At 62.7% G+C, this 115,343-nt stretch carries 93 protein-coding genes, 7 pseudogenes and 1 riboswitch (1 of these 101 running past the window's edge); of the genes and pseudogenes, 54 read left to right on the top strand and 46 right to left on the bottom strand.

The features are described from left to right. Window positions 1-30: 30 nt before the first annotated feature. Together AB6804_RS22695 and AB6804_RS22700 are read right to left on the bottom strand one after the other, a co-directional pair. Window positions 31-765, bottom strand: coding sequence for a low temperature requirement protein A (locus AB6804_RS22695; RefSeq protein ID WP_370888380.1), 735 nt, complete (start codon window positions 763-765; stop codon window positions 31-33). 6 nt (window positions 766-771) lie between these two features. Continuing rightward, complete coding sequence (locus AB6804_RS22700; protein WP_370888381.1) at window positions 772-1,224, bottom strand: hypothetical protein; 453 nt, start codon at window positions 1,222-1,224, stop codon at window positions 772-774. Between the two features lie 428 nt (window positions 1,225-1,652). Here AB6804_RS22700 and AB6804_RS22705 point away from each other — a divergent pair, with 428 nt between their 5' ends. From AB6804_RS22705 to dhaK, 9 genes are all read left to right on the top strand, one after another. Next, window positions 1,653-2,672, top strand: coding sequence for a LacI family DNA-binding transcriptional regulator (locus AB6804_RS22705; RefSeq protein ID WP_370888382.1), 1,020 nt, complete (start codon window positions 1,653-1,655; stop codon window positions 2,670-2,672). 114 nt (window positions 2,673-2,786) lie between these two features. Further along, complete coding sequence (locus AB6804_RS22710) at window positions 2,787-4,118, top strand: ABC transporter substrate-binding protein (RefSeq protein ID WP_370888478.1); 1,332 nt, start codon at window positions 2,787-2,789, stop codon at window positions 4,116-4,118. A 66-nt stretch (window positions 4,119-4,184) separates the two neighbouring features. After that, window positions 4,185-5,141, top strand: a complete 957-nt coding sequence (locus AB6804_RS22715; RefSeq protein ID WP_370888383.1) for a carbohydrate ABC transporter permease — start codon at window positions 4,185-4,187, stop codon at window positions 5,139-5,141. Next, complete coding sequence (locus tag AB6804_RS22720) at window positions 5,138-6,091, top strand: carbohydrate ABC transporter permease (RefSeq protein WP_370888384.1); 954 nt, start codon at window positions 5,138-5,140, stop codon at window positions 6,089-6,091. Before AB6804_RS22715 ends, AB6804_RS22720 begins: the two co-directional genes overlap by 4 nt. Continuing rightward, window positions 6,088-6,282 (top strand): hypothetical protein, encoded by a 195-nt coding sequence (locus AB6804_RS22725; protein WP_370888385.1) that lies wholly within the window; start codon window positions 6,088-6,090, stop codon window positions 6,280-6,282. Before AB6804_RS22720 ends, AB6804_RS22725 begins: the two co-directional genes overlap by 4 nt. 4 nt (window positions 6,283-6,286) lie before the next feature. Continuing rightward, window positions 6,287-7,390 carry an ABC transporter ATP-binding protein gene (locus AB6804_RS22730; RefSeq protein WP_370888386.1) on the top strand — a complete coding sequence of 368 codons (1,104 nt, stop codon included), beginning with the start codon at window positions 6,287-6,289 and terminating at the stop codon, window positions 7,388-7,390. Beyond that, window positions 7,383-8,420, top strand: a complete 1,038-nt coding sequence (locus AB6804_RS22735) for an ABC transporter ATP-binding protein (RefSeq protein ID WP_370888387.1) — start codon at window positions 7,383-7,385, stop codon at window positions 8,418-8,420. Before AB6804_RS22730 ends, AB6804_RS22735 begins: the two co-directional genes overlap by 8 nt. After that, entirely contained in the window at window positions 8,417-9,049 is a 633-nt protein-coding gene (dhaL, locus tag AB6804_RS22740; RefSeq protein ID WP_370888388.1) for a dihydroxyacetone kinase subunit DhaL, read from the top strand. Before AB6804_RS22735 ends, dhaL begins: the two co-directional genes overlap by 4 nt. Window positions 9,050-9,063: 14 nt before the next feature. Next, on the top strand, window positions 9,064-10,053 hold the full coding sequence (dhaK, locus tag AB6804_RS22745; protein ID WP_370888479.1) for a dihydroxyacetone kinase subunit DhaK: 990 nt from the start codon (window positions 9,064-9,066) through the stop codon (window positions 10,051-10,053). A gap of 660 nt (window positions 10,054-10,713) precedes the next feature. Here dhaK and AB6804_RS22750 read toward each other — a convergent pair. After that, window positions 10,714-11,553 (bottom strand): bile acid:sodium symporter family protein, encoded by an 840-nt coding sequence (locus AB6804_RS22750; protein WP_370888389.1) that lies wholly within the window; start codon window positions 11,551-11,553, stop codon window positions 10,714-10,716. Between the two features lie 54 nt (window positions 11,554-11,607). Continuing rightward, on the bottom strand, window positions 11,608-12,009 hold the full coding sequence (locus AB6804_RS22755) for a YidH family protein (protein WP_370888390.1): 402 nt from the start codon (window positions 12,007-12,009) through the stop codon (window positions 11,608-11,610). 410 nt (window positions 12,010-12,419) lie between these two features. Between AB6804_RS22755 and AB6804_RS22760 the strand changes: the two genes are divergently transcribed. The 5 genes from AB6804_RS22760 to AB6804_RS22780 all read left to right on the top strand — a co-directional run bounded on the left by AB6804_RS22760 (window position 12,420) and on the right by AB6804_RS22780 (window position 21,517). Continuing rightward, a complete protein-coding gene (locus tag AB6804_RS22760) occupies window positions 12,420-13,856 on the top strand; it encodes an anaerobic sulfatase maturase (protein ID WP_370888391.1) in 1,437 nt (478 codons plus the stop codon). Between the two features lie 157 nt (window positions 13,857-14,013). Next, window positions 14,014-15,504: an arylsulfatase gene (locus tag AB6804_RS22765; protein ID WP_370888392.1), complete on the top strand. Its 1,491-nt coding sequence runs from the start codon at window positions 14,014-14,016 to the stop codon at window positions 15,502-15,504. A gap of 163 nt (window positions 15,505-15,667) precedes the next feature. Continuing rightward, the gene (locus AB6804_RS22770) at window positions 15,668-18,382 is read left to right on the top strand and encodes a glucosidase (protein ID WP_370888393.1); all 2,715 of its coding nucleotides are present in this window, start codon (window positions 15,668-15,670) and stop codon (window positions 18,380-18,382) included. Window positions 18,383-18,405: 23 nt separating this feature from the next. Beyond that, a complete protein-coding gene (locus AB6804_RS22775; protein ID WP_370888394.1) occupies window positions 18,406-19,194 on the top strand; it encodes a hypothetical protein in 789 nt (262 codons plus the stop codon). 79 nt (window positions 19,195-19,273) lie between these two features. Then, window positions 19,274-21,517, top strand: a complete 2,244-nt coding sequence (locus AB6804_RS22780) for a DUF2950 family protein (RefSeq protein WP_370888395.1) — start codon at window positions 19,274-19,276, stop codon at window positions 21,515-21,517. 170 nt (window positions 21,518-21,687) lie between these two features. On the opposite strand, the pseudogene AB6804_RS22785 reads toward AB6804_RS22780, so the two are convergent. Next, window positions 21,688-22,314 (bottom strand): annotated as a pseudogene (locus AB6804_RS22785) (IS30 family transposase); the annotation flags it as partial. A gap of 1,173 nt (window positions 22,315-23,487) precedes the next feature. On the opposite strand from AB6804_RS22785, the gene AB6804_RS22790 reads away from it, so the two are divergent. From AB6804_RS22790 to AB6804_RS22825, 8 genes and pseudogenes are all read left to right on the top strand, one after another. Beyond that, window positions 23,488-24,672 (top strand): zinc-dependent alcohol dehydrogenase, encoded by a 1,185-nt coding sequence (locus AB6804_RS22790; RefSeq protein WP_244797083.1) that lies wholly within the window; start codon window positions 23,488-23,490, stop codon window positions 24,670-24,672. Between the two features lie 10 nt (window positions 24,673-24,682). Then, window positions 24,683-25,273: a hypothetical protein gene (locus tag AB6804_RS22795; protein WP_370888396.1), complete on the top strand. Its 591-nt coding sequence runs from the start codon at window positions 24,683-24,685 to the stop codon at window positions 25,271-25,273. Between the two features lie 849 nt (window positions 25,274-26,122). Further along, on the top strand, window positions 26,123-26,485 hold the full coding sequence (locus AB6804_RS22800) for a hypothetical protein (RefSeq protein WP_370888397.1): 363 nt from the start codon (window positions 26,123-26,125) through the stop codon (window positions 26,483-26,485). 558 nt (window positions 26,486-27,043) lie between these two features. Beyond that, window positions 27,044-27,328 carry a CopG family ribbon-helix-helix protein gene (locus AB6804_RS22805; protein ID WP_370888398.1) on the top strand — a complete coding sequence of 95 codons (285 nt, stop codon included), beginning with the start codon at window positions 27,044-27,046 and terminating at the stop codon, window positions 27,326-27,328. Continuing rightward, window positions 27,316-27,624 (top strand): type II toxin-antitoxin system RelE/ParE family toxin, encoded by a 309-nt coding sequence (locus AB6804_RS22810; protein WP_370888399.1) that lies wholly within the window; start codon window positions 27,316-27,318, stop codon window positions 27,622-27,624. Before AB6804_RS22805 ends, AB6804_RS22810 begins: the two co-directional genes overlap by 13 nt. A gap of 109 nt (window positions 27,625-27,733) precedes the next feature. Next, window positions 27,734-27,921: pseudogene (locus AB6804_RS22815) on the top strand (nitroreductase family protein); the annotation flags it as partial. Beyond that, window positions 27,920-28,483 (top strand): annotated as a pseudogene (locus AB6804_RS22820) (aldehyde dehydrogenase family protein); the annotation flags it as partial. The pseudogenes AB6804_RS22815 and AB6804_RS22820, both read left to right, overlap by 2 nt. A 28-nt stretch (window positions 28,484-28,511) precedes the next feature. Further along, a pseudogene (locus AB6804_RS22825) lies at window positions 28,512-28,871 on the top strand (cytosine permease); the annotation flags it as partial. A gap of 74 nt (window positions 28,872-28,945) precedes the next feature. Here the strand turns inward: AB6804_RS22825 and hutG are convergent. The 11 genes from hutG to AB6804_RS22880 all read right to left on the bottom strand — a co-directional run bounded on the left by hutG (window position 28,946) and on the right by AB6804_RS22880 (window position 40,577). Then, a complete protein-coding gene (gene hutG / locus AB6804_RS22830; RefSeq protein ID WP_370888400.1) occupies window positions 28,946-29,743 on the bottom strand; it encodes an N-formylglutamate deformylase in 798 nt (265 codons plus the stop codon). 9 nt (window positions 29,744-29,752) lie between these two features. Continuing rightward, entirely contained in the window at window positions 29,753-31,141 is a 1,389-nt protein-coding gene (locus tag AB6804_RS22835; protein WP_370888401.1) for a formimidoylglutamate deiminase, read from the bottom strand. Next, complete coding sequence (hutI, locus tag AB6804_RS22840; RefSeq protein ID WP_370888402.1) at window positions 31,138-32,361, bottom strand: imidazolonepropionase; 1,224 nt, start codon at window positions 32,359-32,361, stop codon at window positions 31,138-31,140. Before hutI ends, AB6804_RS22835 begins: the two co-directional genes overlap by 4 nt. Beyond that, entirely contained in the window at window positions 32,358-32,942 is a 585-nt protein-coding gene (locus tag AB6804_RS22845; protein ID WP_370888403.1) for a HutD family protein, read from the bottom strand. The genes hutI and AB6804_RS22845 overlap by 4 nt, the downstream gene beginning before the upstream one ends. Beyond that, on the bottom strand, window positions 32,939-34,627 hold the full coding sequence (gene hutU / locus AB6804_RS22850) for a urocanate hydratase (protein WP_370888404.1): 1,689 nt from the start codon (window positions 34,625-34,627) through the stop codon (window positions 32,939-32,941). The genes AB6804_RS22845 and hutU overlap by 4 nt, the downstream gene beginning before the upstream one ends. A 243-nt stretch (window positions 34,628-34,870) precedes the next feature. Further along, complete coding sequence (gene hutC / locus AB6804_RS22855) at window positions 34,871-35,611, bottom strand: histidine utilization repressor (protein ID WP_370888405.1); 741 nt, start codon at window positions 35,609-35,611, stop codon at window positions 34,871-34,873. A 48-nt stretch (window positions 35,612-35,659) separates the two neighbouring features. Then, complete coding sequence (hutH, locus tag AB6804_RS22860) at window positions 35,660-37,288, bottom strand: histidine ammonia-lyase (RefSeq protein ID WP_370888406.1); 1,629 nt, start codon at window positions 37,286-37,288, stop codon at window positions 35,660-35,662. 31 nt (window positions 37,289-37,319) lie between these two features. Beyond that, window positions 37,320-38,111 carry an ABC transporter ATP-binding protein gene (locus tag AB6804_RS22865; protein WP_370888407.1) on the bottom strand — a complete coding sequence of 264 codons (792 nt, stop codon included), beginning with the start codon at window positions 38,109-38,111 and terminating at the stop codon, window positions 37,320-37,322. Between the two features lie 29 nt (window positions 38,112-38,140). After that, complete coding sequence (locus AB6804_RS22870) at window positions 38,141-38,884, bottom strand: ABC transporter permease (protein WP_370888408.1); 744 nt, start codon at window positions 38,882-38,884, stop codon at window positions 38,141-38,143. A gap of 45 nt (window positions 38,885-38,929) precedes the next feature. After that, window positions 38,930-39,652, bottom strand: a complete 723-nt coding sequence (locus AB6804_RS22875) for an ABC transporter permease (RefSeq protein ID WP_370888409.1) — start codon at window positions 39,650-39,652, stop codon at window positions 38,930-38,932. Window positions 39,653-39,728: 76 nt separating this feature from the next. Then, the gene (locus AB6804_RS22880; RefSeq protein WP_370888410.1) at window positions 39,729-40,577 is read right to left on the bottom strand and encodes a transporter substrate-binding domain-containing protein; all 849 of its coding nucleotides are present in this window, start codon (window positions 40,575-40,577) and stop codon (window positions 39,729-39,731) included. Window positions 40,578-41,080: 503 nt separating this feature from the next. Between AB6804_RS22880 and AB6804_RS22885 the strand changes: the two are divergent. Further along, window positions 41,081-41,802, top strand: a pseudogene (locus AB6804_RS22885) (acetyltransferase). A 59-nt stretch (window positions 41,803-41,861) separates the two neighbouring features. Continuing rightward, on the top strand, window positions 41,862-42,272 hold the full coding sequence (locus tag AB6804_RS22890) for a hypothetical protein (RefSeq protein WP_370888411.1): 411 nt from the start codon (window positions 41,862-41,864) through the stop codon (window positions 42,270-42,272). 469 nt (window positions 42,273-42,741) lie between these two features. Here AB6804_RS22890 and atzF read toward each other — a convergent pair whose 3' ends face one another. The 8 genes from atzF to AB6804_RS22930 all read right to left on the bottom strand — a co-directional run bounded on the left by atzF (window position 42,742) and on the right by AB6804_RS22930 (window position 54,298). Further along, window positions 42,742-44,538, bottom strand: coding sequence for an allophanate hydrolase (gene atzF, locus AB6804_RS22895; protein ID WP_370888412.1), 1,797 nt, complete (start codon window positions 44,536-44,538; stop codon window positions 42,742-42,744). 19 nt (window positions 44,539-44,557) lie between these two features. Continuing rightward, entirely contained in the window at window positions 44,558-48,157 is a 3,600-nt protein-coding gene (gene uca / locus AB6804_RS22900) for an urea carboxylase (protein WP_370888413.1), read from the bottom strand. A gap of 174 nt (window positions 48,158-48,331) precedes the next feature. Further along, window positions 48,332-48,973, bottom strand: coding sequence for an urea amidolyase associated protein UAAP2 (locus AB6804_RS22905; RefSeq protein ID WP_370888480.1), 642 nt, complete (start codon window positions 48,971-48,973; stop codon window positions 48,332-48,334). Window positions 48,974-48,995: 22 nt separating this feature from the next. Beyond that, window positions 48,996-49,700, bottom strand: coding sequence for an urea amidolyase associated protein UAAP1 (locus AB6804_RS22910; RefSeq protein ID WP_370888414.1), 705 nt, complete (start codon window positions 49,698-49,700; stop codon window positions 48,996-48,998). Window positions 49,701-49,715: 15 nt separating this feature from the next. After that, complete coding sequence (locus AB6804_RS22915) at window positions 49,716-50,507, bottom strand: ATP-binding cassette domain-containing protein (RefSeq protein ID WP_370888415.1); 792 nt, start codon at window positions 50,505-50,507, stop codon at window positions 49,716-49,718. Then, window positions 50,504-51,319 carry an ABC transporter permease gene (locus AB6804_RS22920; RefSeq protein WP_370888416.1) on the bottom strand — a complete coding sequence of 272 codons (816 nt, stop codon included), beginning with the start codon at window positions 51,317-51,319 and terminating at the stop codon, window positions 50,504-50,506. The genes AB6804_RS22915 and AB6804_RS22920 overlap by 4 nt, the downstream gene beginning before the upstream one ends. A 31-nt stretch (window positions 51,320-51,350) precedes the next feature. Beyond that, window positions 51,351-52,421 (bottom strand): putative urea ABC transporter substrate-binding protein, encoded by a 1,071-nt coding sequence (locus AB6804_RS22925; RefSeq protein ID WP_370888417.1) that lies wholly within the window; start codon window positions 52,419-52,421, stop codon window positions 51,351-51,353. Window positions 52,422-52,479: 58 nt separating this feature from the next. Beyond that, a riboswitch (guanidine-I (ykkC/yxkD leader) is annotated at window positions 52,480-52,579 on the bottom strand. 822 nt (window positions 52,580-53,401) lie between these two features. After that, window positions 53,402-54,298, bottom strand: coding sequence for a LysR family transcriptional regulator (locus tag AB6804_RS22930; RefSeq protein WP_370888418.1), 897 nt, complete (start codon window positions 54,296-54,298; stop codon window positions 53,402-53,404). Window positions 54,299-54,391: 93 nt separating this feature from the next. Between AB6804_RS22930 and AB6804_RS22935 the strand changes: the two genes are divergently transcribed. Beyond that, entirely contained in the window at window positions 54,392-55,390 is a 999-nt protein-coding gene (locus tag AB6804_RS22935; RefSeq protein WP_370888419.1) for an NAD-dependent epimerase/dehydratase family protein, read from the top strand. 748 nt (window positions 55,391-56,138) lie between these two features. Here AB6804_RS22935 and AB6804_RS22940 read toward each other — a convergent pair. Next, on the bottom strand, window positions 56,139-56,729 hold the full coding sequence (locus AB6804_RS22940) for a YSC84-related protein (RefSeq protein ID WP_370888420.1): 591 nt from the start codon (window positions 56,727-56,729) through the stop codon (window positions 56,139-56,141). A 506-nt stretch (window positions 56,730-57,235) separates the two neighbouring features. On the opposite strand from AB6804_RS22940, the gene AB6804_RS22945 reads away from it, so the two are divergent. Next, complete coding sequence (locus AB6804_RS22945) at window positions 57,236-58,414, top strand: porin (RefSeq protein ID WP_370888421.1); 1,179 nt, start codon at window positions 57,236-57,238, stop codon at window positions 58,412-58,414. Window positions 58,415-60,078: 1,664 nt separating this feature from the next. Here AB6804_RS22945 and AB6804_RS22950 read toward each other — a convergent pair. From AB6804_RS22950 to rbsK, 6 genes and pseudogenes are all read right to left on the bottom strand, one after another. After that, window positions 60,079-60,726, bottom strand: a complete 648-nt coding sequence (locus AB6804_RS22950; RefSeq protein ID WP_370888422.1) for a VIT1/CCC1 transporter family protein — start codon at window positions 60,724-60,726, stop codon at window positions 60,079-60,081. 29 nt (window positions 60,727-60,755) lie between these two features. Next, on the bottom strand, window positions 60,756-62,462 hold the full coding sequence (locus AB6804_RS22955) for a SulP family inorganic anion transporter (RefSeq protein WP_370888423.1): 1,707 nt from the start codon (window positions 62,460-62,462) through the stop codon (window positions 60,756-60,758). A gap of 304 nt (window positions 62,463-62,766) precedes the next feature. Next, entirely contained in the window at window positions 62,767-63,831 is a 1,065-nt protein-coding gene (locus tag AB6804_RS22960; RefSeq protein ID WP_370888481.1) for a LacI family DNA-binding transcriptional regulator, read from the bottom strand. 51 nt (window positions 63,832-63,882) lie between these two features. Then, window positions 63,883-64,842 carry a dihydrodipicolinate synthase family protein gene (locus tag AB6804_RS22965; RefSeq protein ID WP_370888424.1) on the bottom strand — a complete coding sequence of 320 codons (960 nt, stop codon included), beginning with the start codon at window positions 64,840-64,842 and terminating at the stop codon, window positions 63,883-63,885. Between the two features lie 33 nt (window positions 64,843-64,875). Continuing rightward, entirely contained in the window at window positions 64,876-66,195 is a 1,320-nt protein-coding gene (locus AB6804_RS22970) for an MFS transporter (protein ID WP_370888425.1), read from the bottom strand. A 32-nt stretch (window positions 66,196-66,227) separates the two neighbouring features. Beyond that, window positions 66,228-67,168, bottom strand: a pseudogene (rbsK, locus tag AB6804_RS22975) (ribokinase). 1,175 nt (window positions 67,169-68,343) lie between these two features. Here rbsK and AB6804_RS22980 point away from each other — a divergent pair. The 6 genes from AB6804_RS22980 to AB6804_RS23005 all read left to right on the top strand — a co-directional run bounded on the left by AB6804_RS22980 (window position 68,344) and on the right by AB6804_RS23005 (window position 72,718). Beyond that, a complete protein-coding gene (locus AB6804_RS22980) occupies window positions 68,344-69,816 on the top strand; it encodes a mechanosensitive ion channel domain-containing protein (RefSeq protein ID WP_370888426.1) in 1,473 nt (490 codons plus the stop codon). A gap of 870 nt (window positions 69,817-70,686) precedes the next feature. After that, entirely contained in the window at window positions 70,687-70,863 is a 177-nt protein-coding gene (locus AB6804_RS22985) for a hypothetical protein (protein WP_370888427.1), read from the top strand. Window positions 70,864-71,309: 446 nt separating this feature from the next. Continuing rightward, complete coding sequence (locus AB6804_RS22990; RefSeq protein ID WP_370888428.1) at window positions 71,310-71,507, top strand: type II toxin-antitoxin system VapB family antitoxin; 198 nt, start codon at window positions 71,310-71,312, stop codon at window positions 71,505-71,507. Beyond that, window positions 71,504-71,875, top strand: a complete 372-nt coding sequence (locus AB6804_RS22995; protein ID WP_370888429.1) for a type II toxin-antitoxin system VapC family toxin — start codon at window positions 71,504-71,506, stop codon at window positions 71,873-71,875. The genes AB6804_RS22990 and AB6804_RS22995 overlap by 4 nt, the downstream gene beginning before the upstream one ends. A gap of 227 nt (window positions 71,876-72,102) precedes the next feature. Further along, window positions 72,103-72,321: a hypothetical protein gene (locus AB6804_RS23000; protein WP_370888430.1), complete on the top strand. Its 219-nt coding sequence runs from the start codon at window positions 72,103-72,105 to the stop codon at window positions 72,319-72,321. A gap of 121 nt (window positions 72,322-72,442) precedes the next feature. After that, window positions 72,443-72,718 carry a hypothetical protein gene (locus tag AB6804_RS23005; RefSeq protein ID WP_370888431.1) on the top strand — a complete coding sequence of 92 codons (276 nt, stop codon included), beginning with the start codon at window positions 72,443-72,445 and terminating at the stop codon, window positions 72,716-72,718. A gap of 109 nt (window positions 72,719-72,827) precedes the next feature. Here AB6804_RS23005 and AB6804_RS23010 read toward each other — a convergent pair. Together AB6804_RS23010 and AB6804_RS23015 are read right to left on the bottom strand one after the other, a co-directional pair. Then, window positions 72,828-73,100: pseudogene (locus AB6804_RS23010) on the bottom strand (cytochrome ubiquinol oxidase subunit I); the annotation flags it as partial. 34 nt (window positions 73,101-73,134) lie between these two features. After that, complete coding sequence (locus AB6804_RS23015) at window positions 73,135-73,332, bottom strand: hypothetical protein (RefSeq protein ID WP_370888432.1); 198 nt, start codon at window positions 73,330-73,332, stop codon at window positions 73,135-73,137. 358 nt (window positions 73,333-73,690) lie between these two features. Between AB6804_RS23015 and AB6804_RS23020 the strand changes: the two genes are divergently transcribed. After that, window positions 73,691-74,458: an MBL fold metallo-hydrolase gene (locus AB6804_RS23020; protein WP_370888433.1), complete on the top strand. Its 768-nt coding sequence runs from the start codon at window positions 73,691-73,693 to the stop codon at window positions 74,456-74,458. A gap of 210 nt (window positions 74,459-74,668) precedes the next feature. On the opposite strand, the gene AB6804_RS23025 is transcribed toward AB6804_RS23020, so the two are convergent. The 3 genes from AB6804_RS23025 to AB6804_RS23035 form a co-directional block, all read right to left on the bottom strand. Beyond that, window positions 74,669-74,803: a hypothetical protein gene (locus AB6804_RS23025; protein ID WP_370888434.1), complete on the bottom strand. Its 135-nt coding sequence runs from the start codon at window positions 74,801-74,803 to the stop codon at window positions 74,669-74,671. Between the two features lie 62 nt (window positions 74,804-74,865). Next, the gene (locus tag AB6804_RS23030) at window positions 74,866-75,063 is read right to left on the bottom strand and encodes a hypothetical protein (protein ID WP_370888435.1); all 198 of its coding nucleotides are present in this window, start codon (window positions 75,061-75,063) and stop codon (window positions 74,866-74,868) included. After that, a complete protein-coding gene (locus AB6804_RS23035; protein WP_370888436.1) occupies window positions 75,060-76,610 on the bottom strand; it encodes an alpha/beta fold hydrolase in 1,551 nt (516 codons plus the stop codon). Before AB6804_RS23035 ends, AB6804_RS23030 begins: the two co-directional genes overlap by 4 nt. A gap of 115 nt (window positions 76,611-76,725) precedes the next feature. Here AB6804_RS23035 and AB6804_RS23040 point away from each other — a divergent pair, with 115 nt between their 5' ends. Beyond that, window positions 76,726-78,105 (top strand): NAD(P)/FAD-dependent oxidoreductase, encoded by a 1,380-nt coding sequence (locus AB6804_RS23040; RefSeq protein ID WP_370888437.1) that lies wholly within the window; start codon window positions 76,726-76,728, stop codon window positions 78,103-78,105. Between the two features lie 57 nt (window positions 78,106-78,162). Here AB6804_RS23040 and AB6804_RS23045 read toward each other — a convergent pair whose 3' ends face one another. The 3 genes from AB6804_RS23045 to AB6804_RS23055 all read right to left on the bottom strand — a co-directional run bounded on the left by AB6804_RS23045 (window position 78,163) and on the right by AB6804_RS23055 (window position 80,056). Beyond that, complete coding sequence (locus AB6804_RS23045) at window positions 78,163-78,549, bottom strand: ProQ/FinO family protein (RefSeq protein ID WP_370888438.1); 387 nt, start codon at window positions 78,547-78,549, stop codon at window positions 78,163-78,165. A 128-nt stretch (window positions 78,550-78,677) separates the two neighbouring features. After that, window positions 78,678-79,511, bottom strand: coding sequence for an anti-sigma factor (locus AB6804_RS23050; RefSeq protein ID WP_370888439.1), 834 nt, complete (start codon window positions 79,509-79,511; stop codon window positions 78,678-78,680). Then, entirely contained in the window at window positions 79,508-80,056 is a 549-nt protein-coding gene (locus tag AB6804_RS23055; RefSeq protein ID WP_370888440.1) for an RNA polymerase sigma factor, read from the bottom strand. The genes AB6804_RS23050 and AB6804_RS23055 overlap by 4 nt, the downstream gene beginning before the upstream one ends. Before the next feature lie 168 nt (window positions 80,057-80,224). On the opposite strand from AB6804_RS23055, the gene AB6804_RS23060 reads away from it, so the two are divergent. The 16 genes from AB6804_RS23060 to tagF all read left to right on the top strand — a co-directional run bounded on the left by AB6804_RS23060 (window position 80,225) and on the right by tagF (window position 101,992). Continuing rightward, window positions 80,225-80,461: a hypothetical protein gene (locus AB6804_RS23060; protein ID WP_370888441.1), complete on the top strand. Its 237-nt coding sequence runs from the start codon at window positions 80,225-80,227 to the stop codon at window positions 80,459-80,461. A 125-nt stretch (window positions 80,462-80,586) separates the two neighbouring features. Continuing rightward, the gene (locus tag AB6804_RS23065; RefSeq protein WP_370888442.1) at window positions 80,587-81,072 is read left to right on the top strand and encodes an Hcp family type VI secretion system effector; all 486 of its coding nucleotides are present in this window, start codon (window positions 80,587-80,589) and stop codon (window positions 81,070-81,072) included. Window positions 81,073-81,120: 48 nt separating this feature from the next. Further along, window positions 81,121-82,173, top strand: a complete 1,053-nt coding sequence (tssA, locus tag AB6804_RS23070) for a type VI secretion system protein TssA (protein WP_370888443.1) — start codon at window positions 81,121-81,123, stop codon at window positions 82,171-82,173. A 65-nt stretch (window positions 82,174-82,238) separates the two neighbouring features. After that, window positions 82,239-82,772: a type VI secretion system contractile sheath small subunit gene (gene tssB / locus AB6804_RS23075; protein WP_370888482.1), complete on the top strand. Its 534-nt coding sequence runs from the start codon at window positions 82,239-82,241 to the stop codon at window positions 82,770-82,772. A 4-nt stretch (window positions 82,773-82,776) separates the two neighbouring features. Continuing rightward, the gene (tssC, locus tag AB6804_RS23080; protein WP_370888444.1) at window positions 82,777-84,285 is read left to right on the top strand and encodes a type VI secretion system contractile sheath large subunit; all 1,509 of its coding nucleotides are present in this window, start codon (window positions 82,777-82,779) and stop codon (window positions 84,283-84,285) included. A gap of 29 nt (window positions 84,286-84,314) precedes the next feature. Beyond that, window positions 84,315-84,854, top strand: a complete 540-nt coding sequence (gene tssE, locus AB6804_RS23085; protein ID WP_370888445.1) for a type VI secretion system baseplate subunit TssE — start codon at window positions 84,315-84,317, stop codon at window positions 84,852-84,854. Then, the gene (tssF, locus tag AB6804_RS23090; RefSeq protein ID WP_370888446.1) at window positions 84,851-86,746 is read left to right on the top strand and encodes a type VI secretion system baseplate subunit TssF; all 1,896 of its coding nucleotides are present in this window, start codon (window positions 84,851-84,853) and stop codon (window positions 86,744-86,746) included. Before tssE ends, tssF begins: the two co-directional genes overlap by 4 nt. Next, a complete protein-coding gene (tssG, locus tag AB6804_RS23095; protein WP_370888447.1) occupies window positions 86,731-87,774 on the top strand; it encodes a type VI secretion system baseplate subunit TssG in 1,044 nt (347 codons plus the stop codon). The genes tssF and tssG overlap by 16 nt, the downstream gene beginning before the upstream one ends. Continuing rightward, the gene (gene tssH, locus AB6804_RS23100; protein ID WP_370888448.1) at window positions 87,767-90,418 is read left to right on the top strand and encodes a type VI secretion system ATPase TssH; all 2,652 of its coding nucleotides are present in this window, start codon (window positions 87,767-87,769) and stop codon (window positions 90,416-90,418) included. The genes tssG and tssH overlap by 8 nt, the downstream gene beginning before the upstream one ends. Window positions 90,419-90,441: 23 nt before the next feature. Beyond that, entirely contained in the window at window positions 90,442-90,831 is a 390-nt protein-coding gene (locus tag AB6804_RS23105; protein ID WP_370888449.1) for a DUF4280 domain-containing protein, read from the top strand. A 21-nt stretch (window positions 90,832-90,852) separates the two neighbouring features. After that, window positions 90,853-92,856 (top strand): type VI secretion system Vgr family protein, encoded by a 2,004-nt coding sequence (locus AB6804_RS23110; RefSeq protein ID WP_370888450.1) that lies wholly within the window; start codon window positions 90,853-90,855, stop codon window positions 92,854-92,856. 50 nt (window positions 92,857-92,906) lie between these two features. Beyond that, window positions 92,907-94,676, top strand: a complete 1,770-nt coding sequence (gene tagH / locus AB6804_RS23115) for a type VI secretion system-associated FHA domain protein TagH (protein ID WP_370888451.1) — start codon at window positions 92,907-92,909, stop codon at window positions 94,674-94,676. Window positions 94,677-94,687: 11 nt separating this feature from the next. Continuing rightward, on the top strand, window positions 94,688-96,049 hold the full coding sequence (gene tssK / locus AB6804_RS23120) for a type VI secretion system baseplate subunit TssK (RefSeq protein WP_370888452.1): 1,362 nt from the start codon (window positions 94,688-94,690) through the stop codon (window positions 96,047-96,049). Between the two features lie 41 nt (window positions 96,050-96,090). Beyond that, window positions 96,091-97,416, top strand: a complete 1,326-nt coding sequence (tssL, locus tag AB6804_RS23125) for a type VI secretion system protein TssL, long form (protein ID WP_370888453.1) — start codon at window positions 96,091-96,093, stop codon at window positions 97,414-97,416. Window positions 97,417-97,457: 41 nt separating this feature from the next. Further along, window positions 97,458-101,144, top strand: a complete 3,687-nt coding sequence (tssM, locus tag AB6804_RS23130) for a type VI secretion system membrane subunit TssM (RefSeq protein WP_370888454.1) — start codon at window positions 97,458-97,460, stop codon at window positions 101,142-101,144. Beyond that, on the top strand, window positions 101,144-101,992 hold the full coding sequence (gene tagF, locus AB6804_RS23135; RefSeq protein WP_370888455.1) for a type VI secretion system-associated protein TagF: 849 nt from the start codon (window positions 101,144-101,146) through the stop codon (window positions 101,990-101,992). Before tssM ends, tagF begins: the two co-directional genes overlap by 1 nt. Window positions 101,993-102,394: 402 nt before the next feature. Here the strand turns inward: tagF and AB6804_RS23140 are convergent, their stop codons facing one another. The 5 genes from AB6804_RS23140 to AB6804_RS23160 all read right to left on the bottom strand — a co-directional run bounded on the left by AB6804_RS23140 (window position 102,395) and on the right by AB6804_RS23160 (window position 106,992). Further along, entirely contained in the window at window positions 102,395-103,243 is an 849-nt protein-coding gene (locus tag AB6804_RS23140) for a PP2C family serine/threonine-protein phosphatase (RefSeq protein WP_370888456.1), read from the bottom strand. A 207-nt stretch (window positions 103,244-103,450) separates the two neighbouring features. Beyond that, a complete protein-coding gene (locus AB6804_RS23145; RefSeq protein WP_370888457.1) occupies window positions 103,451-104,803 on the bottom strand; it encodes a serine/threonine-protein kinase in 1,353 nt (450 codons plus the stop codon). Between the two features lie 5 nt (window positions 104,804-104,808). Then, window positions 104,809-105,687 carry a DUF3365 domain-containing protein gene (locus AB6804_RS23150; protein ID WP_370888458.1) on the bottom strand — a complete coding sequence of 293 codons (879 nt, stop codon included), beginning with the start codon at window positions 105,685-105,687 and terminating at the stop codon, window positions 104,809-104,811. Then, window positions 105,684-106,580 (bottom strand): hypothetical protein, encoded by an 897-nt coding sequence (locus tag AB6804_RS23155; RefSeq protein WP_370888459.1) that lies wholly within the window; start codon window positions 106,578-106,580, stop codon window positions 105,684-105,686. The genes AB6804_RS23150 and AB6804_RS23155 overlap by 4 nt, the downstream gene beginning before the upstream one ends. Window positions 106,581-106,635: 55 nt before the next feature. Further along, the gene (locus tag AB6804_RS23160) at window positions 106,636-106,992 is read right to left on the bottom strand and encodes a hypothetical protein (RefSeq protein WP_370888460.1); all 357 of its coding nucleotides are present in this window, start codon (window positions 106,990-106,992) and stop codon (window positions 106,636-106,638) included. A gap of 93 nt (window positions 106,993-107,085) precedes the next feature. Here AB6804_RS23160 and AB6804_RS23165 point away from each other — a divergent pair, with 93 nt between their 5' ends. After that, window positions 107,086-108,324, top strand: coding sequence for a hypothetical protein (locus tag AB6804_RS23165; protein ID WP_370888461.1), 1,239 nt, complete (start codon window positions 107,086-107,088; stop codon window positions 108,322-108,324). A 1,003-nt stretch (window positions 108,325-109,327) separates the two neighbouring features. Here AB6804_RS23165 and AB6804_RS23170 read toward each other — a convergent pair. Continuing rightward, window positions 109,328-110,011 carry a carbonic anhydrase gene (locus tag AB6804_RS23170; protein ID WP_370888462.1) on the bottom strand — a complete coding sequence of 228 codons (684 nt, stop codon included), beginning with the start codon at window positions 110,009-110,011 and terminating at the stop codon, window positions 109,328-109,330. A gap of 19 nt (window positions 110,012-110,030) precedes the next feature. Further along, window positions 110,031-111,344: a DUF2254 domain-containing protein gene (locus AB6804_RS23175; RefSeq protein ID WP_370888463.1), complete on the bottom strand. Its 1,314-nt coding sequence runs from the start codon at window positions 111,342-111,344 to the stop codon at window positions 110,031-110,033. A 1,142-nt stretch (window positions 111,345-112,486) separates the two neighbouring features. On the opposite strand from AB6804_RS23175, the gene AB6804_RS23180 reads away from it, so the two are divergent. The 3 genes from AB6804_RS23180 to AB6804_RS23190 form a co-directional block, all read left to right on the top strand. Next, window positions 112,487-113,659 (top strand): monovalent cation:proton antiporter-2 (CPA2) family protein, encoded by a 1,173-nt coding sequence (locus AB6804_RS23180; RefSeq protein WP_370888483.1) that lies wholly within the window; start codon window positions 112,487-112,489, stop codon window positions 113,657-113,659. A 73-nt stretch (window positions 113,660-113,732) separates the two neighbouring features. Then, complete coding sequence (locus tag AB6804_RS23185) at window positions 113,733-114,836, top strand: AI-2E family transporter (protein WP_370888464.1); 1,104 nt, start codon at window positions 113,733-113,735, stop codon at window positions 114,834-114,836. A 30-nt stretch (window positions 114,837-114,866) separates the two neighbouring features. Further along, window positions 114,867-115,343, top strand: partial view of an efflux transporter outer membrane subunit gene (locus AB6804_RS23190; protein WP_370888484.1) — the 5' end (the start) only. It continues 1,065 nt past the right edge of the window; 477 of the gene's 1,542 nt are visible here — the first part of the coding sequence; it begins with the start codon at window positions 114,867-114,869; its stop codon lies beyond the right edge, outside the window.

Consider the following 115,343-nt stretch of genomic DNA (forward strand, 5'->3'; position numbering starts at 1 on the left):
GGCTACCAAGCGCCGCTGCCCTTCGAAACATTAACCGTTGCTCAAGTCAGAGTGTCCACGGTTCGTGGGTAAGATCATCAGCAGCCTCTCCACAGTCCAGCTGATGTTGGCCAGTCCCGTGGACAGGCTGCTAACGGACTCTCCCAGCATGATGATCGTAAGCAGGCCCACACGCTCGATCAGGTGCTCGGTATGCACTGGGATGACCTGTAGACGACGCGGCAAAAAAAAGATGAACAGAGCCAGATCGAACAGTATTCCAAGGTAAAACACGACATATCGCTGTGGCTCCGGGAACAGGATCGAAGCGAGGCTGATGGTGGTGCCAGCGACGATTACCCAGCCAACTGTCGTTGTGAGTGCCTCGCTTTTTTTATGCCGGTTTTTCGACACGAAATACATTATGGCGATGATGTATTTCGAAGCGGCGTAGCAGACGATGATCGCTTCAAAGCTGGCCAGGAATCGTCGGTCGATCAGGCCTGAGATGATAATCAGCAGGAACATGATGAACAGGGTTGCCAGCCGATGCTTCCGGTCATCCGCATCGAACCGGTTGGCATACATCGTGTGACTGACCCAGATCCACCACAAAGGTATGAAAATCAGGACGAATTTCCAGAACTGGAGTGGGTCAAGATGACCCTCGTGCGTGTGGCTCAAGATATGCGTAACGTCAGCGATCGTCACCGCAAAAATCAGGTCGAAGAACGCCTCAAGCCAGGTCGTATGGCGATTGGCATCGAAATACTTTATGTTGTGCATACGACCTCATTGTCGTGTTTGCGCCTGGGGCACGTCCGCGTTTGCGTCGAGATACGAATGGCAGGACGAGGCGGATCGTGTCGTATATAGGATTGCGTATTTAATGATCGAGTAGAAGTGCTCGGCAACAGTTCCGTGTGCCTGCGTCAGCCTTTTACTTGCCACGCGCAGCATTTCGATGCCTGGCAGGCGGCGCGCACCACCCCGGACGCATGCCTGCCCAGCACCTGGTACCACTGGGGGCGGCAGCATGCCGCCACGGATCTTGGTACCTACCGTGTTCACCGAGACCGAATGTACTTCCACCAGCAGGTTGTACCCGGCTGGTTCAGCCCCGGGCAACGTGGCGTCGGTCACGGCATCCGGCGAACCGAGCGGGACCGGCTCGTTATAGACAATGAATTTCATACGTACGCCATGCAAATGACGTTTCAGTTGCAGCGGGCGATGCTTGTTCAACACACTAATATCGTCAGGGCGCATATAGCAATGATGTTCCTGTTCGCGGCGCCTCGCGTCATGAGTGAACTACGTGCTTTGCACTGACGCACAGTAGTACTGGGGCAGGCTGATCATCGTCTAGGAGATTGTCTTGAATGCGTAGTGGATCGGCTCAGGCGCTGCACAGGCCGGAATCGGTGCAAAAGGCACGCGCCTCCCGCGCAACGTTTCCCGTTATTCGATGCGAGGCAGTTGAGCGAAAATTTTCTTGTGCAACGCACTGTCCACTGATTTAAGCGATTCAATGCGTCCACTCATCTAAGCTAAAGTGCGAATTAAATGCCATCAAGAATGATGCGTTTAATGCCGCAAAAAAACTTGCATTTCCGCCGGAAAAAGCTACCTTGATTTAACAAAAATCTTTTGGCTCGGCACCGGAGAGCCACATGCCTGCTACTCGTATGATGATCGCGCGTCGTGCGGGCGTGAGCGTAGCCACGGTCGATCGTGTGTTGCGGGACGATCAGGCTGTGCGTCCGGAAACTGCAAATCGTGTCCATCTTGCGCTGGCAGCCCTGCGCGACGAACGGGCAAGTCGCGGTCGCCCAGCCAAGATAAACACGTATCGCGTGGCGTTTGTTTTGCCTCAGGTCAACTCGCGTTTCCTCGACCACGTGGAGCGCAATATCGCGCTGTCCGCGAGCTTCTTTCGCGAGCACCGCATCATTCCGTCGCTCTACCGCTGCGATTTCACGACTCATCGAGACACCATTGCTTTCGCTGAACAGGTGATCGACTACGATGCACTCGTGCTTGTGCCGCTCGACTACCCAGCGGTCGAACGCCTTGTTGAGGATATGAGCGATGCGGGCGTGCCTGTTGTCACCGTGTTCTCCGATCTGCCCGCCAGTCGCCGCGCAGCGTATGTCGGCGTCGATAACCGGATTGCCGGGCGCACCGCAGGACTTTTGATGGGTCGCTTTCTCGGCGCGCGAATCGGCACGGTGGCCATTTTGTCGGCCTCGTCGCGCCTGCACGATCAACTGGAACGACGCACCGGCTTATCGCAGGTGCTGGAAGAGGACTTTCGCAATCTGCGGTGGATTGCCGAACCAGACTTCGCCGAAGATGACGATGGCGCAGGTCTTGCCGTGCAGGGCCTCCTTGCACGTTATCAGGATCTAGTCGGCGTCTATGTGACAGGTGGCGGCATCTCAGGCATTGCAACGGCATTGCAGGAATCGGGCGACAAGGCACGCCTGGTACTGATCGGGCATGAATGCACCGCGGAGACTCGCGCGCAACTGTCCGAGCGCGCGATCGACGTAATCCTCGATCAGGATGTGCGCGGCATCGTTCATTGGGCAGGCCTCGCCGCCATCAATTTTCTTAACGACGTACGTGGCGCGCTTGCTATCCCAACGCCGGAAACCCGGATTTATCTTCGTGAGAATGCGCATGCCTGAAGCTCGCGACACGCGGATTCGCGTTTGAATCCGCCGGAGCCGATACACAGCACTCGGCGCATGGGCGCTGTTCCACATCAGGTTGGTGACCCGAAAAAGACAAGGAGAAGACAAATGTTACGTCTTAAGTCAGCAAGGGTAATCGCGGCGGCCACGGTATCGTTGGGACTCGGCATGGCAGAGGGCGCGCAAGCACAGGAAAAGCAGTTGACCTTATGTTGGGCGGCATGGGACCCGGCCAATGCACTCGTCGAGCTATCCAAGGATTTCACGACCAAAACCGGCATCAAGATGAAGTTCGAGTTCGTGCCGTGGACGAGTTACGCCGATCGCTTTATCAACGAACTTAATTCGCATGGCAAACTATGTGACCTGATAATTGGGGACAGCCAGTGGATAGGCGGCGCAGCGGTCAACGGGCACTACGTCAAGCTCAATGATTTCTTCGCGAAGACCAAGATATCGATGAACGACTTCGTACCGGCGACCGTCGTCGGTTATGCGGAGTGGCCAAAGAATACGCCGAACTACTGGGCGTTGCCGGCAATGGCCGACGCAGTCGGCTGGACCTATCGCAAGGATTGGTTCGCGCGCCCTGAGTTACGCGCCGAGTTCAAACAGAAATATAAACGTGAACTCGAACCGCCAACCACGCTGGACGAACTCAAGCAAACCGCGGAGTTCTTCCAGGGCCGCAAGATCGATGGCAAGACCGTATACGGTGTCTATATCTTTACCGAGCGCGGGTCTGAAGGCATCACAATGGGAGTGACCAATGCGCTTTACAACTTCGGCTTCGAATATCAAGACCCCAAGAAACCCTATCACCTGGATGGCTTCGTCAACTCGCCGGGCGCAGTCAAGGGGCTGGAGTATTACAAGGCGCTTTACAAGTGCTGCACGGCGCCCGGCATGACCAACGCGTACATGCAGGAAGGCCTGGATGCCTTCAAGTCGGGCCAGGTGGCGATGCAGATGAACTGGTTCGCATTCTTCCCAGGACTCTACAAAGACCCGAACGTCGGCGGCGACAAGATCGGCTTTTTCGTGAATCCGCGTGAGATCAAGCAATTCACGCAACTCGGCGGACAGGGCATCTCGGTCGTGTCGTACTCGGACCACAAGGAAGACGCACTTGAATACATCAAGTGGTTCGCGCAACCCGATGTGCAGAAGAAGTGGTGGCAGTTGGGCGGCTATTCGGCGGCGAAGTCGGTGGTGGATGCGCCCGACTTTCCCAAGAGTGCACCTTTTGCGCCGGCATTCCTGAAGTCGATGTCGATCGTGAAAGACTTCTGGGCTGAACCCGCTTATGCAGAACTGCTGCTCGACATGCAAAAGCGCGTGCATGACTATGTCGTGGCCGACAAGGGCACGGCCAAGGAGGCGCTCGATCTGCTGGTTAAAGACTGGAACAAGGTCTTCAAGAACGAAGGGAAGAACTAGCGTGTATCCAGGACTGGACCGGCGCCCCCTGCACGGATGCCGCCGGTCCGCATAAAGGAGCGAGGCATGTTGGCACACAAGCCTTTTTCATCGGCGGGGCTGGAGTCGCGGGCGTCGGCGCGTGCGCGCACACGTCTGGCCGGGTTATCGGACAGAACCATTGCGTGGCTGTTCATCCTTCCAACCATCCTGTTGCTGCTGGCGATCAACATCTTTCCGTTGATCTGGGCGTTACGTCTGTCGTTCACGAACTTCAAGTCGAATATGCCGAGTGTGCCGGCGCGCTTTGTCGGTATCGACAATTACGTCGACATTCTCACCGACGAAGACGTCTGGTACGCGATGCAGGTGACCGCGCGTTTCGTGTTCTGGTCGGTCGGGCTAGAGGTTCTACTGGGTTTCGGCCTCGCGTTGCTGATCAACCGGCAGTTTCGCGGTCATAGCTTCTGGACCACGCTGATCCTGCTGCCGATGATGCTGTCGCCGGCAGTCGTTGGCAACTTCTGGACCTTTCTGCTGCAACCGCAAACGGGGCTCTTCAACGATATCGTCGGCTTCTTCACCGGTATTGCGCCCGGCTCATTTCAGATGATCGGCGACGTGTCGCTCGCACCGTGGACCATCGTGATGGTCGATACGTGGATGTGGACCCCCTATGTGATGCTCATCTGCCTCGCGGGCCTGCGGTCGATTCCCGACTACATCTACGAAGCGGCCGAAGTTGATCGCGCCACACCGTGGCGGCAGTTCTGGTCGATCACATTGCCGATGACCTTGCCGTTCCTGATGCTCGCCGTGCTGTTTCGCGGCATCGAGAACTTCAAGATGTTCGACATGGTGAACCTGCTGACTTCGGGCGGCCCGGGCTCGGTCACCGAAACCGTGTCGATCACCTTGAAGCGTGCCGCGTTCGAGAAATGGCAGACGGGCTATTCATCGGCTTTGGCGATCATTCTGTTCGTGACGGTGTTCGGTGCGGCGAACATCTATGTCAAGGCGCTCAACCGGGTGAAACAGCGATGAGACCGACGGCTATTCAACACTCGGTGGTGGCGTCGTCGCCGCGCGGCAAGCGCTTCGCGGCGGCGGTTGTCATTACTTACGCGCTGGTTGCAACCTTGCCGATGGTGTGGATCTTCCTGACGAGTTTCAAGACGCAGGAAGACGCGATTGCCTATCCGCCCGTCGTGCTGTTTCAGCCGTCGATGGAAGGCTATGTGAACCTGTTCACGATTCGTTCGCGGCAGACGCCCGAGTTCATCGCCAGTCTGCCGCCCGCGCGGACCTGGTATGAGCGTGATGTGCGCAAGCGCAACATGGTGATCGCGGGACCCTCGAAGGTCCTGCCGCGCTTCGTGAATTCGCTCGTGATCGGTTTCGGTTCGACCTTTCTCGCGGTATTTCTCGGCACGCTGGCGGCTTATGCGTTCTCGCGTTTCAAGGTGCCGCTCTCCGACGACCTGCTGTTCTTCATCCTGTCGACGCGCATGATGCCGCCGATCGCGGTCGCCATCCCGATCTACCTGATGTATCGGGCACTGGGCCTGAGCGACAGCTATGTCGGCATGATCGTGCTGTATACGGCGGTAAATGTGTCGCTGGCGGTATGGCTGCTGAAGGGGTTCATGGACGAGATCCCGCGCGAATACGAGGAGGCGGCGCTCGTCGACGGGTACACGCGCCTGCAGGCCTTCGTCAAGGTGGTGCTGCCGCAGGCGATCACCGGCATCGCCGCGACCGCAATTTTCTGCTTGATCTTCGCGTGGAACGAGTACGCATTCGCGTCACTGCTTACAAGCGGCGATGCGCAGACCATGCCGCCGTTCATTCCGTTCATCATCGGCGAAGGCGGGCAGGATTGGCCGGCCGTCGCGGCGGCGACGACGCTTTTCGTGCTGCCTATCCTTATCTTCACTGTGGTGCTACGCAAACATTTGTTGCGCGGCATCACCTTCGGAGCGGTGCGCAAATGAAACGAGACCTCGTTTTGCCGCAAAAACATTATCTGCGCCGTGGCTACAGCGAAGCGGTGTCGACTGCACTGATTGGTCTCGGCGTGGCGATGCTGGTGCAGCCGTTTTCGCTGACGTTGTTCACGTGGTCGTTTCCGGTCGTTCTGGTAGGCGCGCTCGCGTTCGTCGTGACCAGCCATTTCCCGGACTGACACCATGTCCACGATCGTTCTTGCCAACCTTCACAAGCGCTTCGACGACTTCGTCGCGGTGCGCGACACCAGTCTGACGATCGGCGCCGGGCGCTTTGTCGTGTTGCTCGGCCCATCGGGTTGCGGCAAGACCACGACGCTGCGGATGATTGCCGGCCTTGAGTTGCCGACCTCCGGTCAGATTTTCATAGACGGTGAGGACGTGACGGCATTGCGCGCACGTCAGCGCGATATCGCGTTCGTCTTCCAGATGTTCGCGCTATATCCCCATATGACGGTGCGCAATAACATCGCTTTTCCGCTGAAGAACGAGCATATGTCGCGAGACGAGATCGCGGCACGAGTGGCGGCGGCCGCGCGCATGCTGCGTATCGAGAACATTCTCGATCGCAAGACCGGTGGGCTGTCTGGCGGCGACCGGCAGCGCGTAGCGCTGGGCCGCGCGATCGTGCGGCAGCCGAAGGCGTTTCTGATGGACGAACCACTCGGCACGCTCGATGCGGATTTCCGCGAGCTGATGTGTCTCGAGTTGCGCAAGCTGCATAACGCGCTTGCCGCCACGACCGTCTATGTTACCCACGATCAAAGCGAAGCGATGGCGATGGCCGACGACATCGTCGTGATGAACAAGGGTGAGTTGCTGCAGGCCGGTCCGCCGCAGGAAATCTATTACTTTCCGGCGACGGTGTTTGTCGGCAACTTCATCGGCAGTCCGCCGATGAATTTCCTGCCAGTCGATGGCGGCGTGGACGCGGGCCACGAAGATGTGCGCCTGCACGGCGCGCAGGTCCCGGTGCCGCGCTGCGAAGTCGCCGCAGAGCGCGTGCTGTTGGGCATTCGTCCCGAGCATGTGGCGATCGATCAGCACGGCCCGCTGCGCGGCAAGGTCATTGCCGATGAATACCTTGGTTCGCATCAGGTGCTGGTGGTCGAAACCGCGCTGGGCGTGGTGAGGGTGCGGGTGGGGAAGGACGATGGTCTGCCTGCCGGATCGCCGGTCGGTTTGTCGTTTCGCAAGGAACGCACGCTCTTGTACGACGCGCAGAGCGGCCGGCTGCTGCCGGGCGCCGCTCGCACCATTCCTGCACACGGAGAAGCGAATGGCTGAGATCCAGTTGCGCAATGTGTCGAAACGATTTGGCGATATCGTCGCAGTCGACGATCTTTCTATCGATGTGAGGGACGGCGAGTTCGTGGTGCTGCTCGGGCCGAGCGGCGCGGGCAAGACCACGACGCTGCGTCTGATCGCCGGGCTGGAGCGGCCGGATGCGGGCGACGTGCTGATCGACGGTGGCATTGCGACCGGCGTGCATCCGTCCGATCGCGACGTCGCGTTTATCTTCCAGCAGTATTCGCTGTATCCGCATCTGACCGTGTTCGGCAACCTGGCGTTTCCGTTGCGCTCGCCAAGAAGGCGCAGCAGCGAGGCGGACGTGCGTGCCCGCGTTCACGCGGTCGCGGAGATGCTGCACATGGAATCAAAGCTCGACAACATGGCGACGCATCTGTCCGGCGGCGAAATGCAGCGCGTGGCGATAGGGCGCGCGCTCGTGCGGCAACCTAAGGTGTTTCTGATGGACGAGCCACTGTCGTCCCTCGATGCGAAGCTGCGTGAAGAGTTGCGCATCGAACTCAAACACCTGCATCGTACGATCGGCGCGACGATCATCTACGTCACGCACGATCAGGTCGAAGCCACCACGCTCGCGGATCGCATCGGCATTCTTGACCAAGGGCGTCTCGTGCAACTCGGCACGCCGCGGGAGGTGTATGGAAATCCGGTGTCGCTGAGCGCTGCGCAGCGGCTCGGCTCTCCGCCAATCAACCTGCTGCCACCCACTCTGCTCGATTTGGCTCACGTGCCGGCGGGAACGACGACTGTCGGCATCCGTCCTGAGGATATCGTGCTGCATGACCCCGATCTGTGCGACGCGCGTGGCGTACAGGGCGCGCTTAGTCTGACTGTGCTCGAATATTCGCCGCTACGCCATCTGCTGATTCTCGATCGCGCGGGAACCGCCGTTGTCGTAACGACCGTTGCAGAGCGCAATTTCTCGCCGGGACAATCGGTCGGCGTGTCGCTGCCGGCGCGCAGCCTTTTATATTTTTGTGCCGACGGCAGGAGAATCCCGACATGAACGGCAAAACGGTCATGGCGTGCATCGACGCTGCCAATGCGGCGTTGAAGGAGCATACCGAGGAGATCGCGTCACTCGACCAGCAGATCGGCGATGGCGATCACATCTTCAATCTGCTGCGCGGCATGGAAGCCCTGCTTGCGGTGCGCGCGGAGATCGAGGCCGAAGCTTTCGGCCCCGCGCTCGACATTGCGGCTACCAAGGTGCTGTCGACGGTGGGCGGATCGTCGGGGCCTTTATTCTTCTCGTTGCTGAACGGTATGGCGAAAGCGTCCGTCACCAATGCAATGGATGTGGGCGGCTTCGCCCGGATCTTCGCGGCGGGCGTCGAGGCCGTCCGGCAACGCGGCAAGACCGGCGTCGGCAGCAAGACGATGATGGACGTGTTGATTCCGGTCGCGAAGCGCTTCGAGGAACTTGCCGCAGAAAGCCCCGCGGCGCGCGTGGTACTCGACACGCTGCCGCAAATCGCCGAGGAAAACATGCTTGCGACCCGCGACATGTTGGCGACCAAGGGAAGGGCGTCGTTTCTCGGCGAGCGTTCGCGCGGACATATCGATCCTGGCGCGCGCTCCAGCCAGATCATGATTGCTTCGGTATGCGCGCGGCTCGCGCAACGCAACGGATAAAGGAGCGGGAGACCGTGAAAAAATTTATCAACCATGTGGACGACTTTCTCGCCGAGAGTCTCGCGGGATTCGCCGCAGCCCATGCCGACCTGGTTGTACTCCATAGCGAACCGGTGTTCGTGCGGCGCAAGAATCTAAAGCCTGGCAAGGTCGCGCTGATATCGGGCGGCGGCTCGGGGCACGAACCGCTCCATTCAGGGTTTGTCGGCCACGGCATGCTCGACGCCGCCTGCCCGGGCCAGATCTTCACGTCACCGACGCCCGACCAGATGATGGCCGCCGCCAGGGCCGTCGATACCGGCGCGGGCGTGCTCTTCATCGTGAAGAACTACTCGGGCGATCTGATGAACTTCGAAATGGCGTCGGAGATGTCCGAGGTGCCGAATGCCATGGTCCTCATCAACGATGACGTCGCGGTGGAGAATTCCAGCTATACGACCGGACGGCGCGGGGTCGCGGGCGCGGTGATCGTCGAGAAGCTGGTGGGCGGCCTGGCTGAAAGCGGGGCGAACCTCGATGAGTGCAAGATGTTTGGCGACCGGATCAACAAGCGCACGGCTTCGATGGGTGTCGCATTCTCAAGTTGCACGGTGCCGGCAGCTGGTACGCTGACTTTCAAGATCGGCGACGATGTCATCGAAGTCGGCGTCGGCATTCATGGCGAGCCGGGCAGGCGGCGCGCGAAATTTGCATCGGCCGATACGATTGCGGGGGAGGTGTTAACGGCTATCGTCGACGATCTCAAGCCACATGCGGGGGCTAGCTTGCTGGTGCTTGTGAACGGCCTTGGCGGCACGCCGCTTGGCGAGCTTTATCTTCTGTTCAACTCAACGCGCGCCTGGCTCCAAAAGCGCAATCTGACAATTGCGCGTGTGCAGGTGGGCGCGCTGACCACTTCACTCGAGATGGCAGGCGCTTCGATCACACTTTGCGTCCTCGACGAAGAAATGACGAAGCATTGGGACAGCTCGGTCCACACGCCGGCGCTACGGTGGGGTGTATAGCACCAAGGCGACGATGCGCCGGTGCGAAGCAAGCGTTCGCCGGTCTACAGCGCATGGTCGGGAGAGGGTCTGATTAAAGCGGCGTCACTGTCTGCAAGGTCCGATTGTGCGAGAGCTTCATGAGGGCCGAAAGGCGGTGGCTCGAATCCTGGTAAGCAAACGTCACGCATCGATCGGAGAGCCGACACTCGCAGTGATGGTCCGTCAGGCCGCTCGGCGTCGTGAGTGCGAGTTCGCTGATGCAAGCTGGTGGGGTCCTGCTACGCGACGTCGCCACGGTCAGCAGTCGGCCCCGCTGCCGAGGTTTAAAAGAAACTGCCTCAATGTCGGCAAAGGCCGATTCACAGACCGTCCGATGGACGACAGTACGGCCGCGTGTTTCACGTGAGCGAGATTTGAGTCGCTGCTCGCGCCACAAAAGCTGTCCTTTCAGTACGCGCGTCGTCGGCCAAATGTGAACAACGGGGCGCTGTCGAACAAGACCGGCCCTCACAGAAGGCGTGAACGTTCGATCCGCGTAGCTGTTTCGCTTTGACGTGCGGTCAAGCATTGAAGCTTCTGTGCTTTCTTCTCGGCCGTCCGCAGCTTGCGCGTTGGAGTCATGCATCTCGATGACGCGTCGCATTCGAGCGTGCGGGCGCTGCGCTTGAGACTCGCGCGTCACTGAAGCGCGGCGACGCGTCGTCGTCGTAAAGCGAAGTAGACGCCAGCCACGGCGAACGACGTGATGAAGTACGCGACGACGAGCACCAGGGTTCTCGGGCCGACGAACTCCGCCGCAACCACCAGTGCAATCCCGATGTGTCGCGCCGAACAGGCGATAGCCAGTGCAGCGCGGTCGTTCGGGTCGGGGCCGCCGAGGACCTGGCCGATGACCAGCCCGGCGATCATCAGCGCCACGAGCGCGCCTATGCCCTGCCAGGCGAGTCCCGCGAGATGGTCCCGATGAAGGATGAGCAGAAGAATGCCGGAGACCGCGAGCACGATCCATGCGACCGACATCACCCGGTTCGACCATCGTTCGGATGTCGCCGGGAAAGCGAAGCGCAGGCCCATGCCCAGCAGAATGGGCAGCAAAATGGTTTTGCCGATGTTCGCTGTCACGGAACGTAGCGACAGTTCCACCGCGACGTCGAAATAGGCGCTCAATGCGGCGGCCCACAGCGGCACAGCGACGATGGCGACGAGCGATGACGTCATCAGTAGGCTAAAGATGTACGAATGGCTGTCGAGCTTGTCGAGGCGCCGCGGAAGTAAAGGCGCGCCCGCCGATACGGCGAGCGTGAGCAGCGCCGCTTTCACGCCTCGATCGATGGGCACCGCCAGCACGATACAGAATGCGACCAGCGGCACGAGCAAATACATTGCCGTCAGAGAGCGAAACATTAGCCCCGGTCGTTTCCATAGATAGCCTATTTCTGACACGGAAGTACCCGCGCCGACACAGGCGATCAGCACTGCAATCGATAGCTTAAGCAGGATCAATACGGTTTCAGCCACGATACCGCCATCCTCCAAGGTAAAGCGCGCCGCGTTACATGTGCCTGCGTGCGGCTAGAGCAACCTTACGATGATGCTGAGAAACAGAAAACTGCCGCAGAAAGCCATGACCAGGGCCACGAAAAACGTCGGCCTGTACGGACTGACGAACTGATGCTCGCGCATCGCCATGATCACCAGCCAGTATTCGATCGTGCCCATCACCATCGACACTGTGCCCATGCCGATCAGGAACAGGCCGATGGTTCGGGGGCTATGCGGATGCGCAAGGTGAACGCCGGCTTCCCTGAACCCTTCGAGCACCTTGTAGATCGTGAAGCCGAAGCTGATCATCGAGAGCGCCGTACGCGTCCACGCCATCAGCGTGCGATCGGCCGCCATCAATGTGCGAGTCGTCGCGAGGTCGGTCCGCGCTTCGGCCAGTTGGTTCGCCGAGCGTGCTTCCACGTTAGCCACGCCAACCTCCGCATCGGTTCGTCGGCTCAGTGAGTTTTGTCGACTCGATCCGCAGCAGTGCATCGAGTGCGATGTTGCAAACTCACATCATGGCGCTGTCGGGCGTCAACGTTAATCTAGTGCATCGGACGCGCGATTGCGAGAAACACCGGCTCAATGTTTGCACGTTCACGCCCTCCAACCGTGCACGCTTCGGCCGCTATGCGCAGTGCACTTAAATAGCGGCTAGCGAAATTGCGTTTGATTTCCGCGCGCAAGCTGTCTTAAATACGAATCACGTTTGTGTCCGCGATTCTCTGCGTTCGTTTTTTTCAATTAGACCCGATCGACCTTCGGGCGACGTCGAAGCGCCTGCGTGATGACGTCAGGCAATCCTTTCGGCTTTCTTATCATCAAGGAGTGTGACGGCGATGGAAGCCTCGTTGCGCACACGCGCTTCATCATCGAGCGGCGAAGAAGCGAAGCTGGACCGCAGCCGGCTCGCGGACGCGCCGCCGCGCTTTCACTTGCTGGCCAAGCCGAGCGGATCGACCTGTAATATCGATTGCAAATACTGCTTTTTCTTGTCGAAAGAGGCGCTGTATCCGAACGAAAAGCATCGCATGTCTAATGAGACGCTGGAGACTTACATCCGCCAGTTGCTCGAGTCGCATCGCACACCGGAAGTCACCGTGGCGTGGCAAGGCGGCGAGCCGACGCTCATGAGAGTCGAGTTCTTCAGGAAAGCGGTCCAAATCGTCGAGCAGTATCGAAAGCCGGGACAGATCGTCAAGCACACGTTCCAGACAAACGGAATTCTGCTCGACGACGAGTGGTGCGAGTTTTTCAGGCAGCATCACTTTCTCGTCGGTCTGAGCGTGGACGGACCGCGCGAGCTTCACGACACCTTTCGCGTCGATCGACGCGGGCAGGGCACCTTCGATCTCGTCATGAACGGATGGAGGCAACTGCGCAAGCATGGCGTCGATTTCAACGTCCTGTGTACCGTCAATGCCGCGAACCAGCACCACGGCCGATCGGTATATCGCTTCTTTCGCGATGAGCTTGGCGCGCGATGGATTCAGTTCATTCCGATCATCGAGCGCGCCACCGAGCAGACCATTCAACTGGCGAATCGCGGCTGGAGCGAACAGGCGGGCCATAAGCGCGTGCTGTACACGCAGACGGGCAATCGCGTCACCGATCGCTCGGTCGGCGCGAAGCAGTACGGTCTCTTTCTCATCGACGTATTCGAAGAGTGGGTGCGCCGCGATGTCGGCCGCGTCTTCGTGCAATTGTTCGATGTGACGCTGGAAGCGTTATTCGGTCGTCACCTGTTGTGCATTCATGCACCGACCTGCGGCCTCGGTCCGGCGCTCGAATATAACGGCGACCTCTACGCGTGCGATCACTTCGTGGAACCAGGATATCGGCTGGGCAATATCCACGATACGCACATGCTCGAACTGATGGCGTCGCCCGCACAACGCAGGTTCGGCATGGACAAGCGTGACTCGCTCACCGCTCAGTGCAGGCGATGCGAAGTAAGGGCGCTGTGCAACGGTGGATGTCCGAAAGACCGCTTTTCGCTTTCACGAGACGGCGAAGCGGGGCATAACTATCTGTGCGCAGGTCTGGAGCTGTTCTTCACGCAGTCGCGCCCCGCGATGGAAACGATGGCGAAGCTTGTTCGCAATGGCCGACCGGCTTCCGACGTGATGGCGATCACCGCCAGCGATGATAAACGGCGCGGTCCTTACGCGCCTTGTCCATGCGGCAGCGGCAGGAAGTTCAAGTTCTGCCACGGCAACCACGCGCCGCATCATTCGTTCGACTCGGGGACCAGTGAGGCGCGGCGCACTTCCTGACAGGAACGTGGTGCCCGAAGACGCCGGTAGCGGTGACGAGTTCATCGAGCAGGGACCGGCGAGCGGCATGCTGGCTCAGTTCGGTGATTGATGAACCTTCTTCGCCCGGCCTGGTGCAGGCCCGACCGGGCGCAACCTGACAGGAGTGGAAGCAATCATGGCGACAAAGCAACCGAATATCCTGATTCTCTGGGGCGATGATATCGGGTGGTGGAACATCAGCTTCAATAGCCGTGGACAGATGGGTTATCGCACGCCCAACATCGACCGGATTGCGAACGAAGGCGTGGCCTTCACGGACTACTACGCCCAGCAAAGCTGCACGGCGGGCCGCGCCGCATTCATCACCGGACAGAATCCGATCCGCACGGGGCTGACCAAGGTCGGCATGCCGGGCGCCGACGTGGGCTTGTCGGCGGAGGATCCGACCATCGCGGAATTGCTCAAGCCGCTTGGCTATACCACCGGGCAATTCGGCAAGAATCATCTGGGCGACAAGGACGAATTTCTGCCCACCATGCACGGCTTCGACGAGTTCTTCGGCAATCTCTATCATCTGAATGCGGAGGAGGAACCGGAGGATCCGGATTATCCGAAAGACCCTGCGTTCAGGAAGCGTTTCGGTCCGAGAGGCGTGCTCCATTGCCGCGCGGATGGCAAGGGCGGACAGCGAATCGAAGACACCGGTGCGCTGAACAAAAAGCGCATGGAAACGATCGACGAAGAAACGACCACGCTCGCATGCGCGTTCATCGACCGAGCGCATAGCGAAGGCAAGCCGTTCTTCGTCTGGTACAACACGACGGCCATGCATTTCCGCACGCACTGTGCCGAGAAGCACAAGGGCAAGAGCGGACAGGGCGACTATAACGATGTGATGGTCGCGCACGACGAAAACATCGGCACGATGCTGGCCAAGCTTGACGAGCTGGGCATTGCCGAAGACACCATCGTCATGTACTCGACGGATAACGGCCCGCACTTCAATAGCTGGCCCGACGCGGGCATCACGCCATTCCGGTCGGAGAAAAATACCAACTGGGAAGGCGGGTGGCGCGTGCCGGCCTTCGTCCGATGGCCGGCGAAAATTCCTGCGGGCACGGTGCTCAACGGAATCGTCACGCATCAGGACTGGATGACGACCTTGCTCGCGGCGGCCGGCGAACCGGAGGTGAAAGAGAAACTGCTCCAGGGATACAAGGCGGGCGAGAAAACGTACAAGGTACATCTGGACGGTTTCAACATGCTTCCTTATCTCACCGGCGAAGTGAAGGACAGTCCGCGCGATTCGTTTTTCTATATCAGCGACGACGGCGACATCATGGCGATCCGCGTGCGCGACTGGAAGATGGTGTTGCTGGAGCAGCGCGCGAGGCAACTGGCGTGTTGGGCCGAGCCTTTCATCCGGCTGCGTATCCCGAAGATGTTCCACCTCCGGCGCGACCCGTTCGAGCGCGCGGACGAGAACTCGAATACATACTACGACTGGATGATATCGCACGCCTACTTGCTCTATGCGATGCAGGCGGTCGTGGCCGCGCAGATGGAGAACTTCAAGGCTTATCCGCCGCGTCAGAAGCCGGCATCGTTCAATCTCGACGCCGTGCTGCGGCAACTCGACGACGCGAGTGGCGGTGCGCATCACTGACATCACTGACATCGCCTGAAACAGAAGAGAAGCCGTCCGGCGAGCCGCCAGTTCGCCGGGCGGTTACGAGCCGCGCGTAGCGAACCGGAAGTCGAAGGCAATGCCATCCATCTCTGGCCTGACATGAAGCGGCCAGCTGTTCCGCAGTGGAAGGAGGTGTCAAGTGACCGCAGAGCACGTCCGGCTCGATGAAGCCCGGCAGGGCATCGCGCCCTGGAAGAAGTGGGGACCGTATCTGTCCGAACGCCAGTGGGGCACGGTGCGCGAAGACTATAGCGAGTCCGGCGACGCCTGGAACTACTTCAATCACGATCAGGCGCGCTCGCGGGCGTACCGATGGGGCGAAGACGGGCTCGCAGGAATTTGCGACGACCAGCAGCTGCTTTGCTTCGCCGTGAGTTTGTGGAACGGTCGCGATTCCATCCTGAAAGAAAGGATGTTCGGCCTGACCAACGGGGAGGGGAACCGCGGAGAGGACGTTAAGGAGTACTACTTCTATCTGGACTCGACGCCGACGCATTCCTGCATGAAGTATCTGTACAAGTACCCGCAGGCCGCTTATCCCTACGACGATCTGGTCGCGACGAATCGCCGGCGCAGCCGTCAGGAACTCGAATACGAGTTGATCGATACCGGCATATTCGACGAAGACCGCTATTTCGACGTATTCGTCGAGTACGTGAAGGCTGCGCCGGAAGACATGCTGATCCAGATCACGGCGTTCAATCGCGGTCCCGATCCGGCCGCACTGCATGTCCTGCCGACGCTATGGTTTCGCAACGTCTGGTCGTGGGGCGAGGAGGTCGCGCGACCCTCGCTTCGTCAGGCATGGGCGGGCAGGGCAGGCGCCGTCATCGCGGCATCGCATGGCGAGCTCGGGAGTTGGCGGCTCTATTGCGAGGGCGACGTGGCGCTGCTCTTCACCGAGAATGAAACGAATAGCGAGCGCCTTTACGGCACGGCGAACCGCACGCCCTACGTGAAGGACGGCATCGACCGCCATATCGTTCATGGAGAAGCGGCGGCCGTGAATCCGCAGATGCGCGGGACGAAAGCCGCCGCGCATTACGCCCTGCAGATTGGCGCGGGCCAGTCCCATGTCGTGCGCTTGCGACTCGCCAGGGACACGCCCGAGCGCGAAACATCGGCGGAAGAAGGATGCAGCACTGCGTTCGGCGGTTACGCAGAAACGATGACGGCGCGCCGGAACGAGGCGGACGAATTCTATGCCGCGGTCATTCCCGCATCGCTGGACGCGGACGCCGCGAACGTCATGCGACAGGCGCTCGGCGGCATGATGTGGTCGAAGCAGTTCTATTACTACGACGTCGACAAATGGCTCACCGAACGCGGCTCCGATCCGTTCGATCCGGCGCGGCGCTCGCCGCGCAATGATCACTGGCACCACATGTTCAACGCGGACATCGTATCGATGCCCGACAAATGGGAGTACCCATGGTACGCGGCCTGGGATCTCGCGTTCCATGTACTCGCGCTGACGCTCGTGGACGAAGATTTCGGCAAGCAGCAACTCGACCTGATGTTACGCGAACGCTATCTGCATCCGAGCGGGCAGCTTCCGGCCTACGAGTGGAACTTCGGTGACGTCAATCCGCCTGTGCATGCGTGGGCGACGATCTTCGCCTATCGTCTCGATCAGCACCGCCACGGTCACGGGGATCTCGTCTGGCTGGAGCGGTCGTTTCACAAGTTGCTGATGAACTTCACTTGGTGGGTAAACCGCAAGGACCGGACCGGCAACAACGTATTCGAAGGCGGATTTCTGGGGCTCGACAACATCGGCGTATTCGATCGGAGCGCACCGCTGCCCACGGGCGGGTATCTGGAACAGGCCGATGGCACTGCCTGGATGGCGCTGTTCTGTCAGAACATGCTCGAGATCTCCGTGCAGCTCGCCTTGCACAATCCCGCGTATGTGGACATGTGCGTGAAGTTCGTGTCCCACTTCCTGTGGATTGCATCGTCGATGCTGCGTACCGGAGAAGGCCGCGGCATGTGGGATGAAGAGGACGGCTTCTTCTACGATGTGCTGAGACTGCCGGACGGGCGCGCCGAGCGGCTGAAAGTGCGCTCGATGGTGGGACTGCTGCCGCTGTGCGCCGTCACTTCGTTCGAGGGCGCGCTGGTGGAACGCTATCCCGATGCCTTCGAAGACCTCAAGCGGTTCTTCGCAGCGCGCCCCGAGATCATGGCGTCCATCCACGATATGACGTCGCTGGGCTTCGGCAATCGCCGGCTGGCCTCGATCCTCAACGAATCGAATCTGCGCCGCGTGCTCTCGAAGATGCTGGACGAGAACGAGTTTCTGAGTCCTTATGGAATTCGCTCGCTGTCGCGATACCACGCGGACCACCCTTACATCTATCGGGCGGGCGGCCAGGAGTACCGCGTTTCATACCTGCCGGCGGAATCCGACACGGGCATGTTCGGCGGCAACTCGAACTGGCGTGGTCCGATATGGATGCCGGTGAACGGGCTCATTATCCGCGCGCTGTTGCAGTACTTCAGCTACTACGGGAACACTTTCAAAGTGGAGTGCCCGACCGGTTCCGGGCATGACATGACCCTCTACGAAGTAGCCGCGGAAATCACCCGCCGGCTGACGAGCCTCTTCGTGCGCGGCAGCGACGGTCGGCGGCCGGTTCACGGCGGCAACCGAACGTTTCAGGAGGACCCGCACTGGCGGGATTACGTGCTGTTCTACGAATATTTTCATGGCGATAAGGGCGCAGGGCTCGGCGCCAGCCACCAGACCGGATGGACCGGCATCATCAGCCGCGCGATGCATCTGTTCGCCACCACCACGCCGGAGGAGTTTTTGCACGCGGGGCGAGCTGCCGCCTTCAAGGACCATTGATCTGCACATCATGAGGTGAGCACATGCAGCCCGAATCGCGGAAGGCGAAAGCGATGTGGATGAGCGGCGCGATGATGTGCGCACTCGCGCTGGACAGCAACGCCCAGGAGCAGGCTGTATCGAAGGGTCAGGACGCATGGCAGTTTTCAGTGACGCCATATCTCTGGATGGCGGGGCAAAGCGGCAGCGTTCGTATCGGACGAGTCATTCCAGCGCAAAACGTGAACGTGCATTTCTCCAATGTGCTGAGCAATCTCGACTTCGGCGTGATGGGTACGCTCGAAGCACGCAAGGGCCGCTGGTCGATCATTCTCGACGGGTTCTACATCAGCATGGGCCGCGATTCGGATCCGATCCTCGGTGGCGATCTTGGTACCGCGAGGCTGAAGCTCGATAACAGTGTCGTGCAGCTTGCGGGCGCCTACCGGATTTTGCCGAGCGACACCGTACCGGTGGACCTTTACGTGGGCGTTCGATACACGAACCTCAACGCGAAGCTGACTTTTTCGACGAGCCGTCTGTTGCCGTCGGGCGCGGCGCGCGGCGCGAGCGTCGATTGGGCCGATGGGCTGGTGGGCGTGCGCGCCACGTACCGGTTCGCGGACAGATGGTCGGTCTGGGGATCGGCGGATGCCGGCGCAGGAGGCAGCAACTATTCGTGGCAACTCATCGCCACCGTGCTGTTCGATGCAACGAAGAACATCAGCATGAGCGGCGGATTCCGAATACTCGCGCAGGACTACAACACCTCGTCTTTCTACTACAACGTCAGGACTGCCGGCCCGTTCATCGGCGCGCGGATACGATTCTGAGGCTGTTGATGGCGTGCGCTTTGGGAAAGCGCGTTTTTGTTCGGCGGGGAGAACCAGACTTCGAACAGGGGAGAATTCGATGATGAAATTTTCCGACGCCAACGCGCGACACGTTTTGATTCTTACTGCTGCGCTTGCCGCAATGCCACTGGTCGTCGGCCTGGACGCATCGACCGAAGCTTGCGCGCAGAGCAACATCAAACTCACGGCTCAGCAACTCGATTCTCTGACTGCGCCGATTGCGCTTTATCCCGATGCGCTGCTTGCGCAGGTGCTCATGGCCGCTACCTTTCCGGAACAAGTGCAGGCGGCGGCGCAGTGGTCCAAAGCTCATCCGCACGAAAACGGCGACGATGCTGTAAAAGCCGTTTCATCTCAACCGTGGGACCCGAGTGTGCAGTCGCTAGTCGGGTTTCCACAGGTGCTCGCAACGATGGAATCCAAGCCGGAGTGGGTGAAACAGATCGGCGATGCCTTCCTCGCACAGCCAACCGACGTGATGAATTCCGTACAGCGACTGCGCAGGCAGGCTCAGGATGCCGGGAACCTCAAGTCGAACCAGCAACAGAAGGTGGTCGTCGACGAGAACAAAATCCAGATTCAGCCTGCGAGCCCTCAGGTCGTTTATGTGCCGACCTATAATCCGGCGCTTGTATATGGCCCTTGGCTATATCCCGCCTACCCGCCCGTGTACATTCCTCCTCCGGCCGGATACGCGATTGCGAGCGGATTCGCCGCGGGACTCGCATTTGGCGCCGGAATCGCCGTTACGAATTCGCTCTGGGGCGGCGTCAACTGGAACACCGGCAATGTCAATGTGAACGTCAACCGGTTCAACAATATCAACGTGAACAACCGGCTCGACGCAAACAGTGCCACGGCGAACTGGAATCGCAATGCCAGTGTCTCTCGCAACACAACGAATTTCGACAGCGCGAAGCTCGATTCGTATCGTGGATACGATGACTCCCGCAAACAGGCGATGCAAACGTTCGACAGCCGCACAGGCGAGACTTTCGGCGGATCCGGCAGCCAACGTCTTCAGGATATCCGCCAAGGCGGGTTCGATGCCAATGATCTGAGCAGCCGTGCGGGCTACGCGAATCGCAACAACGCGCTGCGCGGCGCCGGCGACGGGGACACGGCGCGCCAGGAGATGCAGCGGGGCGAGGCGAGCCGCAATGCGTTTGCGAGTGGCTTCGGCGGCAATCGGTTCGGTAATAGCGGGTTCGGCGGCGGCGACCGGTTTGGGGGTGGTGGCTTCGGCGGGGGCGACAGATTCGGCGGCGGCTTCGGCCGAGGCTTTGGCGGCGGACGACGATTTCGGCGGCGCAAGGGCTCGGCTGGCATAGCAAGAGCGGATAGTCACGAAGACCGGGCCATAATCCGCCGCCCCGAATCCGCGGGGTTCGTTCGCCGATGCAGAATCGCGGCGATGACCAGGGTGGTCGTCGGGTTGCTGGTCTGCATGGTCTTGCCGATGGCAAACCCTGAAGCACGCGCACAGGCCGCTTACACGAGCCCCGACGCCGCTGCCAATGCCTTGGTCGATGCGCTCGCATCCAACGATCCGGCTTCGATGAACCGGGTTCTCGGCAACGATCGTCGGCGCTTCATTCCATCACAGTACGTCGGCGCGGATGATATCTACGATTTTCTTGGCGCCTGGGCGCAGCAACACGAGGTTTCGTACGATCCTCCGTCGGAGAGCGGACAGCAACGTGCGCATTTGCTGGTCGGCAAAAGCAATTGGGTTCTGCCAATTCCGTTGGTGCGGACGTCCGCCGGCTGGCGTTTTGATCCGCGCGCAGCGCGGGGAGAGTTGCAGTTGCGGCGGGTGGGGCGCAACGAGCGCGCGGCGATGCTGACTTCGCTTGCCTATGTCGAGGCTCAGAAGGACTACCGCGATCTGACAGGGCGCTATGCGATGCGCCTGACGAGCACGCCGGGCACACGCGATGGCCTTTACTGGCCTGCCGCGCCGGGCGAACCGGAAAGTCCGCTCGGCCCGCTCGCCGCAGCGATGCCTGCCGGTAATGTCCTCTCGAAGGAGGGCTACCATGGCTACTACTATCGCATCTTGACTTCGCAGGGTGCAAATGCGAAGGGCGGCGCTTTCGATTATGTGCGTGACGACGCGATGTCACGAGGCTTTGCGCTAATTGCGTGGCCCACCGATTATGGTGCTACGGGCGTGATGACATTTCTGGTGAACCAGGACGGTCGCGTATTTGCGAAGAATCTGGGACCGGAGACTGCGCGCTTCGCAGCCGGGTTCAAATCGTTCAATCCCGACAAGACCTGGTCCCCAGTCGAGCCGTAGTTAGTGCGAGGGGCGAGCTTATGCGCACTTGTGACTGGCTGACCTGAGAAACGTCGCGCCTTCACAAGCTACGCGGAAAGGTCGGTCCAGGGATATTCGAATGTCCGTTATTCGCTTGCCAGCCGACATCAGGGTAGCTGTGCTACGAACGACCGAAGAGGGTGGCGGATTCAACCGGTCGATGCAACGATTTGGTTAAATCGCTCAGCTGGCGTATCGAAGTTTAGTGTTTTTCTAGGACGTTCGTTGAGCCGCCTGGCTACGGCGTCCAGCTTGGTCTGTGAGTAGGCAGATAGATCAGTACCCTTAGGGAAGTATTGCCTGAGAAGCCCATTCGTGTTTTCGTTCGAACCGCGTTGCCAAGGATGCTGTGGGTCGCAGAAATAGACCTCAATGTCGGTAGCGACAGTAAAGCGGTGGTGGTCGGCCATTTCGGAACCCCTGTCCCACGTCAGCGATTTATATAGTTCCCGAGGTAACTTGCTGGCGTGTAGTATCAGCGCGTCAACCACAGCCTCAGAATCCTTGCTGGCGACTTTTACCAGCATCACGAATCGACTTTGACGTTCGACGAGCGTTGCGATCTGGCTCGTAGCGTTGCCATACAACAAGTCGCCTTCCCAGTGCCCGGGTATTGCGCGATCCTCCGCCGTAGCCGGGCGTTCACTGATCGATGTGGCGTTGCGAATGTTCGTGCGGCCCTCGGCTTCAGCCCACCGCCTCGAAGAGGCCGAATACGTGGCGCACGGCGAGCACCTGGAAGCCACTTGCCTGCCGCCGCTTCGTTGCTGCATGAAACACCGCAGCCAAGAAGGGTGAACCGCATCGAGTCGAAACGCTATGTGCTCATTGGGCACTTGCAGCAAGCGCCGATGATGGGCGGTGGGCCGCTCTCCGTACAGAGCGTTGACGCACGTATGACCGCTTCCGGCTGGCATCGGCGAGGCGCGTAAGTCAGTCGCCGCTGCCTAGTTCGCTGTGTTAAAGCGCGCTCGCGTACATGCTGTCCGGATTATCTAACGTGACTCGATGTGCGGCTCAGGTCAGAAAGGCCGTCGATCGCACGCTCGAACGGCTTCATCCGACACTTCGGGAACGAATAATTCGCGCTCGACCGGATTCGATAGCCCCGAACGGCGCAACGTCCCTCTGTGGTATCAACTCGCGGAAGGATCCGGCGGAGGCCGGCAACTCGCGCCTTGCATAAGGGCAGAGTGGGGACCGATCGCAACGCGAAAGGAGGGTTGCGACCGCCCTTCTGCGGCTCGCCCATATTTAGAACGAAGCATCCGTTAAGTCTTTGTCGGTGAAGTGAGCATCATGTTCGCACGCGGGCGGTTCAGCAGCTTCCGGCCGGCCACCACGAACCTTTGTTGCACATCAATCTGCCTGACGGAGTACAGATGAAAGCGCCGCTCGAATAAAACTGTCCGTTCCAAACACATTCGCCTTCTAACGGGGTCGATTCGACGGCGAACGGGGACAGTTCTATTGGCGAATTTTGTTTGCTCGGATCTTGCGCCTCTACGTTGGGAGTTTCTTCTGCCATGTTAGTCACCTAATCCATTCCGTTGTTGCTTAGTCAGCCTGCAGCAAACCATGTTCCGTGAAAGACCGCGGCTCCGTCGCAGTAGTCGCGTTTGAGACCGACGCTTTTTCATAGGAAGCGTCGGCAAGCGCTGATGCGCCATCCCGCTCTGGACGCTCCATCGACTGCATCACGTTCGCGTGAGCAACATGACGAGGCTGCGAAGACGGCACGACGAATGCGAGACCGTCCGCGTCATGCGAGCCGTGGCCGGCAGGACAGCGACACACGGAGGCAGGAATGAAACGCACGACCGCCAGAATGTTTGGCTTCGGCGCTCGCAATGGCGTAGCTGCAGCACAGTCCTTTGCCTAACGAGAAGTCACGCGACGGTACTGCGAACACATGTGCGGGACCGTGAAGAATTTCTTAAGGAGGTTTTATGTTAGCCACAAACTTTCGCGGACCGTACCGGATCCGGGTTTCGCAAAAACCGGATCCCCTGATTGAGCACCCGGGCGACGCCATCGTCCGCGTGACGCGCGCCTGCATCTGCGGCTCGGATCTGCACCTGTACCATGGGCTGGTGCCCGACACGCGTATTGGGCACACCTTCGGCCATGAGATCGTCGGCATTGTCGAAGAGGTTGGCTCCGCGGTCGAGACCCTGAAGCCGGGCGATCGTGTGCTGGTGCCGTTCAACCTGTTCTGCGGCTCGTGCTTTTTCTGCCAGCGCGAGCTGTACAGCAACTGCCACAACACCAACCCCGAAGCGACCGCAGTGGGCGGCATCTACGGTTACTCGCACACCACCGGCGGTTACGATGGCGGCCAAGCCGAGTTCGTGCGCGTGCCGATGGCGGACGTGGGACCGTACAAAGTGCCCGATGATATCGTCGACGACGACGCAGTGCTGCTGACCGACGCGCTGCCGACCGGCTACCAGGCCGCCGAGATGGGAGACATCCATGAGGGCGATACCGTGGTGGTGTTCGGCGCAGGGCCGGTGGGCATCTTCGCCGCCAGGTCGGCCTGGCTGTTCGGCGCCGGTCGCGTCATCGTGGTCGACCATATCGATTACCGGCTCGACTTCGTACGCCGCTACGCTCCCTGCGAAGTCGTCAATTTCCGGGAGGTGAGCGACATGGCCGTGCACATCAAGAAGATGACGGACTGGCTGGGCGCGGACGTGTGCATCGATGCGGTCGGCTGCGAGGCGGCGGGCAGTCTGACGCAAACCATCACCGGGCGCTGGACCATGCTGCAGGCGGGTTCGGCGACCGCGCTGTTCTGGGCCATCAACTCGGTGCGCAAGGCCGGTAACGTGTCGATCGTCGGCGTCTACGGACCGACCTTCAACGCGGTCCCGATCGGCAACGCGCTGAACAAGGGCATCACGATGCGCATGAACCAGGCGGCGGTCAAGCGCCATGTCCCGCACCTGATCGAGCACATCCGCCAAGGGCATTTGAACCCGAAAGAGATCATTACCCACCGTGTGCCGCTGGAAGAGGCGTCGGACGCGTACCACGTCTTCGCGAGCAAATATGACAACTGCATCAAGCCGGTGCTGATTCCTCCGCGTGCCGGCTCGGCGCGCTCGATGGTGACCAGCGTCGCTCACTGAAGGAGCAGCCATGGACAACGAAATCGCGCGCCGCGATCTTGTCGAGCAGCGGCGGAACCCGCAACACCACGGCCACGTCGACTGCGAGCGCCAGATGGACTACGACCTCAACCGGCACAGTCCTCCCCGCGAAGACCTGCAGCGCATCCCCGGCTGGGGCTCGGACCTCGATCACAAGAACCGTCCAGCCATCCCGATGGAGCGCACTCCGCCACGCTTCATTCACGTGCCGCATGGACAGCCGGTTCAGCAGGCGCAGACTGTCGAGGTGTTCTATTCGCCGGAGCGGCCGGGCATCACGCCGCTCTTCGGCACGGCCCAGCCGCCGAAATGGCTGTCGGGCGCGATTCGGCGCGTTGCCTACAAGCTGCCGGAGAATGACCTTCGCCACTGGCTGATGCTGATCGCCGCCGACCGCGTCAACGTGGTCGAAGGCATCGTCGACGACCTGCGGCGCGGCTACGTACCCAATGTGCTCGGCGAAATGGGCATCCGGTCCGAACTGCGCCACAACCCTGCCGGGCTGGTGCGCAAGGCGCTTATCGCCACCGCGGTTGTTGGCGGAATCGCGTTGCTTCGGAAACGCCGCACGCAGTACTGATTGTGTAGCGCGGGTTGGCACTTGTCCTGAGCGCAGTCGGGTCATGACACTCGCGGACCGTGAGGTGTCTGCCCGGCGGCGCGCCGGCGATCACAAGCGCCCAACGCCTGGACGGTCGGTCAGCTTTCGCTTCTTGCCGCGACGGTGCCGTTCTGCGATTGGTTCGCCGGTGCCTGGTTCGTATGCATGCGGGAGTGCCTGGCCGCGTGGACCCGCTCGTAGTGGACGCCCTTCCGGACGTGCCGAGTCTGTCGGGAGGCCGGGTTGTTTTCGCTACTTCTGTCGGTAGTCGATAGCGGGAACTGCCAGATCCTCAACTTCGCGGCTTGCTGATAACTGAATTTCGATTTCGGCGTGGTCTTGTTAACCGCCAACCTTCGATGCGAGTCGTATCGAAATCGAACGACCGTTGTTCCTTCGCAAAAGACGTCCGGCCCCGGCAATCGGTGGGTCGTGAAGACTCATTCGAAGTTGAAGAAAGCCACCATCCAACTGCGCCGCGTCGCCAACGACGGCAAAGCGATACGAACCGGCACGACGGCGGCCGGACACCGAACTTTCAGCTGTCGCCCGGTCCGGATGCATTAGCCTGGCAGCCTGCCGATAGGCTAGCTTCAGTTCTGGCGTGATCCCCGGCAGACTGGCATCGCGGTTGCACAGCCAGGCGTGGCGGCCTGCACGCGAAGCTTCGAGACATGGCCTGGGCGCGGTGCCAGTCAATGGGCCGCGCCGCATTAGTCCAGGTCAACGCGCCTGTAGGCTTCGCCTTTCTTGCGAGCGCGCCTATGATGAAAAGGCCGGCGAGTGAGAGCCGCGTCGCCTTCTGGGCGCCATCAAATGGAGGCCGTCATGAAGAAGATCTGTGACTGCGCGCAGCTTCGCGCCACGCTTATTGCGTTGACTGGCGCTACCGTGCTGTGCTTTGCCGAGGCTGCTATCGCAGAGAGTCAGGCGGCGAAGAAGCTCGGGCAGGTGACCGTCATCAATCAAATGCTTCAGCCGAAACCGCTGAAGGCGAATTCCGCGGCGCCCGCAAACAATAATGTTAATACGTCAAACGCCACTACGCCCACCCCGAGCGTCAGTCCAAACCACAACGCTGCCCCGACCTACAACTGGAACGCCATCAACGCGGCAAATGCCGCGAACGCGGCGAATGCAGCGCGCGTTAACGCGATCCCCGGAGCGCCTCCGCCCGCTCGCAACAAGTAATAATTCGCTGAATACGCTGCTGCGAGAGATGAAGCGGTGGGCGTGTTCGAGAGTCGGCCTTAGCCGACGTTCATTTTTCTTTCGAACCGCACGACGGAAGGCTCGGGTTTTGCGGTTGCGTATTCATTTGAGTTGCGCGGCACGACACAGGTCACGGTCTGCCCGCGCCACTAAAGGACAAAGCTTAGCGTCTGTTTGTCTGCAGAGATCTGCGCTTCGGGCACAAGCACTTTCATGAGCGGTCCCGCGGATCACGGGATGAAGAGGACAAGGCGCGCTGACGGGCGCGACGCCGATCGCTCACCAGTCTACCCGGTGCTTCTCTTCGGTCTCTTGGTGGCGTCGATCGTCATCGACGTGCAGGTAAATGCGGGTCGTGGTCAGGAGGCGTGTCCGAGGTTGTCGCGGACCTAGCAATAATGTCAATTTAGAAATGCCGAATGACGAACAAAATCAAACAGATAAGTTGGAATCGACGCGCCGTACGAGTCCGCAGCAGTTGCAATTTTGCGCCCGTCTGCATAGGATGTAGCACATCTGTAGCACAACGAGGATGCGATGTCGACCACCACACTTCGCCTGCCGCCGGAGCTACGCGAGCGCGTCTCCCGGCTCGCCGAGCAGTCCGGCACTACGGCACACAGTTTCATGCTGGACGCCATCGCAGAGCGGGTGGCGAACGAAGAACTACGCCAAGCGTTCCTCGACGAGGGCAACGCGCGCGTCGCGAAGATGCTGGACACAGGCGTGGGGTTCCAATGGAACGAGATGCGTGACTATCTGCGCGAGCGCGCGGCAGGCGGCTTGCCGAAAGTACCCAAGGTCAAGCGATGGCGCGAATAGTCCTAGCGCCGGAAATTCGCGAGGACTTCGATCGTATCTTTGAGTTTCTCTTCGAACACACGCCACAGCATGCGGTCGGGCGCATCGATGACATCGTGTCCGCACTCGACATTCTCCAGTCAAGCCCGATGATTGGCCGGCCGGTCGACAACTATCCAGGCATGCGCGAGTTGGTCATTTCAAACGGTGCCCATGGCTATCTGGCGCTGTATCGGTTTGTGCCGGAATTTGACGCGGTTCTTGTCATGGCGATCCGAAGTCAGCGAGAACTGCGCTACCGACGCGAATCTCCGTAAGCTTGCCCGGAGAATGATCCACGGTCGCGCTGTCGAATGCATGCGCGAGCCCGCGTTCGCGATCAAGGCGAGGCCACAGCTGAAATAGGACATGAAGCGCTGCTCGAATGCGCGCTGGGCGCCATCGGCCGATAACGGGCAGCCCTGGCGCTTTATCGTGTTCGAGAAGGCGGGGACGCCGCCGCATTCGAGCGCGCCTTCGCGACGCTGGTTCCGTTCAACCAGACGTGGAACCGGCTCGCGCAAGTGCTGATCGCCGTGCTCGCGGACACGCTTAACGCAAAGGGCGAGGTCAATCCGAACGGACGACGCTTTCGACAGCTACAACGCCACCACGCTTGTCAAACGCGCAGCGTTTCTCGAGCGCATCGCGGACGGCCTCGATGCGGTAACGCCGGAACTCGCGAAGCGTGGATCGCTCGAACCTGGTTTGCATGTGGCGCAACTCGAAGGCGAGGCCGCCAAGGCCGCGACGCAATTCCGTCAGTTCGCACACGTCGTGTGTCGAGGACGCTTCCGTCAGGCGACGATCGATCCCGCGCAACCCGAGCGGCAACCGCGGGCGTGCATGGACCATCGCATGCAGAAGATCGCAGCCGGACCGATCGCAATCTTCGGCGCAAGCAACTTCCCGATCGCGTGTTCCGTCGCGGGCGGAGACACGGCATCCGCGCTCGCAGCGGGATGTCCGGTCATCGTGAAGGCGCATAACGCGCATCCGGGTGCGTCCGGGATACAGGCGCGCGTCATTCGCGAGGCGGTCGCCGTGTCGGGATTGCACGAGGGCGTTTTCTCGATGCCCGGAGGCGGCGGTAATGAAGTCGGCGAAGCGCTTGTCGATCATCCGCTCATCAAGGGCGGTGCGTTCACCGGTTCGGAAGGGGGCGGAATGGCGCTCTATCGACGTGTTTCTGCTCGCATTCTTTACGCCCTGGAGCGCGATCAATCTGGTGGACTACTACTGCTTCACGCGATCGCGCTACGACGTACCCGCGCTTTCGGACCCGGACGGACGCTATGGCCGCTGGAACGGCAAGGCCATTCTGATCTACACGCTCGGTGTGCTCGTGCAGATGCCGTTCATCTCGACACACTTCTACACGGGTCCTTTCGTCGATACGCTCGGCGGCACGGATATCTCGTGGATCATCGGTCTCGTCGTTCCGGGGCTGGTCTACTACACGGTGATGCGTCGCGCGCCGCGGACTTATCCCGCGCGGCTGGTTCTGCCGAACGCGCAAGAGTGACAGCGGGCTGATCGCAAAGAAAAACGGCTGCGCATCTTTCGATGCGGAGCCGTTTCTTCAACCGATACCCGAAGTCAGCCGATCGCCTTCACCGCGTCGAGCGCGCCGCTCAGCATATCGCGCAGCACGGCTTCGACCTTGACCGCGCGTTCATCGACGAAATCGAACGGCGCCGATTCATTCATATACGCGGACTGGCACATTTCGAGCTGCACCGCATGCACGCCGTCTTTCGGCGCGCCGAAATGCCGCGTGATATAGCCGCCCTTGAAGCGCCCGTTCGCCACCCACGTCAAACCGCTCGCCTTTGCGGCGCTTTCCACGCGCGCCTGGATCGACGCATCGGCGGTGCGGCCGTCCTGCGTGCCGATGTTCAGATCGGGCAGCTTGTCCTCGAAAAGACGCGGCAGCACGCCCGCGATCGAATGCGCTTCCCACAGCAGTACGTTAGCGTGCGCGCCGCGCAGACGCTTCAACTCCGCGTCGAGCGTCTGGTGGTACGGCTGCCAGAAGCGCTCGACGCGTTGCCGGCGTTCGGCTGCATCGGGCGCGCATCCATCGCGATAAAGCGGCTCGCCGCGAAACGTTTCGGTCGGGCACAGCGATGTCGTCGTCTGGCCGGGATACAGGCTCTCGTCGTTCGGCGGACGGTTCAGATCGATGACATAACGCGAGACGCGCGCGCCGATCACCGTCGCGCCCCATTCCTTCGCGAACGCATAGAGGCGATCGAGATGCCAGTCCGTGTCCGCCACGGTCAGCGCGACGTCCGTGTACCGGTCGCGCATCGAATCAGGGATGTGTGTTCCGAGATGCGGGATCGAAATGACGAGCGGCGCATCGCCGCGTTGCAGCGTGAGGATATCGTTCATGTGTGGGATTCAGGAATCGGCCAGCAAGCGCGCGAGTGCGGCGCGATAGTCCGAGTAAAGGCGTGCTTCGTCACGATGACGTCCGTCTTCGACCACGCGCTCGCCGCCGGTATAAACATCGCGAATCGGCGATCCGCCATGCTCGCAGAACACCACGGACGACAGCCATGTATCGGGCGTCTGTTCCGCGAGATTCGGATGATCGGCATCGAGCACGATCCAGTCGGCGCGTGCGCTCGCTTCGAGCGTGCCGACCGCACGGCCGGTCGCGCGCGCGCCGCCTTGCAGCGCGGCGGCGAAGAGCCGGTCGGCCACGATCGCGCGATGCGGCGCGGCCAGCACGTTGCGCTCGCGTCGTGAGAGGCGCTGGCCGTATTCGAGCAGACGCAGTTCCGAGCGCCAGTCCACGCCGATATGACTGTCCGAGCCGACACCGAACGCACCGTTCGCTTCGAGATAATCGTGCGCGGGAAAAATGCCGTCGCCGAGATTCGCCTCGGTCGTCAGGCACAGGCCGGCCACCGCGCCGCTCTTTGCGAGCGCGGCGGTTTCGTTCGCATCGACGTGCGTAGCGTGCACGAGGCACCAGCGCGCGTTCACATCGAAGTGATCGAGCAGCCATTGCACGGGCCGCGCGCCTTCGGTTTGCAAGCAGGCATCGACTTCGGCCGTCTGCTCGGCGATATGGATATGCACCGGCGCATTGGCCGACGACGCATCCAGTCCATCGAGCAGCGCACGCAGCGATGCCCGCGACACCGCGCGCAGCGAGTGCGGCGCGACGCCATAACGCACATCGCCGCGTTCGGGATGCGCGCGTCGCAACGCGTCGACGATCCCGAGCAGGCCTTCCGGCGTATTGATGAAACGCCGCTGGTCGTCACGCGGCGCCTGTGCGCCGAAGCCGCTGTACTGATACAGCACCGGCAGCATCGTCATGCCGATGCCGGTCTCGCTCGCCGCCTGCACCACGCGTGCCGCGAGTTCCGCCGGATTGCCGTAACGCTCGCCATCGGGCGCGTGATGCACGTAATGGAACTCGCAGACGGACGTGTAACCCGCCTTCAGCATTTCGACGTAGAGCCAGCGCGCAATCGCGCCGAGATCGTCGGGCGTGATGTGCGCCGCGAAGCGATACATCAGATCGCGCCAGCTCCAGAAGCTGTCGGTTGGATTGGCGCGATATTCGGTGAGACCGGCCATCGCGCGCTGAAACGCGTGCGAATGCAGGTTCGGCATGCCGGGAATCAACGGCCCCGATGCGCGTGCGACACCGCGCGGCGCCTCGGGAAGATCGGGCGTGACGCGTTGCAGCGTGCCGTCGTCAGACCATTCGAGCAGCACGTTGCGACGCCAGCCATCGGGCAAATAAGCGTGTTCGGCAAAGAGTGTATTCATGCGTTCAGTCGACGTTCGAAGACAGTTTCCCCGCCGCGCACGACGCGCCCGCAAAGCGGACGGCCGAACCAGTAAGCGAGTTCCGCGAGCGATTGCACCGGCCACACCGCGAAGTCCGCCGGACGTCCGGCCGCGAGCGTGCCGTGACGTTGCTCGTCGCCGAAGGCGCGCGCCGCGTGACGCGTCACGCCTTGCAGCACTTCGGGAACCGTCATGCGAAACAGCGTCGTGGCCATGTTCATCATGAGCAGCAGCGACGTGACCGGCGACGTGCCGGGATTGCTGTCGGTCGAAATGGCGATCGGGACTTCGTAGCGGCGCAGCAGTTCGAGCGGCGGAAGCCGCGTCTCGCGGATGAAGTAGTACGCGCCCGGCAACAACACCGCGACGGTTCCGGCTTGCTTCATCGCCGCGACGCCCGCTTCATCGAGAAATTCCAGATGATCCGCCGACAGCCCGCGATAGCGCGCCGCCAGCGCCGCGCCGCCGCTGTTCGACAACTGCTCCGCGTGCATCTTCACGGCGATGCCGCGCCGCGCCGCCGCCTCGAACACACGCTCGCTCTGGGCGAGCGTAAAGCCGATGCGCTCGCAGAACACATCGACAGCATCGACGAGACCTTCGTCGGCGAGCGCGGGCAACATGCGATTGCACACTTCGTCGATATAGTCGTCGGCGCGGCCCGCGAACTCGGGCGGCAACGCGTGCGCGCCGAGAAACGTCGTGCGCACGGTGACGGGATAGCGCTCGCCGAGCGCACGCGCGACGCGCAGCATCTTGCGCTCGGTCGGCAGATCGAGGCCGTAGCCCGATTTGATTTCGATGGCGGTCACGCCGTCCGCGAGCAGCGCTTCGAGGCGCGCGGCGGATTGCGCGAAGAGCGACGCTTCATCGGCCGCGCGCGTCGCGCGCACGGTCGAGACGATGCCGCCGCCCTGCCGCGCGATCTCTTCATAGCTCACGCCCGCGAGACGCTGCGCGAACTCGTTGGCGCGCTGGCCGCCATAGACCAGATGCGTGTGGCAGTCGATCAAGCCGGGCGTGACCCACGCGCCGCGCAGGTCTTCGCGCGGCCATTGCGTGAAATCGTGCGGCACGTGCGCGCGCGCGCCGAGCCATGCGATCTTGCCGTTCTCGACGGCGATCGCGGCGTCATCGATCGTGCTGCCGGGATCGCCTGCGGGACAAAGATTCAGGTTGTGCCAAAGCGTGCGCTTCATTGCGTTTCCCTCAATGCGATGGCGAGCAACGCGCCGTCGCCTTCCGTCGCGATATGCGCTTTGACGCGGTCGATGCGCAGCGTATCGCCCTGCTCAAGCGCGACAGGCTCGTCGCCGTTCACGCGCACGCGAATCGAGCCTTGCGCGCAGTACAGCAACGCCGTGTCCGCTTCGACATGACGCGCTTCGCCCGCGCGCCACACATCGAGCGTGCCGCGCGCCGCGTCACGGTGCACCATGAGATTGAGGTCGCGCGTCGCGCCGTCGACGAGACGGGCGTCGATCGCGGATTCGCCCGCAAAACGCGCGATATCGAGCGGCTGCATCAGCGCATGCGTTTGCGCGCCTTCGTCGAGGATCATGCCCGCGCCGTCGAGCAGCACCAGCGTGCGGTCGACGCCGGGAAAGCGCGAGAACGGCCCGGCTTTCGCGACATCGGCCACGCTCACGCGCCACGCGAACGCTTCCATGGACGCGCCCTCGGGAAACGCGGCGACTTCGCGCGTGACGCCGCCGCCGTTCTTCCACGGCGACGCCACGAGGTCCATGCCGCGAATCAACGTGATGGACGAAGCCATCATCGGCCGAGCATCGGCAGCTTGAGTCCGGCTTCGCGCGCGGTGGATTGCGCCAGCTCGTAGCCCGCATCGGCGTGACGCATGACGCCCGTCGCCGGATCGTTGAAGAGCACGCGGCCGAGACGCTCGTGCGCGGCATCCGTGCCGTCCGCGACGATCACCACGCCCGAATGCTGGCTGAAGCCCATGCCCACGCCGCCGCCGTGATGCAGCGACACCCACGACGCGCCGCCTGCCGTGTTCAGCAGCGCGTTGAGCAGCGGCCAGTCGCTGACGGCGTCGGAGCCGTCCTTCATCGATTCGGTTTCGCGGTTCGGGCTGGCGACGGAGCCGGTGTCCAGATGATCGCGTCCGATGACGACCGGCGCTTTCAGTTCGCCGTTCTTCACCATCTCGTTGAACGCCTGTCCCAGACGATAGCGGTCCTTCACGCCGACCCAGCAGATGCGCGCCGGCAAACCCTGGAACGCGATGCGCTCACGCGCCATGTCGAGCCAGTTGTGCAGATGCGGGTCGTCGGGGATCAGTTCCTTGACCTTGGCATCGGTCTTGTAGATGTCTTCCGGATCGCCCGACAGCGCGACCCAGCGGAACGGCCCCTTGCCTTCGCAGAAGAGGGGACGAATGTACGCCGGCACGAAACCGGGGAAATCGAAGGCGTTCTTCACGCCCATTTCGAGCGCCATCTGACGGATGTTGTTGCCGTAATCCAGCGTGGCCGCGCCGCGATCCTGCAGCGCGAGCATCGCCTGCACCTGCTTCGCCATCGACTGCTTGGCGGCCGTCACGATGCTTTGCGGGTCGGTCTTCTGACGTTCGCGCCAGTCTTCGACCGTCCAGCCTTGCGGCAGGTAACCGTGGATCGGGTCATGCGCGCTAGTCTGGTCCGTGACGCAGTCCGGCGTGATGTTGCGATCGACCAGTTGCGCGAAGACATCGGCTGCGTTGCCGAGCAGGCCGATCGATACGGGCGTGCCGCTTTTCTTCGCCTCTTCGATCATGGCGAGCGCTTCGTCCAGCGTCTTCGCCTTCTTGTCGACGTAGCGCGTCTTCAGACGGAAGTCGATGCGCGACTCGTCGCATTCGACGGCGATCATCGAGAAGCCGGCCATCGTCGCGGCCAGCGGCTGCGCGCCGCCCATGCCGCCGAGACCGCCCGTGAGAATCCAGCGGCCCTTCGGATCGCCGTTGAAATGCTGGTTCGCGACCGAGAAGAACGTCTCGTAAGTGCCCTGCACGATGCCCTGGCTGCCGATATAGATCCAGCTTCCCGCCGTCATCTGGCCGTACATCATGAGGCCCTTGCGGTCGAGTTCGTGGAAATGATCCCAGTTCGCCCAGTGCGGCACGAGATTGGAGTTGGCGAGCAGCACGCGCGGCGCGTCCGCATGCGTGCGGAACACGCCGACCGGCTTGCCCGACTGGATCAGGAGCGTCTCGTTCTCTTCCAGATCCTTGAGCGACGCGAGAATCTGGTCGAAGCAATCCCAGTTGCGCGCCGCGCGGCCGATGCCGCCATAGACGACGAGCGCATGCGGATGCTCCGCCACTTCGGGGTCCAGATTGTTTTGAATCATCCGGTACGCGGCTTCCGCGATCCAGGTCTTGCAGGTTTTTTCGCTGCCGCGCGGAGCACGGATCGTGCGGGTCGGGTCGAGACGCGGATCGATGTGTTTGGGATGATTCATATGCTTCGCTCAAGGTGGATTTGTCGACGAAGACCCGCGATGCGCGATCGCGCTCATCGCGGGCAGTGAAAACAGTTTAGCCACGCCAAGTTGTATATACAAGAGGAAAGGTCGATTTGTCTCAGCAGGGTATACGCTGACGGCATGTGCAAATTACGGGGCGCACAAACAGAAACGCGGGTATTCGGAAATGATTACCCGCGTATGGGATTCCAACAAGTTGTCTAGTCAGGTGAGGTGTCCCTACACCTTCCCCACCAAATGAAATCGCGACGACGGATGCCACAACTGCACCGAGGTCGCCACGCCGTCGCCGACCCACGTGCGCCGCGACACCAGCAGACACGGCTCGCCGATCTCCATTTCGAGCTGCTTGCGGATGGTCGCGTTGGGCTTCTGCGCGTCGATGCGAAACTCCGCGCGCTGAATCGGCGCGAGCCGCACCATGTAGTGGTTCGGCGTTTCGGTCGTGAAGTCCTGCTGCAGGTAATCGGGAAAGAGATGCGGATTGGTGTAGCGATCCTCGTACTGGATCGGCGTGCCATCCTCGCAGTGCACGATGCACGAATGGAACACCGGCCCTGCGGTGAGATCGAGGGAGGCGATCGCTTCCGCATCCTCAGACGTCTCGAGCCTAAGCACCCGCGCGGAATGTCGATGCCCGCGCGCGGCGATTTCGTCGGCAATATTGCGTACTTCGAGAATCGTCGATTCGTAATGGCGCGGCGCGACGAACGTGCCCGAGCCCTGCACGCGCGTCAGCACGCGCTCGGCCGTGAGTTCGCGCAGCGCGCGCGATGCGGTCATGCGCGAGACGCCGAACTCCTTCACCAGTTCCGTTTCCGATGGAATCGTATCGCCGGGCTTCCATGTGCCATCGGCAATCCGGTCGACGACATAGCGCTTGATCTGCTCATAGACCGGCAGCATTCTGCGGCTCTCGGCCATGCCCGATTCTCGTGTAGCGTCCGCGTCCGTCTTCATTTTTTTTCCAGTTATGGGAGCCGCACGCGCACGCGATAACTCGCCGCCTTATCTCCCGTGCGCCTCCGGCACCAAGGCGAGCGCGTCGTTGGCGGATTGCGCACACCGCTGCGCCGTGACCGTCGCGGGCGCGCCGGCGGACGGCTGCGTATCATCCGCGCCGTCCGTTCTCGTCGACGGTCCCGGCAGCGGCGGTGGAACGCCATCCGCGATCATGCGAAATGCGAACGTCATGTCGTTTGCGAGCGGCCGGTCGTCGCGATAGATCGGCAGCACGCCGCGCACCTGCGCGCGCAAGGAATCAGTATAGGGGGCGCGCGCGAGCTGCGTCGGCTGAAGATCGTAGGCCTGCGTCGCGGCGAGCAATTCGATGCCGAGGATGCGCGCCGAGTTCTCGATGATTTCGAGCGCCTTCAGCGCGGCGGGCGTCGCGTGACACAGGTGATCTTCCTGCAATCCCGAGGTCACGCCGCCGTCCAGGCTCGCGGGCGCGGCGATGCGCCGGTTCTGCGCCACCAGCGAAGCGGCCGTGTACTGCGCGATCATGAAACCGGAGCGCGTGCCGCCGATTTCCGCGAGGAACGCCGGCAGACCGCTGACGAGCGGATTCACGAGGCGGTCGAGCCGGCGTTCGGCCAGCGCCGACACCTGCGCCATGGTGACGGCGATGCCGTCCATCGCGAGCGCCATCGATGCGCCGACAGCATGCGCCTGCGAAAACACGCGCGGGGCTTCGGGCGTGCCCGCGACGATCGGATTGTCGGTGATCGAAGCCAGTTCGCGATCGACGACCTCGGCGGTCATCTTCAGCGCATCGCGCGCCGCGCCGTGTACGTGGGGAATCGTGCGCAGGCTGAGCGGGTCCTGCGTGCGCCGCCCGATCGATTCGTTGAGGATGCCGCTGTCCGAAAGCGCCGCGCGAAGCCGCGCACCGACCAGCGCCAGCCCTTCGGAGCGCCGGAACGCGAGCGATTGCGGATCGAGCGCATCGAGCTGGCCACGGAGATTCTCGAAGCTCATCGCCGACACCACATCGGCCCAGTCGAGAAAGCGCTGCGCCCGCGCCATCGCCAGTGCGGCGAGGCCGGTCACGCACGGCGTCCCGTTGACGAGGCTCAGGCCTTCCTTCGCTTCGAGCGTCATCGGTTCGAGCCCCAGCCGCCGCAGAGCCTCGTCGCCCGTCATGCGCTCGCCGCCCGCGCGCACGTGGCCGGCGCCCACGCACACCAGCGCGATATGCGCCATGTGGCTCAGATAGCCGACCGAACCGAACGCCGGCACTTCCGGCAGATAGTCCGCGTTGAGCAGCGCGAGCAGCGTGCGCACCACTTCGAGCCGCACGCCGGAATGGCCGTGCGCGAAGTTGTTGATGGCGGCGGCGATGATCGCGCGCGTCTCTTCGCGTCCGAGCGGCGCGCCGACGCCGACCGCATGGCTCATCAGGATGTTGTGCGAGAGATCGCGCTGCTCCGCTTGCGACACGACGACGTCGCAGAGTGCGCCCACGCCTGTATTGACGCCGTACGCCCGAATGCCGCGCGTGACGATTTCGTCGACGAGCCTGCGCGCCGCCGCGATGCGCGCCTCGGCTTCGGGAGAAAGTTCGAGGGAAGCGCCGGCGGCGATGGCGGCGATTTCACGCCATTCGAGCGGCTGGGCGGAGCGGATAACGATCATGACGATCCTTCGATAAAACGTCTTGCAAAGTTCAGTGCGTGCTGCGGTCCTGATGACTCGACACGAATTGCCGGAAACGCTCGGACTTCTGCTCGCCGAATACTTCGGTGGGCGTGCCGTCAAGTTCGACCCGTCCTTCGTGCAGGAACATGACGCGGTTCGACACGTGCCGCGCAAAGCCCATTTCGTGCGTGACGACGAGCATCGTGCGGCCGTCGTCCGCGAGCGAGCGCATGACGCGCAGCACTTCGCCGACGAGTTCGGGATCGAGCGCCGAGGTCGGCTCATCGAACAACATGACTTTCGGATCCATCGCGAGCGCGCGCGCGATCGCCACGCGCTGCTGCTGTCCGCCCGACAAATGCGCCGGATAGTGTTTCCGTTTGTCGGCGAGCCCGACTTTCGCGAGCAGCGCTTCGGCCTGCTCCACCGCTTCGGCGCGGCTCTTTTTCAGCACGCGGATCGGACCTTCGATCACGTTTTGCAGCACCGTCATGTGCGACCACAGATTGAAGCTCTGGAACACCATGCCAAACTGCGAGCGCACGCGGTCCACTTGCTTGCGGTCGGCGGGCTGAAGGCGTCCGTCGTTGCGGCGCTTCATCCTCAGTTCTTCGCCGGCGAGCGACACGGAGCCGTCGTCGGGCATTTCCAGCAGATTCAGGCAGCGCAGAAACGTGCTCTTGCCCGAGCCGCTCGCGCCTAGGATGGAAATGACATCGCCTTCATGGGCATCGAGCGAAATGCCCTTCAGCACCTGATGATCGCCGAACGACTTCTTGATGCCTTTGACCGACAGCGCGACGGGCGAAACAGTACTCATGCTTTCTTCTCCGAAACAGCGAAGGATTCTCAGGATGCGACACGCGTCTGAACCGGCGCGGACGATGCCACGGCGGGCATGGGCGGCGGGCGCAGATGGCCGGACAGCCTGCGCTCCACGAACCCGAGCACGCTGACGATCGCGAAATTGAGCAGCAGATAAATGAGCGCGGCGCACATGAAGACTTCCGTCGTGCGATACGTCTGGTGGATGATTTCCTGCGCGACGCCCGTGACTTCCCACACGGTGACGAGGCTTGCGAGCGCGGTGGACTTCACGAGCAGCACTGCTTCCGTCGAATACGCAGGCAGGCAAAGCCGCAACGCGATCGGCCCGATCACGCGGCGCAGCAGCGCGAAACCGGAGAGGCCGATCGAATAGCCTGCTTCGATCTGGCCGTGCGGAATCGCCATGAGACCGCCGCGAATGATCTCGGCCGTATAGCCCGCCGTGCACAGCGCGAGCGACAGCACTGCGCACACATACGGCTCGCGCAGCACGGGCCACAGGAAGCTGTGACGGATCACGCCGAACTGGCCGAGCCCGTAGTAGATGAGGAACATCTGGATAAGCAGCGGCGAGCCGCGAAACACGAAGATGTAGAAGCGCCCGAAGTTTCGCGGCAGCCAGTGCGGCGAGACGCGCATCGCGACGATCACGAGCGACAGCAGGCCGCCCAGCACCAGCGAGGCGAAAAACAGTGCGAGTGTGGTCGGCACCGCGGCCAGCAACTGGCGCATGGTGTCGAGCATGAAGTTGATATCGACGGGCATGAGAAATCTCCGCTGGCGGCGTCAGTTGCTTAGTGGCTCGGTGGCTCAGTTGCGCGCGAAGCTGCGCCGGAACGAACGCGCGACCGATGCCTCGGCGCGGCCGAAAATGCGTCCTGAAATGCTGGTCATCACGAGATAGAGCAATCCGCCTGCGATGAAAAACGCGAAGTACTGATGCGTCGATCCGGCGGCGATCTGACTCGTGCGCATGAGTTCGGCGAGGCCGGTGACCGAGATCAGCGCCGAGTCCTTGAGACTCATCTGCCAGACGTTGCCGAGACCCGGCAGCGCATACCGGATGACCTGGGGAATCAGGATGCGGCGCGCCATCATGTGCACCGGCATGCCGATCGCGCGTGCCGCTTCGAGCTCGCCGCGCGCCACCGCGAGCACCGCCGCGCGATAGACCTCTGCCTGATACGACCCGGAGATCATGCCCACCGCGACCGCGCCGATCAGGAAAGGCGGAACGCTGACGAAGCCGTCCGCGCCGAACCACTTGCCGATGGTCGAGACAAAACTGGAGCCGCCGAAATAGAAGAGATAAATGACGAGCAGTTCCGGCACGCCGCGAAACACGGTCGTGTAGAGATCGCCGGCTACGCGCAGCGTGCGGAACTTCGACAGCTTCGCCGCAGCGACGAGACCGCCGAAGATGGCGCCCGTGAAGAGTGCGGCGATCGTCAGGACGACGGTCAGCAAGGCGCCGAGCAACAGGGCGGAGCCCCATCCGTCGGGGCCGAATCCGAACATCTGGAAAAGCGACATGACCTGCTCCTGGCCGCCTGACGGCGGCTTGCGGTGCCTTTGAGCGCCTTTGAGGCGAGTTGCGTGCTCTTTGCGCTTACGGCGCGACGTTCGTCTTGAACCACTTCTCGGACAAAGTCTTCACCGTGCCGTCGGCGAGTGCCGAGGCGAGCGCCGCGTCGAACTTCGCTTTGAGATCGCCGTCTTGCTTGCGGAAGGCGAGGCCTTCGCCCGGACCCCAGATCGGCCCGCCGATCTTCGGACCCGCGATGGAAATCGACTTGTCCGCCGAACCCGAAGTGAAGTAGGTCAGATCGTCGAACGACGCGTCGATACGGCCATTGGCCAGATCGAGATCGCGCTCCTGCGCCGTCTTGTACGCGCGGATCGTCGCGATGTCCTTGAAGTTCTCCTGAATGAACTTCGTGTAGACGGTGCCTGACTGGATGCCGATGGTCTTGCCCTTCAACTGCTTGCGAAGCCCGTCGACGACGGCCTTATCATTTGTTGCATCGCCGGTGAGCCTGACGGCCGGCGCACCGGGCGACGCTTTCGGCAGGATGGCATCGTCGGATACGGCGAAGGTCGCGGGCGTCGAAGCATACGGACGCGAGAACGCGATGATCTTTTCGCGCTCGGGGGTGATCGAAATCACGTCCATGAGGACGTCGAATTTACCTGCCTGAAGGCCCGGAATCATGCCGTCCCAGTCCTGCGCGACGAGGCTGCACTTGAGTTGCGCGCGCGTGCAAAGCGTGGCCAGCAGCTCCGGTTCGAAGCCGCCCAGCTTGCCGCCGGGCAAGGTCTGATTCCACGGCGCATACGCGCCCTCGGTCGCGATCGTCACCGATTGCCAGTCCTTCGCCTGGGCCGACGTCGCCGCGATGGCGACCACCCCTGCGAGCATGCCGAGGCGCAACTTTGCAGAAAACTGTTTCAAGTTCATCTCCACGTCCTTTCGTCTTTCGTCAAATGAGAGCCATCGTCGTCACGATCTTGTATAGACAAGTCTGCATGAGCACTAAAAAAGACGCAAGGAGATGATGATCGGATCAGGGGAATTACCTAGATGCCTTCTGAAAGGCGTGCTCCATGCGGAATCCGCGGTCGGGCTACGAGGGTGGGTGCGTCCGCGGAACCGGCTTTTTGCACGAACCGGATGCGATGATGTATAGGCAAGCCGGCCGGTAGGCGACCGGGAAATCGGTTCGAGGGACGGGAGAAAGCGGTGCTGCTGTCCGCCTGTGCCGGTTACTCGACGTCAAGCGAACCTTCAGTGGACGGCACGGCCTGACTTCTTGCGTCGCGACCTACATAAAGCTCCTACGCGATGCCATGGCTCATTGAACTATCGAAAAAGGGCTATTAATCGGTCGACTTCAAAGTTGTGATAGCGGAGCGCCCAAACTACTACGCATCTGCGCAAAGCCCTAGAAAGAGATTAAGAGAATGAACGTAACAACATCAGACGACTGTGTCGGAATTTCGGCCGATCACCCGTGGGCGAAGCACTCTCATCGCGCTGCGTATCGAGATGGCGCGTTCTCTCTGATTCTCAATAACTTCTTCAAGGATTGGCTCGACGAAGAGGCACAGGCGGGAACATCCAGCATGGCCGAGCGTCTGGCTTAGGAGTCGGGTCGATCGCCAAGTATGACGCCGGGATTCAGAACCTGCATATCGGAAAGTTTGTCGCGGGCGGGCTCAGGTTGCGCTTTCTGCTGAACGGTCAGCATGAGATGAAGACCATCTCGACCGCAATGTTCAGTGTGTACGGCGACGGGTTACGAAACGCTCCACCGCCGCAATATGCCGACACTGTCATTCACAATGATGTGTGGATCTGCGACGAAGCGCTGTTTCTTGGCGGTAGCACTGTGGAGAGCGGATGCGTAATCGGCGCGCGAACCGTCATACCGCCCAATTTTCGAAGCGAACCGTATGGGATTTACGTAGGCTCTCCCGCGCGTCTCGTCAAGTTTCGATTCTCCGAGCAAGTACGCGAGAGCCTTCTTGAATTGGCATGGTGGGATATGCCGCTGCAATGAATCAAGGAGCACAATGAAGCATTCCTCGCGGATTTGACCAGCAATGAGGGACGCGCACTGGAAATGCTATCCGAGCTGAAGCGCGCAATGCGTCTCTCGCTCGAAGCGCTGCGGGCTGCCTGATTGGGTGACGCTGGCTCGCGGCACGAGGCCGCACGATCGGTGACGGGTTCGCCGAGCGCATGCTGGTCAATGTCGGTCAGGCGTGTCTGAAGCCCGCGATATTGCTCGCCGTCGATGGCCCCGGCTTCGAAGCGTTGAAGATTGCGATGATTGCGCGCGTCGAGGCGGTGCACGCGCGCACGATGCGCACGCCTGGCATCCATCAGGCGTATCGGAAGAACGTTGATCGCATGCGTCAAGCGGGCGCCGCGCAAATCGCGAGAGGCCCGAGCGGCGAAAGCGCGTGGGACGGCCAGTCGCTCCTGTTCGAGGTCAGCGGCGCACCGATGTTCGGTGAGCCTTCACTGTCGGACGAGGTTTTCGGTCCGTCTGCTACGACGTGCTCGCTTCATGTACCTCACGGGGAGTGGGGCATGAGTGGTCCGGCGGGGTATACACTCCGGCAAACCATCCAGATCAACTCACAGTAGTTGGCGATTGCTCGGTCATTCGCCTATGCAGTCTCGGTCTTGTCGCCGGATTTCCTCAATCGGCCATGAGCCGTCATTCAATGTCACGCACGACCGGCGCTTCAGATGTCTGCAACCCCCGCGTGAACGGCCAATATGCGAGCCAAAGGCTTTCTCCAGGCGGTGATACTGCGCAAACGATCCCCGTTGCCACCCGACGTCTCCTCATATACCACCCGCCGCCCCGTTTGCTTGCCTGGTAAGTCCGGGTATATATCTAACCCCAGAGCGGAGAGGCGGCGGCGTTGGTAGCAAGGTTATTGCAGCCGTCATGGGGCTCGCAAGACCGTTTGCGCATGACGCCGGTGAACCTGACTGCACTGGTTACTGGTCGGTGCCGCCGTCACGTAGTTGTGCCATGGTGTGCACCATGGCCGTTGGTGACAAGCGTCATGGTCACACGCACCACCGCTCCTCCGCGATCAGCCATTCACTTCTCAAGCCACGCTCGCCATCCCCCGAAGTTCGAGATGTCCGTCCCGCGTGCAAGGGCATACGGTTCAGAGACGAAGCCGGGTAGCCAAGATCCATCCGCTAGTTCGACCTTTCCGAGCGCGAGCGGAGACGGTACAGTCGAGAGCAGCGAGCCAAACTCGGCGCTCGGCATGTCCCAGACCTCGATCGCGATGGCAACGCCATCGCTCGTATCCCGCCACATGGCCGGCCGCCGCGTGCCGTCGGCCGATTCCGGCAAGGCGGAGAGTCGGTAGGAAGGCGCGGTGTGCGTCGCCTGAAGGAGACGGGCGCCGCGAGCAACCAGGTCGCGATTAAGCGGCAGACCTTGCATATGCGCGCCGCACACTACGATGCGCATCCGATCGTGACTCGCGCGGTGCGGCGCGTCGTCGTCGAACTCGACGCCTCCAGCGCACGCGTTGCCGCTCACGCGCTGAAGCAGATCGGCGACGCCGAGCAGATATTGATCCGTGAACGCGCGGCCGAAGACGGTCACGCCCCACGGCAATCCGTTGCTCATGAGGCCGGCGGGTGCGGCCACCGCAGCATAGTCCAGCAGGTTCATGAAGTTCGTGTAGTAGCCGAGGAGCGCATTCGGGCCGATGGGATCGCGCTCCAGTTCAGCGAGCGTCACCGGGCGCGGATATGTCGGCGTGAGCACGAAGTCGAGCGTATCGACCGATGCATCGCATAGCGCCTTCAGCTCCTGCAGCCGATACTGCGCGCGAAACAGCTCGACGGCGGTCGCGCCCGGCGCTTTCGCCAGGACATCGCGAATGACGGGCAGAACGGCATCCGGCTGCGTCGTCATCAGCTCGCCCGTCACGCTGTAGCGCTCGGCGACCCACGGTCCCTGATACAGCAATTGCGCCGCCTCGACGAACGGCTGAAAGTCGATCTCGACCGCTTCGCCGCCCGCTGCTTCGAGTAGCGCACGCGTCTGCGCGAACAATGCGGGGCTTTCGCTGCAGCCCGCGAACTCCAGTTGTGCGGGCACGCCGAAACGGAACCCGTGCGGCGTGCCGAACGCACGCGCCGCGTTCCATTGCGGATTGCGGCGGCTGTATGCATCGCGCGGATCGTGCCGCGCGGTCAGCGCGAGCAGTTCGCTGGCTTCCGCGGCGGTTGCCGTAAAGAACGTCACGCAGTCGAGCGTGCGGCAGGCGGGCACGACGCCCGCGGTGGAGAGCAATCCTTTCGTCGGTTTGAGGCCGACCAGATTGTTCAGCGCGGCAGGCACGCGTCCCGATCCGGCCGTGTCGGTGCCGAGCGCGAAGCTCGCGATGCCTAGCGCGACCGCAAGCGACGACCCCGCGCTCGATCCGCCCGACGGATACTCGGGATGCACGCTGTTGCGGCACTTGCCATACGGCGAGCGCGTGCCGTTGAGGCCGGTGGCGAACTGGTCGAGATTGGTCTTGCCGAGCGGTATGGCGCCTAGCGCGATCAACTGGCCGACGAGCGTCGCGGATTCATTGGGCGTGTACGCGAACGCGGGACAGCCCGCCGTCGTTTCGATGCCCGCGAGGTCGATGTTGTCCTTGATCGCGAACGGAATGCCGTAGAGCGGCAGACTGTCCGGATCGTGGCCTTCGAGCCGATCGACGAAAGGCGCGATCTCGTCTTCCGTCAGCAGATGAATGAAGAGATTGAACTCGGCATTGAGCGCGGCGCCTTTGTCGCGCAACTGGGCGATCAGCTTGCGCGGCGTGAGCGAGCCTTCGCGATATTCGCGGCGCAGCGCTGCGAGACGCAGATCGAATGTCGACATGGTTTTCCGTTGGATAGATTCAGTGACGCTCGATGACCGCGATGCGCTGTCCCGCGCGCAGCGGCGAACCCGGCGCGACATGGATCGCGGCGACGGTGCCGGCGCATGGGGCGCAGACGGAAATCTCCATCTTCATCGATTCGATGACGAGCAGTACGTCGCCCGCTGCAACTTCATCGCCAGCGGCCGCTTTCACTTGCCACAGGCTGCCCGCGATCTCGCTGTCGATGGCGACTTCGCCATCCTTGAGCGGTGCCAGTTCGGTGTCCTCGACGAGTGGCGCATCCTCCGCGTCTCCCGATGCGCCCGCTTCACGCCAGCGCTCGCGTTCGGCCTGAAACGCCGCCTGCTGACGCGTGCGGAACGCATCGATGCTCGATGCTTCGTCTTCGAGAAACGCCTGATAGTCCGGCAACGACAGCTCCGTTTCCTCGATGCGTAGTGGATAGCGCCCGAGCGGAAAATCCGCGCGAATCCGCATGAGTTCGTCGGCGGACACTTCGTAGAAACGGATTTGATCGAAGAAGCGCAGCAGATAGTGCTGACCGCAGAAATCCGCCGTCTGCGCGTAGTGGTTCCACATCTGCAACGTGCGTCCGACGAACTGATATCCGCCCGGACCTTCCATGCCATACACGCACAGATATGCGCCGCCGATGCCGACCGAGTTCTCCGCCGTCCATGTTCGCGCCGGGTTGTACTTCGTCGTCACCAGTCGATGACGCGGATCGAGCGGCGTCGCGACCGGCGCACCGAGATACACGTCGCCGAGACCCATCACGAGATAGCTCGCATCGAAGACGATCTTTCTGACTGCATCGATGGAATCGAGGTCGTTGATGCGCCGGATGAACTCGAGATTGCTCGGGCACCACGGCGCATCCTTGCGCACCGTCGTCATGTACTTGTCGATCGCGAGGCGGCACGCCGGGTCGTCCCACGAAAGCGGCAGATGCACAATACGCGACGGCACGCGCAGATCGCTTTGCAGCAGCACGTGCGCCCACGCTTCTTCGACGTTCGCAAGCAGACGCGGGAGCGGCAAGTCGTCAGGACGGTAATGAATCTGTAGCGAGCGGATGCCGGGCGTCAGATCGATCACGCCGGGAAGCGCCTGCGATTGGAGGGACTGCATCAGCGCATGGCCGCGAAAGCGCGATACGAGATCGAGTTCCGCCGGGCCGATTTCAAGCAGCAGATGCGTATCGCCCGACACGCGCGCGACGAGTCTCTCGCGGCCCGATCCGCTATCGAGCACGATGGGCGAAGTCAGCGCCGCACGTCGTTCGGTCACTTCGCCGCGTTCGATTTCGAGCGAATCGATTTCACGACGCCGCCGCCGCGCGGCCTCGCGCGCTTCATCGATCTCGACGGGAACGAAGCGCACCTTGTCGCCCGCCTTCAGCTGGCCGATGTGCCACAGGTCCGCTTCGATGATCGTCACCGGACACACGAAGCCGCCGAGACTCGGGCCGTCGGGGCCGAGGATCACGGGCATGTCGCCGGTGAAGTCGATCGCGCCGACCGCGTACGGGTTGTCGTGAATATTCGACGGATGCAGACCCGCTTCGCCGCCGTCTTCGCGCGCCCATTCCGGCTTCGGGCCGATCAGGCGCACGCCGGTGCGGCTCGAATTGAAGTGCACTTCCCATTCGGTATCGAAGAAGCGTTCGATATACGCTGCGCTGAAATATTCCGGCGCACCGTGCGGGCCATAGATGACGCGGATCGCGCGAACAGGTTCGAGGCGCAGCGCATCGTCGAGCGTTGCGCCTGCTTGCGCGTCCTCGAGCGGATAAACGTGCAGCACATCGCCAGCGCGGATCGCGCGTCCGCCGTGTCCGCCGAACTGGCCGAGCGTGAAGGTGCTGCGGCTGCCGAGATACGACGCGACATCGAAGCCGCCGCGCGCGCACAGATAGGCACGCGCGCCAGCGCCGCGAATCGTGCCGAGCGCGAGCGTCGAGCCCGCCGCGACATGGATGCAGGTGTGCATCGGTTGCGCGATATCGTCGAGCGTGACGGGAATGTTAGCGCCCGTGACCGCGATAACCGCATCGGTATTGAAGCGCAGCGTCGGGCCGCTCATCGTCACTTCGAGCGCGGCGTCGTCGGCGGCGTTGCCGATGAGACGATTGCCGAGGCGCATCGAGCGATCGTCCATCGGTCCCGACGGCGGAATGCCGACCGCCCAATAGCCGAGCCGGCCCGGATAGTCTTGCACCGTCGTCTGCGTGCCGCCGCTGAGGACGTCGATCGTGCTCGCGCGATACTTCAGCGCTTCGAGACAGCGCGTCCACGGCTCGCCCGATGCGAACGGCGCGTCGCCGATGATCTGCCGCAGATAGTCGCGATTCGTCTCGACGCCGTAAAGCCGCGTGTTCGCGAGGGCATCGTCAAGCGCGTGGCGCGCTTCATCGCGCGTCGGCGACCACGCGATGATTTTCGCGAGCATCGGATCAAAGTAGGGCGGCACTTCGCATCCGGCTTCGATCCACGTATCGATGCGCAACGCGCGGCCATCGGCTTCCGGGAAGGCGACATCGGTCACGATGCCGGGGCTCGGCTTGAAGTCGCGGCCCGGATCTTCCGCGTACAGACGCGCCTGGATTGCGTGGCCGCGCGGCTTCAGGCCCGCCATCAGCGAAGAAAGCGGCGCAAGCGTTCCTGCGGCGAGCTCGATCATCCAGCGGACGAGATCGACGCCCCAGACCTGCTCGGTGACACCATGCTCGACCTGCAAACGCGTGTTCACTTCGAGGAAATAGAACCGTTCCGCCGCGCTGTCGTAGACGAATTCGACCGTGCCGGCCGACCGGTAATCGACGGCTTTCGCGAGGCGGATCGCGGCATCGCAGAGCGCGGCCGATACGCCTTCGGGCAACGATGGCGCGGGCGTCTCTTCGAGCACCTTCTGATTTCGTCGCTGCACCGAGCAGTCGCGCACGCCCAATGCGATGGCGTCGCCTTTGCCGTCGCCGAAGACCTGCACTTCGAGATGCCGCGCCCGCTCGATGTACTTCTCGAGGAACACGCCCGCATCGCTGAAGTTGTTTTCGCCGAGACGTCGCACCGCGTCGAAATGCGCGCCGAGTTTGCCCGCGCTCCAGCACACGCGCATGCCGATGCCGCCGCCGCCCGCCGTGCTCTTCAGCATCACCGGATAGCCGATGCGCTCTGCCGCATCGAGTGCGGCCGGCAAGTCGTCGAGGAGGCCCGTGCCCTCGAGCATCGGCACGCCTTCTTTCGCGGCGATTTCGCGCGCGGTGTGCTTGAGGCCGAACGCGCGCAAGTGCGCAGGCGTCGGTCCGATGAACGCGATGCCCGCCGCTTCGCACGCTTCGCCGAACGCCGCGTTCTCCGACAAAAAGCCGTAGCCCGGATGAATCGCCTGAACGCCTTCGGCACGCGCGATGTCGAGTATCTTCGCCGTGTCGAGATAAGTCGTCGCGGCGGGACCGTCGCCTAGCGAATGCGCAATCGATGCTTCGCTCACGTGGCGGCTCGCGCGATCCGCTTCGGCATACACGGCGACGCCGGTGACATCGACAGCGCGCAAGGTTCTGAGAATGCGGCAGGCAATCGCCCCGCGATTCGCAATCAGGATCTTCTCGAACATGGAAAGGGAAGGGTCGTTCGGAGGCGGGCCGTCCCGCCGTGAGCATGGCGAGCCGCGGTCGTCCGCGGCCGCGATCGCATCAGCGATAGCTTCGGTTCAATTGTTCCCGCGTTGTCGTGCAGCAGCGTCCCGAGCGAACGAGCATGACGTGATAAATCCAGCCGCGGATGCGCTTCAGTTCCATATGATCAGCTCCGCGGGCGTCGGGTTATAGGCGTTGCACGGATTGTTCAGTTGCGGACAGTTGGAAATCAGCACGATGACGTCCATCTCCGCGCGCAGCTCGACATACTTGCCTGGCGCCGAGATGCCGTCTTCGAAGGTCAGGCCGCCTTCGGCCGTCACCGGCACGTTCATGAAGAAGTTGACGTTCGCGCCGATATCACGCTTCGCGAGCCTTCCGTCGTGCGCGCATGCGCGCAGGAAGTTGTCGCGGCAGCTATGCATGTAGCGCTTTTCCAGCGCATAACGCACCGTGTTGCTCTCCTGCGCACATGCGCCGCCGAGCGTGTCGTGACGGCCGCAGGTATCGGCGACGATCGTCAGCATCGGATTGCCGAGATTCGAATACAGCACCGAGCCGGACGTCAGATAGAGGCTTTGTTGCCGACGCAATGTGCGTTGCGGATCGAAGCGTTCGCGCGGATCGTGAAGGCTGTAGAAAAGCGTATCGACGGCCTGATTGCCCTCCAGATCGACGATGCGCAGCGTCTGCCCCGTTTTCACTTCATGCAGCCACGGTTCGCCCGCGGCGAGCGTTTCGCGATACACCGCGCCTTCTGGATGTTTTTCGCTGACGGTAAGCGCTTGGGTCATGTTGCTCATCTCTCAGGTTCGCTCAAAGGAAAAAGCGTTCGGTGTTGATGAAGCCGCGCACGTTCTCTTCGCATGCGGTACGGCATATTTCCGCGACTTCGGGATGCGATTCCTTCAGTTCCAGCTTGACGGGCTTCGGCGAATATTCGGGATGAGGATCGAGCGGATGCTGGATCGCGGTCAGCACGACGAGCGTGTTCATCGGCGCATACAGTTCGATGTAATCGCCCGCCTTCGAATTGCCGGGCACGAAGGCGAGCGCGCCATCGCTCGTCACGTCGATGCGGCTGAAAAGATTGAGCGTCATCAGCAGGTCGGAGACGTCGAGGCCCCACTTGCTCATCTCGACGAGCAGGTTGTCCGTGCCGTTGCGATAGAAGCCGTTGCGAAGCTCCTGATAGCGGCCCGCGCCGTATCGTTCGAAGACCTCCTGCGCATTCGATACCCCGCCGATGCTGTCGTGCCAGCCGCATGTATCGCCGACGATGGCGGCCAGCACGCGCCCCATGTCGGAGTAGAGGCAATGGCCCGCGGTGAGCTTCGCGGTGTGCTGGCACTTCAGCGAATCCGGCAGATTGAGCCGCTCGCTCTTTTCGCTGGCGTTCACCATCATCGCGCTGACGTTCGCGCCGCCGCGAATATCGGTGATGCGCAGGGACTGTCCGCGCTTGACGATCAGCGACGTATGACCGCCGCCGGGGACCGTTTCTTCGAGTAACACAGTCATGGCGTATAGCGTCCTTTAATCGGAGACGAGTTCGATGCTGGATGCGCCCTGCACCGCGGCCTGCGCCATATGCACCGCCGATGCCGAGGCGCGCGTGCGGTCGAGCGGAATGTCGTAGGTGATGCGAGCGCCGTACGCGCCGGGCGCTTGCGGATCGACGCGCACCTTGTCGAAGACGAGCACGCGGCTGCCGAGCGTGAAGCCTTCCTTTAGGTCGTGCGTGACCATGAAAATCGTCAGCTTCGATTCGCGCCACAACTCCGACAACAGCACATGCATGTCCTTGCGGATGCCGGGATCGAGCGCGCCGAAGGGTTCGTCGAGCAGCAGCACGCGCGGTTTCATCATCAGCGCCTGCGCGATGGCGAGCCGTTGCTGCATGCCGCCTGAAAGCTGCTGCGGATACATGTCGATCGCCGCGCCCAGGCCCACGCGTTCGAGCATCGCGGCGGCTTCGTCGCGTGCGGCGCGTCGCTGTGCGCCGAACAGGCGTCCCGTGAATCTCGCGCGCGGCAGTTCGAGACCGAGCATCACGTTGCGCAGCACGCTCAGATGATTGAAGACCGAGTAGCGTTGAAACACGACGCCGCGATGCGCGTCCGGTTCGGCGGGAAGCGGCTCGCCGTCGAGCAGGATCTCTCCGCGCGTCGCCCGTTCCTGTCCGAGCAGCAGGCGCAGGAACGTGGACTTGCCGCAGCCGGACGCGCCGACCATCGAACAGAATTCGCCTTCCTTCACGGTGAGATTCAGCCGTTCCAGCACGACCTGATCGCCGTAGTTTTTCCATACGTTACGAACGACGATCATCGCGCGCCTCCGCCGTACCACGGAAAGCACCATTGCGTGAGGCGACGCAGCAGTTCGTCGGTGAGCCACGCGAGCAGCGTGATCCACGCGACGTAGGGAAGAATGAGATCCATCGACAGATAGCGCCGCACGAGAAAGATGCGATAGCCGAGCCCGTCGGTCGAGGCGATCGCTTCCGCTGCAATGAGAAAGAGCCACGCTGCGCCGAGCGAAAGCCGGATCGCGACGAGCAGACGCGGCAGGAGCTGCGGCAGAACGAGCCGCAGAACAAGTGTCCAGCTGTTCGCGCCGAGCGTTTGCACCTTGATCCACATCTCGGCCGGGATTTCGGCGGCGCGCGCATGAAGATCGCGAATGATCATCGGCGTGATGCCGACGACGATCAGCACGACCTTCGACAGTTCGTCGAGACCGAAGACGATGAAGAGAATCGGCAGTACGGCGAGCGGCGGCACCATCGATATGACGGTGATGAACGGCGAAAGCGTCGCGCTGACGAGCGGAAACGATCCCGTCGCGATGGCCGCAACGAGCGCGATCGCCGCACTCACGACGAGCCCGATGCCGAGCCTTCGCAAGCTCGACGCCGTATCGGTCCACAGCAGATACTCGCCTGTGCGCCTGTCTTCGGTGAAGGCGGCGGACTTCATCGCATCGCTCATTTGCGTCGCGCTCGGCAGCAGCTTGTCGTCGGGATTGTCGGCGAGCCGCATCGAAGAGCCGGTGAAATACACCGCGAGCAGTACGATGAACGGCAGCAGTAGCAGCATCAGCGCGCCGGTCCTGCTGGGATGTCGATTGATGAGTCGCATGTTGACCGCCTTGTAGTAGACCCTCGAGCGCTCAGAGCTTGCCCGCCGCCGCCATCTCGACGTAGGCCGGATCGAAGCGCAGCTTCACGTTGTTCTTGTTGCCGACGACGACGCCCTTGTCGAACGCCATGCCGACGGCATCCGCGCTCTTCGCGTCCTGTCCGAGCAGGCCGTGATCGAACGAGAACTTCGCGACGCGCGTCATGATCTTTGGCATGTCGGGGCTGGTCACGAATTCGAGCGCGGCCTTCGGCGTGTAGAAGAGGGCGGTGGTCGAGAGCTGGCCCTTGAAGTTGGCGAGATCGGTGCCGGACGCCTTGGCCATCGAGGTCAGCGCGCTCGTCGTTTCGGGGGAATCGCCGTGCATCAGTGCGACCATCTCGAACCATGCGCCGGTCAATGCCTTGCCGAGCGCTGGGTTGTCCTTCAGCGTCTTCGTGTTGACGACCATCATGTCCATGATCTCGCCGGGAATCTTGCTGGAGTCGAAGACTTCGGTGACGTTGGGCTGCGCCTTCAGGTCGGCGAGCATCGGATTCCATGTGACCGTGTTATGCACCGTGGGCGTGGCGAAAGCACCGGAGATATCGGCGTCGGACGTATTGACGACCTTGAGATCGCGCTCGCTCATGTGCGCGCTTTCGAGTGCGCGTGCGAGCAGATAGTGCGAGACCGAGAACTGGACGAGGTTGATCTGCTGGCCTTTGAGATCGGCGATCTGCTTGCCCTTGCCCTTCATGAGCACGCCGTCGTTGCCGTTCGAGAAATCGCTGACGATCAGCGCCGTCGAGTCCACGCCGCCCGAGGCCGGGATCGTGAGCGCGTCCATGTTGGTCATCGCGCAGCCGTCGAACTTGCCGGCCGTGTATTGATTGATGGACTCGACGTAGTCGTTCAGCTGGACGACATCGACATTGATGCCGTACTTCTTCGCCCACTTGGAGACGATGCCTTGCGTCTTGGCCTGGCCCCACGGCATCCAGCCCGCGTAGATGGTCCAGCAGACCTTGAAGTCGTTGCGCGGCGCGGCGAATGCGGCGCTGGACGCGATAGCGGCGACAGAAATTGCGGCGATGCCAAGAAAGCGAGCGAGCTTGCGCATGAGGTTGACCTCGAGGAGACGGTTGGCGACGGCAGGGAGCAGCGCGACACATCGCGTTCTCTCCCGGGCTTTTGTCCCGCCGTGTAACCTCGCCTGAGGTCGACAGCTCTCGGACCAGCATCCGCGTGAAGCAGACCGGAACCCTAGCCGTCCATTTGCAGATTGTTCGATGAACCGGATGACGCGCCGGCTCCTTGCATGGTTGACTATGCGTAAACCGTGCCAACCGAAAATCGCCGCTTCGCGCGACAGCTTTGCGGTTGCATGCCCATTTATGGGGAGTTCTGTGCACCAGCCAGCTTTCGATGCACTGGTGCGACGCGGGTACCGGCGCTATGCCCGTAAATGGGGTCTTGCACTGCCATGAAGACGCACGGTTTCCCGGGTCACTGGATTTTTACCTGTACCGCGCCCTTGTTCGCCGGAAGGCACTGTGGCGCCCAGCTCACGCGAGCTTTTTTCGGCAGAGACGGATGGCGTCGTAGGTTGCGAGCGATCCTTCCTACATCACACAGTGGCTCGCAGCAAATAGTAAGCAACAAAGGTCCGTCTTCAATCGCATCGTCTAGGGCGCTAAATGGCTGCGCCACTTCCGGAACCCGCCAATTTCGGCCATCCAACCGCCTGGCGCGACGGACATTCAGCTGTCTGCTCCAACCGGGAAGCGGCCTTGGACGTCATGCCGACGCAGAACGGCGATTGTGCGGGTCGACCTCTGCACGCCGTATCGGAGCGTGACCGGCAGTCGGCAGGCATGCGCCAACTCGTCCCGACTAATGAGTGCGTCGATTTGACGTTCGACACCGGCGATCGCGCCGGGCGCAGGTCGCCCCTGACCTCGTCTGCGAGACGCGAGGCAAGATCGTGGCGCCGTGCTTTAGGCTCTCAACCCTAAGAGTCAGTCCAAAGCCGTCCAGCTTGGAAACCGCTTCAAGCACGCCGCGCCCGCTAACCGGATCCGCTACTTGGCAGTCGCGGCGTTATCGCGCGTACTGTTCGAGCGCGTCAGCGAGGGCATCGAAGGTAACGCGGCAGCGCGGGCTCGCGCGCAGATCTTCGTGCATCGTCACCCAGGTTTCGAGTTGGAGCGCGAACGCCTTCGACAGCACGCGCACGAGGCCATCGCGGCGCGCAATGGCGACGTGACATCCGCCGATGCCCGCGCCCGCGCGGACCAGCGCCAGTTGCGCGAGATCGCTATCGGCGCGCATTGAAAACGTCGCGTGATGAAAACCCGGCAACGTGCGGCTCACATCGCGAATGAACGCGTTGGGCTGGTCGTAGCCGATGACCGCGTGTTCGGCGAGCGCCGCCATGCTACGCGGCGTGCCGTGACGATCGAGATAGTCGCGCCGTGCATGAAGCCCGACGTCGATCACGCCGACGCGCCGCGCGACGAGTTGCGTCTGGCGCGGACGCACCATGCGCACGGCGATATCCACTTCGCGCCTCAGCAGGTCCTGCACGCGGTTCGACAGCACGAGTTCGACAATTAAATGTGGATGCCGCTCGCGCAGCGCCGCGATGACCGGCGGGAGCACCTCGACGCCGACCACTTCGCTCGCGGATACGCGCACGACACCCTGCACGCCCGCGCCATCGTCGCCCGCGTGGCCGCTCGCGGCGCGCTTGAGCGATGCCGCCGTGCTCTGCATCGCTTCGGCGTGCGACTGCAACGCAAGCGCGACGTCGGTTGGCCGAAGCCCGTTCTGCGAACGCGTGAAGAGACCCACCGCAAGCGCCCGTTCGAGCGCTTCGACGTGACGCCCCGCCGTCGGCTGCGTGATGCCAAGCGCGCGCGCCGCACCCGACAGCGACCCTTCGCGCAGCACCGCGAGAAACGTCCGGTAAAGCTCCCAGCCGATGTCGTTTTCCATACATTTTTGTATATCTGATCAACGAAGTTCGCCAATTTTAATGTGCTCGCGAAGCGGGGAGAATGACTCCATCGACAACTTACGGGGCGTGACATGGCGCAAGGCGAAATGGTTCTGGTACTCGGGGCGACGGGCGGCATCGGCGGGGAAGTCGCGCGGCAACTGCGCGATGCCGGCTGGGGCGTGCGCGGGCTGCGGCGTGGCGCGGGGGCATCGAAGGGCGACGGCATCGAATGGATTCAGGGCGATGCCATGAACGCGGCCGACGTGATGCGCGCGGCGCGGGGTGCGTCCGTGGTCGTGCACGCGGTAAATCCGCCTGGCTACAAGCGCTGGGCGGAACTCGTGCTGCCGATGATCGACAACACCATCGCGGCGGCGAAGGCCCAGGGCGCGACCATCGTGTTGCCGGGCACGGTCTACAACTTCGGGCCGGACGCGTTTCCGTTCATCGACGAAGACGCGCCGCAGCATCCCGTCACGAGAAAAGGCGCGATTCGCGTGGAAATGGAAGCGCGCCTGCAACACGCGAGCATGGAAGGCACCCGCGTGCTGATCGTGCGCGCGGGCGATTTTTTCGGGCCCAAAGCGGGCAATAACTGGCTCGCGCAAGGACTCGTGAAGCCCGGAAAGCCGGTCACGAAGATCAGCAATCCGGGGGCGCGCGGCATCGGGCATCAGTGGGCGTATCTGCCCGATGTGGCGCGCACTATGGTCGAACTGCTTGCGCACCGCCATTCGCTCGATGCTTTCGCACGCTTCCACATGGGCGGCCATTGGGACGAAGACGGCACGCGCTTCGTCGATGCGATTCGTCGCGTGGTGGCGCGCCGCACCGGGCACGAGCCATCCGTTGGCGGCTTTCCGTGGTGGCTGCTCGCGCTCGCCGCGCCGTTCAATGTAACGTTCAGGGAGCTTCAGGAAATGCGCTATCTATGGGCGACGCCGGTGCATCTAAATAACGCGCGGCTTGTGCAGACGCTCGGGCACGAGCCGCATACGCCGCTGGACGTGGCCATCGAAAAGACGCTCATCGGCCTCGGATGTCTCACGACTGACCTTCACGCTTCGAAATCGAGCTGCACTTCGTAGAGCGTGCGGCCGTTCGGTTCCGAGCCAGTCACTCCCTGCACCAAAGCCTTTGAACATTGGCAGCGTCGGCGGGAAACAAATTTGCCTTCCATGGTTTCAAGCTCTTTGCCGCCTCGCAAGTGCCCAGAGGTAGGTGGACGACGCGCTTGGATGGCTGAGCAAACTGAAGTCTGACTGACACACGGGCGGCGAGCGGACGTTTGCCGGCTAAGAAGCGTCACTCGTACCTCCGGTCGCTCGGACGTTGAAAATGTCGGCAGCAGGCTAAGGTGCCCATTAGTAATAGATCGAACGACCGTTATACATTGGAAGCGGCCACTTATTCCGTTCACTTTCGCTGTCCTATGTGGGTCGGAAGTACGCACTGCCGACTGTCCGCTTCCGCGCCGCTGAATTCCAGCGACTGCTTTCGAACGATGAGTTAGGGCAGCGGACTGACGCATCCCGACCCATCGCGGTCAGTGATCGGATTGCATTGCTGTCGTCACCTGTCGGAGAAACAACGGTCACTCGATACACAGTCGCGATTCCTGGGATTGAAGAAACGTCCAAGGTCCCTCATCGTGGAGGCGTCCTGTGCGCGATGTGTAGGGGAAGTCCCGCGCTATTAAGGGCGGAGAAAGTCCACCCGCAAGGGTGAGGCTTAAGCGGCTGCCGGGCGCGACGATCTGGGCGCGCCATGCCGCATTCTTCCCGGTTCAGCGAAAGTTCCTTTGGTTGCACTTCGAAGCCCAGGCCTTGTCGCCGCTCACTCGGTCAATCGCGAAACCTTGGTACCTTCCAGCGAGGCGTCTGCCATAAGGCCGGCGTTTGTCAACACGAAAGCTTGTACTGGCTTGCTCGCGGTGGTGGTGTCAATGGTGCCGTTCGCGCCCATCCTGACGAGCGCCACGGATGCATCCGCGCCGGCCGACCAGCCGTTGGAGCTTCGGAATTTGGTGAGCGCGTCCTGAGTCATGAACAGAAAAATGATCGCTTTGGACTGCGCCCCTGCCTGTAAGCCAACCGAGCCAGAAGTCGTGCTGTAGTACCCGACAGTATGACCGCCCGCCCGAAGGGACCCTTTGCCATACTGGGCGCCGACAACGAAGCCCGCCTGAATGACGGATGGGAACACGAGCACGCCACTGGCTTTAGCCACTAGTTCGCGCGAGCCACTCACCGTCGTGTAGAGACGCTGTAGCGTGCTGTCGACGTCGGCGTCAATAGACCGGTGCAGGTCAGCCGCACCCGCAGCCTGCTCGCTTCCAGCATTTCTGTTGGTCGTGCAGCCAACTAATGCAAGGCCTACGAGTGCTAGGGCGGCAGTGGACTTGCGCATGAAGCTCCGTCTTTGCATCAAAGTTCTCCAGTGTGGAACAGATAAGACCCGTAGGCATGAACGGGATGCTTGCGGAGTTAATAACGCAGCATCTCGAAGATGATCGACACCAGTAACGGTTGCGAACACCGGTCGAACTCGCCGGGAGAAAAAACACCCGCCGAAGCGGGTGAATCCGTGGAGTTCCAATACCCAGCTTAAGTTTAAGCCGAGCAGCCTTAGGTTAGCGGCTAACTTGCAAAAAACAAGTCGAAGAATAAACCCTGTTTATTGAGACGGCCGTTCGCATTAAAAGGATAACGAATGAAAACAATATGTTGCCCGGATAGCGGCGCCGAATTTCAAGTGCAAAAAGCAGCGCACGTTGTTATCCGGCGACATGCCCGCGCAATCTGATGGCTTCGGATAGCGAATTGACGGTATCGTTTTATGACGACAGAACTCCTCCAAAGAGATGACAGTCGCGGGTACGGGGTGGCGTGAAGCGTTTAATGCAAAACACTGTTCAAACCCTGGAGTAACAAATGAAGAGAACCCTGATAGCCGGCGCGGCGTTGGCTACGCTGTCCGGCGCGGCACAAGCACAGAGCAACGTGACGCTGTATGGACTGATCGATGCAGGCATCACCTATACAAACAGCCAGATCACCGGCACCGGAGCCGGTGGGCACAGCAACTGGCAGATGACTAGCGGAGGCGTGCAGTACAGTCGCTGGGGGCTGCGCGGGGCGGAAGATCTCGGCGGCGGATTGCAGGCTATTTTCAATCTTGAGAATGGCTTCAATATCAATAACGGCCAGTTCTCGTCGGCAAACCGCATCTTCAACCGCTTAGCGTACGTGGGAGTGGCCAGCCGTGCCTTTGGCTCGCTCACGTTGGGGCGTCAAACCGACGGAATGGTTGACTTCGTCGGGCCGCTCTCGTTGACCGGAACGCAATACGGCGGTACACACTTTGCGCACCCGTTCGACGTCGACAATCTGAACGACTCGTTCCAGATTAATAATTCGGTTAAGTATTCGAGTCCGGATTTCGCCGGCTTCAAGATCGGCGCGCTCTACGGCTTCTCCAACCTGGCTGGGGGGTTCGCGAACAACCGGGCGTACAGTGTCGGCGCGTCGTACAGCTGGGGACCGTTGAACTTCGGCGCGGGGTACCTCCACCTGAATAATTCGGCTGCCACACCGGCGCAATTGAACACGGGCGGGGCAGTCACCGATACGCTTGGAAACTCCTTATCGGGGACGCTCACTCCAACCGCGGTACCGTTGGGCGCACTCGCACGCAGGCAACAGACGTGGGGCGGAGGCGTCAACTATGCGTTCGGTCCGTTGGTGGCGGGCGTCGTTTATACGCAAACGAATCTCACCGAGCTGTTCCTGACCGGCTTCAACACCCACTTCCAGAACTATGAGGGCAACGTTCGGTTCGCTTTAACACCGGCCGTTATGCTGGCGGCCGCCTACACCTACTCGCGCGCCGGAGGCAACGCCGCCGGGGGTGCTCCGCACTGGAATCAAGTGAGCGCGCTCGCGAACTACGCTTTCTCAAAACGCACGGACGTCTATATCCAAAGCACCTATCAAAGCGTGAGCGCGAGGGCTGGAAACCCTCTGGGGGTCGCCTGGATCAACGGTGTGAGTTCGCCCTCGTCGACATCAAATCAGGTCGAGGCTACCGTCGGCGTACGTCACCGTTTTTAACTTGTAAGCTTCCGTCCCGGGAGGTCGTCCGCAGTACAACTGAAACGCTGAGAAGCGTGAGCCGTTCTTCGCATCGCCGTTCTAACGTAGCCTTCAAGAACAGCGAAGTGCCCTTGCGCGGACCAAGGGGATACGTTATCAATCATTCATCGCACAACGAAGGCGCGGGGTCTGTTATGGCTGCAGGCGACGTTAGACGCAGCAAGAACCAGCGCCGAATGTATGCTCAGCGCCGTGCCAGCAAGGCGGTGGAACGGTTGGTGTCGGCTAAAACGTCTGCGGCCAAAGTCCAAGCAGCAAAATGGGCGAGGTTGTGGGAGAAAGTGGCAGGCATGTTGCGCTTCTGACCGTTTGCAACGGGGCGCTGCTAGATGTTTGGCGAAATGTCGTTGAGACGCGCTGCCCAGAAACTCGCTCACATCCGAGGCCTGAACCTTGGCGTACGCTCGTTTAACTTGCTATGCCGATTAATGGCGCGGTGGCAGTGCGCGCCACCCTTGCACAGCAGTTCTTGACGCCCGCTTCCCGCGGGCGTTCCGTTAACCCTTCCTTCGCAACCGCTTCGCTCGTTAAGTCGCTGGAGGATGAGCGCCGCGACGCCTAAGCACTCGGGAGGAAGCGATTGCAGCCGCCCGGTGTCGAGCGACAACCCAAGATCGTCAGCGCCGGCGCAGGACTGTTGGCGGTTGGCGGCCCTGCTTGCAGCCGTGGCCATCCCGAGCTAGAAGATCGTTCTCATTGATTTTGAGCCGGTACGGGCGGAAGGACAGGTGCTAAACATCGCTCACGCTGCAGCGTTCTGGGGGCACAACCACGCGTCCTCGGGGGACTGAGAGCACGCGCGCAACGCAAACATCGTCCTGATCATTGCCGGCGCGAAGCAAGGGTCACCCCGTCTGGATTTGCTCAGATCAATGCGGAGATCGCCACGAAACCCGTGGGTCGGACAGCTTCCGGTCGCACCCGACGCGATCTCTGTCATTGCGACCAACCCTTGCGATGTGCTGGCCGGTGGTTGTCTGCGACCGTTTGCGCTGCGCGCGGGCATGCTCGTGGCAGCGAGGCCCAAGGAAGCTTCCTCCGATAATAACGAGCGTCTACTAACCCGCAGTCCATGGTGACAGGAACCAGCGCCGTTGGGATAAATTGCACCCGGATTGCTGAGATTACCGTCTCGTCCCACTGCACGAGATCGGCATTGCCGCGATGCCTGTTGACTGCACGATAAGACCTGGATCGGCTTGCCGCGCGTAGCCCATCTCAAGAGCAAGGCCTCGTCTTCCCCTTTTTCGAGCGTGGCGGGTCACTGCCTTGTACGAGATGGTTCCGTCTACTATCGTAAAGATGTCAGCAGGAAGTCGTTGCAATTGAAAGCTGTCGACACGCCTGTCCATCTACTGCAACGAAAACTCGTACCTCCCGTGCGCTGGCGAATAACGTTGAAGGTGACCGCTATGGCATTCGTCATGTTGCTCGCCATCTTTCTTACCTCGACTGGCTACCTTATCGAAGAATCGGTGTCGCAAAGTCCTCCGACGGCGACTGCGCCAGCATCATCAACCGGGAGTGGACCGACGACGAATCCTGTCCGCGCGAATGCGTGTAGATACGCGGCGGCGCCAAGTTACGGTTTCGATAGGGTTTCCGCGCGTGAAAGTCGTGGGTCAGCCCCCAAGCGCGATGATGATCGAAAACAGTGCGACGCCTAGTGCCGACAACGCGAGACCGTACACCCACGGCTTCCCGCCGGCGTAACGCCCAAGCGCCGCGCCGCCTATGAACAACATTGCGACCGCCAGCAAGTTCGAGACACGTAGCGCGACGATAACCTTCGGTATGAAGATGAACGGGATCACGACTGGAAGGGTTGCAAGTACCACGAGAAGAAAGATTCCCGCTGCTGCCGAGTAATCGCGGAATACCAGTTTATGAGGCGGCTCGTGCACCGCTAGCAGGGACCGATGCAGCGCCTGTAGCGCAGCAGGGGGCATGACATTCGAAATCAGTTGCGGTAGCGCATCCTGTATCAGACGGTATGCCTCCTGCTCATTCTCGGCGTTCCGTAGCCGTACGAGAAGCGCTTTCTTCCTGCGTCGGTCGGTGGCCGTGCGAAGGAGGTACATGACCGCATCGACGAGCCCCCAGGCTAGGTTGCAACCTAGCGCAGTGAACAGCAAGGTGCGGATTTCCTGTCGCCCGGCGGTCGAAACGCTGAGAGCGCCCGTGAACGAGAGCGCCATAAGCACACCGAAGATGATCTCGGACACTCGGTCGATTGGATCGAGAACCGGACCGGGTTCGTTTTGCGACATGGTGTGCTCCCGCTAGCGTCTGACTGGCTTCAATGGGCACGCCGTTTCTGCATGTCAAGCCACGCGGCGACGGCCTGCTCGAGATTAAGAAACATGCGCTCGCGGCCCAAGGTTTTTCCGAGTAGCGAATTCTGTACTACTCCATATACCGCCGGGTTGAGTCCGACTAGCCATAAACTGACTCCGGCCTCGCGATATTTCTTCTCGCCTTCGGTCAGCATCTTCATGGCCGAATATTCCAGGTCGAAGACCGACCGCATGTCGAGCACGATTACCTCGGGGCGTGTTTGCTTAATCAGCGCGGTAATCTTTTGCCCGACGTTGGAAGCATTCACGAAGAAGATCCGTCCCTCGGGCCGCAATAGCAGCAAGCCAGGATACTGTTCGTCGTCGGGGTGCTCGTCGGAGGCAGGGCGGAACACGTTGGTTCCATGTTTGCGCCGCAGAACGTGAACAGGTGGGTCGGACACCTGGTGGGCGAGTGCCACGAGCGAAACGACGACCGCAATGAGAATGCCTTTCAACGTGCCGAGCAATATCACGCCCACGAGCGCCACGATCGCCCAGACGAACTCGGTGCGTCTAACGGCGAGAATCGCGCGAAACTCTGCTGGCTTGACGAGCCCGATCGAGTAGACGATTACCACTGCTGCGAGGGTCGCATGCGGCATGAGTCCGATAAAAGGTGCAAGAAAAAGCATGGTGCCGAGCGTGACGCAGGCAGTCACCAGCTCGGCGAGCTGCGAATGTGCGCCCACCTGCCGGTTGACTGCTGTCTGACTTGTCCCCCCGCCCGCTGGCATGGAACCGAACAGCGCGCCCGTTATATTGCTCAAGCCCGTCGCTAGCAGTTCACGGTTGGGCGACGGGAGCGACTCTCCGCTTTGGACGAACGCACGTCCGCAGGCAGTCGTTTCGGTAAAACTCATGAGTGCGATTCCCGCCGCCGCGGCCCAAAGGCCCTCGATGAGCGACAGGTCCGGCTTCTCGAACGGCGGCAGTCCCGTCGGGATACGGCCCACGATCTCGACGCCGTGGGCCTGCAAGCCGAAGGCGGCGACTGCACCTATACCGCATCCGACCGCGATAAGCGGGGCCGGCGACTTCGGGTAGAAATGTTTTAGTGCAATGAGGACCGCGATTGTCGTGAGGCCCACGGCGACCGTGTTCATCGATGCATGGGGCAGCGCGGCGACCAACGCCCAGACGTTGTGGAAGAAGCTACCTTTTGTCACGTGGACGCCGAACAGCTTGGGCAATTGATCAAGAACGATGACCACGGCGATGCCCGCTTTGAAGCCCGTCAGTACGGGGTCCGATATGAAATTGGCGACGAACCCCAGTCGTAATAGCGACGCAAGCGCGAGGATCACACCGACCAAAAACGTGAGCGTCGTTGTTGCGGCCAGTAGCGCCACGGTCCCGCCGCCATCAGAAATCCCGTCGATCGCAGAGGCGGTCAGGATCGCGAGCGTTGCAGTCGTACTGACGCTAAGAGGCCGTGAAGTACCGAATAACGCGTAGATCACCATGGGAACGAAGGCCGTATAAAGCCCGACTTCGACGGGAAGCCCTGCCACCGTGGCATAAGCCATCGCTTTCGGAAGGACGACCGCTGCCGCGGTGATACCCGCCACGACGTCCGGCTTGAGCCACGCACTCCGATAGTCGCGGACCCATTCGAGCATTGGAATACGGAACCGGGAGCGCCGACGCGTGGGTGAACCGGTTGACATGATCACACGCCCTCCGCAAAACGCATCAGTCCGCGACAGGCCGTCGCTCCTCGGTCGTTCGTGGGCGCTGCGATTAAAGACGGCAAGCCGTCCTTCCTTCGCTGCGGTGACACGTACATCAACGGCGAATCCGGATCAGGCAGATCCACATTGCTCAATGCGCTCGCGCTGGAAACGGGCATCGACATCGGCGTGCTGACGTATGCGACGCGCGAAGGACAAACGCGAGCCACTCTGGAATTGCTGCGTGGAATGTAGCATAGCCGATTAGTGGACAGATCGACTGGCGGTTTCGGCTTGCTTGTCAGCGGGGCGAGGGGCCGGTCGAAGCGCGCACCTGGAGCACCGCACGTACTTCGTGGCCGCGGCGCGACGGCGCGCCGTCGAGCGCATCGAGCAGATGTTGCGCGGCGAGACGTCCGATCTCGGCAGTATCGACGCGCATTGTCGTTAGCGACGGACGCAATTCGCTCGCGATCGCGAGATCGTCAAAACCGGTCACGGACAACTCGCCAGGAATGTCGATGCCGAGATCGTCCGCTTCGCGCAGCACGCCTAGCGCAATGTGATCGTTGCCGCAGATGATCGCCGTGGGACGTTCACCCGTCGACTGCCAGATCGCGCGCAGGCTTCGCCTGCCGAATCCGATCGACGATTCACCTTCGAGCAGATATTCGGGCCGCACCGCAAGCCCGTGCCGTTCGAGCGCCGCACGGATACCCGCGACGCGCGCCTGCACGCGGTCGTTGTCGCGCGTGGGCTGCACGCACACGGCAAACGCCCGATGTCCGAGGCCGATCAAATGCTCGGTGATTTCGGCGAAAGCCGCCCGATTGTCGAAACCGATGCAATCGTGCGGGCTGCCTTCACGGTACGCATACGTCACCGCATACGGCACGCGATAGAGCCGCAGCGCGTCGAAGACTTCTTCGGGATGCGCTTCACCGACGATCGCCATCGCCTCGACGCCGCGCGCGAGCATCGCGCGGACCTGGAGAAGTGCCTGTTGCGGATCGTAGTTCGAGCAGCCGAGCACGAGCGTGATGCCGCGCGTCGCGAACGCCGCCTGCATGCCGCTCACTTGTGACGCGAACACCTGATCGTCGAGCGTCGGAATGATGATTCCGGCAATGTGACTGCGCGTCGAAGCGAGCGCGCGTCCTGCCGCGTTCGGAAACCAGTTGAGTTCGAGTGCCGCCTGTTCGACGCGCTGGCGCACGCTGTCCGAAACCTTGTCCGGCTCGTTATAGACGCGCGAAACCGTCGCCGTCGAAACGCCCGCGCGTTTTGCGACGTCGGTAAGGACGGTGCGGCCCGTGTTGCGGCGCGCGCGGCTGGTCGGAGTACGGGCAGCGGCGAAATCAGACATGACGATGAAAGCGACGTTCAATGGAACGATCCATCATACCGTCGCCGCCGTTTATGCATGCGCGGACAAGGCCGCGATCCGCTCGCGGAACTGCTCAGTGCCCGCGACAATTTTATCGAGCACCGCGTCGAGCGCCCAGAAACGTTCGCGCACGTCGTAGTCGATCACGCGGCAGCGGATCGAATCGAAGGTGCCGATGCGCTGGTGATAGATCTTCGCGAGCGCGGGATAGCCGAGCGCTTCGGACACGGCGGACAACACGAGAAAGGTCGCGAGTTCATCGGCGAGAGTAGGGTCTTGCGCTGTCTTGCCCGCGTCGTGCTCGCGCAGCCATTTGTACAGATCGGGATGAAAGTTCGTGAACACGCCGTTGAAGCCGGCCGAACCCGCCTTCATCGCGTCGCGCGCGATGGCCGCATTCGCGTTTAGCACCTTGAGCGGCGAACCTTTCGCGAGCGCCACACGGCGCTTGACCGTATCGAGGTCGCAACTTACGTCTTTCAGCATGATGAAGCGGCCTGTGTCGATGCAGCGCTTGAGTTCGTCGTCAGAAAGGAGACGGCGATAGGGCGCGGGACATTCGTAAAGACCGAGCGGCATATCGGCGGGAAGACGCGCGAGCAGGCGTTCCAGATTCGCGGTGAAGGCGGCCGTGCCTTCGCGCTTGGGGTCGAGATGGTTCGTCACGAGCACGATGCCTTGCGCGCCCGTCTTCGCCGCAACGTTGAGTTCCTCGGCTTGCGCATCGAGATCGTCGCTGATATGTCCCGAGACGACGACCGGAATGCGCCCTGCCACTTTTTCGACGACAAAGCGCCCGAGCGCGCGTCGCTCGTCGAGCGAAAGAAACTGCATCTCGCTCGACTGCGCGACGGCGAACAACGCGTCCGAGCCTTTCTCGATGTACCACTCTATGAGACGTTCGAGGCCGGCGTAATCAATCGCGCCGGATGCGTCGAACGGTGTGAGCATCACGGGAACGATGCCTTCGATGGATGTGCGGATTTGCATGGGGTTCGATATATCGGATGTCGGAGGTTGAGGTCAGGCTTGGGCGCGAACGGGATCGACACGCGCGCTGTCGTCCTCGATCGGCTTGCGCACGAAGAAGAGGTAACTCATGGCGCCGACGAACGCGATCCCCGCAGCTGTCAGCAACGCGGGCACGAAGGACCACGTCTGCGCGATATAGCCCGTGAGGATCGGGGCGAGCGCGCCGCCCAGAAAGCCGCCGAAGTTCTGGATCGCGCCGAGCGAGCCGACGCGGTTCGGCGGCGCTGCGGCCGTCGCGAGCGCCCACGAACTCGCGGAAGCCGCGTTCGCCAGAAAGATGACGACCGAGATGCAGACGATGGCGATGGTGTTGCTTTCGACGAGCGCGGCCGGAATGGTGAACGCGACCATGCCGAGCATCGCCGTGATCACCGCGTTGCGGCGGCTGCTGACCGGGTTCGTGCTCCGGCTCGTAATGAGGTCCGAAAACCAGCCCGCGACGAGCGAGCCGAGAAAGCCGCAGAAGAACGGGATGGATGCCGCCACGCCCGTCTTCATGAGGCTCATGTGGCGTTCGATCGTCAGATAACCGGGCAGCCAGGTCAGATACACCCAGTTGAGATAGACCGAACCGAAGAAGCCGATCAGCATGCCCCACGTCGTGCCGTGCGAGAAGAGCGAACGCCAGTCCGCGAACGTGACCGTCGGCGCGGGCTTCGTGTCGAGTTCATCGCCCTCGAGATAGCGGCGCTCGTCGTCCGTCATCGCCGCCTTGTTCGGGTCGCGATACACCGCGAGCCACACGGCCGCGACCACGAGGCCGAGCGCGCCTGTCACGATGAATGCCCAGCGCCAGTGAAACTCGACGACGAGCACGGAAAGGCACAGCGGCGCGAGCGCTGTGCCGAGCGGCGATGCCGAGTTGAAGATGCCGGTCGGCTTGCCGCGCGAGCGCAGCGGAAACCAGTTGGACACGACGCGCGCGGCGGACGGAAACTGCGGCGCTTCGCCGATGCCCAGCACGATGCGGGCGAGGATGAACCAGCCGAACGTCGAGACGACGCCGCCCGCCGCCTGCGCGAGCGACCATACGATCAGGCCGATGCCGAGCAGCTTGCGCGGCCCGACGCGATCGACGAGCCCGCCCACCGGCAACTGGAAGAGGGCATAGCTCCACGAAAATGCGGAAAGCAGCAGGCCCATCTGCCCGAGCGAAAGCCCGAGATCCGCGCGAATCAGCGGATTGGCGACGGCGAGCGTGCCGCGATCCAGATAATTGACGATGCCGCTTACCATCAGCAGCGTGAGTGCGACGATCTGCGCGCGGCGCACGCGTGGCGGCGCCTGTTCGTGCGTGGGGGTGGTGGGCATAAGGCTTGTCTCCGTGTCGTGTTATGGGCGTTTCAGCAAAGGGATGCGAGCGAGTCGACTTCGGCGAGCGTCGGAATCGAAACTTGTGCGCCTTTGCGCGTCACGCTGATGGCGGCGGCACGTTGCGCGAACGCGATCGCATCGGCGACGCTCGCGCCGCGCACGCGCGCGGCGGCAAAACCGCCCGCGAAGGTGTCGCCGGCGGCCGTTGTATCGACGGCTTCGACGCGCGGCGCGAGCGCGTGGCCTTCGCCTTCCACGCCTGCATGAAAGACGCCGCCTGCGCCGAGCGTCACGATGACCGTGCGCGCGCCTTTCGCGCGCAACACGCTCGCCGCGGCGCGCGCGCCGTTCGGATCGCTCACGGCGATGTTCGTGAGTTGATGCGCTTCCGTCTCGTTGACGACGAGGAAATCCACTTGAGCGTAAAGCGCGTCGCCGAGGGCCTGCGCGGGCGCGGGATTAAGCAGCACGGGAATGCCGCTTTGCGCCGCGATGCCAATGGCGCGGCGAATCGTGTCGAGCGGCACTTCGAGCTGACACACGAGCATGTCGGCGCGCGTGATGTCGTCCCGTGCGGCGTCGACATGTGCTGGCGCGAGCAGTGCGTTCGCGCCTGGCGCGACGACGATCGTATTGGCGCCGTCGGCAGCGACGGTGATCATCGCGATACCGGTCGCCGTCGATGCCAGACGATGCGTATCGCTGTGTCGATGCAGTCGGCCGCCAGCCCGTTGAGCAGCGACGCGCCGAATGAGTCGTCACCCACGCAGGCGACCATCGTCACCACCGCGCCGAGACGCGCGGCGGCGATCGCCTGGTTTGCCCCCTTGCCGCCCGCGCAGGTTTCGAAGCTGCCGCCGAGCAGCGTTTCGCCGTGCGTCGGAAGGCGCGGCGTGTGGACCACAAGATCCATGTTCGCGCTGCCGACGACGGCGATGCGCGGTTGCTGGTGTGCGGATGACGTTGCCATAAGCGCGGATGTTAGCGGTTACATAATCAGACACTCTTGACACCTGCAGTGGGCGTCCCATCGCATCTGAAGCGTCTTGCGTCGTGTAATCGCTTACATTCTGTGTTGCAACGACGCGCCATTGCAAGCAAAAAATGTCCTGTTTCGGGTTAACACTGGCCGGAGGCGGTGGCACATTCAGCGACGCTCTCCGTACTGTTTCCCACCCTAACTAACTGAAGGTGGTAGGGGGTCGTGTACGAGGCTGACAGCGAGTAGGGTTTAATCCGACGGATGGAGGTAGTCATGCGGACTACACAACAGATGAGCAACACGTTACCCAACCAAATGCCTGAGTTCGTGCGAGTGAAGGCCGCCCGTGGCGACTATGCCTCCGACAGTAAAATGCTGCGCGAGCGCGATCGCGATCGCGCAATCGAGACGTGGCTGCGAAATGAAGTGGTTCCGACGGCGAAAGCACTTCGACAGAATCCCGACCGAGCACTGTCCGCCGACGAAGTCCGTGCGCGACTTGTTAGTGCACGCGCAGGCCGCGGATGACGTGGAGTATTCAATTCCCTTTCGAAGCGCGGGCGCAACTCATCGATTTGGAACAACGCATAGCTGATGGCGCGCCCGTTGCGGAAGCACATATGTTGACGCGATCGTGGACTATTGCATGAAGCTGCAAAGCTTCCCGGAACGCGGTGTTGCACGCGCCGATTTGAGCCCGGTCTACGCATCACGCTTTCGCAAGCGCGCAGTCATTGCGTACCTCGTCGAGGGTGCTCTAGTGTCATCGTCGGCGTCTTTTACGGCGGACAGGACTACGAGTCGGCATTGACTCCTGACGAGAACTGATGTCGATACCGCCGTGAAGCGCGGTTCCGCTTCTCCTGGTACGGACGCGGTCCGCTAAACACCTTCAACCGACATAGGAGCAAGCGAACTTGTGGCGAGTCGCGACCTTCTTCAGAGCAATGCCGGGTCATTACCGAACGAAGACGCGGTGGCAAGTGCGCTGCAGGCCCTCAAGAAGTAGCAGAAGCGACGAGTGAGGGCCGCAGCTAAACTTCTATAACGAGCGGCGTGCACCGGCAACCCTGGCTGTACGCATGCGACGCGTACTCTATTTTCGGGGCGTAGTTGCCGCCAAGTGCGTATTCTCTCGAAGTCGTGCCTTGAGAGGAGCACTCGTGAAATACCCCCTTATCTTAGGCCTAAGTATTGTCGCCGTTGACGTCGTCGTGTGGCGTGCGCGACTCCCTGAGCACGACCTGACCCGGCTTTTCATCCGGCTCGCGCTATTCTTCGCGTTGAGCTGGGTACTCTTCGGGTCCGGCCTGAGCCCTTTCACACAAGCGCCCTACGCCGACGTAGTCGAGCTGCACTGGTTGGGGCAGCTCCTCGAAATCATCTGGTGGCTGATGGGTGCGCGTCTGCTCACTCTCGCGCTTGACACCCTGTTGCTTCCGCGTGCTTGGCGAAAGCAGCGTCTGTTTTCGGATGTGTTCGGTGCCGTGGTTTTCCTCGCTGCATCAGTGGCCGCCCTGGGCTTCGTGCTCGAACTGCCTGTACGCGGACTCGTCGCGACATCGGGCGCGCTCGCCATCGTGTTGGGCCTCGCCATACAGAGCACCCTCAGTGACGTCTTTGCGGGCATTGTCATCAACACGACGGAGCCCTATGCAATAGGTGACTGGGTGACGATTGATGACGTCGAGGGCAAGGTGGTCGAGATGAACTGGCGCGCGACACACCTGCTGACCGGCCAGGGAAACACGCTCATCGTGCCGAACGCTGTCGCAGCGAAGGCGAAAATCACGAACAACAGCAGGCCGGGAGATGTCCACGGGCTCTCGCTCGTCCTCGAGATCGAGCCCGAGGCGCGGCCGAAGACTGTGCTGGACGCCCTGGGGCGTGCGCTCACTGGCTGCAACGTTATCCTGGCGACGCCGGCTCCCTTTGCTCGTATGAAGCGTACCACCGCAAATTCGGTGCAGTATGAAGTAGTAGCGTTCGTGGACGACATGAACAAGAAGCTTGCCGTATCCAGCGAACTGTTCGACCTATGCTTTCGGCATCTTGCCGCCGCAGGCGTCGGGTTACGCGCTCTGGGCGTGCCGGCCCCGGCCCTTACCTCTCGTGACGAAAAGGAGGCTCTGTTGAGGCGAGTGAGCTTGTTCGACAGCCTGTCTGTCGAGGAAGTCACAAGACTGGCGAAACGGCTCTCCAGGCACGAATACCAGGCAAATCATCAAGTTTTGGCACCCGACACTGTGCCGGATAGCCTCTCAATCGTGCACTCGGGCGTGCTATCGGTGTCAATCGTCGAAGCGTCAAGCAGTCGCGAAATCGCTCGCGTCGGACCGGGAGAGGCGTTCGGCGAAGCAGGTCTGCTCGCCGGGCTTGCGATGCAAGTGTCCATCTCAACTCTTACGCCGTCGGTCCTCTTCCAGCTTGGCAAGGACGACATGACTTCTTTCCTCAAAGACCACCCAGACGTTGCGAAGCAGATGTGTCAGCTACTGGCTTATCGGCAAGACAAGATCGGCAAACTTGCGACACCGGGGCCTGACGAGGAGAAAAAAGGTCAGTCGCTGTTTCAATGGTTGCTTGCGAAAGTCTGGAGCGTACATTCGCTGGACGAGGACTCGAGAAGAAACTGAGGTAGCGAGCAAGGCGCTGTTTGTTGGCAGCGAGTTGAACCACTGTCATCGGTGACGCTTTCACGGCCTTCAGTATTGGCGCCGGCTACCACCACGAGTTAGTGCATGCGCCGAGAAAGCTAAACGATACGCACGTTGCCGACATCCTCGGATGCCCGCTAGGCGTCCACGCCACCCAACGCAGCTATCGTATTTCCGCGCGAGCCCGACACACGCTCTCGCATTGCGATCTCGAACACACGGCGGACGGGAGGTCGCCTCAAAGATTGTCGCCTTGTTTCGTTGCAGATCGACGCTGAAAGAGGCGCGAGGCATCTCGCGAACCGTGTAAGGTTGACTGCAACGATTCGTCGAGAACAGCACGACGGCAGAGTCCGCTTCACACTCGGATACGGACAAAGATAAGCTGTCGGAGTGGCGGGCAGAGAAGGGTCGCGAAGACTCATCCACAATTCCAGGTCGCCGACAAGTATCTGTACCGCGTCGCGAACGATAGCAAAGGCGAAGCGCAGCAGCCACACGTCGGGAACGTCGGCAAAGCCCGAAGCGTCAACACTTATCGTGAGGCGAGGCTCGGCCAGGGGCTTATGGTCGCCGTAGCGTCGCGATAGTCGCCGTTCGACCGCAGCATGTTGAGCGGCCGTCATATCGGCGCGAAGGAAGCGCTCGCGCTCGGCCTCGTCGACGAGATCGCTGAAAGCGACGACGTCCTCGCCGAAGGTTTTGTCAGCAGGCTTTGCGTGTACCCGAGCGGGCCGCGAGCGCCACTTCGAGACCACCGCCGAGCGTTGCGCCACGGCTTGCGCGCTGCTACGACGTCAGCCGTGGAGAGATCAAGGAGATCCTTGACTCGATGCTTGGGACGAAGGATTGGTGATCGAGGCGGCGGACACGATTCGAAAAGCTCTTCGTGTCTTCGCGGCATCGGAAAGGGCTGATTTTGCCGACTGCGTCATCGAGCGGGCTGGCCACGTTGCGGATTGCGAGTACACCGCCACCTTCGATGTTGCCGCTCCAAAGGTCGCCGGAATGCGCTTGCTAAAGTGAAGGGTCGCGATAGCCGATATACGTTGCTAACAGAAGTCCTCAGATCCACAAATGACTGCACAAGGGAGAAGGGAAATGGCCGGGCGTTTTGTACTCTTGTTGACTATGATCCTGGCGCTGGTCGGTTTGACCGCCTGTAACACGGTCGCCGGTTTCGGGCGGGACATCACCGATTCTGCGAACGCGGTTAAACGTGTCGTTTTTTGAATGGCTTTGAATGGGGGCAGGGGAAGTGAGCGAACACGTTACGCACGGGATCGAAGCGGCAGCAGGATCATCAACAAGATGAGCGTGCGTGGCATCGCCGATGAGGCAGCAGCACAGCCGTTTGCTCCCACTGTTCCCGCCTCCGGACGCGGCTTTGCAAGGCCATGGAAGCACGGCGCGGGCATTGTTTCGAACATCATTTGATGCGAAAATTCGTGCAGACAGAATAGGAGCTGATCGTGCGAACCACCATTGCGCTTGATGATGACTTGATCGCCAAGGCGCAGGCCTATACAGGCGTAGAAGAAAAGACTGCGCTCGTGCGTGAGGCACTGAAGGCGCTGATTCAGCGAGAAGCCGCAAAGCGACTTGCGAATCTTGGGGGAAGCGAGCCGGGGATCACTGGCGCACCTCGTCGCCCGCAGAACGCTGAATGATCCTCGTTGATACGTCGGTCTGGATTGACCATATTAGTGCGGCCGATCCTGTGCTCGCCGCCCTTCTAACGGATGAACGTGTGCTGGCTCACCCGTATGTGATCGGCGAAATCTCGCTCGGCAGCTTGCGCAATCGTAAAGTGGTGCTCGGCGCGCTGCTCGATTTGCCGAGCGCACCCGTCGCGACGCCGCAAGAGATTTTTTTTCTTATCGAGCGGGAAGGTCTGTTTAATCGTGGCATCGGATATGTCGATGCGTCGCTGCTAGCGTCCGCACGCCTCCAGCCCGGCGTCACAGTTTGGACGCGTGATAAGCGCCTGAAAAGCGTTGCTGACGAAATCGGCCTTGGCGCAGTGGTTGGCCACTGAAAACGCGGAAAACAAACCGTGTCCAGTTTGACTCCAGCACTTGCTCTGCGGGCAGCGATGAACGTTTTGCGTGATTCTGCCGAGTCGCGAAAGATGCCCAACGGCGAGCCGCTGCCGAGGCCATTGTGCAACTCCATTTCGACGCGGCGGACATGCTCGAAGAATCCTTGTCGGATCTTCGTGACCACGAGTGAGGAAACCGACGCATCGCATTAGGAGATGAGACGATGGCTACTATCGAACTCCGAATCAACGATCGTGAACTTGAAGCCGAGCTTACCGCTGGATTGAGGGTAATCGTTCGCGAGCGCGATGTGGCTGAGGTCGCTTACTCGTTGAGTGAAGCGTTCGCCGCGCTGCTTCCGCAAAGTCCGGAGTATGTGCTCCGATCGACCGTCGACGATGCCATCAGGGCACTGCTACGAAAGCACGCACTGCCCAATTAGGGAGCGGGGCACATGGCCCTTAGACAGCGCTCACGGCGATATGCGAGCTGGTGACGGCAAGAGTCCCTCGAAGCTATAGGGCACCAACATGCGCAAAGAGTAAGAGCTACAGACGGACGTATTGGGCACGATCGTCGCAGCAGCACCGGTGACCAGGAAGCACGCTGATTCGCTGACAATGTGCGCGATGCGTACCGACTACCCGTCTCTGCGTTACGTCGTGACGCGCGATACATACGGTCCGTCACCGGCTCGAATCATTGATGCCGACGGCCGAGAAATCTCGCCTGACCATCACGCATGGATAGAGGCGGAACTGCAGACACATGGCGGCTCAGCACGCGCGGTATGGCCGGCGCGCAAGGATGCGGGATACCTGCTCACCGAGAACGCGTGATTGCTGCATTACTTCGTTCACGACCGTGGCGGCGAACAGAACAACTTCGTCCAAATCTTCCTCGAAGCGGGCTTTCTCGGCGTCATGCTGTTTCGATGGAACAAGGTTGGCCCCGCGCTCCCGCGAAACGAGACCAGTTAGTGCCGAACTGGTAGGCCATCACGATCCCCGACACGACGCCCATGCCGAAATTGACAGCGAAGATTTTCAGCCAAAAGTGATAGAGATCGCGATAAACGTTCTGGCGGGTGCGCAGCCAGCGCGCTTCAAGGACGGCCAGATAGCTGGCCATGCCGATCGTAATGGCAGGGAACAGGATGTGAAAGGATATCGTGAAGCCAAACTGAAACCGGGCGAGGTCGAGCACCGTCGGGCCGAACATGCGTTTTGCTCCTTCGACATGACCGAATAGTCAGCTATTTTCGCAAACGTAGTCGTTGTACCTGCGCCAGCACCTGGCCCACCGCGCGGTTGGTCTCGACGGCCAGCGCGACGTCTTGGGTAAATGCCGACTCGTCGACGATGAACCTGCGAACCACGGTAGACCTGATAGACGAACTGCGCGACATGGTAGCTGCAGGCGAGGAAATCCGCCTTGAGGATATCGATTTCATGTGCCGGTTCCAGACGCACAACACCCCGCGTTCGGGCGTTACAAGCTCCAGGTAACAACCGCCCGGTGAACTCGTTCGACCATTGCATCAGGTAGGCGGTCGTCGTGCGAGGACTCGCCGCTTCCTTGGCCGACCGCCTACGACTGGCCGGTCCCCGTCTGGAAGGAGACGGCCGCAGTTCATGTTCGAATGGTTCCAACGGGTCGCTCCGCGTCGCTCGGCGCCGGATAGCCGGCGTTTTGCAGAAGTGCTTCGCTTACGTCAGGTCGCTATACTCCAACTCGAGCAGAACCTGAGCAAGAGCAAGATCCCCTGTTCTTGGATTAGCTTCCGTTAGTTTGGATGACTTTCTACCACTATGCTATCGATTGCCGACCGTTGGTTTGAACTGAAGCGTATCAGTGACGAAATCACCCTGCTGTGGGAACCTCATGTCGTACCACTGATGCGGTGCAATGTCTGGCATGTGCGGGGCCGCGACCGGGACCTGCTGATCGACACGGGAATGGGCGTCGCCAGTCTGCGTGACGCGGCCCGGCATCTGCTGCAAAAGAAGGTAACTGCAGTCGCGACACATACGCACGGGGATCATGTTGGCGGGCATCATGAGTTCGAGCACACGCTTGTCCACGAACTCGAGGCCGACAACCTGCGCTCGCCACGCCAGCACGGTACGCTTTTGGCGTCGGTATTGGGCGATGCCGCGATTCGTCGATACCACGAATGGGGCTATCCGTTTGATGGCGATCTGATAACCGCTCTTCCAAGTGCCGATTACCAGATGTCTGACTACCGCGTGCGACCTGCGTCCGTCACGGAAGTCGTCAAAGAAGGGGATATCGTCGATCTCGGTAACCGCCACTTCGAGGTCCTCCATCTGCCAGGCCATTCACCGGGAAGTATCGGTCTTTGGGAGTTGAGCACCGGCACGTTGTTTTCCGGCGATGCGATCTACGATGGCCCGCTGCTGGACGAGATTGGCGGTGCCGATATCCCGACTTATGTGCGTACGATGAAGCGTCTGCGCGATTTGCCAGTGCAGGTCGTCCATGCGGGACACGACGCGAGCTTCGGACGGGACCGACTGGTCGCCCTGATCGATGCCTATCTGGCGAAGCGCGAATGATCGTCGCGGGAACGTATTCGTGGAACGGCAATAAATCATCATCACTGGTCACTTTGCGGCCAGTTTGCGCCACTCAGATCAAACGAGTTTCCGTCCCCTCCCGCTCCGACACGGGACGGTCACTCATCAGCCGCTTCTTTCGAGCCTTCCTGGGGGACAATCACGAACTCGGCCCGTCGCCGAAAATGTTCATTTACAGCCGCCGAACGTTTAGCCGCGTACAGGTGACGTGTGTCCCAACACGGCGGCCGCCATCAGCACCGCGACCATTGCAAGCGCTTCGACTGCCGGCAGCCGGCCGAAGCCTCGCTGCGCATGGAGAAGGACCGCGCCGTCGCCAGTCATCGCCGACTCCAAGCGCGGCAAATAAATCAGCCGGTTGGAGCCGCCCAGCACTACAGCCAACGTCACGAATGCGAGTTGAGCGCCAACATCTGGCCGTACAGCACGCTTATTAACGGCGCGCCGAGGTGCGCCATGTCCTGCGTCGCGTTATAGAGGCCGGTCACGACATACAGCAGGTACTTCAGGCCGAGGCCAAAGTTGTTGAAAACACGGGCAGTCGGGTTATTTTGCGTCTCGTACGAGCCGGTGGCCGCAGTCAACCCGAAAGATTGCCGACGAATTGCCTGATCCCGTCGAGAACAGGTTGCTGATCTCCCGCGAAGGGCCAATGATCTGCGCCGTCGAGCTCGACGAATCGCGCCCGAGGGATGTGGCTGGCCAAGTGCCGGCCGGCGCCGATGCGAACCGCGCGGTCGTCGTGGCGATGCAGCACCAGGGTGGGCACCGAAACTCGGCCCAACAGATGCCGCACATCGGTGTCGCGCAATGCCATGAGCACTGCCTTAATGGCTCCCGGGCTGGAAGCGGCCCGGAGCAGCCCCGCCCACCAGGCTCTCGCCTGAGGATCGCCTGCCAAGCTAGGCGCGAAGGTCTCGATGCCAGCGGGGCCGCCCCAGCCCGCGACGAGCTGTTGCAGCCACATGTCGTACTGACTTGACTCAAGTGCGTGCGGATAGTCGTGCGTTGCGGATCCCTTGGCCAACGAGGCGAACAGAATCAGACCGGCGACGCGGTTCGGATGATCAACGGCAAACTTGATGCATGCCGGCCCGCCTTCCGAGGCGCCAAGCAACACGAGCCTTCGGCTGCCGGCGGCGTCCAGCACGGTGCCAATGTCCTGCGCGGTCGCATCGACGTCGGGAGCGAACCCGACCCGGTCGGACAGCCCGACGCCGCGACGATCGAGCAAGAGGAGACGGCCCATCGCGGCGACAGACGACAGGAACGCACGGCACTGGGGCTGTTCCCAAACCCGCTCAACGTGAGACACGAAACCGGGCAGCAACAGAATGTCAATGCCGCCGGCGCCGTGAGTCTGAAATGCCAGATGGACGCCGCCACTGCTGACGTAGCGCGTCGACGGCAGGTCCTCGATCTGTAAGGTTGCGCCGACGTCTAGCAGCGCGCGGATCTCAGGTCCGGGGGCTACATTCAGTTCGTCATGAAGGCGCTGCGTCAGCGCCTCGAGGTGCCGTTGGGCCGTGGCGCGCTCTCCAGCGAGCAGAAGGTTGCGAACGAGGTGCCGACCGTACACTTCGCTGAACGGATCGAACTCGATCAGACGGCCGGCGTGCGCGGCCGCGGCGGCGTAGTCGCCCGCCGCATTGCTAGCGTGCACCGCTCGCTCGAGTGCCTGCATCACCCGGCCGCGCAGGGCCTCCCGCCGAAAAAAAGCCCACTCGTCGAACTGCGGACAGTCGCCGGGCGAGAATCCGTCGAGAAAGTCGCCGGAATACTGGCGGCACGCCCGCTCGAATTCCCCCCGGTCGCAGGCTTGCTCGAACAGTTGAGAATCCACCTGTAAGGTGATCGCTGTGGACCATCTGACCGCAGACCGATCTATAGTAAGAATGTCGTCGCCGAGCGCGTGCTGGAGACGATGCAACAGACGCCGCAGGCGCGCCCGTACAACCTCGTTAGAGCCTTCCGGCCACAACATGGTGGCAAGGACGTCACGTCCGACTGAGCCGCTCGCTTCGGCCAGATAGACCAACAGAGCCAGACCTTTGCGCAAGGGCAGCCGGCATAGCCGGTGATCCCGGCGGATCTCCGGAAATCCAAGCGTCCGCACGCTGAACAGTGCCATGGCGAGCGACCCTCGATGACGGCGTCCAAGGGACGCTCAGGGGACGAAACAATCCTACCATCGCCTGCAAATGAGGGTCGCTGGACTCGTTGCGACGGATCAACGGAGGATTGCCATGAACAAACTCGGTGAACATGCGATCGTGATCGGCGCGAGCATGAGCGGATTGCTTGCTGCCCGCGTACTGTCGGATTTCTATACTAACGTCACCGTGCTCGAACGTGACACGTTCCCGGGCGCAGACGTGCCCCGCAAGGGCGTGCCACAGGGCCGTCATGCCCACGGGCTCCTCGCCCGCGGCAGCGCGGTCCTCGAGGAACTGTTCCCCGGATACGGCGGCGAGGTCGTCGCGCAAAGCGGCGGCCTGATCGGTGACGTGGCCAACGATGTGATCTGGATAGGCCACAACGTCAGGCTTGCTAACAGCGCCAGCGATCTGATCGGCCTGCTTGCAAGCCGTCCGGTGCTCGAAGGCCATTTACGCCGGCGCCTCATGAGGTTGCCGAACGTGCGCGCCATCGAACACTGTGCGGTGCTGGGCTTGGCGACCGATCCGCTCCACAAGAGCGTGACCGGCGTGCGCTCCTGTGCTGAAGGCAAGGCAGAAGAGACCATCAATGCGGACCTGGTCGTCGATTCTTCCGGCCGTGGCTCTTGCAGTGCAATGTGGCTGGGAGCGTTCGACTACCCGTCTCCCACTGAGGAGAAGGTCGAGATCGGCATCAGCTACATGACGCGTACTTATCGGCGGCGAGCAGCCGATCTCGATGGTAAGCACGGTATCGTCATCGCTGGTAGCGCGCCGAACTGGCGCAACGGCGTCATGCTCGCGCAGGAATGCGACAGCTGGATCGTCAGTACTGGCGGTTATCTGGGCGACGATGCGCCCGACAACGACGAAGGCTTTCTTAAGTATCTTGCGACGTTGCCCACCAAGGAGATTCACGACGTTGTCGCGAAGGCGGAGCCGCTGACCGATTACAGACGCTATCGCTACGGCGCCAATCTGCGTCGGCGGTACGAGAAGCTGCCACGTTTCCCCGAGAACTACCTGGTTTTCGGTGATGCTATCTGCAGCTTCAATCCTGTGTACGGGCAGGGCATGACGGTCGCGGCAGAGGAAGCGCTGACGTTACAGCAGTGCCTGCGGGGCGGCTCAAATAATCTTGCGCCTCGATTTTTTACGGTGGCTGCGAAGATCGTCGATATCCCCTGGGATATCGCGGTTGGCAACGACCTTCGGCATCCGCGAGTCGAAGGCGCCCGCCCCGTCATGCGGCGTTTCATCAACTGGTACATCGGCAAGCTGCACTGTGCCGCGACGCGCGATAGCGCGCTGGCGACAGCTTTTCTCCAGGTCGTGAACCTCATGATGCCGCCGTCGTCGCTGCTGAGCCCGGAAATCGCCAGGCGAGTCTGGCAGGGCAACCGAAGGCCCGTGCTATCGATTCCTTCACCTGCAACCGAAGCGCGACGTAACAGCGTATCGCCATGACCACGCATCGGCCAGACACCCGCGAAGGCGTCTACCTTGCCCTTGCCGCCATCACGGTCAGGAAACCTGCTTCGCGCAACCGAACGTTCGCGCAAGTGCGCTGGACCGGAATTCGTTCTCGACCAGGCAATTCCAATGACGAGTGCCGCGACACCAGACCTTGATGGCGTCGCGAATCTGTGCTTCCGTTAGACCGATGTCGGATGCCTGTGCAAACAAGTCGTTGATGACACCGACTTTCAACGGAAGTTTCTGCGCCGGATTCTTCGGAAAAGCGAGCGGAAAGCGTCGCTGGAGCTTTCCGATTGCGTGCACGACCGGATCGACCGGTGGCTTTTCCACGTTCATGGCGGGAGGCGGCGGGCGCGCCGGCTTCTTCACTGGTGTGCTCTTCGATTGCTTAGACAGTTGCTCTTCAAGTTGCGCGAGCTGTTCAAAACCCATAACGGCATCCTTGAAAATCGTGCAAGGGTTTTATCAGCCGCGACACGTCGACGCGCCGACCGCGAATTCGCGATAACGTGTGCCTATGCGAAAGCTAAAGACGCGTCCATTCCCGATAAGCAATCCTTCTAGCTGTCCCGCGCCCCTTCCTCCGCCGCTTCGCCGTACAACTGCGCCGCCTTTCCGTTCGCGATGCTTTGCCCCAGCGCCTGAAGATCGAGCGACGTCTGCTTGGCGAGCAGCACGTACGCGAGCCGGTTCGCGTGCCATGTCGCGGTCTTCATCTCGCCGACCTGCTGCGTCTTGACCGGCGCGTCGCCCTTGCCATCCTCGATGACGCACAGCGCAACCGGATCACCACGTTCCGGCAAGTACACCATCTGAACGAGCGGACGGTCGTGATAGTTGAGCCGCTGCACGCGCTTGAATTTCAGGCCCGCTTGCCGCAGATCGGGCACGTTGACCGGCATTCCATCGCGCTGACGGATGTCGGACAGCACCTGCTCCGTGCTGACCTTGTCTTCGCGGATATTCGCGACCGTATCGCGGCCGTAGAGCACTTGATAATCGGCGACGCTCCGCACCCACGGATCGACGCCCGGCTTCATCGGATTCATGCCGCCCAAATAGCCGGTGAGCACGCCCGAGCAGATTGCGCCCGCGACGAACGCAGCGGCGGCCCATTGCATCGCGAAACGACGGCTTGTGCGTTCCGGCCGGCGCTCCTGCGCCGTCGTGACGCTAACCAGTTCGTCGATGCGTCGCGTGAGGCTTTCCGGCACCGGCGGCACCGGCCGCCGCTCATACGCCGCGCGATACGGAAGCACCGACGCCTGGAGCGCGGCGACGCGCCCCGACAGATCGTCGGAATGCGCGATCGCCGCCTCGACTTCCGCGCGCTGCTCCGGTGGTAATTCCCCGTCAACATACGCCATCAGCAGTGCATCATCGACATTGATCATAACGATTCTCCTTTTTCTCCTTTCTGCTCCTTGTGCGCCGCAGGCGCCTGCGCGCCGAATTGCTGTCCGATGGTGAGCCGCGCGCGCGACAGCCGGCTCATGACCGTGCCGATGGGCACGTTCAGCACATCGGCGGCCTCGCGATAGCTCAGGCCTTCGATCGCGACCAGCACCATCACCACGCGCTGCGCTTCGGGCAGGGCTTCGACCGCGTTGAACACCTGGCGGTGCATCAGATCTACCTCCGGGTTACGGCCGGCCGGATCGGCGAACGATTCGATTTCCTCGTCCTGCCAGTCCATGCTGCCCCGGCTGCGAATCGAACGGGCGCGCAGTTCGTTCATCCACGTCGAATGCACGATTGAAAAAAGCCAGCTCAGCGTCGACGTGCCCGGCTGCAACTGATTGCGACGCTCCAATGCCCGCACGCACGCGCGCTGGACGAGATCCTCCGCGTCGTGCTGATTTTGCGTCAGCCGCAGCGCGAAGCGCCAAAGCCGCGGCAGCAAGGTCGGCAGGACGGCTGGCAAGTCGTCGTCGTTCATCGCGGCTGCTCCTGTCATGGGCGCGCTCATGATTGATAACACCCGAGCGGCCCGCTTATTCCGGCGAATTTTCGAATTTTTTTGCGGAATAAGCCGTCGATTCCGGCTGTTTTCGGGTCACGACTCGCGCAACGAAGCGCACTGGAAACACCAAATGGGAGACAGATCATGGAGACTCTCCTCGACCGGGCCCGGCAAGCAGGCATGGTGGTCATGCTGGACGCGTGCATCGGACGCGAACGCTTCCATAGCATAGCCGCTTCCGTGGCCACCATGGAACGGTTCGCACGACGTGGCAGCGAGCCCGTGGTGGATCGCGGAACGCTCGAAACGTGGGCGCGGTCGCTCGAAAGCGGCGGCGCGCGGGAAGTGGCGGCGGCGATGCGCCGCGCGCTCGACGCATGACCTGAAACGCCATTTTCGACGGACCGAAGTCACGTATCAAGTTAGACATCCGAATGAAAGTTCGCGCGCTGAACGACGCGCATTTTCCCGTGCCGTAAGACGCACATCATTACCTGGAGACTCACATGGCCGCAGACATGTTCATCAAGATTGGCGACATCAAGGGGGAATCTCAAGATGCGACCCATAAGGAAGAAATCGAAGTGCAGAACTGGTCCTGGGGCTGCATGCAGACCGGCAGCACGCACACCGGAACGGGCGGCGGAACGGGAACCGCGACGGTGTCGGACCTCTCCTTCACCAAGCTTCTCGACAAGAGTTCGCCGACCATCGTGCAGTCGTGCTGCCAGGGAACGCATTTTTCGGAAGTCGTCCTCACCATGCGCAAGGCGGGCGGCAAGGAGCCAATCGAATACATGAAGGTCACGCTGAACGAAGTCCTGATCAGCAATTACTCCGTCGGCATCGGCGCCGGCGACATCGGCATGGAAAACGTCGGGCTGAACTTCGCGCACTTCAAGATCGAATATCAGCCGCAGGACAACAACGGCGCGAAGAAGGGAGGCGTGGTCACCGGCAAGTGGAACGTTCCCGAGAACAAGTCGGAATAAGCGCACGTATCGGGGATCGGGTAACCATCAACGCCTTTGGACATCGAGATGAATCGCGCCGATATCACCGCATGGCTCACCGACATCGCGCCGGATGCGCCGAGCGGAATGGACGAGGAATACAGCGCCGATTTTCGTGCGCTGGAAGAGGCGGTGGCGGGCAAGCCCGATGCGCAGTACGGCGGCGTCGTGATTCCGGCGACGCCGCCCGACTGGGCGCTTGCGCAATCGCTCTCGACGGCGCTTTTCGAGCGCACGCGTGACCTGCGCGTGGCGGTGCATTACACGCGTGCAAGCGCCGCTCGAGAAGGCTTCGACGGGCTTGCGCGGGGCCTCGCGGCAATCGACGGCCTCCTCGACGTGCAATGGCACAGCGTGCATCCGCAACAGGACGAAGCTGATGGCGACCCGACCGCGCGCGTCAATGCGCTCTCGGCGCTCGTCGATAGCGGCGGCCTCGCGAGCATGCTGCGAGACATGCCGTTCGTCGCACCGCGTGGTCATCGTGGCTTTGCGTTGCGCGATATCGAAGTGATGGCGGGCGAGTTGCCGCTGGCCAATGACAGCGAGATGCCGAGTCTCGCGATCATCGATGCCGCGTTCGCGCTGGCAGGCGTGCAAAGCGCGCGGGCAACGTGCGATGCGCTCGCGTCGGCGAGTGCGTCACTCGCGCGCATCGAGTCGTTGCTGACCGAACGCGTCGGGCCGGCGCGCGCGCTCGACTTCGGCGCACTGGCGAGGCCGCTTGAGCGCATCGCGGAGTTCGTCGCGGCTCGCGTCGCGACGCTCGATCCGCAAGCGATGCAACAGGGTGGCGCGGTGGAGACCAGCAGCAGCGAAGAGGGCAGGCATTCCGGTTCGGCGGCGCGTGACGCGGCCATCCCCGGAATCTTCATTGCCCCGCGCATTGCGAGCGCGAGCGATGTGATCGACACGCTCGACGCGATTTGCGCCTATTACGCACAACGTGAGCCATCCAGTCCGCTGCCGGTGTTACTGCGGCGCGCCCGGCGGCTCGTCGGCAAGAGCTTCATCGAAATCATCGAGGACGTGGCGCCGGACGGCGCTCATCAGTTCAGGCATCTCGGCGGCGTCGAATAGGACGCGCATCGAATGTCAGTTCGAAACCGGAACAGTGTAATCAATCAGGTATCCGAAGGAGGGTGATCGTGGCAAAGGAAAGCAGTCAAAAGTTCATCGCGCGAAATCGTGCGCCGCGCGTGCAGATCGAATACGACGTCGAAGTCTACGGCTCCGAGAAAAAGGTGAACCTGCCGTTCGTGATGGGCGTGCTCGCCGATTTGTCGGGCCAGCCCGCCGAGCCGCTTGCGCCGGTGGCGGACCGCAAGTTTCTCGAAATCGACGTGGACAACTTCGATGAGCGCCTCAAGTCGGTGAAGCCGCGCGTCGCCGTCCAAGTGCCGAACACGCTCACAGGCGAAGGCAACATCGCCGTCGGCCTCACGTTCGAGTCGATGGACGACTTCACGCCCGCCGCCATCGCCCGAAAAGTCGAACCCCTGCGGCAGTTGCTGGAGGCGCGCACGCAACTCGCGAATCTGCTCACGTACATGGACGGCAAGACGGGCGCGGAGGCGCTGATCGGCCGCCTGCTCGACGAACCCGCGCTGATGCGCGCGCTGTCCGCCGAACCTCGCGCAATCGATTCGGATACCGAGTCGCACCACGAAGGAGCTTGACGCGATGAACGATCTCAACCTTGCCCGGCAGGCCGCCACGGACGTCGCGTTCGCACAGGCCGCGCCCGAAGTCAGCGATTTCTCCGCGCTCCTGCAAAAGGAATTCAAGCCGAAGTCCGAGCGTGCGCGCGAGGCCGTCGAGAACGCCGTGCGCACGCTCGCCGAACAGGCGTTGCGCGATACGCAGGTCATTTCGGGCGATGTCCTCGCGACCATCGAGGCGCTCATCGCGCAGATCGACCAGACGCTTACTGCGCAGATCAATCTGATCCTGCATAGCGAGCCTTTCCAAAAGGTCGAAAGCGCATGGCGCGGCCTGCATTACCTCGTGAACAACACGGAGACGGACGAATCGCTCAAGATCCGCGTGCTGAACATTTCGAAGCCGGAACTGCACAAGACGCTGAAGAAGTATCGCGGGCTCGCGTGGGACCAGAGCCCGCTCTTCAAGAAGCTCTACGAAGAGGAGTACGGCCAGTTCGGCGGCGAACCGTACGGCGCGCTGGTGGCGGACTATTACTTCGATCACAGCGGCCCCGATGTGGATCTGCTCACGCAGATGGCGAAGATCGCGGCGGCGTCGCACGCGCCGTTCATCGCGGGCGCGGACCCGGCGGCGCTCCTGATGGAGTCGTGGCAGGAACTGGCCAATCCGCGCGATCTGACCAAGATCTTCCAGACGCCCGAACACGCCGCGTGGCGCTCGCTGCGCGATTCGGAGGACTCGCGCTACATCGGTCTCGCGATGCCGCGCTTTCTCGCACGCGCACCGTATGGCGCGAAAACGGACCCGGTGGAAGCATTCGACTTCGAGGAAGACACCGCCGGCGCCAACAGCAGCCATTACGTGTGGGCAAATGCATCGTATGCGATGGCTGCGAACATCACGCGCTCGTTCAAGACCTTCGGCTGGTGCTCGCGCATTCGCGGCGTGGAATCGGGCGGCGCGGTCGAAGGACTGCCCGTGCATGCGTTTCCCACGGACGATGGCGGCGTCGACATGAAGTGTCCGACCGAGATCGCCATCAGCGACCGGCGCGAGGCCGAGCTCGCGAAGAGCGGTTTCATGCCGCTCGTGCACAAGAAGAACTCCGACTTCGCCGCGTTCATCGGCGCGCAATCGCTGCACAAGCCCGCCGAATACGAAGACGCCGACGCGACCGCGAACGCGAATCTCGCCGCGCGCCTGCCGTATCTCTTCGCGTGCTCGCGCTTCGCGCACTATCTGAAGTGCATCGTGCGCGACAAACTCGGCTCGTTCAGGGAGCGCGACGACATGGAGCGCTGGCTGCAGAACTGGATTCTGCAGTACGTCGACGGTGATCCCGCGCACTCGTCCGACGACACGAAGGCGCGCAAGCCGCTCGCGGATGCGCAGGTCGTCGTCGAGGAAGCGGAGGGCAATCCGGGCTACTACGTGTCGAAGTTCTTCCTGCGCCCGCATTACCAGCTCGAAGGACTGACGGTATCGCTGCGGCTCGTCTCGAAGCTGCCGACGGCGAAGACCGCGTGACATCGCACCTGCACCGGGGAGAACACGCCATGCCCGAACCGACCGCCCGTGACCGCTTGCAGCCGTCGTTGCTGGACCGGCTGACCGATCATGAACCGCACGCGCGTCACGAGCCGCGCGAGCGTCGCGTGATGTCGTCGCGAGCGCTGCGCGACAGCGTGCAACGTGATATCGGCTGGCTGCTGAACGCGAGCGGTCTCGCCGCCGGCGACGACGCGGCGGCCTATCCCCACGTCGCGACGTCCGTGCTCAACTACGGGCTGCCCGATCTCGCGGGATGCAGCGTGGCCACGCTCACGCCCGGCGCGGTGGAACGTCTGATACGCGACGCGCTGTGGGCATTTGAGCCGAGGCTCGCGCGCGAATCGGTGCGCGTCACCGCCATCAACGATGAAAAAGGCGCGGCGCGCGGCCACGTCATCTGCTTCGAGATCGAAGCGCAGATGTGGTCGCGCCCCTACCCGGAACGGCTGCACCTGCGTACCGAACTCGACCTCGAAGCGGGCGAAGTGCGTATCGCCGATGCCTCGTCCACGCGTCACGCTCAATCTGCGGAGTTGCCAGCATGAACCCGGCGTTCCTCCAGTACTACAGTCAGGAGTTGCGGCATCTGCGGGAAATGGGCGGGGAATTTGCCGCGGCGTTTCCGAAAGTCGCGGGGCGGCTCGCGCTCGACGGTCTCGAATGCGCGGACCCGTATGTCGAACGGCTGCTCGAAGGCTTCAGCTTTCTCGCGGCGCGCGTGCAGATGAAGCTGGAGGCGGAGTTTCCACGCTTCACCCAGCATTTGCTGGAGATGACGTTTCCGCACTATCTCGCGCCGACGCCGTCGATGGCCGTCGTTCAGCTCGTCGCGGATCACGCCAATCCGCAACTCGCGGCGAGCGTCGATGGCGTCGTGGTGCCGCGTCACACGATGCTGCGCGGCATGCTCGACAAGTCCGCGTCGACGCGCTGCGAATACCGCACCGCGCACGCCGTCACGCTGTGGCCGATCGAAATCGCGCACGCGAAGTTCGTGACGCACGGTGCTTCGGCGTCCGTCATATCGCCGGGTATGAAAACGACGGTGAGGGCGGCGCTGCGGCTGCGGCTGCGCGGGACCGGCGCGCTCGGTTTCGACCGCCTCGCGCTCGATCGTCTCGCGCTGCATCTGCGTGGTCCGGACGGCCTCGCGCTGCGCATCCACGAACGGCTGCTCGCGAGTTGCGCGGGCGTGGCGATCGTGCAGCCGGGCAAAGGCGGCGCCGCCGATACGACGCTCGCCGTGCTGCCGAAGACCGCGCTGCGCGCGCGCGGTTTCGCGGAGGACGAGGCGCTGCTGCCGGTCGGCCAGCAATCGTTCGATGGCTACCGGCTGTTGCAGGAGTATTTCGCGTTCGCGCCGCGTTTCTTGTTCGTCGAGATCGCGGGACTGCGCGACGCATTGCGCCATTGCCGCGAGCGCGAAGTGGAGATCGTCGTGTTGCTCGATCAGGCCGATGCGTCGCTCGAACGTGCTGTCGATGCCTCTCACTTCGCGCTCAATTGCACGCCGGCGATCAACCTGTTCCGGCGTCGCGCGGACCGTATCACGCTGTCGCATACGGAGTTCGAGCATCACGTCGTCGTCGATCGGACGCGGCCGATGGACTACGAGATTCATCATATCGAGGACGTGACCGGCTACGGTTCGGGCGCGCAGGCGCAGCGGTCGTTTCGGCCCTTCCACTGCGCGAAGGATGTCGATGCGCCGGGCGAAGGCGGCGCGTTCTATCAGTTGCGCCGCGAGGCGCGGCGCGCGTCGGTGCGGCAGCAGCGCGACGGCGCGCGCAGCGGCTATCTCGGCAGCGAGGCGTTCATCGCGCTCGTCGAGGCCACGAGCGCGCCGCTCGACGACGACTTGCGCCAGCTCGGCATCACCGCGTGGTGTACGAATCGCGACCTGCCGCTGTCGATGCCGCTCGGCGCGGGCACGACCGATTTCACGCTCGATGCCGAAGCTCCCGTGAGCGCTGTCCGATGCGTCGCCGGTCCGAGCCGGCCGCTGCCCTCCTTCGCGCAGGGTGCGGCGGCGTGGCGGCTCGTCGATCATCTGTCGCTCAACTATGCGTCGCTCGTCGATCACGACGCGCAGCAAGGCGCGCGTGCGCTTCGCGAGATGCTCGCGCTGTATTGCCCGGCCGACGATGCGGCGGCGCTGCGGCAGGTCGAGGGCTTGCGTTCGGTGTCGTCGGAGCCGGTCGTGCGCCGCCTGCCGTCGCCGGGGCCGATCGTCTTCGGGCGCGGTCTCGCCGTCACGCTTCACTTCGACGACGCCGCGTTCGAAGGCGCGAGCGCGTTTCTGCTCGGCGCGGTGCTCGCGCAGTTCCTCTCGCAGTACGTGTCGATCAATTCGTTTGCTGAAACCGTCGTTGCGACGCTCGCGCGCGGTTCCATCATGCGCTGGCCGGAAAGGAGCGGACGATGCCCGACGCTCTGACGCTCGACGATGTGCTCACGCGCGACGCCCGCCGCTTCGACTTCTTCCAGGCGCTGCGTCTCGTCGAACAGATGCACGCACAGCGTCCGCGCCTCGGGCGTTCGGCGAGCGCGCGCGACGATGCCGTGCGGCTGTCGCAAGAGCCGGAACTGGTTTTTCATCCGACGACGCTCGGCGGCTACACGGCGGGCGAGGGCGGCGAGCCGGGACGCCTCGCGGTGAATTTTCTGGGCCTGCTCGGCCCGAACGGCCCGCTGCCGACGCATCTCACCGCGTATGTCCGCGAGCGCGCCCGCAACGCGAACGATCCGACGCTCGCGCGCTTTCTCGATGTGTTCCATCACCGGATGCTGTCGCTGTTCTATCGCGCGTGGGCCGATGCGCAGCCCGTGGTGAGCGCGGATCGTCCGCACGAGGACCGCTTCGCGGACTACATCGGCAGCTTCGCGGGTCTCGGCGCGCCGGCTATGCACGGCCGCGACGCCGTGCCCGACGCCGCCAAGCGCCATTTTGCGGGCGTGCTCGCCTCGCCGACGCGCCACGCGAGCGGCCTGCGGCTGATTCTCGCGCGCTTTTTTGGCGTGCCCGTTTGCGTCGAGCCGTGGCGCGGCCACTGGATCGCGCTGCCCGACGATTCGCTCGCGCGGCTCGGCGGCGCGCGGCTCGGTGTATCGGCGGTGGCCGGCACGCGCGTGTGGGACTGCCAGCACAAGTTCCGCATCGCACTCGGCCCGCTTTCGCTCGCGGACTTCGTGCGCTTCCTGCCGGGCGGCGCCAGCCTCGCAAAACTGCGCGACTGGGTCCGCAACTACGTGCGCGATCCGCTCGACTGGGATGTCGCGCTGCACCTGAAGCGCGACGAGGTTCCCGCGCTTCGCCTTTCGAGCCGCGCCGGCCAGCCGAAGGGCGGCGCGCGCCTCGGCTGGACGACGTGGCTCACGAGCGGCACGCCGGTCCATGACAGCCATCGGGTCGTGATCGCACGCGATGCGCGCACGAACCACATCGAGGAGACGTTCCATGACTGAAATCAGCCGTCAGGCGCTGTTCGCCAGGCTCCATCCGGTCGCGTACCGGGCGATCGAAAACGGCACCGTGTTCTGCAAGCTGCGCGGCAACCCGTATGTCGAACTGGCGCATTGGGTGCATCAGATCCTGCTTGCGCCGGATTCCGACCTGCAACGGCTCGTGCGGCGCTTCGAACTGGACGAAAGCCGCCTCGCCCGCGATCTGACCGCCGCGCTCGACCGCCTCCCGCGCGGCGCGAGTTCCGTATCGGACATTTCCGCGCAGGTCGACGAAGCCGTCGAGCGCGGCTGGGTCTTCGGCTCGCTGATGTTCAAGGCGACGAAAGTCCGTACCGGGCATCTCGTCATCGGCATGTTGCGCACGCCGAACCTTCGCAACGCGCTCTTCGCCATTTCGCGGCAGTTCGAAAAGATCGGTTTCGATGCGCTCTCGTCGGGCTTCGACACGCTGCTCGCCGAATCGCCGGAAGCGGGCGTTGACGAGACCGCTCGCGAGAGCACCGCCGATGCCGCCGCGCCGCTCGCCGCGCACGACGCGCTCGATCGCTACACCGTCGATCTCACCGCGCAGGCCCGCGAAGGCAAGCTGGATCCGATCGTCGGGCGCGATAACGAAATTCGCCAGGTCATCGATATCCTGATGCGCCGCCGGCAGAACAATCCGATCCTCACCGGCGAGGCGGGCGTCGGCAAGACGGCGGTGGTGGAAGGATTCGCGCAACGCATCGTCGCGGGCGACGTGCCACCCGCGCTTCGCACGGCGGTCGTGCGCACGCTCGATCTCGGGCTGCTCCAGGCGGGCGCGAGCGGGAAGGGCGAGTTCGAGCATCGCCTGAAGCAGGTGATGGACGACGTGCAGGCGTCGGCAGAACCGGTGATTCTTTTCATCGACGAGGCGCATACGCTCGTCGGCGCGGGCGGCGCGGCCGGCACCGGCGACGCGGCCAACCTGCTCAAGCCCGCGCTCGCGCGAGGCACGCTGCGCACGATCGCCGCGACGACGTGGGTGGAATACAAGAAGCACATCGAGAAAGATCCGGCGCTCACGCGGCGCTTTCAGGCGGTGAAGGTGCCCGAGCCGTGCGAGGCGAACGCCATCGCGATGATGCGCGCCCTCGCGCGCAAGATCGAAGCGCATCACGGCGTGCAGGTGCTCGACGAGGCGCTCGAGGCGGCGGTGAAGCTTTCGCATCGCTACATTCCGGCGCGCCAGTTGCCCGACAAGGCGGTGAGCCTGCTCGATACCGCCTGCGCGCGCGTCGCGGTGAGCCAGCAGGCATTGCCGCCCGCCATCGACGATGCGAAGCGCCGCATCGAAGCATGGCGGCTCGAACGCGAAATCGTGGCGCGGGAAGCGGCGCTCGGCGTCGCGTCGTGTGAGCAGGCGGATGAGCGCGCCGCCGAACTCGCCGCGCGGCTAGACAGCGAAGAGGCGTGTCTCGCCGACCTGACTGCCCGCTGGGAAGCGGAGCGCGCGCTCGTGACGCGCATTCTCGCGGCGCGGCGCGAAATCGGCGAGCGCGGAGAATCGTCGGCGGAATCGGCGGGAGAATCAGTGAGCGGAGCGCTCGCCGGTCTGCGTCAACTGACGAGCGAACTCGCCGCGAAACAGGGCGAAGCGCCGCTCATGCTCCCCGCCGTCGATGCGCACGCGGTGGCGTCCGTCGTGCAGGACTGGACGGGCATTCCGGTTGGCCGCATGGTCCGCGACGAAGTCAGGAACGTGCTCGATCTAGCCGCGACGCTGAACCGGCGCATCGTCGGCCAGCAACACGCGATGCAGATGATCGCGCGCCGCGTGCAGACCTCGCGCGCCGGGCTCGACCATCCGGAGAAGCCGGTCGGCGTGTTCATGCTGGCGGGCACCTCTGGCGTCGGCAAGACGGAAACCGCGCTCGCGCTCGCCGAAGCGCTCTATGGCGGCGAGCAGAACGTCGTGACCGTGAACATGAGCGAGTATCAGGAGGCGCACACGGTGTCGCTGCTGAAGGGCGCGCCGCCGGGATACGTCGGCTATGGCGAAGGCGGCGTGCTGACCGAGGCGGTGCGGCGGCGTCCGTACAGCGTCGTGCTACTCGACGAATTCGAGAAGGCGCATCCGGACGTGCACAAGCTCTTCTTCCAGGTCTTCGACAAGGGCCGCATGGAAGACGGCGAGGGCCGCGAGATCGACTTCAGCAACACGCTGATCCTGCTCACGACGAACGTCGGCACCGAACTCATCACGCGGCTTTGCGGCGAGGCGCGGCAGGCGCCGTCGCCCGAGGAGATCGGCGAGGCGCTGCGCGGGCCGCTGCTCGATGCGTTCCCGGCCGCGCTGCTCGGACGCATCGCGGTGATTCCCTACTATCCGCTCGACGACGCGATGCTCGATGCCGTCATCCGCCTGCAACTCGCGCGCATCGGGCGGCGCGTCGAGGCGCGCTATCGCGTGGACTTCATCTTCGACGACGCCGTCGTCCGCGAAATCGCGCGTCGCTGCACCGAGCTTGCGAGCGGCGGCCGCATGATCGACGCGATTCTCACCAACACGGTGCTGCCGCGCGTGAGCACGGAGTTCCTGAGCCGTCTCGTCGATGGCCGCAGCGTCGCGAAAGTCGAGATCGGCATGTGCGACGGCGAGTTCACTTACAAGTTCGACTAGATACTCACCTAAAGGAGTCAGCAATGCCTCAACAAGTCAGCATGGGCGCGACGCTTCAATGCTCGTTCGGCATGACGCCGTCGTCGCTCGTCGTATTACCGGACAAGCGCGTGCTGTGCGAAGGGCCGCCCGCCGCGAACATCATGGATCACGTTCCGCTCGTGAACATCATGCCGTTCGGCATGTGCAGCGCGCCCGCCAATCCCGCCGTGGCATCGGCGACCGCCGCCGCATTCGGCACGCCGACGCCCGCGCCGTGCGTGCCGCTCACCGAGGCGCCGTGGATCGCGGGCGCGCTCACCGTGCAACTCGGCAATGCGCCTCTGCTCGACAACGTATCGAAGTGCCTGTGCAACTGGGGCGGCGTGGTGACGGTCGCCGATCCGGCCACGCGCAAAACGCAGCTTCCCTGACCTTCCTTCGACGAGACCGCCATGACGCTCAACGACAGTCATCGCATTGCCCGCGTGAAGAGCGCACTCGGTCCAGATGCGCTCGTGCTGTACCGGATGCGCGGCCACGAAGCGCTGGGGCGCCTCGCCCGTTGGGACCTCGAACTGCTCGCGGAAGATTCGAACATCGACATCGCGAAAGTGCTGGGCGAGGACTTTTCTCTGTCGATGGAAACGCCGGGCAACGGCCGGCGCGAATTCAACGGCATCGTGACCGCGTTCGAACTGGCGCGGCCCGCGAGCACGAAGCCGAACCGTCCCGCGCTGTTTCGGGCCACCGTGCGGCCGCGTTTCTGGCTGCTCACGCGCGCGTCGCATTGCCGCTTCTTTCATCGGATGACGACGCCCGAGATCATCGCGAAAGTGCTCGGCGACTATCACATCGATTTCGAAAACAAGTGCTCGGCTGCGTATCCGAGCCGCGAACATTGCGCGCAGTATCGCGAGACGGACTTCGATTTCGTGAGCCGGATCGCGGAGCGCGAGGGCATCTACTACTACCTGCGGCATCACGGCGGCAAGCACACGCTGGTCCTCACGGATTCGAGTCAGGTCCACGAAGCGATTCCGCAAGGAGCGCTCGCGTTTCGCCCCGCGAAAGCCGCGCCGCGCGAACTCGAATGGATCTATGCGTGGCACGCGGGCGCCGAAGTGCAGACGGGCATCGTCGAAGTGAACGACTACGATTTCGAGAAGCCGTCGCAGAGCGAACAACAAGGGCTCGTGGCGCGCGCACGGCGCACGGAACCATTCGATGCCGCGCGCTACACGATGCAGGAGCACGGCATCGGCTACACGTGCGCCGAGGACGCCGAGCGGCTCGCGCGCGTCGGGGCGGAAGCGCATCAGGCGGCCAATGCCTGCGTGAGCGGTCGCGCGACCGCGCGAGGCGTCGCGCCGGGCAGTCTCTTCCAGCTCGCCGGGCATCCGGTCGTGCAGCAGAACGGCGAGTATCTGGTGGTCTCGGCGGATTACGAAATCAATTCGGATGACTATATTTCCACGCACGACGATACAGCGCCGCCGCACGTATTCGATTGCGCGTTTCGCGCGGTGCCGCGAGACGCGGGTTATCGTCCGCCGCGCGTGACGCGCCGCGCGACCATCGTGGGGCCGCAGACGGCGCGCGTCGTCGGTCCCGCTGGCGAGGAGATTCATACCGACAAATACGGCCGCATCAAGGTGCAGTTCCATTGGGAACAGCTCGACGCGCAGGAGTCGCGCGAATCGCTGCAACGGTGTTGGGTGCGCGTCGCGCAGCCGTGGGCGGGCAAAAGCTTCGGCGCATTCTTTCTGCCGCGTATTGGTCAGGAAGTGCTCGTGCATTTCATCGAGGGCGATCCGGATCAACCGCTTGTCATCGGCAGCGTGTACAACGCCGCGCAGACGACGCCCTGCGCGTTGCCGGAGAAGATGGCGCGAACGACCATCAGGAGTCGCTCGACCAAAGGCGGCAACGGCTTCAACGAAATGCGGTTCGATGATACGAAGGATGACGAACAAATGTTCTTCCACGCCGAACGCGACATGGAGACGTGGACCGGACACGATTCGCTCTCGCGCATCGGCCACGAGCGGCATGTGATCGTCGAAAGCCACGACTTCGCGCGCTGCGGGGGGAATCGCAGCGACGCGGTGAAGGGCAGCCATAGCGGGCGAATCGGCGGGAAATGCTCGCTCGATGTCGGCGGCGACATTCAATTGAAAACAGCAGGGAATTTTGCGCTGGGGGTGGGTGTTAACGTCGACATCAAGGGCAGCACGAACGTGACCATCGAAGCGGGCGCGACGCTCACGCTGAAGGCCGGCGGCAACACGATCGTGCTCGGACCGTCGGGCATCGCGATCAATGCGGCCGGGCCGGTGACGATCGACGGCGCGACCGTGCAGCTCAACTGCGGCGGCGCGGGCGCGGCGGCGGGCGCGGCGAGCGCATCGCCGGATGCGCCTGTCGATCCGCGCGAAGCCGACGACGGTTCCCAATGAATGCTTGCAGGTCATCACGTCATCACGCACATGCAGGAGACGCCATGCACATGACGCTCGCAGTGAGGACGTATCAGGGCGACGCGCCCGATACGCCGCTCGTCTGCCGGTTCGACACGGCGGGCGGGACCATCGGGCGCGGTCCCGGCAACACGATGGTGCTTCCCGATGCGGCGAAGACGATATCGCGTGTGCAGGCGCGCATCGACTGGTGCGAGGACGGCTGGCAGCTCGCGGATCTCGGCAGCAACGCGAGCCGGCTCAATGGCCGCGCGCTCGCGGGCGGGCGCGTCGCGCGTCTTGCGGATGGCGATTGCATCGAAGCGGGCGGGTATCGGCTGGATGTATCGACGTTGCAGGATCGCGCGGCGTTCGATGCGCCGCTCGGCGTGCATGATCGCGGACGGGCGTTCGCGAACGATGCGCTGGCGGACGGAAGTGTGGCTTGCGCAGATGGGATCAGCGGCGGCTTCCGCGCGACGGCGAACGCCTTTGCGCAGGATTTGCTCGCGAGCGGCGTTCTATCGACGACACGCGCACGCTTGGATGATCCACTCGCACGCGCGGCGGTCCTTTTCGCGGCTCCGTTGCCGTCCGCGCATTTCGATCCGCTCGGTGCGCCGCTCACCGATGCGCGCACGCCGCCGCCACGCGCCGATGGCCGCGCGGCTTTCGCCGGGTCGGCGAGTGACCATGTATCGCCCGAGCAGTTCGCGTATGCGCCGCAGGGTGCCGCGGCCGCCGTGTTCGAGGGTGGGATTCCGCATGACTATGATCCGCTCGATGATGTCGCGGGAGGCGTTCGCGTTGCGGCGCATGCGGTCAGCGCGGTGTATGGGTCCAAGTCAGCGGACGCGGCCAACGTGTTCGGCTCAGCCCACTCGGCCCACGACCGCCATCCACTCAACGCGACCAACGCATCCGATGCGGTCCGCGATCCCAACGCGGCGCATCCGGTCAGCGCAGCCCACTCGGCCCACGACCGTCATTCACTCAACGCGACCAACGCATCCGATGCCTTCCGCGCTCTCGATGAGGCGCATGAAGCCAACGCAACGGAGCCGGCCCGCGAACGCAACCCAGTCAACGCATCCGACGCGATCCGCGCTCTGAACACGGCGCATGCGGCCAACCCACCCGACTCAGCCCACGAACACAAGCCAGTCAACGCAACCAGCGCACCCAATACTTCGAGCACGCCCCCGAATCCCGACCCCACCCTGATGGCGCTCCTCGACGGCCTCGGCGTCGACGTCAGCGTGATGCGCGAACGCGGCAGCGTTGAATTCGCGCACGTCGCCGGGGCGATGCTGCGCACGGCGGTGCGCGGCACGGTGAACGTGCTGCTGTCGCGATCGGTGCTGAAGCGCGGGATGAGCGTCGACACGACACTGCTCGTGCAACGCGGCAACAACCCCCTCAAGTTCTTTCCCGACGGCGACGCCGCGCTCGCGCAAATGCTGCGCGGCGCGAACGCGGGGTATCTGGGCGAACAGGCCGCGCTTGAAGGCGCATTCGACGATATCCGCAGCCACGAACTCGCCGTGCTCGCGGCCATGCGCGCGGCCATGCAGCATCTGCTTCGCCGTTTCGATCCCGCGACCATCGCCACGGAAGACGCGCCCCGCCGCTGGCTCGACTGGCTTCCGGGCCGCCGCAAGGCGAGACAGTGGGATCGCCTGGTCGCGCTTCACGGCGAACTCGCGCGCGCCGGCGCCGACGATCTGCACGCGCTGTGCGGCAGCGCCTTCAACGATGCCTACGAGCGCTACGCGGACGGATGTTCCGCGCGCACGCCGCACGGCTCTTCACACGCATAACGAGGTCCGCGATGTCCCGCCACAACAAGGTGATCTGGTCCGAAGGCATGCTGCTTCAGCCGCAGCATCTGCAACAGCACGACCGCTACCTGCGCGCCCAGATCGACGCCCGCTGCGCGGCGCTGCGCCCCTACGCATATGGTTTCTCCGAGCTTTCGATCGATACCGGACAACTGAAGCTCGGCCGCATCGTGCTGACAGCGTGCGCGGGCGTGCTGCCGGACGGCACGCCGTTTCGCCTGCCCGCCGACGACGATTTGCCGCTGCCGCTCGCGGTCCCGGACGATGCGCGCGATCTGACTGTCGTGCTGGCGTTGCCCGTCGCGCGCCAGGGCGTGCCCGAAGCCGCATATACGGGCGATGCCGGCAGCGCAGCGGCGCACGCGGATCAATCCGGCTTCGCGCGCCATCGCATCGCGGAAACCGAAGTGCTCGACAGCAACGAAGGCGCGACCGGCGCGGCGCTCGTTCAGGTCGGCAAACTGTCGCTGCGCCTTGCGTTCGAACAGGACGTCGCGCATGCGCACACGGCGCTCGGTGTCGCGCGCATCGTCGAGCGCCGCGCGGACAGCAGCGTCGTGCTCGATGCGGCCTATGTGCCGCCATGCCTCGACTATCGCGTGTCGCGCCGTCTGTGTTCGTTCGTCGATGAACTCGTCGGCCTGATGCACCAGCGCGCCGATGCGCTCGCCGCGCGCCTCGCGCAGCCCGCCGCGACGGGCGCCGCCGAGATCGCGGACTTCCTGCTGCTCCAGGTGCTCAATCGCGCCGAGCCGCTGTTTGCGGCGCTCGGGTCGACGACGGGACTTCATCCGCACGACCTGCATCAGCATGCGCTGCAACTGGCGGGCGAACTCGCGACCTTCAGCTTGCCGGGCAAGCGCCCCGCGCCGTTCCCGGCGTATCGGCACGAGCGCCTCGATGGCGTCTTCACGCCGCTCGTCGATGCGCTGCGCGCCGCGCTTGCTGCCGTGATGGACCCCCACGCGGTGCCGATCGCGCTGGAAGAGCGCAAGTACGGCCTGCGCGTCGCGATCGTGCCGGATCGCGATCTGTTTCGGAATGCCAGCTTCGTGCTCGCGGTCAAGGCCGATCTCGCGCCCGCCGCGCTGCTCAATGGCTTCGCGCAGCAGGCAAAGCTCGGCCCGGTCGAGCGCATCCGCGATCTCGTCAATCTGCAATTGCCGGGCATCGGCTTGCGCGCGTTGCCGGTCGCGCCGCGGCAATTGCCGTTTCATGCCGGCTTCACGTATTTCGAACTCGACCGCAGCGGCGATCTGTGGAAGCAGTTCGCCGGTTCCGCCGGCATCGCGCTTCACGTAGCGGGCGATTTTCCGGGCATCGAACTCGAATTTTGGGCGATCCGCCCATGAACCCGCGCACCGCTATCCCTTACTTCGCAAAGGATTCAAACGTGAACGCGCAGACCTTTCCCCTGGCCGCATCCGATCCGGACGAGACCATCCTGATTCCGCAGCCCGGCGGACGCCGAATCGCGCCGCCGGGCGATGATCGGACCGACCTCATGCAGCCACCGACGCGCACGCCGGTGCTTGCCATCGCGAGCGGGCTGAATCCGCTCGTGCGCGCGGCGAACCCGCTGCTGGAGCTGGCGCTGCCGCTGCGCATGCGCGCGGCGATGCAGGATATCGAAGCGCTGCGCACGGAGCTCGTGCAGATGATCCGCACGTTCGAAGCCGATGCGCGCGCGAGCGCCATCGACATCGACCCGCTCGCGGCGGCGCGCTATTGCCTGTGCACCTTCATCGACGAAGTGATTTCCGGCACGCCGTGGGGCAGCGGCGTGTGGGGAAGCCGCAGCCTGCTCGTGACGTTTCACAACGAGGCGTCGGGCGGCGAGCGCTTCTTTCTGATCCTGCAAACGCTCGCGCAGGAGCCGGCGCGCAACATCGACGTGCTCGAACTGCTGTACGTGATTCTCTCGCTCGGTTTCGAAGGCCGCTATCGCCTGATCGACGGCGGGCGCAATCAGCTCGAGTCGGTGCGCGAGCGGCTGGCGCGCATCGTCCGCACGCAACGCGGCGCGTTCGAAGCGGAATTGTCGCCGCACTGGACGCCGGTTGCGCGCGCGCGGCCGCCGCTTGCGCAGCGCGTGCCGCTGTGGGTGTCGGTGGCGCTGGGCGGCGTCGTGGTCGTTGCCACGCATGTCGCGCTGGCCGTGCGTCTCAATCGCACGTCCGACTCGCTCTTCGAAGCGATGAACCGCATCCGCGTGGCCGCGCCGGCAAGCCCCGCATCGGCGCGACCGCCCGGCGCCGCCGTGCCGATGCCGGCCGCCGCCGCGACGCTCGCCACGTTCCTTGCGCCCGAGATCCGGCAAGGGCTCGTCACGGTGCGACAAGGCGCCGACCGTTCCATCGTGACGATCAACGGCGACAACCTCTTCGCGTCGGGCAGTGCGACGCTCGATCCGGCGTACGAAGCGCTGATCGGGCGCATCGCGGATGCGATGAGGCGCGTGCCGGGCAACGTCGTCGTCACCGGACATACCGACGACCAGCGCCTCGTGTCCGCGCGCTATCCGTCGAACTGGCATCTGTCGCAGGCGCGCGCCGACAGCGTGCGGGCGATGCTCGCCGCGCTCACCGGCACGCCCGCGCGCTTCAGCGCCGAAGGCCGCGGCGACGTTGAGCCGCTCGCGTCCAACGACACGCCGGCGGGGCGGGCGAAGAATCGCCGCGTCGAGATCACGCTGCTCGCGCCGGGCGCGTCGTCGTGACACATCGAAATGCATCGAAGGAAAGCTGAACGGAGACATCGATGAAAAAGCTCGCAGGCTGGATGAAAACGCCGCAATGGTTCGCGCTCGCGGGCGTGATCGCGCTCGTCGTGGTGGTGTGGTTCGAGGGGCCGCTTCTGGCGTATGCCGGACGCGCGCCGCTTGAAACGCGTGCGAGCCGCTTCATCGCGATCGCAGTGATCGTGCTGGCGTGGATCGCCGTGTGGGGCGCGCGGCTCGTGGCGGCGCGGCTCGTCAACCTGCGTTTCGTGAGCGGCGTAGGCGGTGCCTCAGGAACCGACGATCCCGCGCAATCCGCTGCCAGCGAAGAACTGGCGCTGCTGCGCGAGCGTTTCGAGCAGGCGCTCTCGACGCTGCGGCGGGCCCGCATGAAAGGCGTCAATGGCCGCCAATGGCTTTATCAGTTGCCGTGGTACATGTTCATCGGCGCGCCGGGCACGGGCAAGACGACGGCGCTTTCGCACTCGGGACTGCGCTTTCCGCTCGGCGACAGGGCTGACGGCGGCGCGATCGGCGGCGTCGGCGGAACGCGGCACTGCGACTGGTGGTTCACCGACGACGCCGTGCTCGTCGATACGGCGGGCCGCTTCACCACGCACGACAGCGACGCGCGAGCCGATCAGTCCGCGTGGACCGGCTTTTTGCAACTGCTTCGGAAATACCGGCCGCGCCGGCCGCTCAACGGTGTCATCGTGACGCTGTCGGCGGCGGATCTGATCCGTCAGGACGACGCCGAGCGCGACGCGCACACCCGCGCGATCCGCAGCCGCCTCAAGGAACTGAGCGAGCGGCTCGGCATGCGCTTTCCGGTGTATGTCGTCGTCACGAAGTGCGATCTCGTCGCGGGCTTCACCGAATTTTTCGACGATCTCGGCGAAGCAGAGCGCGCGCAGGTCTGGGGCATGACCTTTCCGTTCGACGAGTCGGCGGGCGCGGACCGGGCGCTCGACGCCTTTCCCGCCGAATTCAGTGCGCTCGGCGCGCGGCTCCGGGCGCGCGTGATCGATCGCATGCAGCGCGAGACCGACGCGACGCGGCGCGCGCGCATCTACGGTTTCCCGCAGCAGTTCGCGGGACTCGAACCGGCGCTCGCGCGCTTTATCGGCGATACGTTTCGCGGCACGCGCTACGAGGCGTCGCCGCACTTGCGCGGCGTCTACTTCACGAGCGGCACGCAGCACGGCAGGCCGATCGACCGGGCGATCAGCGCCATCGCGCAATCGCTCGGACCGGGGCGCGACGCCGCGTACCGGCGCGACGCCTCGGGCCGCGCGTATTTCATCGAGCGGTTGCTGAAGGATGTGGTGTTCGCGGAAGCCGGGCTCGCGGGGACCAACGCGCGGCTCGCGCGGCGGCGCGCGTGGCTGCGGCGCGGCGCGCTCGCGCTCGTCGGCGTGATGCTCGGCCTCGCGCTGGCGGGGATGGCCGTGAGCTACCAGCGCAACCGCGCGTTCGTCGCGGACTTCGCCCGGGAGACGGAGCACGTCCGGCGACTGGCACGCGAAGCCAATGCGAGCAGCGACCCGCTCGCCGCGCTGCACTTGCTCGACGCGGCCCGCGCGCTGCCCGGCGGTTACGCCGATGCCGCCAAGCCGGTGCCCTTGCTCACGCGGCTCTGGCTTTATCAGGGCGACAAGCTCGGACAGGAGGCGCGCAGGACGTATCGCAGGCTGCTCGACCAGACCTTGCTGCCGCTCGTCGTCGGCAAGCTGACGCTCGAATTGCGCGATGGCACGCAGCGTGTGGCGCCGGACGAATATCGCGACGACGCGCTTCGCACGTATCTGATGCTCGGCGACCCGCATCACTACGACGCGAACGCGGTGCGCGCGCATATGCTCGCCGTGCTCGGCCGCGATGCGAGTCCGCAGCAGAGGGCCGCGCTCGATGCGCACCTCGCCGCGCTTTTCGACAAGACGCGCTTCGATCCGTCGCTGCCGCTCGATGGCGCGCTCATCGAGGCTGCGCGTGCGCGTCTCGCGGAGGTGCCGCTGTCGCAGCGCCTGGGAAATCGCGTGGATCGCGGCCTGGCCGAGGCGCATGTTCCGGCGTTCAGCGTGAGCGCAGCTGCTGGGCCGAAAGCGCCGCTGCTCCTGGCCCGCGCGAGTGGCGCGTCGCTGACCGAAGGCGTCGCGGGCGCGTACACCCGGGCGGGATACGCCGTGTATGTGCGTTTGCGCGATGTTGCGTTCGCCGATGTCGTCCGCGACGCGTGGGTGACCGGCCGCAACGATCTGCCGCAGAGCGCCGATGCGTCCGCGGCATTGCGCGCGGCGCTCGACCAGCGCTATTTCGACGCGTACATCCGCGCGTGGGACGCGCTGCTCGACGACGTGACCGTGACGCCGGTGGCAAGTCTCGCGGACGGCGCGCGTGTCGCGAACGCGCTCGGCGCGGCGGATTCTCCGCTGAGGAAGCTGATCGTGGCGGCGGCGCGGGAGACGACGCTCGGGCGAGTGGGGGATGTTGCGAATTCGATGATTGCGAATTCGATGATTGCGAGGGCGGGGATTGACGCGGCTGACGGGGCGAGTGCGGCTAACTCGGGGCATGCGGGGACCGTGACGAACGCGACGAACTCGACCAACGCCACCAACGCCACCAACGCCACCAACGCCGCGAACGCGAACAACGCGAACAACGCGAACAATGCGAACAGCGCGACCAACGCCGCCAACGCCACTGAAGCGGCGAATACGCCGGACATAGCCAACGCCACCAACGCAGCGCCCCCCACCGCCGTCGACGATCACTTCGACGCCCTTCATCAACTCGCAGGCAAGCCCGGCGATCTGGCGCCGCTGGACCGCGCGTTCGCGCCGCTGAAGGAAGCCGCCGTCTATCTCGACGCCGCGGACGCCGCCCGCCGCGCCGGTCAGGCTGCGCCCGCCGGCGATGCGCTCGGAAAGCTGCGGCTCGCCGGCCAGACGAGCGCCGCGCCGCTCGCGCCGATAGTCGCGTCGATTGCGGCGGCGGACGCGTCGCTCGTACAAGGTGAGGAGCGGGCGCGCCTTTTCGCGCAGTGGAACGCGAGCGTCGGGCCGTTGTGTCACAAGGCGCTCGACGGCCGCTATCCGCTCGCGCGCGCATCCACGCGCGACGCCGCCGCCGATGACTTCGTCAGGCTGTTCGCGCCGGGCGGTCTCATCGACGATTTCTTTCAGAGGAATCTCGCCGCGCTCGTCGATACAGGCAAGCCGGTCTGGCAATGGCGCGCGGGCGTGTCGCCGGTGGGCATGCCGCGTGATGCGCTCGCGCAGTTCCAGCGCGCGGCGCAAATCCGCGATGCGTTTTTTCGCGACGGCAGGCGGGATATCGCCGTGCGTTTTCGCGTGAAGGCGATCGCGCTGGATGCATCGATTGCGCAGGTGAATCTCGATATCGACGGACAGCAGTTCGCCGTCAGGCAGGACGGCGCGCAGTCGATGCTGCTCCAATGGCCCGGCGGCAAGAACACGGGCCGCGCGAGCGCGCAGTTCGATCAGGCCGGGAGCCCGTCGGCGTCGTTCGACGCGAGCGGTCCGTGGGCGCTTTTTCATCTGATCGACGCGGGCAGGCTTGACGCGACCCGCGAGCCGGACCGCTACACGCTGACGCTGCAATCGGCGGCGGGGCGCAAAGCGGTGCTGGAAGTGAATGCGGACAGCGTCGTCAATCCGTTCCGACGCGCGCCGCTGGAACAGTTCCGCTGCCCGGAATTTCTGTAATGCGCGATCCCGGAACGGCCGGATGCTTCGGCAAGCTGCGCAGCAACGGCGATTTCGTGACTCGGCGTCTTCCGGAATCGTTCGTCGGGCCGTGGGACGCGATGCTGCAGGCAGGTTTGATCGCCAGCCGCAACACGCTCGGCGCAGCCTGGCTCGAGGCGTATCTGACCGCGCCGCTGTGGTGCTTTGCGCTCGGCGGTGGGGTGATAGGTGGCCCGGGCGGTGGCGGCACTTGCGGCAAGGTTGGCGGTGCGGGCAGCGGCAGGTGCGGTGGCGCGGACGGTGGCAAGCGTGGCGGCGTGAGTGGCGTGAGTGGCGGCGACCGTGGCAAGGGAGGCGGCACGCGCATCGGCGCGGATGACGATAAGGACGGCGGCAAGGGTGGCGGCGCGCGCGAAGGCTCGCGCGGCCGCGCCGGAGGCGTCGTTTGCGGCGATTCGGGCGACGACGCGAGCGGCACAGCGTGGGTGGGCGTACTGATGCCGAGCGTCGATCGGGTCGGGCGTCATTTTCCGTTGGCGATAGCCGCGCCCATTTCCGCCGATGCCGTCGCCGACTGGATGCCGCATGCGGGCGGCTGGTTCGCGCGATGCCGCGAACTGGCGCTCGCCACGCTGTTGCCGAACGCGCGTCTCGCCGATTTCGATGCCGAATTGATCGCACTTTCGCAAGCGTGCGATCCGCGCAATGCGTGCGGCGCCTGCGATGCACCGCCTCGCGAAGCCGGCACGCGAGGCCTGTCCGCGTGGTGGGCAGAACGAGCGTTGCGCGTGGCAAGCGGCTTGCCGGACGCGGGCTTCGTCGCGGCGTTGTTCGACGGCGGCGTCCGTTGGGACCGCGCCGATTGAGTCCCTCGCGCACCCGGCGAATGCTTGTCGGGCCGTTGGCGACCGCGCAGATGAAGGGCTTGGAGTGATATGCCCGCCGATCGAGAACGCAGAACCGACGGAATCGGACGGTCACGCAGATTGGCCGCTGGACGGAACGACTGCCGGCGCAAGCCTCGAATAAGCCGTTGAGAGACAACGGCGTCGCCTTCTACCGATAATCTATCGGTCAAGTGCAACGACTGCAGCTTAGCCAGCGGACGGAGCGACGATCGCTCAACCGTCGAGAAAGCCGCTGCGAGACGGCGGCAGTTCGAGCGATGTGCTATTGGCGGCCAACACAACGCCGGTTGAAGCTAAAGAACGTAGTCGGGCAACGCGCGGAGTGACTGTCGGCGCAAGCGTCGGGGAAAGCCCGCTGCTTCACCTCCCGATCCCATCAAACGAAGCAATCACCGCCGTCACGTTATCCTTGCCGCCCGCATCGCATGCGAGCTCGACGAGACGCCGGCATGTCGCATCCGCGCGTAGCGCGTCCATTCGCGTGAGCACTTCCTCGATCTCGTGATGCGGCACTTCGCCATGCAAACCATCGCTGCACAGCAGATAACGGTCGCCCCGACGCCACGTGTGCGCTTCGATTTCCGGTGTGATCGACGGCTGCGGGCCGAGCGCCTGCAAAAGCGCGTTGCGCGACGGCAGATGTTCGATATCGCCGTTATCGAGTGCACGCTGAAACAGCGTTTGATCGCGCGTGAGTTGCGCGAGCGCGCCGTCGCGATATCGATAGAGCCGCGTGTCCCCGACATGGAACGCGATTAGCAGCGGGCAGCCGGACAGAAGCCAGATGCCCGTGAGCGTCGTGCCCATCGATCGGTGTTCGGCGATGCCCTCCCGACGATTCATCGCGTGCAGGGTCGCGTTGGCGTCGTCGAGCGCGCTGGCGACGATGCCTATCGCGCTGAGCGATGCATCGCACACGGTCGCGTCGGGATCGTCGTCGCGCGTGGCGTCGATGGCAGCTTCGCCGATTGCGTCGAGCGCCCGGGCGATCGATGCCGTGATGCGTTCCAGCGCGGTCGTGCTCGCGCGCGCGCCGAATGCGTGTCCGCCCATGCCGTCCGCGACGGCGATGACGTTCGTGTTCGGATCGATCACGAAGCGATCCTGATTCTCGCGGCGCACGCGCCCCGCATCGGTAGCGCCGAACGCCGAGCAGCTTGCGAGACGAACGGGCGCGGGCGCAATCGCGGTCGACGCTTTGCGTTTCATGCGGCAGTCTCCTGAATTCGCGTCATTAGCGCGGTTGTCCTGCGGCGCACGCGCGTCGCATCGGTGGCACTGAACGCCATCAGCGTCCGGGATCAACGAGAGCGGGTATGAAGTCCGTCATCGGCATGGTTACTTTCGGCACACGCGCCTCGCACCAGCGAGGCCGAACGCTCACCAGCCTCCGAGGCTTGCTGCGATCCCGGCGCCTCATCGCAAGCCCGCGTCGCGCTCGAACCGCTCGCGGTCCCGCTCGTTCACAATGGCAGCCGCAAGTCTTTGGCATAGCGAATCAATGCTTGCCGCATGCACAGCTTCCCGCTTCACGATGATGGCCGCGATCGGCCCGACATAGACGGCGAGCTTGCGCGTGGCGGCCTGCACATCCTCGGTAGAAAGCGCCGGCGCGTGCTCACCTCGTGAAGCGTTGACCGAAGCCGGCACCGACGCCTCGTTCCTGAAAGCAGCGACGAACTGCGCGCGTCCCTTCTCGGACGGAATGCTCGGCGCCACCAGCGCGACGAGCGCGGCGACGTCCGTCGCCCGGTGCGCGCATCGTCTGACGAGCACGCGGGCGACCGGCCCGATCTGCGCGGCAAGACGTGCTTCGACTTGCCCGAGCGTGCTATCGGGCCATGAAGTGAGGGGCGGCAGCGACCCGCCCGTCGATCCCTGCGCCGCATCCACTTGAAGCACGGTGCGATCGTCATCGCTCGCGCGCGCCCCGCGTGACCCGGCGCCTGCCGCTTCGAAGAGCGCATCGCGCAGCGCAGCGGCGCTCTGGAAACGCGTCGCGCGGTCTTTGCAGAGAGCACGCATCAACACGTCATCGAGCGCGGGCGGCAACGCCGGATTACACGTCGATGGCGCTCGCGGTGTCTCGTGCAAGACCTGCTGCATCACCGCCGCCTGCGATGCGCCCGCGAACGCGCGCTGCCCGGTCAGCATCTGATAGAGCACGACCGCCGCCGAGAAGAGATCGGAGCGCGCGTCGATCGCATCGCCCGAAAACTGCTCCGGCGACATGTAGCCGGGCGTGCCGATCATGGCGCCGACCATCGTCAGCGCCGACGATTCCACATGCGCGATGCCGAAATCCGTCACCTTGAGCCGGCCATCGCGATCGATCAACAGATTGGCCGGCTTCACGTCACGATGAATGACGCCGCGTTCGTGCGCGAAGCCGAGCGCGGCAAGCAGTTGCGCGAACCAGTCCAGCGCCGCCGCGAGTTCGGGCACGCACCCGCCTTCGAGCACGCTCTTAAGGTTGCGCCCGCTGACGAGCTCGATCACGATATAGGCCGTGTCATCCGTCTCGCCATAGTCGTACACGCCGACGATATTCGGATGCGCGAGCCGCCCCGCCGCCTGCGCCTCGTTGCGAAACCGCGCGATCAGGCTCGCTCGCTCGCCGCTTTCGAGCAACTCGCGGCGCACCGTCTTGATCGCGACGTGCCGCTCGATATGCGGATCGAACGCGCGATACACGATGCCCATCGCGCCCGCGCCGAGCGTCTCGCCGATGCGGTATTTGCCGAGCGAAGCCAGGGGCGGCGCGCTCATGTCCTTCAGGCCTCGATCATTCTGAATGCTTCGACCAGACTCGTCTTCATGCGCGCAAACGACGCGGCCAGCGACGCGATCTCATCGCGGCCGCGCTCGCTGAAGGTCGCGTCGTCGAGCTGGCCGAGGCTCGCCTGATCGGCGGCGCGCGACAGGGCGCGGATACGGCGCGTCACGAGAAGATGCACCATCACGTTCAGCGCGACGAATATCAGCAAAAATACGCCGAGCAACGAGACGAGAAAGGTGCGCAACAGCGCATCGCTGCGCGCGACGGGCAGCGCCATCGGCACCGAGACGAAGTCCGCGCCGATCACATCGTGCATCGCCCAGTTGAAGCCGTTGTCGGGACCGTACTTGTCGATCAGCGTGCGCGGCGCCCGCGACGGCACGCTGTGACATTCCATGCACGCCGCATCCGTGATGCGGTTCGGGCGCGCGATATAAAGCGTCTTGCCCGTCGGTGTATCGCGCAGTCCGACGACTTCCTTCAGCTCCGGCTTGTCGTGCAGATGGCGAATGACGTCGGTTTCCCAGTCGGACGGACGGTCGCGCGGGTTCGTGGGATTGAGCATCGTCGAGCGATACGAGTAACCGGCGAGATGCTTCTCGAGCGCCATCAACGTTTCGACGGCCGAGAACGCGGGCACCGATTGCGGCACGAAGCCGTACTTGAGCTGCGTTTGAAGGAGCGGCGTGACCTGCGTCGCGGTGTAGTTCTGCGACGCGCTCGCCGCTTCCATGAGCACGCGCGCACTCTGCACGGTTTCATCGATGGCCGAACGTCGCAGGATTTCCCGCGCGGCGAGCCCGGCCGATACGAAGCCGATCACGAAGACCGCCAGGAAGACGAGGTTGAATTTGACGGCAAGCGACAGTCTCATGATTCGTTATCCGATGTTCTTGCTTCGGCGGGTGCGATCGCGCGGCGTCGCTGCGGCGCGGGTGGGCACAGCACGCGCCGCCAGTCGGGGAGATCGCGCAGATGGCGCTGCACTTGCGCACGGAACGGTTGCGCTTGAGCGAGCGGCCCGAAACGCGCGACGAAGGTGTGGCGAACGGGAAGCGATGTCGTGAGCCAGTCGCCGATGTCCGCATACGCGGCCGTGCGTTCCTGCGCGGGCAGCGTTTCCTTTGATGCGATGCGCGCAGCGGCGGCAGCGAGCGGATCGCGAAACGGCAGCGGCACGGCGGCAAGGAAGGCGGACGCGGGACGCGCTTCGATATTGAGCGGCGTGCCATTGGCGTGCCGGCTGCGTTGCACGTAATGCTCGCCGGACACGTTCTGCGGATGCTGCCCGCGCCCGTCATCGGACAACGCGATATTTCCGTACTCGATGAACATCGAGACCGCGTCGGCATCTGCATGCATCACGATGGAGCCATCTAAAAGGACGGCGCGCAACCCGGTCGTATCGATCGTCCATGCGGACGGCGCGGCGGCGTGCTTTCGCGTGACCTTGATCCAGCCGGATAGCAAAGCGAGCGAATCGGTTGCATCGATGGCGAGGCGCGTATCGGCGGCGAGCGCGGCAAGCGTGCCATCGTCATAGTCGATTTGTGCGCTCGTGTGGGCATCCGTCGCGAGAAGATCGCCGGGTTGCAGTGCCAATGGCGCATCGACTGCGATGACCGTCGTCCCGCGAATCAGCGTGATTGCGCCTTCGGGTATCAGCATCGCGTGTGCGGATTGGGCGGCGTGTGCGGCCTGCGTAGCCAGAAGACACATCAACGATATGTAAGGGAACAGCAATCGCAGGGTAGCGCGAGCGTTCATCGCGAAGCCTCGAAGGCGTTGGAGGGGTGACAAGGCGCAAGTCGAAGCGCGGCGTTCAGCACCACGCGATTTCACGCAGCTCGACGTAATGCGTTTCGATCAGCCGTCCACTGCGGCTGCGCACGTCGACGCGATAGAAGCAGCCGAGATTGAAGAAGCTTTGATCCATGACGAATATGGCGCGATGCATGACTGTCTCCTGCGCGGTGAATCCCATTTCTTCGGGATGTCCGGCATACGGCGCGTTGCCGCTGCCTTCGATACGAAAACAACGGGCGCGGCGCTTTTGTTCCGTGTTAGACGGGCAAAATGTTTTTGATGGGAGACGGAATAGGGCGGGGCAGTCGAGTGTTGCGAATCGTTTTTGATTCGGAAGCGGCTCTGGCAGTTGCCGGAATAAACCGCCGGTCACGACTGTTTCCGAATCATCAATCGCGCCGTGTAAAAGCGGATCGATTCAACCGAGGCAGTTCGCTTGTTCCTTTCTTTGTTCGAGGTACACCTTATGTCTGACGCTATCGCGATCGGCGAGAATCCCCTTTGGGTGAGTCCCGCGACCCGGCCGACTTGCAAATACGCTCCAGTCGTTGTCAACAAGACACAGACTGATCAGGCGAAGCAGAGCATGCGCAACGTCTTGCATAAGCGGGTCGAGTTGTGCCGGCAACTCGGGATCGAGCACGAAAAACCGCAATTAGCGGGCGTGGGCTGGTTTTCGTTTCTACGTAGCGGCCCATCTCATGAGCCCCACTTGCGGTCGACTAATGTGCCGGTCATCGTGATCAGCGGCGGAAGCGCATTGAAGGTTGCGCAGGAACTCGAAAGCAATTATCGACTGGCATGGCATCCCGCGATTCTGCGAAACGAACCGCTATATTTGCTTGTCCATCGGCTTGATTTTGCGTCGTATGGCGGGGCGCTTCGGCGCGTGATGGCGCAGTTCCGGAACATGCATCTGATCGGCTGGGACGGCGGCAAGATGACGGGATTTGGCGCGGCGAGGGCAGCGGCTCTCGCCTTCGCCGATTCTCTACCCTACTTGCCGAAACGGATATTGTTGATGGATCAGGATGTCGTGTGCACCGAAGCGACGCGGCATACGCGACCGGACGTGCTCGGGCAAGTCACGCGACTTCACGAGGAGACGGGAAAGTCGCTCGTCGGATACGGAGTCGGTTATCCGACGCGACAAGGCGTTCCGAAACCTTTCGCCGAAACGCCGGCACCTGCAAGGGAAGACTTGAATTCACCCGTTCAGCAGTTCGTGTCAATCACGGCCCCGTTTCGTCAGAAGCTTCTGACCGGAAAGCCGAACCTGAACGACGGAATTTATCCGGCGTATATGGTTGCCGGTGGTGAAGACATGCTCGCAGGATTTCATCTGGACATGATGGACGCTGACGAGAACGTCGGTCTGCGCAAACAACGAGTCATCAAGAAACAACTCAGCGGACCGGACGATCCGGGCAATCGATACTGGAATGTCGCGCGCGTCGAGACTTTGAAGCGGTTGTTCGAAGGGGAGAGACACACGAGGCTCGTCTGGCAAGGGCATGTCGTGACATTGGACCTGCTGATGAGGATGTTCTCGGCGAACAAATGGATCAAGCCGCTTCCGGATGCAGAGGCTTATAACGCTGCGGCTTGCGTCATCGAGCGCATTATTTTGAGGCTGCATAAGCTGGAGCCGTTTTCGGCGCGGTCGGTGTTCGGAAGTGCGGAGAAGAAGTTACCGACCGTCTGATCACGCCAAAAGCACCGACATGCAACCTGAGAAAAGACGGTTGGCGTGACTGGACAGCAAATCGGCGGCAGCCGTCGTCGTGGTCGACGGCCGGCCGCTGCGAAGCCTGCCCTCGCTCGTCTTGCGACAGAGGTAAGGGCACTAAGTTTTCGAAACTCGTTGGTTTGCTAAAACTAACCCCTTACCGTAACTACGAACAGGGGTTTGCAGAGATTCCCTAAATAAGACCGACGGAACCGCTGTGCTATGCGCACTCCGTCGCCATGGCTGGCGAGCAGCGCATTCATCAGCGGTCGCTTCTTTGGCGGCGTCAACAGCCAAGCTCGCCAGTGCTGCACCCTTGCTTATACTGCGGGCACGTACTATCACATTGATTAGCGACAGAGAGACCAAATCCAGGCGCTGAAGATTGTAGCCACGCTGCACGTTCGGTTTGCAGACGTCCGGGCTGCTTGTCTACAACGTTATTCACGAAAACGGTGGACAACGTTGACTGCGAGATAACAGCAAGAACACGGGCGACGAGACACTCTCCGCGCTGGCGCTGTGCTCGTCCCTCCGTTCGTCGCGACTACCGCCCGTCCCTCACTTCGTCCTAACGACGGAGGGCGATGGTGGACGAAGGCGTTCGAAGCTTGCTCGTTAGTCTCTTATTGGTCCGGGTTCACCTCGGCGCGGGCGCGGCTGAGCAGCTGGGTGTAACACCGGCTCTGAAGACTGACGCAGGGTGCTTACGCAAGCGACAGGAGTTTCGGGACTCATCTGGACGACGATGTCGTGGCGCCAGGCGAGTCGTTAGGAGTCCACGGGACTTCAGCCGTAGTGCACAGACAATTTACGGCAACGACCGAATTTCTCGCGTAGTCAGCGCGGGCTTCGTAAGTTAGCGCGCACAATGACCGCTCCGGTGTGGATACCGCTCCGACCTACGCTGATGATTTCGGGGATCGTCATGGACGTATATCAGACCTCGAGTCTAGGGACGTTGGCAGCTACGGATGCTTTAGACAGTCCGCACTTTGGCGGCGAGGCGCGCAATCATCCGATCAGCCATCGCGCGGTCGATGACTTCAAATGAGCGGCTCGTGCGCTCATACGCATACATATCGCCCGTCGCGATGTCGAACCACCAGCCGCTCAGAACAAGCGACCCGGCGGTGACCTGCTGGTGGACGATTGGGTAGGTCATAAGATGCTCGAGTTGCACGAGGACGTTGAGCTGCGACAACTGATCATGCGGTTTCAACCTGTCATTGAGCGGACCTTCGTGTTCGAGGCGAAACGCTGCGTTATTGGCGTGGAACAGCCATTTGTCGAGATTCGGAGCTTTTAGCTTTGCGCTGCGTGTATATACGGCCTTCATCGCGCCGCACTCGGAATGCCCGCACACAACGATATTCGCGACTTTCAACACCAGCACCGCGTACTCGATCGCGCTCGCCTCGGACAGGTCACCAGTAGATGCACCCTCGGCAGTCGCTGGCGGGATGAGGTTGCCGACGTTGCGCATGGTGAAAAGATCACCCGGATGGGTCGAGGCAAGTAGGTCCGGCACGACCCTGCTGTCCGAGCACGTGATAAAGAGCGCATCCGGTGTCTGCGCAAGCGCCAATTTGCTGAACTGCTTGGCGTATTGCGGCAACATTTTCTCGCGAAATTCAACGATGCCCAGGATCAGCTTGCGCATTGATTGCCTCCGAAGGGGGCTAATTACTTGCCGTCGAGACTGCCGAACCTCCGAGCCCCTGCGAGTCGGAAATGCGTGCCAACGCCTGGTCCTCCGGAAATGGATGATTCGCGGTGATCGCGCGGTCGATTAGTGATAGTTCAACACGTAACGCGTCGTGACGATGGTCCGGCAGGCTCTGGATAAGGTTCTCTATCGCCGCGCGCAGACGCCGCGCGATTTGAATGCTACCCGCGCCAGACAGTCGTATCTCGCGGAAACTAATATGAACAAAATCTTCCCAGTTGGGCGTCCGCAAGATCACGCGCACCCGCCCGGAACTATCCTCAATCTCCTCAACGCGCAAAGATCGTTTGCCCACCATGCGCAATAGTCGGTGTAACTGATCGATCGCAAGCACAGCCGTCGTCGGATCGTTGATCGCCGCAGACAGCGCTTTTAGCGCAATATCGACTAGGATGCGAAACGCAAACATAGGGTCCTGCTCCATCGTGCGTTCCGTCCCAAAAGCGACAAGTGTGCGCAGCCTGGCGTCATTGATTGCGCCCGCGTTGCCGTATAGATGGAACAAGGGTTCGTCCACCGCGACAAAATCACCGACTTGCGGCACGAACTCGATCACTACGTCGGCGCGCCGCGCCTTGGCGACCAGCCTTTCGACATTCAAGGCGAGAACGATGCCAGACTTCCCCCGATGACGGACAATGCGATCCGGTACACGTCGCTCTTCGTCACGTTCCGGCGCGATGATCGAACCGGTAGAGGGGGCAGGATAAACGCCCTCGATGACTGCGATCCCTTGCTCACCAACCCGAGCCACGAGGCTCACGGGACGTAGAAACTTCGCGGCGTAGTCAATCAGGAAAAGGAAGGCGACGACGGAAGCGAATCCGAATAGCGCTGCAATGAAGACTTGAAGCTGGAGTACCTCGCTCTCACCCATCCAGCCCGCCGTTCTGTTGGCGAACAACAGTGTAAAGACGAATAGTCCCGAAATGCCACGGATGACGTTATCCCGCAGCAACGTTGTTGCGATGATCCGCGGAGTGTACTGCCCGCCCGCAACCTGAATGGCAACGAGGAGCGAGCCGAACGTAAAGACTAGAAACGCCATGTCAGCGGAAACAATGTCACCGAGCACCGACCGCGCACCAGTCATCGAAAGGCCAAGAAGGCTGGTTCTCGCATCAAGGACCCCTTGCCTGGTCATCCATCTGCCTACCATTTCGGCCACAGGCTTCACGACGGCATAGATGGCGATCGCGATGAGCGGCACAGTCCATAGCGAAGACCGTAGGTAGCTCCTTAAGCTATACCAACGATTCCAGTCCATGTTCGGGTTCTCCCTATGATTCGAATGCGGCGGGAACCAAGGTATCCGCGGTTCGCTAGGCGGCATGCTAAGGACGCTTACAAGCGGGCGCGCACCGTCGAACATCATCCGACGGTCGCTCCTTCCGCTCGTCGTCCTAGTTTCGGCGTTCAGACAAGCATCGCTAAGCGCCCAAAACGACCTCCTCCCGTCGCGCTACACGCAATGCACCGGCGCGCGGTCGGCTGCGTTGCTTCCGTCAACACTCGGCGGGTAGGAGGGCAAAACTGTTAGAGCTGAGTTGATCTGCCATTTCGGTACTGACTGGTCACGCGTGAGTCGGGAGCGGTGCCGAACTCAACCCGCTCAATACACTGAATCTGCAGTTCGGGGTGGCTCACTTGGCACTTCCCAGGTTTCGGACCAGTAAGCCTTCACGAGCAATAAGACGCCTGAACTTCAGGCCGGTCAATGAGGCGTAGCTCTAGGGACGTCGAGTGGACAGTTTGGCGCCTCAACGGGCCCTAGCGTCAGCAGACGCGCAGGCTATCGACACTCGCTAGCTCAATGTCGGATGTCTGCCGTTCGGCAGAACCACCCAGGTTCGGCCAGCGCCGAGATCAATGCGGGCGAAAAATGGCTGCTCATCCTGGAAACCCACCTTGTTGCATTGCCGTCTTCACCTATTGATATCCGATTTTCGTGACTGAAGCCATTGCACGGATCGGCTTCAAAGGGTATCGGTGCTAGAAACCGGTCAGCGATTCCAGCGGCGACGGTTAAGAGCGCAACGAGCAAACGCGGTAACCGACTGACAAAATGCGGCAACTAGCCAGGTTTATGACCCACAGGCTGTTGCGCGGGCGGACATTGGCCGATATCAGACGGAGTCAGTGCGCAGGCAGGACAATGGCGTTGCGATCGGCGGGATGACCAGGGAACTGGAGCTGACGGCCGGTGCGGCACAAAGCGTCGTCGTCGCTGTGGCTTCGGATCTCAAGTTCGTTGCCGCAGTCGGTTGTGGCAGCGACGCCACGGTGCGCACGGGCAGCCGACCGAACGATACTCTGAAGAGCGCGAGCGGAAGTGGCGGTAGCGGGGAGCAGGGCAAAATAGGCGTTCAGGGGTCCGTGGCGGTGATCAGGGCAGACGGGAGGCGGTGCATGTCCAAGTTGCTGATTGACGTAGTGATCTTCCTCGCGTCGGCGCTGATCATCGTGCCGGTGGCGGTCCGCCTTGGTTTTGGAGCGGTGCTTGGCTATCTGGTGGCGGGCGTTATTATCGGTCCGTGGGCGCTGCGAATGGTGACCGATGTCGACGCGATCCTCCACTTTTCTGAACTGGGCATCGTATTAATGATGTTCGCGATCGGACTCGAGATGAAGGTCGATGCGCTATGGGCGATGCGCCGCACTATTTTCGGCTACGGCGTCATGCAGATGACCGCCTGCACCGCCGCGTTGTCGGGGGTGTTTCTGCTCCTTGGATTGCCCTGGCGGATCGCATTGACGGGCGGGCTTGCTCTCTCGCTGTCATCGACGGCGATGGTGATGTCCGAACTTCAAGAACGCAAGCTGATGGACACCCCGACGGGTCGTGCCAGCTTCGGCATCCTCCTGTTCCAAGACATGGCCGCCATCCCACTGATTGCGCTGCTGCCGCTGCTTGGACCGACCATGCCCGCGCCAGCGGCGCAACCGGGATGGCTCCTCGCGCTCAAGGCGCTTGCCATGCTGGGGGCGATTGCCCTGGTCGGCCGCTATTTGCTGCACCTCGTGTTGCGTCTGATTCGAAGCACCGGCGTACCGGAGATTTTCACGGCCTTCGCGTTGTTCTGGATCATCGGCATTGCGCTGCTGATGGAGAGCGTTCATTTGTCGATGTCGCTGGGCGCGTTCGTCGCAGGGGTGCTGCTAGCCGATTCCGACTATCGGCACGAAGTGGAGGTCGATATGGCGCCATTCAAGGGTTTGCTCCTTGGCCTGTTTTTCATCGCCGTAGGCATGTCGATGGATTTCAGCGTATTGATGCGTGAGCCGGTGCGCGTCACGGTGCTCGTCGTGGCCGTCGTCGGCCTGAAGGCGATCGCGCAGTGGTTCCTAGCCAATCGTTTCGAAGTTCCGTCTCGGCAGCGCGCGTACTTCGCCATGCTGCTGTCGCAGGGCGGCGAGTTCGCGTTCGTCGTGATGGCGGCTTCACTGGCTGCGCGTGTCGTCGATCAGCGCCAGGCGTCGTTGGTCACGCTGGTTGTCGTGCTCTCGATGGTGTCGACGCCGCTGTTGCTGCTCGTGCACCGTCGATTTTTCAGCCCGCACGCGATGACGAGAACGAGCTGATGGAAGCTTCTAACCGGTAGCCGTCGACATCGATCCGTTCGGCTGCTTGAGGAATGGTTCGAGGGAGCATGAAATGCTATCGCCAATTTCCGAACGCACGCTGTCCAGGGAACTGCTCGACGTCCTGATCCGCGCCGGCCTTGTCGCCGTGCTCGCCGTTTTCTGTTTCCGCGTCTTCATGCCGTTCCTCGACCTCATGGTCTGGGCGCTCATCCTTGCGGTCACGCTGTATCCGCTGCAGGTTCGGCTGCGCAGTCCGTTCGGCGGCAAGGATGGATTCATCGCCACGTTGATCATCCTCGTGACATTCGTCGTGATTTTGGTGCCGACCTACCTGCTCGGCGTCGCGGTGGCGGAATCGATCGAGCGCGGAATGGCCGTTTTCAGGAGCGGGAGCTTCCGCATTCCGCCGCCTGCGGAATCGGTGGCCGCATGGCCGCTCGTGGGACAGCGGGTGTACGACTTTTGGGCGCAGGCATCCACCGATATGACGGGTCTCGCCCAGAAGTTCGCGCCTCAGCTCAAGCAAGCCGGGCTCGCGGTGCTGGGCACGGTCACCGGCCTCGGAGCCGGGATGCTCGTGTTCCTCCTCGCCCTGATTGTCGCGGGCATCTTCATGGCGCACGGCGAGAAGGGCTATCAGAGCGCGATGCAGATCGCCTCACGCATCTCGGGCCCCGAGAACGGCCGGCAAATCGCCGACCTGTGCACGGCCACCATTCGTGCCGTGGCGCAGGGCGTGGTCGGCATCGCGTTCATCCAGATGCTGCTGATCGGCATCGCGTTCGTGGTCATGGGCATTCCCGGTGCCGGCCTGCTCGCGCTCGCGGTGCTGCTCATCGGGATCATGCAGTTGCCGGCCACCCTGATCACGCTTCCCGTCATCATCTTCGTCATCGTCACGAGCGGCATCAGCGCGGCAACGATCGCTTTTTCGGTCTACGTTTTCGTCGCGGGTCTCGCGGATAACGTGCTCAAGCCCCTGTTGCTGGGACGCGGCGTGGCGGTGCCGATGCCCGTCGTGCTGATCGGCGCGCTCGGCGGCATGGTGACGGGCGGCGTGATCGGCCTGTTCATCGGTCCTGTGATGCTGGCGGTGGCCTACAAGTTGTTCTGGCGCTGGGTGAAGGACCAGCCGCAGGCTGCTCTTCCGGTAGAACAGAAGCACATCGAATGACGGGGCGCCGACGACGCCATGCCTCCTTCAATGCTCCCGCGCCGGACGACATCGCTGCTTATGGACGCCGCGACGATGTGCCTTGCGGCGTGGCTGAGCGGCTGCATGCGCGTGGGTCCCGACTTTCATCCGCAGCGCGAGAGCTGGAGCGCGCATTGGAGCAGCGCAACGCTGGATCAGGTGTCGCGGCAGTCAGCGCAGCCCGACGTTCGCGAATGGTGGAGCGTTTTCGGAGACGAGACGGTCGGACGTCTGATCGCGCAGGCCGATGCCGGTAATGGCGACCTGCAGATCGCCGGCCTGCGCGTGATCGAGGCGCGCGCACAACTGGGCATCGCGCTCGCGGGTCGCTATCCTCAGGTGCAACAGGCGAGCGCCGAAGTGCTCGCTTCGGCGCGCAAACGCTCGGATGGCTTCGACACGCGCTCGGGCGTCTACCTGCAATATGGCGCGGGCTTCGTCGTCGGATGGGAGCTCGACTTCTGGGGGCGTTTCGCCCGCGCAATC

It is taken from the genome of Caballeronia sp. RCC_10, assembly GCF_041360715.1.
Taxonomy (GTDB): Bacteria; Pseudomonadota; Gammaproteobacteria; order Burkholderiales; family Burkholderiaceae; genus Caballeronia; species Caballeronia grimmiae.

Excerpts from the sequence above, each read along its gene's own strand:
- AB6804_RS23040 (WP_370888437.1), top strand. The coding sequence starts at position 76,726 with ATGAACAAACTCGGTGAACATGCGATCGTGATCGGCGCGAGCATGAGC.
- AB6804_RS22705 (WP_370888382.1), top strand. The coding sequence starts at position 1,653 with ATGCCTGCTACTCGTATGATGATCGCGCGTCGTGCGGGCGTGAGCGTA.
- hutH (WP_370888406.1), bottom strand. The coding sequence starts at position 37,288 with ATGATCGTTATCCGCTCCGCCCAGCCGCTCGAATGGCGTGAAATCGCC.
- AB6804_RS22725 (WP_370888385.1), top strand. The coding sequence starts at position 6,088 with ATGAAACGAGACCTCGTTTTGCCGCAAAAACATTATCTGCGCCGTGGC.
- AB6804_RS23035 (WP_370888436.1), bottom strand. The coding sequence starts at position 76,610 with ATGGCACTGTTCAGCGTGCGGACGCTTGGATTTCCGGAGATCCGCCGG.
- AB6804_RS22940 (WP_370888420.1), bottom strand. The coding sequence starts at position 56,729 with ATGCAAAGACGGAGCTTCATGCGCAAGTCCACTGCCGCCCTAGCACTC.
- hutU (WP_370888404.1), bottom strand. The coding sequence starts at position 34,627 with ATGAATCATCCCAAACACATCGATCCGCGTCTCGACCCGACCCGCACG.
- AB6804_RS22965 (WP_370888424.1), bottom strand. The coding sequence starts at position 64,842 with ATGCAAATCCGCACATCCATCGAAGGCATCGTTCCCGTGATGCTCACA.
- hutI (WP_370888402.1), bottom strand. The coding sequence starts at position 32,361 with ATGAAGCGCACGCTTTGGCACAACCTGAATCTTTGTCCCGCAGGCGAT.
- AB6804_RS22715 (WP_370888383.1), top strand. The coding sequence starts at position 4,185 with ATGTTGGCACACAAGCCTTTTTCATCGGCGGGGCTGGAGTCGCGGGCG.
- AB6804_RS22800 (WP_370888397.1), top strand. The coding sequence starts at position 26,123 with ATGAAGAAGATCTGTGACTGCGCGCAGCTTCGCGCCACGCTTATTGCG.
- AB6804_RS22955 (WP_370888423.1), bottom strand. The coding sequence starts at position 62,462 with ATGTCAACCGGTTCACCCACGCGTCGGCGCTCCCGGTTCCGTATTCCA.
- AB6804_RS23145 (WP_370888457.1), bottom strand. The coding sequence starts at position 104,803 with ATGAGCGCGCCGCCCCTGGCTTCGCTCGGCAAATACCGCATCGGCGAG.
- AB6804_RS22760 (WP_370888391.1), top strand. The coding sequence starts at position 12,420 with ATGGAAGCCTCGTTGCGCACACGCGCTTCATCATCGAGCGGCGAAGAA.
- AB6804_RS22950 (WP_370888422.1), bottom strand. The coding sequence starts at position 60,726 with ATGTCGCAAAACGAACCCGGTCCGGTTCTCGATCCAATCGACCGAGTG.
- AB6804_RS22930 (WP_370888418.1), bottom strand. The coding sequence starts at position 54,298 with ATGGAAAACGACATCGGCTGGGAGCTTTACCGGACGTTTCTCGCGGTG.
- tssK (WP_370888452.1), top strand. The coding sequence starts at position 94,688 with ATGTCCCGCCACAACAAGGTGATCTGGTCCGAAGGCATGCTGCTTCAG.
- AB6804_RS23110 (WP_370888450.1), top strand. The coding sequence starts at position 90,853 with ATGACGCTCAACGACAGTCATCGCATTGCCCGCGTGAAGAGCGCACTC.
- AB6804_RS22890 (WP_370888411.1), top strand. The coding sequence starts at position 41,862 with ATGCTGGTCAATGTCGGTCAGGCGTGTCTGAAGCCCGCGATATTGCTC.
- AB6804_RS23170 (WP_370888462.1), bottom strand. The coding sequence starts at position 110,011 with ATGCGCAAGCTGATCCTGGGCATCGTTGAATTTCGCGAGAAAATGTTG.
- AB6804_RS22995 (WP_370888429.1), top strand. The coding sequence starts at position 71,504 with ATGATCCTCGTTGATACGTCGGTCTGGATTGACCATATTAGTGCGGCC.
- AB6804_RS22960 (WP_370888481.1), bottom strand. The coding sequence starts at position 63,831 with ATGTCTGATTTCGCCGCTGCCCGTACTCCGACCAGCCGCGCGCGCCGC.
- tssG (WP_370888447.1), top strand. The coding sequence starts at position 86,731 with ATGCCCGACGCTCTGACGCTCGACGATGTGCTCACGCGCGACGCCCGC.
- AB6804_RS23050 (WP_370888439.1), bottom strand. The coding sequence starts at position 79,511 with ATGATCAATGTCGATGATGCACTGCTGATGGCGTATGTTGACGGGGAA.
- tssM (WP_370888454.1), top strand. The coding sequence starts at position 97,458 with ATGAAAAAGCTCGCAGGCTGGATGAAAACGCCGCAATGGTTCGCGCTC.
- AB6804_RS22845 (WP_370888403.1), bottom strand. The coding sequence starts at position 32,942 with ATGATGGCTTCGTCCATCACGTTGATTCGCGGCATGGACCTCGTGGCG.
- AB6804_RS22795 (WP_370888396.1), top strand. The coding sequence starts at position 24,683 with ATGGACAACGAAATCGCGCGCCGCGATCTTGTCGAGCAGCGGCGGAAC.
- AB6804_RS22775 (WP_370888394.1), top strand. The coding sequence starts at position 18,406 with ATGCAGCCCGAATCGCGGAAGGCGAAAGCGATGTGGATGAGCGGCGCG.
- uca (WP_370888413.1), bottom strand. The coding sequence starts at position 48,157 with ATGTTCGAGAAGATCCTGATTGCGAATCGCGGGGCGATTGCCTGCCGC.
- AB6804_RS22790 (WP_244797083.1), top strand. The coding sequence starts at position 23,488 with ATGTTAGCCACAAACTTTCGCGGACCGTACCGGATCCGGGTTTCGCAA.
- hutG (WP_370888400.1), bottom strand. The coding sequence starts at position 29,743 with ATGAACGATATCCTCACGCTGCAACGCGGCGATGCGCCGCTCGTCATT.
- AB6804_RS23000 (WP_370888430.1), top strand. The coding sequence starts at position 72,103 with ATGGCTACTATCGAACTCCGAATCAACGATCGTGAACTTGAAGCCGAG.
- AB6804_RS22880 (WP_370888410.1), bottom strand. The coding sequence starts at position 40,577 with ATGAACTTGAAACAGTTTTCTGCAAAGTTGCGCCTCGGCATGCTCGCA.
- AB6804_RS22925 (WP_370888417.1), bottom strand. The coding sequence starts at position 52,421 with ATGCGCAAGCTCGCTCGCTTTCTTGGCATCGCCGCAATTTCTGTCGCC.
- tssA (WP_370888443.1), top strand. The coding sequence starts at position 81,121 with ATGAATCGCGCCGATATCACCGCATGGCTCACCGACATCGCGCCGGAT.
- dhaL (WP_370888388.1), top strand. The coding sequence starts at position 8,417 with ATGAACGGCAAAACGGTCATGGCGTGCATCGACGCTGCCAATGCGGCG.
- AB6804_RS23055 (WP_370888440.1), bottom strand. The coding sequence starts at position 80,056 with ATGAACGACGACGACTTGCCAGCCGTCCTGCCGACCTTGCTGCCGCGG.
- AB6804_RS22945 (WP_370888421.1), top strand. The coding sequence starts at position 57,236 with ATGAAGAGAACCCTGATAGCCGGCGCGGCGTTGGCTACGCTGTCCGGC.
- AB6804_RS23025 (WP_370888434.1), bottom strand. The coding sequence starts at position 74,803 with ATGACTGGCGACGGCGCGGTCCTTCTCCATGCGCAGCGAGGCTTCGGC.
- AB6804_RS22735 (WP_370888387.1), top strand. The coding sequence starts at position 7,383 with ATGGCTGAGATCCAGTTGCGCAATGTGTCGAAACGATTTGGCGATATC.
- AB6804_RS22915 (WP_370888415.1), bottom strand. The coding sequence starts at position 50,507 with ATGATCGTCGTTCGTAACGTATGGAAAAACTACGGCGATCAGGTCGTG.
- AB6804_RS22710 (WP_370888478.1), top strand. The coding sequence starts at position 2,787 with ATGTTACGTCTTAAGTCAGCAAGGGTAATCGCGGCGGCCACGGTATCG.
- AB6804_RS22780 (WP_370888395.1), top strand. The coding sequence starts at position 19,274 with ATGATGAAATTTTCCGACGCCAACGCGCGACACGTTTTGATTCTTACT.
- AB6804_RS23140 (WP_370888456.1), bottom strand. The coding sequence starts at position 103,243 with ATGAAACGCAAAGCGTCGACCGCGATTGCGCCCGCGCCCGTTCGTCTC.
- tagH (WP_370888451.1), top strand. The coding sequence starts at position 92,907 with ATGACGCTCGCAGTGAGGACGTATCAGGGCGACGCGCCCGATACGCCG.
- AB6804_RS23185 (WP_370888464.1), top strand. The coding sequence starts at position 113,733 with ATGCTATCGCCAATTTCCGAACGCACGCTGTCCAGGGAACTGCTCGAC.
- AB6804_RS23045 (WP_370888438.1), bottom strand. The coding sequence starts at position 78,549 with ATGGGTTTTGAACAGCTCGCGCAACTTGAAGAGCAACTGTCTAAGCAA.
- AB6804_RS22920 (WP_370888416.1), bottom strand. The coding sequence starts at position 51,319 with ATGCGACTCATCAATCGACATCCCAGCAGGACCGGCGCGCTGATGCTG.
- AB6804_RS23105 (WP_370888449.1), top strand. The coding sequence starts at position 90,442 with ATGCCTCAACAAGTCAGCATGGGCGCGACGCTTCAATGCTCGTTCGGC.
- AB6804_RS23180 (WP_370888483.1), top strand. The coding sequence starts at position 112,487 with ATGTCCAAGTTGCTGATTGACGTAGTGATCTTCCTCGCGTCGGCGCTG.
- AB6804_RS22870 (WP_370888408.1), bottom strand. The coding sequence starts at position 38,884 with ATGCCCGTCGATATCAACTTCATGCTCGACACCATGCGCCAGTTGCTG.
- AB6804_RS22910 (WP_370888414.1), bottom strand. The coding sequence starts at position 49,700 with ATGACTGTGTTACTCGAAGAAACGGTCCCCGGCGGCGGTCATACGTCG.
- AB6804_RS23165 (WP_370888461.1), top strand. The coding sequence starts at position 107,086 with ATGTCTGACGCTATCGCGATCGGCGAGAATCCCCTTTGGGTGAGTCCC.
- AB6804_RS23060 (WP_370888441.1), top strand. The coding sequence starts at position 80,225 with ATGGAGACTCTCCTCGACCGGGCCCGGCAAGCAGGCATGGTGGTCATG.
- AB6804_RS22835 (WP_370888401.1), bottom strand. The coding sequence starts at position 31,141 with ATGAATACACTCTTTGCCGAACACGCTTATTTGCCCGATGGCTGGCGT.
- tagF (WP_370888455.1), top strand. The coding sequence starts at position 101,144 with ATGCGCGATCCCGGAACGGCCGGATGCTTCGGCAAGCTGCGCAGCAAC.
- tssH (WP_370888448.1), top strand. The coding sequence starts at position 87,767 with ATGACTGAAATCAGCCGTCAGGCGCTGTTCGCCAGGCTCCATCCGGTC.
- tssE (WP_370888445.1), top strand. The coding sequence starts at position 84,315 with ATGCCCGAACCGACCGCCCGTGACCGCTTGCAGCCGTCGTTGCTGGAC.
- AB6804_RS23020 (WP_370888433.1), top strand. The coding sequence starts at position 73,691 with ATGCTATCGATTGCCGACCGTTGGTTTGAACTGAAGCGTATCAGTGAC.
- AB6804_RS22730 (WP_370888386.1), top strand. The coding sequence starts at position 6,287 with ATGTCCACGATCGTTCTTGCCAACCTTCACAAGCGCTTCGACGACTTC.
- AB6804_RS22805 (WP_370888398.1), top strand. The coding sequence starts at position 27,044 with ATGTCGACCACCACACTTCGCCTGCCGCCGGAGCTACGCGAGCGCGTC.
- AB6804_RS22695 (WP_370888380.1), bottom strand. The coding sequence starts at position 765 with ATGCACAACATAAAGTATTTCGATGCCAATCGCCATACGACCTGGCTT.
- AB6804_RS22935 (WP_370888419.1), top strand. The coding sequence starts at position 54,392 with ATGGCGCAAGGCGAAATGGTTCTGGTACTCGGGGCGACGGGCGGCATC.
- AB6804_RS22905 (WP_370888480.1), bottom strand. The coding sequence starts at position 48,973 with ATGACCCAAGCGCTTACCGTCAGCGAAAAACATCCAGAAGGCGCGGTG.
- AB6804_RS23175 (WP_370888463.1), bottom strand. The coding sequence starts at position 111,344 with ATGGACTGGAATCGTTGGTATAGCTTAAGGAGCTACCTACGGTCTTCG.
- AB6804_RS23150 (WP_370888458.1), bottom strand. The coding sequence starts at position 105,687 with ATGAGACTGTCGCTTGCCGTCAAATTCAACCTCGTCTTCCTGGCGGTC.
- AB6804_RS23015 (WP_370888432.1), bottom strand. The coding sequence starts at position 73,332 with ATGAAATCGATATCCTCAAGGCGGATTTCCTCGCCTGCAGCTACCATG.
- atzF (WP_370888412.1), bottom strand. The coding sequence starts at position 44,538 with ATGTCGACATTCGATCTGCGTCTCGCAGCGCTGCGCCGCGAATATCGC.
- hutC (WP_370888405.1), bottom strand. The coding sequence starts at position 35,611 with ATGAAGACGGACGCGGACGCTACACGAGAATCGGGCATGGCCGAGAGC.
- AB6804_RS22875 (WP_370888409.1), bottom strand. The coding sequence starts at position 39,652 with ATGTCGCTTTTCCAGATGTTCGGATTCGGCCCCGACGGATGGGGCTCC.
- tssC (WP_370888444.1), top strand. The coding sequence starts at position 82,777 with ATGAACGATCTCAACCTTGCCCGGCAGGCCGCCACGGACGTCGCGTTC.
- AB6804_RS22970 (WP_370888425.1), bottom strand. The coding sequence starts at position 66,195 with ATGCCCACCACCCCCACGCACGAACAGGCGCCGCCACGCGTGCGCCGC.
- AB6804_RS22810 (WP_370888399.1), top strand. The coding sequence starts at position 27,316 with ATGGCGCGAATAGTCCTAGCGCCGGAAATTCGCGAGGACTTCGATCGT.
- AB6804_RS22765 (WP_370888392.1), top strand. The coding sequence starts at position 14,014 with ATGGCGACAAAGCAACCGAATATCCTGATTCTCTGGGGCGATGATATC.
- AB6804_RS23155 (WP_370888459.1), bottom strand. The coding sequence starts at position 106,580 with ATGAACGCTCGCGCTACCCTGCGATTGCTGTTCCCTTACATATCGTTG.
- tssF (WP_370888446.1), top strand. The coding sequence starts at position 84,851 with ATGAACCCGGCGTTCCTCCAGTACTACAGTCAGGAGTTGCGGCATCTG.
- AB6804_RS23065 (WP_370888442.1), top strand. The coding sequence starts at position 80,587 with ATGGCCGCAGACATGTTCATCAAGATTGGCGACATCAAGGGGGAATCT.
- AB6804_RS22720 (WP_370888384.1), top strand. The coding sequence starts at position 5,138 with ATGAGACCGACGGCTATTCAACACTCGGTGGTGGCGTCGTCGCCGCGC.
- AB6804_RS22865 (WP_370888407.1), bottom strand. The coding sequence starts at position 38,111 with ATGAGTACTGTTTCGCCCGTCGCGCTGTCGGTCAAAGGCATCAAGAAG.